Below are 115,343 nucleotides of genomic sequence, written 5' to 3'. Positions count from 1 at the left end.
GCAACTCCCGTTTCCCCTCCCCATCTGAATAGGTAGATGCAAAGGTTAAAAAGGTTTTTACTTTAGGCTTATAGCGTTGTTTTATTTCTTCTGAAATCAGGATAAACCCTTTATCAAATAAACTTTTCAGCAATGGAAACACGCTTTTCTGGCCTAAAACCTTGATTACGTCACTAATTCTGAGCTCACCAGCCACGTCCAGCGCATCCATGACAAGAAAGGCCTTATCATTAAGTCCGCTTCGATCCAGGTCACTTTGATCTGCGGAGCGGATTTTCGTTTCGGAGGCCATCTTCAATGCTGCCGGCAGTGCGGCTTGCATGACATCGCCAACGTGGCACATGTAGTAATCCGATATCCAATGCCAGAAATCCAGCTGTCGAACTCCCACTATGCTATTTTCGTCCACCACATCCAAAATATATTTGGCTTCATATCGGAGCGGTGCTTCTTGTGTCACTCGCTCAACAATGGCTGCATAAATTCGATTTTTTCCGAATTGCACAATAACACGAACCCCTAGCTTAACCTGCTCATTCAGCGCCTCTGGTACCCGATAGGTATACGACTTGGCAATTGGCAAAGGTAATATAACCTCTACAAATAGCGTCTGACGGGCAATTGCGGTTTCAAAAAGTTCGGGTGATGACATATACAAATGTAAAAAAATACCCTCGATTAGTAGTCACTAACCGAGGGTATCCTTATGTGATAACACAAGGTCTTATGCGCGGTGCCGTAAAGCAGCCGAGAACAAACCAATCCAACCTACAATAAAAAATAATCCGCCGACCGGCGTTACAGGTCCGAGCATACCTATTTGTGTAATCCCCAACAGTTCCCGAGTGCTAAGCACGTACAAAGAACCGGAAAACAAGAGGATACCGACCGTAAACGCAATAAATGACAATCGGATGGATTGACTTTTTGCACGTGAAAAAGTAGACAAAAACAATAAGGCCAGCGTATGGTAAAAATGGTAGCGATTTGCAGTTTCCCAGGTTTGCAATTGGGATTCACTGATTTTATCGGCTAAACCATGCGCACCGAATGCTCCTAATATGACAGCGGTCATCCCAAAAAATGCTGCGATAAGAATAATTTGTTTGTTCATAATAACGTACCAGCCTAAAAAGTCGGTTTCATTTGAGTAAATGTATGAAAATTGCGTGTAATTTACGTCGGGTAATAGCATTTTATATCTGATGTTAAAATGGAAAAAACCCAGAAAAGGTGATTTTAATCCTAGAATTTTGTACACCAAAGCTTAAGAAGATATGACTCATAACGGGTGTCTGGCCATTGCAATTTTCTTTGAAAATTTTTCGCATTTTCTTGCAAGATACATTTCACTCAACGTGAACGTATGTCAAAAAGTGAAGTTTGCGATTTATTTTCTTTTTTACTACTATTGCTTAAGGCAAGGTGAAATAATCTTCCTCAAACCATTTTTAAACGAAATAACAGGATTTCGTTGATCGTATTTAATCTTAATAAAAGAGAATATGTTATTGGACGAAAAAGAGCTTTTATCGGCTTTTCGTAATGGAGACGAATCGGCATTCGCCATGCTTTATGATCAATATTGGGAACACCTATACCTCCACGCCTTCCGTATCCTTAAAGATCGACATGCTACTGAAGACGTAATTCAAGATGTCTTTATTTCGTTATGGAAAAAACACAAAACACTAAAAATAAGAAATTTAAATAATTATCTCTATCAAGCTACACGCTATCAAGTCTTCCGCTATCTTCGCCGCAAAGGATATACCGAACCACTAACTGCCGAACTAGAATTTTGTTTGACCACAGACGATCTGCAATCGGCTATTCAAGAAAACGAATTACGAACCTGGATTGATAGGGAAGTAGACAAACTTCCTCCAAAATGTCGAGAAATCTTTCTTTTGAGCCGACATCAACTACTAAACAATAGAGAGATTTCTAGCAGGCTAGCTATTTCGGTCAAAACAGTGGAAAATCAAATGACTATAGCCCTGCGCCGTCTACGCCAATTGTATCAACGGCTTAGTCTTTATCTATTATTTTTAATTTTCTTTTAGGGGTAAACAGCTATTTCTGGAACATATCATTATAAGGTGACGTATTTTGAGCAAATTTTCTAAATATTGGATCGAGCGGTATTTCAGGTCAAAAGACCCAGAAGCGGGTCATCGCTTGCACCGCGCCTACGAGCGCATGCAACGTTCCAAAGAGATTTGGGATGATACAAAGATGGGGCCTAAGCAAGAGGTAAGAGGCCGTATCTTACAACAAGTTCGGTTGTCAATTGATATTTCAAGAAAAGAAGCTCAAAGACCTGAAAACTGGCGGTTGATGGGCATCGCAGCCTCTCTGCTAGTAATTGTGGGTACCATTATTTTCACGTGGCATTCTGGATCAATGACTACCCACGATATTGCTCCAGGCGGCAACCATCTTGAACTGATATTGACAGATGGTACAGTCATTCAGCTGGATAGTATTAAGCGACCTTATCACAGCAAGGAGATGGGACTTATGATTGAGAGCACACAAGAAGGACGCCTACGCCTCTATAGTGATCTTCATGCTTTATCCACTGAGCCGGTGCACATTCGTACACCTAAGGGCGGACAGCACCAGATTGAGCTACCAGATGGCACGATAGTTTGGCTAAATGCAGATTCGGAATTGATTTTCCCCGCCCGTTTTTCGTTAGAAAAACGCCAAGTTACCCTTCTTGGTGAGGCCTATTTTGAAGTTTCGTCAGATTCAACAAGACCATTTATTGTGGCTACCCTCTACCAGGAAATAGAAGTCCTTGGTACACGATTTAATATTTGTGCCTATGCCAACGGGCCTAATATAAAAACCTCTTTATTAGAAGGAAAAGTTCGGATCAAGCTTAAAAATAACACACAAGAAATCATCCTTAAGCCGGGTCAGCAATCCCTATTGTCCGAAGGAATTTTAAAAGTTCAGCCAGTAAAAATGAGGGAAGTGATTGACTGGACCGCTGGCGATTTCATCTTCGATCAAGAATCATTGGGAGAAATCATGTCTAAAATTGAGCGTTGGTACGATGTGCATACAGAATGGAAGGGTGAAATCAAACAAATTCAAATGAGTGGAGAAGTCTCCAGAACAAAAAGCTTGCTACAAGTCCTTGATATTTTACATCTGTCTACGGGTGTTTATTTTGAATTGAAGGGACGAACCATTGTAATAAGCAACGATGCAATTAAATAACTAAAGACATAAAATATGAAATAACTAACTGGCAATTATTCAAGTAGCCAGAAGTGCGCTAACACTTCCGGCTGTAAGGAATCAAAACGACTAAACAACCATTTTATTAATCCTTAATCACAAAGATATGATTTTTTGTAAGGGAAATTACTGGGTCTGGCCTTCAGATCTTCGTAGCCTAAAAATACCGTGTACCCTCTTCATGCTTACTTTCCTGCAATCTTACGGTACCAGCGTAGCTCAAAAAGTAACTGTATCGAAAGATAATGCTCACCTCCAAGAAATTCTTCGGGATATCCGACAGCAGACTGGAATTGATTTTATCGTCCGTACAGAACAACTTAAAATAGCCAAACCTGTCAGCATTCAGGCAAAAAATACCGAACTGGATGTCGTATTGACCGAAATATTCGATGGACAGTCTCTGAGTTATATAAAAAAAGATAACACCATTGTTGTCACAAACACACGCGAATCAGCCGCTATCACAAATGTTCCAGCTACTCGTAAAGCACGTACGTCAAATATAATCCAGGGAGTACTTAGTGGAAGGGTTTTGGATCAATTGGGAGAACCCGTAGCGGGAGTATCCATTTCTGCGCCTAACGGCTATTCTACTACTACCGATGACGATGGTCGTTTTCATTTAATGATTTCCGGTACGGAGGCTCGACTTCAGTTCCGCTATATCGGATTCAAATCTGTTAGTCTTGTGGCGAAAGTCGGCGAACCTTTGGAAATCACCATGGAACAAGTGATTTCTGATTTGGATGAATTGGTAGTCACGGGCTATACTAAAGAAAAACGGCAAAATATTACCGGATCAATCGCGACCATCTCCGGTGAAAAACTAGCGTCTCGCCCTTTGACTAACCTGGCTTCGGGATTGCAGGGTCTGGCACCCGGGCTGGTGATGACGCGTGTAAATGGACAACCGGGGAATGAGCAATGGCTTGCCAACGTACGGGGAGTTAGCTCCATCAATGGCGACGTGCCTATGGTGCTGATTGATGGAGTACGCGGCAACCTCAGTTTGGTGAATCCCCTAGATGTAGAATCTATTACGATACTCAAGGATGCCTCCTCCACCGCCGTGTTTGGATCGACAGGAGCACGAGGCGTGATTCTGGTCACCACTAAATCTGGAACCGGAAAAATCCGTGTACAGTACGAGGGTCTCTTTAGTGCACAACGCCCCGCGCGCATGCCGCAGCTGATGAGCTCCTACGAATCGGCGTTGATGGAGAACATCGCCCGAATCAATGCAGGCGGCAACCCAACCTTTAATGATGAGTTGCTGAACCTTCTGCGCGATCCAACTATAACACAGCGCCCAGATCCGAACAACCCCAATAACTGGCAATTTTTAGGCGACTTCGACTACGTAGATCTCTTAACACGAAGATATACCCCACAGATGAACCACAACGTATCCGTCAGCGGCGGTGGAGACAAAGAATCTTTTCTGTTTTCTGTGGGAGGCTACAACCAACAAGGTTTTTTTGCCGTTGGCCCAGATAGGGCAAGCCGTATCAATGCCCGATCCAACTACAACCGCAAGCTATCCAAGCATTTCTCTTTAGATTCGCGCATCCAATACACGGGCGACAAGGTGGAAAGAATCCCTACGCAGCTCGAAGGCGACTACTCTGCTATTTACGAATTGTTTTCCCGTCGGCGAACGGTACCCTTATACGACCCCGAACGCCCCGGACAGTACAACGAGCAGTTTCCCTTAATGGGCATATTGGAAAGCTCAGGCGGACAATATTTGAATAGCCACGAAGTTTCAGGCGTGTTTACACTACAGGGAAATGACATTTTCGTCAAGAACCTTAATCTTCGTGCGGTCTACAGCCCGCGTATACTTACTTCATTTCAGGATCAACAACGTCGATCCGTTCCAGTATACGATCTATCTGGCCAACGTGGCTATATTGGTGGGGCCGCAAATGCACAGGCCAGCATCAGCAGAATCCGTTCCAGCACGATGTGGAACAATGTCCAGCTGGTAGGCGATTATGCGATAGATCTAGGTGATCACCAAATCAATGCACTGGCGGGTTACCGATACGACGATTTTCGCCAAGACCTCTTGTTAGCTTCAGGCCGGGAACTGCCGACCAATGAACTGTTCTCCCTGAATTACGGCAACCCGAACCAAATGTTTGTTTTGGACGACATACAGACCAACGCCCAGATTTCTCTTTTCAGCACCTTAGAGTATATCTTTGCCAACCGATACATTCTTCGAGGTACCCTAAATCGAGAAGGTAGCTCCCGGTTGGCACCAAACCTACGTTGGAATACTTTCCCAGGAGTATCAGCCGGATGGCGTATCAACAATGAATCTTGGTTCCAAGCGTCGCCCAAGCTGTCCTTTATCAACGACCTGAAGCTGCGCGCTACCTGGGGGCAACAGGGTAATGACCCTGGCGTAGGGAATTACCAGTATATCCCCATGCTTCAAACGGCCAACAGTTACCCCTTCAACAACACTAGAAATCAATACTTCTGGCAAAGCCAATTGCCTGCGAGCTTACGTACCTGGGAGCGGATCACCAGCTCCGACCTGGGCTTGGATTTTTTGCTATTTAACAGCAAGCTGAATGGTAGCTTTACCTACTTTTGGCGCGAAACGACGGGCATGCTCGCCCCGGTGCCAGTGCCTTCGGTCATTGGAGTTGGCGTGCCCATGTTCAACATCGCAGAGATGAAGTCTTGGGGTTGGGAGTTTGAACTAGGGTATAGAAATCAGATTGGCGACTTCAATTATTTTGTATCGGGAAATATCGCGGATAACAATAACCGCATTACCTCCTATGATGGTGCCACAAACGTATTCCTAGGGCTCAATGGTATTATTGAGGGCTATCCAGTCAGTTCACTTTTTGTGTATCAAGCCGACGGATATTTCCAGAACCAGGAACAGGTAGACAACCATGCCTTTCAAAACAATCAGACTGGCCCGGGAGATATTCGCTATGTAGACGTTAATGGTGATGGGATCATCTCCTTTGGCGACGCTACCTTAGACAACCCGGGTGACTTGGTTTACGCAGGTGACATTCGCCCGCGCTACCAGTTCGGGTTAAACTTCGGCGTTAATTACAAAGGTTTCGACTTCTCCGCCTTGATACAAGGAATTGGAAAGCGGAATTTTTTGCTTTCCAGCGTGATGACGGTTCCTTTTTTAGATACTTGGCGCCAACCTTGGATCATCCATGAGGATTACTGGACTCCCGAAAATCCAGATGCGCGATTTCCGAGACCCTTGGTAGGCGGCGGTATCAATGCTTTACCATCCACACATTGGTTAGTCAATGGAGCCTATGCTAGGCTTAAGAATCTACAGATTGGCTATTCTCTACCCCTGTCTTGGATCAACAGAATTGGCGTGAGCCGAAGCAGGATCTTTGTAGGTGGTGAGGATCTCTTTGAGGTATCACGAGTCTGGCACCCGTACATCGACCCAGAAAGACCAAACAATTTCGCGTTCAACTATCCGCTTTTCCGGACTTTCACCGCTGGAATTAATCTAACATTTTAAGCAAGAAAACCATGAAAACAGCAATAAAAACGAGCAAACATCTCATCGCCGTACTCGCATTATGCGCGCTTATGTTCGGTTCATGCTTCAAAGAAATCGACAGCCAGATCCCCGAAACACAGCTGTCTGACGCTACCTTTTGGATTACCGAGACGCATTTGATCCAAGGCACCAATTACCTGTATACCCTACTCCCCGGAATTGGTGAAAACAACAATAGCAACTGGTCTGACGATGGAAGAGGTTCGGGCAATAATAGCATCAGCGATGGCAGCCGGTTAGAGCCACTTACCTCAGGCGACTGGAACGGCAATTACAGCAATATCAGAGCGGCCAACAATGTGCTGGAACGCGCTGCAGAAATGACGATATCCGAACAAGTGAAGGCTCGCTATATGAGCGAGGCTCGCTTTTTCCGCGCTTTCTTCTACATGGAGTTGATCAGGAGATTCGGCGATGTGCCTTTGATACTGCAAACCATGAATATAAATGATGTATTGCTGACGGCCCCGCGAACAAATCGCGAATCAGTAGTATCCGCCATCTACGCTGATTTGGACGAAGCGGTACTGCATCTACCCAATTCAGTCCAGTTACCTCCTAGTGAGTACGGACGCATTACTCAGGAAGCCTGTCTAGCACTGAAAGCTCGCGTAGCTTTGTTCGAAGGCACTTTCAATAAATACCATGGTTTGCCAAATGTACAAAGCCACCTCTCCGTAGCAAGGGCAAGTGCTGAATCCATTATGCAAGCAGGTACGAAGGCGCTATTTGAATTCATTTTTGAGCCAGATAGCAGCTATTTTTACTTATTCAGACCCTTCGGCAACTTAGCCAGAGAAGAAGTGATCCTCCCACGTCTTTACGGAGAAAACCCGCAAAACCCCATCTCCACGCATAGCTATCCAAGAAATCTACAAGATGGGTCTACCACGCCCACCCGTGCTATCATGGACGCCTATTTGTACATTGATGGGCTACCCAACGATGGCCCGAACCGCTCGCCACTGTATCGCCAGCGAACCAATACACTTAGCGAGTTCGAAGATCGTGACCCCCGAATGGGCATGACGGTATACAAGCGCGGCGACTTCTATACCACCAATTTCTATATCCCTACGTTTCAGTCCACGCAGACGGGCTACAAACTGAAGAAGTGGCATAATGGTCCGGATGATTTCAATAATTTCAGTGTGGTTCATTATAAGATACTTCGCTATGCAGAGGTGCTCCTCACATTTGCCGAAGCAAGCTATGAGCTCAACGGGTCAATCACAGACCAAGAGCTTAACCAGAGCATCAATCTCACCCGGGCTCGGGCGGGAATGCCGGCACTAACGAATGCTTTTGTATCTACTCATGGATTGAATATGTTGGAGGAAATCCGACGTGAACGACGCGTAGAGCTCGCTTTTGAAGGAGGACATCGTTACTGGGATATCCTACGCTGGAGTATTGCAGAAGACGTACTCCCTCCTGCGCAATTGGGTATTCAGTATTTCCCTCAAGAATACACTCCAGGAACGGGAATTAACAACCCACAGTTGGATGCCAACGGCTATATCATCTCGCAATCCGCCGCAATAAGGAGCTTCAATCCGGCAAGGGATTACCTTTGGCCGCTCCCTGTTCAGCAACTTGGCCTCAATCCCAATCTCACTCAAAACGCTAATTGGCGATAAAAATTAGTAAAGCCTGCAAAACTTTTAAAGACGAGTAAACCGGCAGGAATTCTGGCTTGAAAATAGTATCCATTTGGCTCGTTAAAGACTTTGACGAGCCAAATGGATACTTCAATTTCATCGTTCCGGTGCTTCACAGCGCACCATTCAGAAAAGTGGAACAATCCTGTTAATTAACAGTACTTCGATCCTTCGGTGTAGATGTTACCAAGAAAATAGAAGCGATGCTTTTCATTTTATACGAATTATTTTAGGTTTGTAGTAGATGAAAGGTACGATTATAGTTTCTGTAGTGTTGTTCATAGCCGTGGTGGCTGCCTCCGTATTTTATTTTACCGGATTAGGCAGTGCACAAAAGGATATGACAAAGCCGCTCACGTTTCTTCCTGAAGAAACATTGCTCATCGCAGCCTTCAAAAATGAAGAAACTACTGACAATATTTTCAAAGACTATGAAGTCTTTGATGCTTTATTAGGGTTTAATCAGAAGCAACAGATGGATGAACTCAAGCAACAGCTACTACGAAGCCCCTTGCTTCAGGAGTATTTATCCGGCACCGATGTGTATGTTTCCTTTCATCAAGTCAAAAAATCTGTAGAGCTATTGTTTACCATACCCGCGGTGGAACCTTTGCGGCAAGATGCTGTAGGCAATCTCTTGGCGCAGCTTTCCGATGCGTATCAGGTGACTAGCTTAGATACACTTGGGCAATCTATATTCGCCCTGCGTACGGATAGTAATGATGTTACTTTGTACGCGGCGTATCATGCTGATATTTTCTTTGTAACTCCTTCCCTTCCTATTCTGGAAAAAGTATTGAATAAACGGCATCCAAAACTAAGTCGACAACAGATCTCGTTCTTCTTGGAAAACACCAACAGAAACGTGCCGTTGAGTTTCTATTTTGCACATCAACAAATTGATAGTCTGAGTAAGCAATTTCAGCGCAATCGCCTTGGGGATTTTATGCAGCAATTCTTACGATTAGGTGGACAATCTGCCTGGAATATCAATTACAAACAAGACGCCCTTATGCTCACAGGAGAAAGTGAGCTATCAAAAACGGAGCAAAGCTATATTGCGCTGTTTGCGGATCAGCATAAGACGACTCAAAGATTGTATCAGTATTTCCCTGCGAATACCGCATTGTACCTCGAATATTCAGTGAGCGATCTTCGTCGGTACCGTCAGGATCTGGAGAAATACCTAACACGTAAACCTAACCAAAAACGTATTCAGGATCAGTTGGAAAACATGCGTAGTAGCCGGCCTAAAGTGATGAGCGGGCTGGAAGATGCTGTCGGTAGTGAATTTGCAGTCGTTGAACTAAATAACGGCAATTACCTGGGATTTTTATCACTTCGCGATTCGACTGCATGGGATATTTTGTTGCCAGAGCTATCGGAGTCTGTAGGAGATGGTGTGTACCGTTTCAAATATGAGCATTTGCTTTACGCCTATTACGGAGATGCCTTCCAAACATTTCAACGTCCCTATTTCACGGTTGTGAACAATGTACTGGTATTTGCTAACCAATCAGCAACGTTGAGCAATTACATCAAACAGTGGCAAAATAGTGATCTATTGGTAGGCACACTGGGCTTCAAGAATTATGAGCGTATGCAGGGCGATGAAGCCAATGTGACGTTTTTTCTTCACACGAAGAATGCTAGCCGTATGCTAGCTAACAACCTCATTACTCCTTTTGCCCGGAACTTTCGCAATACAAAGGACTATGGCTATCAGGATTTTTATTCCTGGTCTGTGCAACTCATGGGCAACGGCGGAAACTTCATCAGTAGCATCTACGGGATTTACAAAAGTTCGACCGCGTTGGGATCATCTCCTGAATGGACATACGCTTTCAACAACCGATTAATTACGCGCCCGTATGTATTCGAGCACTCGGATACCAGCCAATTTATTTTGGCACAGGAACAGGATCATACTATTCACGCGATTCATCCGACAGGTAAAAAAATGTGGTCAACCGTATTTTCTGGTCGAGTGATCGGCGATATGATACAGCTATCTGATCGCTCCATCGTACTGGTAACCGACAGACACCGTTTGTATCGTTTTGATAGCGATGGAAATGGACTACCCGGTTTTTCTATTGGGTTGCCGGAAGAGCCAACCGGAACTCCAGTAGTATTTACGATAGACCGCCGTGAGATAATACTGGTGCCTTTGAGCGATCGTCTGGCTGCCTATGATATGGAAGGCAACACACTAAGTAATTGGAAATCTACCAGCGTATCTGGGCGCTTGTTGCCAGGCATTTTCCTTAGCAAGGATAAGATTGTGGTGGGGAGCACGTCCGGAAAAATATACTATTTCAATAGTGACGGACAAATTGCAGAAGAAATAGCCGCACCGGGAGATGCGGTGTTTAGAAATTCCCTGGGCCATATCTCTAATCCAAATGCAGAAGATGTATTTGTAACGACTGATACTGCGGGTAGGTATTACCGTTATTCTTCAGGCCGTAGCGTTAGTAGTACGTCGATTTCTGGGCTTTCCAAAAATCATAGCGCCTACTTCGCTCACCTATCCACATCCGACGCTCCCGAAATGATTGTACTTGACGCCAATAAACTCAGCATCTATCAAACGATCGATAGCATTAGTGAGCGATATACGCAAGGCTTTACGAAAGACATTTATAGTACACCATTATTGTTTCCAGTTTCGAGATCTACAGATCGGTTAGGCATCAGCATACCTTCGAACAATCTGATATATGTCTTCTCCGAGATTGGCCGTATCATGGATGGATTTCCAGTAGAGGGACTCCCTCTTTTCTACTATGGCCGGATAAATTACAACAGTGAAAATTATCTATTATCCACAAAACGTGATCACAAATTATATGCTTTCAAGCATTAATAATTTGTTTTACATCGTTTTAGGACAATGAAAAAAATTTCATCAGAACTTTTTTTTTGGTAGGTTTGCATTCATAAATTATATATGCTACAAGGAAAAGAGAATATCATTTTATTAGATTCCCCAAAGAAAATTATTGTTACTACGCATCATAAGCCAGACGGCGATGCATTAGGTTCGTCCTTGGGTTTGTCGCAATGGTTACGAGCTTCAGGACATGAAGTATCTGTAGTAGTTTCTTCTGATTTTCCTACATTTTTAGATTGGATGCCTGGGCGTGAGGAAGTCATCATCTTCCCCGATAACCCGGAGCAGGTATACGATCTTTTTGAGGAAGCCGAAATTATATTTTGTCTGGATTACAGTGTACTTTCCCGGACGAATATCTTAGAGCCCGTTATTCGTGGTGCTTCTGGACAGAAATGGATGATCGATCACCACCTGGATCCAGAAGATTTTGCCGATCTAAGTTACTGGGATCCGCAGGCTGCCGCTACCGCACAATTGGTGTACCGATTTATTTGCGAAGAATTGAATGGTGGTAAGGATAGGCTAAACGCTGACATGGCTACTTGTTTGTACACCGGTATCATGACGGATACAGGCTCCTTTCGATTCAAGGCGGCAAATGCTGCCGTACATCGTATCATTGCAGACTTGATTGAGATTGGGGTACGTAACTGGGAAATTCATCAACAAGTATATAACAGCTCTACAGAAAATCGCTTGAAATTTTTAGGCTACTGCCTATTAAATTGTTTGGAAGTAATTCAGGAATACAATACGGCTATTTTTGCCTTGAGTAAAAATGATTTGAAGCAGTTTGCCATTACCACAGGTGATACAGAGGGTTTAGTGAACTATGCATTATCGATAAAAGGCGTTCGGCTGGCTGGATTATTTGTTGACAGAACCGAATTAATTAAGTTATCTTTGCGATCAATTGGAGAAATTCCCTGCAATGAGATCTGTAAAACTCATTTCAATGGTGGCGGACATTTAAATGCCTCTGGAGGAAGTTCCAATGAAGATTTGCTAACTGTTGTGGAGCGGTTTAAATCGATACTTCCGCAGTATGCAGAAATATTAACAGCTTAATATAAAAATTATACATCCAAATACAAAATGAAGAAGTCAATTCTATTTTTAACGGCAGCAGCCGCTCTTGCAATGACCTCATGTCAAAGCTTCAAAAAAGGTGATGGTGGGTTAGAGTACAAATTTATTAAAGAAGGAAGCGGTGAGAAAGCGACCACAGGCGATGTGTTAGCTTTTAACCTAATCGTAGAGACAGATCGCGACTCTGTATTGGCAAACACATATGATATGGGATTGCCACAAGCACAGCCGATCATGCCAGATTCTACATTGCAAGGATCATACCCTGGAGATCCTAACAGCATCTTGCGTATGTTGGGTGAAGGTGATAGCGCCGTATTTCGCATCAACCTGGATACTATGGCGGCACGTACCGGCCAGCCTAAACCAGAGTTTGCAGACAAATACCTTCAGTTTACATTTAAAGTAGAGAAAGTATTTAAAAAAGGCGACTTGGCTGATTCCGTACTTTTCGAACAAGTAAACAAATACTTTGAAGGCGAAATCGAAAAAATCAAAAATGCGGAAGAAGGAAAAATCAACTCTTACATCCAGAAAAACAAGCTACAGCCAAAGAAAACAGCTTCTGGTTTGCAGTATGTAATCAAAGAAGAAGGTTCTGGTAAGGTAGCTGCGGTAGGTGATACGGTTGTATTGAACTATACAGGTGCTTTAGCGGCTAATTCGAAAATCTTTGATACCAATGATCCAGAGTTGGCAAAGAAAAATAAAATTCATAACCCTATGCGTACCTACGAGCCTATTCGTGTTCGTGTAGGTAAAGATCCAGTTATTGCGGGTTGGACAGAAGGATTGCAGTTATTGAACAAAGGTAGCAAAGCAACTTTCATTATTCCTTCCAGCATTGGATACGGACAACAGGGCTCTATGGGCGCTATTCCTCAATATGCTCCATTGGTGTTTGATGTAGAAGTATTAGATATCATCGCAGGTCCGAAAGACGAAGAAGTTCCTAATCCGGAGATGCCAGCTATGCCGGCTCCGACAACCAGATAAATTGATAAATTTTCAACAAAAAACGCGATTCTCTGAGAGAATCGCGTTTTTTGTGTTTATGATATATTCCTAATCAATAAAATGCTAATTTTGGCTATGAGCCAGACCGATGTTGTCCTAACGGACACCCATACCCACATCTACTACCATGCCGGTAGTCCGCAACTGGAAGAGCATTTAAATCGTTGTTTTGAAAATAATGTCCACAGGCTCTTTCTCCCAAATGTGGATGTAGCCTCTATAACAGCTGTAATGGAGACCGTGCAAGCTTATCCAACACATTGTTTTCCAATGTTGGGTCTACATCCCTGCAGCGTAAAGGAAGGTTACTTATCGGATCTCTCCGCCATAGAGAGAGCGATACAATCTCATAAAATTTATGCAGTTGGTGAAATCGGTATCGATCTTTATTGGGATAAAACAACTCTAGTTATTCAGCAAGACGCTTTTAGAACGCAGATTGGCTGGGCCAAAGCATTGGGCTTGCCTATTGACATTCACTGTCGAGAGGCTTTTGATGAAGTTTTCGCAATTCTAGAAGAACTGAAAGACGAGCAACTATTTGGTATCTTTCACTGCTTTACCGGCACATTGGAGCAAGCACAGCGCGCTATTGATCTGGGCTTTAAGTTGGGAATTGGAGGTGTTGTCACTTTCAAAAAGGCGGGATTGGATGCCGTAGTAAGCCAGATTGCGTTGGAGCATATTGTTTTAGAAACAGACGCACCTTATCTCGCCCCTACTCCATTCCGTGGTAAAGAAAATGAAAGCAGTTACCTTCGTTTTGTGGCGGAAAAGGTAGCCGATTTACATCAAATATCACTAGAGAAATTAGCGCAGATCACGACACAGAATTCAATAGACGTTTTCGGAATATAACTTATGCATAATATCTTCATCATATACACAGGTGGCACCATCGGGATGGTTAAAGACTCTAAGACAGGATCTTTCGTGCCATTCGATTTTGAGTTGATTGCGAATAATCTTCCCGACCTGAGTCGGCTCAACTATAAGATCACCGTGCATTCTTTTGAACCCATTATTGATTCCTCCGATATGAAGGAGCACATCTGGTTAGAGATGGCGGAAATCGTGCAGAAGAATTACGAGCTCTATGATGGATTTGTGATCTTACATGGATCAGATACCATGTCTTTTTCGGCTTCTATCCTAAGCTTTATGCTGGAAGGTTTGCAAAAACCCGTTATCCTATCGGGATCTCAGCTGCCGATAGGTGAAATCCGAACCGATGCGCGAGAAAACTTGATGACGGCTTTAGAGATTGCCTCTGCCAAACGCGATGGCCGCTCCATTGTGCAAGAGGTGTGTATATTATTTGACAACAAGCTATTTCGAGGCAATCGCTCGTTCAAATATAATTCTGCGAAGTTTGAAGCATTTCGATCTCCGAATTATCCGGTACTTGCCGAGGCGGGGATACATATTCAATATTATGAAGACGCACTGCTGGATAATAGTGGTCAGAATTTCATTATGCATACCAGCCTGGACAACCGCGTTGCCGTTTTAAAGTTGTTTCCGGGTATCAACCGTACCACTGTCCGGCAAATTTTGCATTGCGGCGCTCGCGGCATCATTATGGAAACGTTCGGTGCCGGTAATACGATGACAGATCAATGGTTTATCGATGAATTGAGCGAAGCCATCAACTCTGGTATTAACGTGGTGGATATCTCGCAATGTAAAGTGGGGTCGGTAGAAATGGGACGATATGGCACCAGTGCCAAATTAAAAGGGATTGGCGTGCTCAATGGCTACGACATGACCTTCGAAGCAGCTATTACTAAATTAATGTATCTACAAGGTCATTTTGCGGATCAGGCTGAGGTAGCCAAATACGTAGAGCAGCCTATCCGCGGTGAGCTTACACCAAATGATTAAAGATCCCATGCGACACAACACATCGGATCTTTAATCATTTGGTCTATTATTTTAGCCAATACTTTACTTGCTTGACTAATATGGGCAAGGCAGGATAAACCATGCCGTGGTCGTAGCCATCAAGTTCCAATAATTTAATATGATCATTCCCAACAATTTCCAGCATACGTTTTAAGTAGGCATTTTCTTCGTAACGACCGACCATTTCCAAATCTCTACCTCCGGTAATCAAGGTTGTCGGTGGCACTGCATTCCGAACCCAGAAAAGCGGAGCATACGCATCGATAGTCGGTTGGTTAATATCTATTCCCTGTTCTTGTCTGGCTGTAAAATGCGTAATAGCCTGAGGGCTGAAGGGCACGATTCCTAAAAGCTTATCCGCATCGATATCATATTTTTGTAGGTAGCTCTTGTTTAAGGTAATCATCAGACCCAGGTAACCGCCCGCAGAATGCCCAGACAACACAATTTTATCTCGGGAGCCGCCTAAGCTTTCTATCTCTTGAAATACCCAGTTCACCGCCTGCGCAGCATCTTGGATAATATCTTCGACCTTTACCTGCGGAGAGAATCGATAGCCAACGCCGACGACAGCCATTCCTTTTCCTTTTAAATATTCCGGAATTTCTTTCTGCCCTCCGGTTAGCCCACCACCATGAAACCATACGATAGTGGCAAAATCTGTTTCACCCTCCGGTATGTACACATCGAGCAAACACTGTTGGTTTTTGTAGTCATCGGTAGATTTTCCGTAATACGGAATGTTTTGCTTCGCTAAGGAATTGGACTGAGCTAGTAAGTTACTGGATAATAGAAAGAAGATCGCGCTAATAAAAGTAAATGCATGTTTTGTCATACATTAAAATTACAACTATTTTGATTGGATCACAACCAAAGGTGCCCCCAAAAAACAAAATGAATTTCGTATTTTTACGGAAGCTGACAGGCTTATGCTACTTACCCCGTTGACTATTTTACCCTTAAGCAAATGAGTGACGAGATTAACAACACGAACGCGGAAAACCACGATGAACTTCCTGATGCGCAAAATGGGGAGCTCGCGAGCAACACCATTCCGCTATCCGGCCTTTATGAAAACTGGTTTCTGGACTACGCGTCGTATGTAATCCTTGATCGGGCTGTTCCTCATATCAATGATGGTTTCAAGCCGGTGCAACGCCGTATCTTACATTCGCTGAAGGAAATGGACGATGGTAGGTACAATAAAGCCGCCAATGTGATTGGTAACACTATGAAATATCACCCGCACGGTGATGCTTCCATTGGTGATGCGATGGTACAGATCGGCCAAAAAGATCTTTTGATTGACTGTCAGGGAAACTGGGGCGATCCGATCACAGGAGATTCTGCTGCTGCAGCCCGTTATATCGAGGCACGCCTTTCAAAATTTGCCAATGATGTGGTATTTAATGCGGACACGACAGAATGGCAATTGAGTTATGACGGTAGAAATAATGAGCCGATTACCCTTCCCGTAAAATTTCCGTTGCTGCTGGCTCAAGGCGCTGAGGGAATCGCAGTGGGTCTGGCAACTAAGATTATGCCCCACAACTTTGTGGAATTGATCGATGGCGCTATCCAGGCACTACAGGGAGAGCGACCAAATATTTTCCCCGACTTTCCAACGGGTGGCATGGCCGATGTTTCTGCCTATAATGATGGCATGCGTGGTGGCAAGATTCGGGTACGTGCTAAGATTGAAGAACGAGACAAAAAAACATTGGCTATTACCGAGATCCCATTCGGAACGACCACAGGTAACCTTATTGAAAGTGTCGTGGCTGCCAATGATAAAGGTAAGATCAAAATCAAAAAGATAGAAGATAATACCGCAGAGAATGTAGAAATTATCGTTCATCTGGCTCCGGGAATTTCACCCGACATGACCATCGATGCACTATATGCCTTTACCTCCTGCGAGAACGCCATTTCTCCGAATACCTGTGTGATCAAAGATAGCAGGCCCCATTTCATGTCGGTAAATGATATTTTGGTCGAAAATGCGAAACAAACGAAGGCTCTATTAAAAAAGGAATTAGAAATTCGCCTGCACGAACTGCAGGAAAAAATCTTCTTCAGCTCTTTGCTTAAAATTTTCATCCGCGAAGGGATGTACAAGAATACACAATACGAGGAAGCAGGAGATTTCAAGACCGTAGTAATCGTACTTAATGGGTTATTCACACCATTTTTCGATCAATTTTATCGGGAAATCACTACGGAGGATTACAAACGCTTGATCGATAAACCGATGAGCAGTATCACTCGCTTCGATGTTTCAAAAGCAGATGAGCAAATGAAAAGCTTGGAAGATGAGATCAAGGAGGTTAAACGTCATCTTCGGCAGCTTACGGAATACGCAATACGATGGTTTGAATACCTACGCGAAAAATATGGGAAAGGACGTGGCCGTAAGACGGAAATCCGGGTTTTCGATAAGGTAGAAGCGGCACAGGTTGCCCTGGCAAATGCCAAGCTTTATGTAAATCGGGAAGAAGGCTTTATCGGTACAAACATGCGTAAAGATGAGTTTGTATCGGAATGCTCGGACATTGACGACATCATTACCTTCCGAGCCGATGGTAAATACTCTATCAATAAGATTCAAGACAAAATATTTGTTGGAAAAGATATTATCCATGTTGCCGTTTTCAAAAAAGGAGACGATCGCACTACCTACAATGCTATTTATAAAGATGGTACCACAGGTACTAATTACGTGAAGCGCTTCGCCGTCACCGGTGTTACACGCGATAAACCTTACGATATCAGTAAAGGCACTAAAGGTTCCAAAGTACTGTACTTCACCGCGAATGCCAATGGAGAAGCAGAGACGGTAAATATCCAGCTCAAACCGCATTCGCAATTGAGAAAACTCACTTTCGATGTCAATTTTGCAGATATTGCCATCAAAGGACGTGGTTCTCAAGGAAATATCGTGAGCAAGTACCCCGTCAAAAAAATCACTTTTAAAAGTGCTGGCGTATCGACTTTAGCTGGCCGCAAAATTTGGTACGACACGACCTTGCAGCGACTCAATGCGGACGAGCGCGGTACTTATCTAGGAGAATTTGATGGTGCTGACAAGATTTTAGTGGTCACGCCGGATGGCTCGTATGAATTATCGACCTTCGATTTAAACAACCATTTTGATGAGAAAATGATTCGCCTGGAACGTTTCGTCCCCGATCAGGTCTACACCGCTATCCAACAAGATGGTAAGACCGGCACCTACTATGTCAAACGGTTCAAATTCGACGACATTCCTGCGGGCAAAAAGGTAAAGTTTATCAATGAAGAAGCGCGCCTGATCCTACTTACCAATGCGCCAGAACCGGTAGTTAGGCTACATATTCTAAAAGGGAAGTCGCAAACTCCAGAGGCTTTTGAGCAACCGCTGCAGGAGATCATCGATATCAAAGGATTAAAGGCACAGGGAAACCGCTTGTCCTTCCATACGGTGGAGCAGATCAAGTTGCTGACGACAGAAATAGACCTAGCAAATTTGACAACCACAGCGCCCGAAGCGGAAACAATGAAAGAAGCTAATTCAGCAGAAAGCGATGCAAAAGCCACAACCGGCGATGCGCCAAAGAAAGGCGACGGCCCGACGATGGAAATTACGAATCCAGATGATATCAATCTGGATGAAGATGGCCAGGTTTCGCTATTTTAAAAGGCGAAAGTTTGAATTTATGAGTGGCTAGTTAATGAGTTGAACCAGTAATACAATATTCTAATTCCGTTTTTTGTACATTGTTTTTTATCTAGCTGTGGAGGTATTTCAAACTTTTTCTTGATAAAAAATTTTACAAAAATCAAGACGGCATTCCTTACTGCTATCTGTTCTCAGCAATCCTAAACAAAACCACGAAGTGCTCAGCGAAGCTAAACAAACTCGCTTCGCTCAGACACATTTTTGTTCTTAACGGATATACAGTCACCCAGATGGCCGCAGACGGAACACTAGGTCAGATGTATGGCTACTTCTCCACATCGCATAAACTTTTCGTCTTTGCGAACCCGAGGCACGAGCGGTGAAGCAATCTCAAAACGTAAGATCTTGGAAGTTGTACCAAACTTAAGGAAAGATCGCTTTGTCGTACCTCCGCGCGATGACGAAACGGAAAGATAAGTCACTTCGTCTTTGCGAACCCGAGGCACGAAGGGTGAAGCAATCTTAAAACGTAAGATCTTGGAAGTTGTACCAAACTTAAGGAAAGATCGCTTTGTCGTACCTCCGCGCGATGACGAAACGGAAAGATAAGTCACTTCGTCTTTGCGAACCCGAGGCACGAAGGGTGAAGCAATCTTAAAACGTAAGATCTTGGAAGTTGTACCAAACTTAAGGAAAGATCGCTTTGTCGTACCTCCGCGCGATGACGAACCCGAAAGACAAATCAAACTTAGATGACCACTTGCTATTTCACTTGCAGCGATGTAAGCACTTCTGCTACTACAAATGTGCTGCCGCCCACGAAGACCAGATCCTCGGGCTGCCATGCGTTTAACGCTGCTTGGTAAGCTTGTAGTACACTCGGATAATGCTGGCCCGTTAGCCCATATTGGCTGGCTAGTTCCTGCAAAGCTGATGCATGCATAGCACGTGGTAATGCAGGTGCACAAAAATGATAATACGCAGTCTTAGGAAGCAAAGGTAGGATATGACTCAGATCTTTGTCTTTCATCGCTCCGATGACTATATGTAAATTGCGATGCGGCGTACGTTTCAGATTTTGTACGACTTGTCGGATGCCATCTTCATTGTGCCCGGTATCACAGATCACCCATGGTGCTGTTGCGATCGTCTGCCACCTACCCATTAAACCTGTCCGCTGCTGTACTTGTTGAAGCCCCAAGCGAATATGTTCGTCAGAAATGGTCCATCCTTGCAACCTTAATTGATCGATCACACACAGCACTCCTCTCACATTATTCGCTTGATACGATCCCATTAAATCCAGTTGCAGATCCATAGATTGAGATGAATCGATCAAATTGACAGCCTCTAGAGCTTGATAAGGTGATATATCGTCTTTAGTAGGTTGTATATTCCACTGCTCAGAAGCAAAGGTAATCGGCGCGTGCATAACGTTCGCTTGGTTACGAAAAACTGCTTCCGTTTCTATTTGATATTCGGATATGACGATGGGTGTATTCTGCTTAATGATCCCTGCCTTCTCCGCAGCGATAGCTGGGATGGTATCTCCTAGCATATCCATATGGTCTAAGCCAATATTGGTAATCAAGGAAAGGATAGGCGTAATGATATTGGTGCTATCCAGACGTCCACCCAAACCCACCTCAATAATCGCGACATCCACCTTTTGCTGCGCAAAATAATCAAAGGCCATCCCGACGGTAACTTCAAAAAAGGAAGGTTGGATTTCTTCGATGAATGCTTGATGCTGCTGTATAAACCGGAGAACATAGTCCTGACCGACCGGAAGGCCATGCACGCGTATGCGTTCCCGAAAATCTACCAAGTGAGGTGAGGTGTACAAACCCGTCTTAAGCCCAGCAACTTCCAGAATGGACGTAATCATATGAGAAGATGATCCCTTTCCATTCGTACCGGCAACATGAATGGCCTTAAAATGCTGTTGAGGATTGCCTAAGTACTCGCATAGCTGAATGGTGCGATCCAGGCCTTTATTGATGGCAGAAGCACCATCTCTAGTAAACATAGGCAATCGAGCATATAGATACTCGATTGCCTCTGTATAGTTATTCATAAAAATTGTAATGCTAGTATCTATCGAACCTGGAACCGGAAGGTTACCTTACCTACCTGGCTATCTGGCGCATTTGCCAAAGAATTCAATTTGGCTTTTTCTACTGCTTGGATACATTTCTGTACTAATCTATAATCTGCAATGGTAGTTTTGGATCCTTGTCGAGCGCGCACAATTCGTCCACTTTTATCGACGGTAAACTCCACTTCTACAATCCCGACAGACTGCCCATCATCACTGATTGTTGGAGGAACATCCCAACGTCGATTGGACAGCGATAGCATCATATTTCCGAAGCCAGATCCCCCCTCACCGTAGTTACTTGCTAGAGGATCTCCTAATTCAGAGCCTTGGTTACCTGGTGTAGAGCCTGTACCATCACCTCCACCCTGACCATTATTTTTCTTGCCTTTAAACAAAGCATTTGGATTCACAGCGGGTGTTGCATTTTTCTTTTCTACTGTACTTTGTTCGGCATTGGCAGGCTTAGGCTTTTCCGTTTTGGTTACTGCTGGTGCATCTTCGACGTCTTGCGTAGCCACAGACTTCTCTGCCACCTGTTGGGTTGGCGTAGGGATCGGTGTGGTATTAGGATCAATTCTATCAGGACGTACCTGATTCGCATTTTCATCCACCGATGGTTCATCTACACTCATGTAATCGTCTCCCATACCTTCTGGAGAAGTACCGTAATTCACCACAATCCCTCCCATACCATACTCAGGAATCTCTTGACCAAACACGATAAAAAATCCAATCGCCAGAAGACCGGCCATCACCAAACTGGATATGCCCAATGCTTTTGGCATATTGTTCTCGTCCATATGTTGTTGGTGGTAATGCATATTTTCTTATTTCTTTAGGGTCTATAGACCACAGCTTATGCTAATTGTTTAAAACCTAACCGAAAATTGTTAATCATTTTTCGGTTCTGTCGCCAACACGAGTTTCACGCGCAAACGATTCGCCACATCCATCACGGAGATCACATTTTGAATAGGCACTGTACTGTCGGCATACAGCATGATGGTCAACTCCTCACCTGTTGCTAAGTTATTTTGGATATATCCTTCCAGACTTTCCAAAGGCACCGCCTGCTTATCCACATGGTAGATTAGATCACTGGTAATGGAGATAGTCATGGTTTTCTTCGCTACCGACTGCTCGCCCGCACTAGAGCGAGGCAACAATAGCTTTACCACCTGCGGATTGGCTACCGCCGAAGCTAGCAAGAAGAACAGCATCAGGAAGAACATAATATCGTTCAACGCTGCCGTGTGTACTTCTGCACTGGGCTTATTTCTTTTATTTCTTAAATTCATCTGAGATTAAAGCATTTTGAGCAGGACTTATGACCCTGGCTCGTCCAACAGATCGATAAATTCAATGGCATCCGTTTCCATACGAAGGATCACGCGCTCAACCATCATATTTAAAATATGATAACCGATGTATGCCAGGATACCAATCGTTAACCCAGATGCGGATGCAATCATTTTGACATACAAACCTCCGGAAACCGAACCAATGTCAATACCACCGGCAATCTCTACATCGCGGAAGATCTGGATAACGCCAAAGATAGTACCCACGAAACCAAGCATGGGCGCTATACCCGCCACAATACCCAACACGTTAATGTTTTTCTCCAGACGTGCTACTTCGAGCTTTCCTTGGTTTTCAATCGCTCCCTCAATGTCTTTGATCGGGCGTCCTACACGGGTAAGGCCCTTTTGCAACATGCGCGAAAGCGCTGAGTTGCTGGATCTACACACTGCAATAGCGGAGTCTAACTTTCCAGACAAAACATTTGACTTTACTTGTGGCAATAATCCAGCCTCGCGTCTAGAAGCCTTACGAATGGTAAGGTAACGCTCTACGAAGATCACTAGACCGATGAAGAACAACAATACAATGGGCACCATTATCCACCCACCTCTCATCAACAACTGAAGAAGATTAGTATCTTCTTGTACTGGAGCTAAATTCACTGTTTGCTGCATCTGGTTTAGCGAATCAACCGGGTATGCTTGTAAAAGTAATGACATCATGTGTTTAAGATATACTTGTTTTTTTATGTATTCAATTTATTTTTTAATGGACTTGTGCCAGGCATCTGCGACAAAGTTTTTACGTACATAGCGTAATGCTGAATCGGCCTGTTCCTTTGTAACGTAAGAGTCCCATATTACCGTTGCCGGGCTACCATCACCTCTTCCTGGTATAATGCGCACATGCGTTTGTCCATTTCTGTTAAAATCACTGACCATTGCTTGAGCATCTGACAATGGCAGACGTGATCCGATCACGATATACCAATGATGATTTACCGGAATAATAGGTTGATTCGCAGGAACAGCCGGAGGTACGTTATTTGTTTGTCCTACAAGATTTGCAGTATCTGGTCGTTCTCGAAGTACCTCCGATGTATCCACCAACTCGGTGGAAACAGCTGGCACACGATATTCATCATTCGCGTCATACGGCGATTCTATATCATCATCTGTATCACCATCATTCGCTCCAGAATAGAGAGAGGCTGGTCGTGTCACGTACCACAAAGCACCAATGATGGATAAAGCTACTACCGCGGCCAGGATATACCAAATCATATGCGACCGATCATCTTCATATCCGTCAGCATAGGTACTATCGACATCCACTGGAGCACCAGCTTGATATTTATTTTGCACTAATGGAGGAGCTTCTGGAAGCGGGACTTCTTTACGTGGACCTGCAGGTACGTTATCCGCTTCTACCTGTTCTTCCTCGTAGGATGTGGTTGCTTCATTATGCGATTCTGCAAGCTCTTCGTGTGATCTATTTTCTTCCTCTGTACGATATTCCTCGACATCACTTTCTATACTTGCTGTAGCATCCTCATCACCTGGCAAGATTGCCTCATGTTCTTGTACATGAGCTGATTCCGTTTCTACTGGAATGATAACCTCTGGAGTAATTTGCTCGTTATGAGTTTCTTCCGTATCCTTTCCACTATACGCTTCGGCTTCTACCTGTTCTTCTTCGAAAAATTCCTTGGTTTCCACGTGAGATTCCAAGACTTCATCGGCCGTTACCTCTTCTTCCACTGAACTGATATCGTCTTCGATGTCCGATTCAGGTTGTTCATCATCCTGAGACACTATTTCTCCTTCGTATTCTGGTACTAGGGCTTGCTCGTCTTCAATTGCAACTTCTTGCTCTTCAGACGGCATTATGCTTTCCTCAGCAAGATTTACTTCTTCTTCGGCAGTATAATCTTCTAAGTCATCCGGTTTTTCTGCTGATGCTATGTTGGAGATCGGCTCGAAGACAAAACTAGACAAGTCTATTGCACGGAATACAAAGCCATCGCCATACGTTAGCAGATCACCTAGTTGAGGAATATGCGCTTTCCCATGTTCAGAAATGTTAGATACGATTGCAGCTACTTCTCTAGCGACCAATTCTTGCGCGTCGGTACGAGAAATTTCATTTTCCTGACGCAGGTATTCGATGAGATCCAGACCTTGATTGTCGCGATCGTCAAATTCTACATAATCAATTGGGGGCAAGAATACATTGTGTTGCTCATCGAATGATGATGCTTGATGTACTTTTTTAAACACACCTAATCCATCAACGTATACGCTTGGATAATGTTTAAGTACTTGTTGTATCTTCTTGCCTAAGTCCATAGTGATAATGGGATTTGAAATGCAAAGTTAGTCCAAAGAATCAATTAAAACGAAAAGTTCAGTCCACCGATCACGTTAAACCCTAATCTTGGATAATATAAATAACGCTGATACTCATTGTTTAGCATATTATTTGCTTTCACGAAGATCCCTAACTGTTTTGTAGCCTTATATTCTGCGCCTGCACTTAGATCTAGGAACGATGGAATACTCTGCACCGTTGGCGCGGAGGCGTCGACTGGAACACCATCATTGGTGTAAGCAAATGCACGTGCCGAGGTCGCTCCGTGGAATAATGCTTCGGCATCGATGTATAATTTCTCAGAGATATTGAAGCGCGCATTTGCTGTCAGACGAACATTTGGCGTGTGCCAGGTCTCCTGCTGATAAGCCATGGTATAATTATCGATATTCAATCGTCCGCCCAAATTCACTGCTTCCGAGACTCGGATGTTGATCTCGCCTTCTACACCAATATGCTTAACGGATTCGTCGCCATCGCCATCATACACTAAATCAAACTGAAAAGGATTGACCAAATTGTTTACAAACAAAGGCATGCCTTCTAACTGACGATAGAATGCTTTGGCTTTCCAGCCAAATGTAGCTCCCGCATTTCCTTTAATACCACCATACGCATTCATGCGCTCGATCATATTCTGGATTCTAGCGCCCGGTGCCAAAAATTGATTTTGACGGGTAAACTCGCGGTAGGATCCCCGCTCAACACCACCAGTAACACCACCAAAGATGTAAAAGTACTCCGGTACCAATGAGAAGTCAATCTCGGCTTTCGGAAAAATATTAAAGCTGGTCTGATCTCCGAATTCGGAAACCAGGTTAGCACCTAATTGAATCGTGTAATTAGCTCCTTTGAAACTGATATATGGATTGGCAGATGCAACAGAGTTATTCACTCCTGATGCGCCCAGCATGTTGATGGCACCATCTACATTATTCAGATCCACGGCTACATTTGCTCCTACGTTGAATGTGCGTACCCTCTTGTTCAGGTAACCTGATAACGCAAATGAATTCTCGCGCACATCATAACGATCAGAATAGGTATATGCATCGGTCTTTAAGGAGTAACTCAATGCATCTTCGTTAGTAGGATCAAAGTTACTGACTAGCTCACCAGTTAAATACAAATCGTTAAAAACTTGCCCTTCACGAGCCGGGTTTAAGTTGACACCTTCCTGACTCATTGGGATACCGTAAAAATTGGTTCCTAAGCGATTGTATCCAATTTGTCCGTCGATCGTCAGCGCCGGGAAAACCCGTCTTCCAAAAATTCCTGCCTCTTGGCGGCTGAAACGTTGCTCTTCCAAGCTACCTTTTTGATTCAGGTGTTTTACGAAACCTCCGAAACGGATATCTTCATAATCCTCTATCGCAAAGTATGCTTCGCCCATGATGGTTCCTAGATTTCCAACACCTGCTTTTACATAATTGCTATAGGTATCGCGAGAGCGGATGAATGGCGTTTCCATAATTTTCAACTCACTCAACCCTGTATTGATATCCAGTTTCTTATCAGGAATATTGCCGTAGGTTAACCTTGGCATATACTCTCTCTTATTGGCCATATCTGGACTGCGACGAATTTTTACCGCATCGGCTAATAGTGGTCGATAATCCCGAACGATTACAAATGAATCGATCGTGACAGGCTTTTCTGTTTCTTCGCGTTGTTGAGCAGCAGCTTCAAAACTGACACCTGTAAGCATCGCTAAAAACGCTGTTTGCGCTAGTATCTTCTGAAATTTCATCTTCACTACTCTAATCTTATTTAATTTTCTGCAATAACTCCTTCGCCTCTTTCACAACACCATCGGTCTCGTTATCATAGTTGTCGATTACACTCTCTAACGTTGCTTTTGCCTGGAAGTTGTCTCCTTTTCCTCTGTACGCTTCTGCCATGGTAATAAAGCCTTTGGCTACCCAATACTCGAAAGAAGAGAATTTATCTCCGATCTCCATCGCTGTTTGGATCGCTTTATCCCATTGCTTGCTCTGTACTTGTTGTTTTGCGATCAAGTATCGAGCTTCTGCTCCGGTCTCTGTTTTCGATTTCGCCGCTGCCGAACTTAATTCTTTGGTCGCATCAGCGGCCTTATTTGTCGCTTGATAAGCTTTTGCGGCATACAAGTGTGCTCTTGCAATTTCTTCTTCTGATGATTTTTCGTAGCCTTTGATGATGTTTGCGTAGGTCAATGTTTCCGCATAATCATTGATATTGAAGTAACTAATCAGCAAGTTGTTGATCGCCCAGCCGTAGTTTTCTTTATATTCTGACGTTAGCTCCAGTTTTTTCAATACCTGAACAGCCTCGTTATAGGCTTTGTTGCGTAAATGCAATCTGGCCACACTCAACAAGGTACGCTCGGTGTACGTGCTGGTCCAGTCGTTCATGATGATATTGAAATCATGCAATGCTTCGGTGTCTTTCCGCAATTGCGCGTAACTCTCTCCACGAATGAAACGAGCATGCTTTTCATTGATCGGTTTTGGAAACTTATCAAAGTAAGCATTTACCGCTTCCACGGCACCCTGCCAGTTACCACGGTCAAACAGCGTCCGCGCTACAGAGAAGGTGTGTCCATCCTGCTCAGCGGTACTCAAGTCACCAATATTGGTGCTGGTCGCATAACGAATATATCCAGAAGCATCATTCTTATCTAAATAGATATTCTCGATAGATGCCAAGGATTGTTTGGCTTCATCCGTGGTAGGATACTGATTTACCACACGCTGGAAGGTCGCCAAAGCACCATCTCTATTTTCTTGATTGTATTGCACCAATCCGATAGTCACTAATGCACGCGGCACATAGCTGCTACGTGGATATTTCTCCACCATCTTCTGCAAACCCGCAATCGCCTGATCGTATTGACCTAACAAGAAATAAGTATATGGAATTTCAAACGCCACGTCGTCCGCATAGTTGGAGTTCGGGTATTTTTGAACGACTGAGTTTAAGGTTGCGATTTTTGCCTGGCTGTTGCCCTGCAGTCCCTGAATAATACCACGTTGAAATAAGGCATAATCCTGACTTTGGGCACCCGCGCTGATGAGACGATCATAGTAAGACATGGCACGTCCGTAGTTCTTGGTTCCGAAGTAAGAGTCGGCAGCACGTGCTATGGCATCGTTACGTGTATTGGCATCTACGCCATCGCGTGTAGCGCCAGATAAGAAACGTTCAAAGTAGTTTGCTGCTGTGCTATAGTTATCATTGCGGAAAGCGGCATATGCCAAAGCGTAATTCGCGTAATGGTATACATCGGTTTTACGTGCAGCAGGCAGTTGCAAGAACTTGTTGAAGTTTGCCGTCGCCTCTTTGTACTTACGTACTTCATACATCGCCTCTGCTTTCCAATATACGGCTAGTGCATATATTTCTTCGTCGAAACGATTTTCTTCAGAACGCATAAACATAGAAATACCATTTTCGAACGCGCGTTCGTTATAGTACTCCAGTCCGCGGTAGTAAGTTACTTTTTGATAGGCTGCTTTTGCTTCTCTGCTGCTTCGGTTTATACCATCCAAAACATCTACCGCTGCACGGTAGTTTTTAGTACCTAAAAGCACTTCTGCCAGTAACGTCTTTGCTTCTTCGCTCCGTGTGGAAGATGGGTATGTCGTTAAATATTCCTGAACAGCATCCAGCGCTACCTGGTGAAACTCTAATTCGTAAGAGAGTTTCGCATAGTTAAATAGTCCTTCTTCTTTTAATTGTGGATCGAAATCTAATTTCGAGGCGCGAAAGAAGGCGTTACGGGCACTTTGCTTGTTATTGGTTTTAATGAAAGAATCACCTAAAGTAATCATCGCACTTTGATAGTACGCATCTGGGTCATCTAACTTTTCTAATTCGGCAATCGCTTGTTCGTAATTTCCTAATTTGTAGTTGATGTATCCAATCTGGTAGCTATCCTGATTATTCTGTGTACGCCCTTGGTCTCCTGCTTGAAAGCGATCATAATATTGCTTGGACTTAGCTAAATCTCCTTTGATGAAGTAGGTAGCTGCTACGATTCTGAACATATCAGTCTCGCTCTCCTGCTTGGTATTTTGCAGAATCGGCAACGCGTAAGCGAGTACCTCATCGTACCGCTTATCTAGGAAATAAAGCGCAGTGATATAGTACGGATAACTATTCTCGTAGGTTTTAGAACCTTTTAAACGTTCAAATTCGTTGAGTGCTGTTTTGTATTCTGCATCTAAGTAGCTCAAGTACGCATAATAGTAGATAGCCGCTTCCTGATAGGTGGAGTTTTTATCTTTCAGATCGGCAAACACCGGCTTTGAAGATTCGTAATCTTCGGTCATAAAGCGAGCATAGGCCAGCTTAAAACGATATTCCGTATTCTCTGCTCCTGCCAAACTCTTGCTATCGATACGGGTAAACCATTCGATCGCTTTCTCAAACTCTTGTCTTGTATAATAAAACTTACCAATCTGGAAATTTGCGGCTTTGGAATTTGCACTAGAAGGAAAGTCACGGATATACTTAAGGAATAAGCTTTCTGCATTACTTTCTTCCAACTCTAATGCACATACTGCTTGGTAGTAACGGATATTTTCTTTCAACAACGTCAACTCCTGAGTCTCATCCAGCTGCAAGGTAGATTTTGTACGTACACTCTCTGCCCGATCAAACTGCTTTGCCGCGGAACTGTACTTTCCCCGCTCGAACAACTCCAAACCTGACTTGTATGCGCTATTAACATCTTGCCAAGCAGTTTGCTGAGCGACTGCGGATGCCCCCATCAAGCATAAAGCGACGCCAACTTGATATATCTTATTGTACATATTTTAACGAATTCTACTATTTATTGGATAAAGTCTTTCATCACCTTGTGTGCTTGTCCAACGCTGGTTTATACGGCATATTGGCCAACAGGACCTACAACATACGAAAATAGATGTTACCCTTGAAGTTTTCCTCAAAAGTTATTAACATTGGTGCATAAATACCGTTTTTAACGATATTTTAACAGATGGTAGATGGTGTTCTGGCAGCTCCATTTAGAGCTATATGCTATGCTCCTTTTTAACCGCGCTTGCCGGCAAGTAAATAGAGTACCGCCATACGTACGGCAACACCATTCTCTACTTGATCCAGAATGATCGAATGTGCGCTGTCGGCCACGTCGGATGTAATCTCTACACCGCGATTAATAGGTCCGGGATGCATAATTACAATCTCCTTATCAAGGCTATCCAGTATCTGCTTGTTTAACCCATACAACATGGAGTATTCACGTAATGACGGGAAGTAGGCAATATCCTGACGCTCTAACTGGATGCGTAGCATATTGGCTACGTCGCACCAGTTCAATGCTTTCATCAAATCGTGTTCTACCTTCACGCCCAGTGCGCCAATGTATTTGGGTATCAACGTGGTAGGACCACATACCATCACTTCGGCACCTTGCTTTTGTAGGCATAAGATATTAGATAAAGCAACACGAGAATGCAGTACATCACCGATGATAGCGACTTTCTTGCCTGCCATATCTCCCAGACGCTCGCGTATGGAAAAGGAATCCAGCAAAGCTTGTGTAGGGTGTTCATGCGCCCCATCACCCGCATTCACGATTTGCGCATCGATGTGCCGACTCAGGAATACACCTGCACCAGCATAGGGATGGCGCATGACAATCATATCTACTTTCATGGCCAGAATATTATTGACCGTATCGATCAATGTTTCACCCTTACTTACGGAGGACGAGGAAGCCGCAAAATTGATCGTGTCGGCAGAAAGGCGTTTCTCCGCTAGCTCGAAAGACAATCTGGTACGAGTAGAGTTCTCGAAGAATACATTGGCAATGGTAATATCCCGTAGAGATGGGACTTTCTTGATCGGCCGATTCAAGACCTCCTTGAAGTTAGAGGCCGTATCCAGTATTAGTTGAATATCTTGTTCATTAAGATCTTTTATACCTAATAGGTGACGTGTGCTGAGTTGTTCTGTGCTTGACATGTGCTATATATGGATCTGTATTCTCTCTATTTTTCTTCTGTGATAAGGACAATGCTATCTTCTCGATCAGTTTCCTGCCAGCTTACGATTACCTTCTGCGCATCGATGGAGTCTACTTGTATGCCAATGTAGTCTGGCTCGATTGGGAGTTGACGGGAGAACCTGCGATCGACGAGCACCATGAGCTCGATCTTCTTTGGGCGACCAAAAGTCTGGATCGCATCCATCGCGGAGCGTATGGTGCGGCCCGTCCATAGTACATCATCTACAAAAACCACTACTTTATCATCTACCAGAAACTCTATATCGGTACGGCTTGCCTGCAAAGGCGAAGACCCCTTCATTCGGAAATCATCCCGATGAAAGGTGATGTCTAGCGCACCGATCTGCACGTCTTTACCGGAAATTTTCTTTATTTCTTGACGAAGGCGGCTTGCCATATAAGGGCCTCGTGGCTGCACGCCGATGATGACGGTATCACTGAAATCACCGTGATTCTCAATAAGCTGTTGACACAAGCGCTTAAGAGTGATCTCAAACTTAGGTCCGTTTAATAGCAGAGATTGTTTCATATGTATATGCTCATCTTGCATCTGCGTTACGAAATCGCACCTTGACGCTTTTCATTACGACAAAGTAACGGCTCCTTCGCAGATTCGTTTAGGCAAACTTAGCCATTTTTTTGAAAAGACCCTGTGGCCTTATGGTATACAAAAACAGCTTCGGTGAGGAAGCTGCTTTATATAATTTGTATAATACTAATTAATCAACGTTGTCGTGAAGGAATGAGTTGTTTGGTCTGATTTCTGTCTCTCCACTATCAAAGGATAGCGTGAAGCGAGAAACCTGAGACTGCGAAGAGTGTGGCACATCATCCAATGATTTTTGCTTTCTCTTGTACGCTGGCTCATTCTCCATCTCCTGCAAACCATTAGTAGAGCGTAATTTCATGCTCAACTCTTTCAAACGTAAGATACGTTCTTTGGTTTTCATCAACTGATCTTCGAAATTTGCCTCCTCTACTTTCGCATCTTCCAACGCAGATGGTGCGGTCATCGTATTGCTAGGAGCAATGTAGTTGTTGCTCTGTGGCTGGTAGGCTGGTTTTTCAGGTGCGGGTGCTGCTTGCTGCTGCTGATAAGAATCAAATACCGTAGGTACTTTGAATTCGAACATCGATGGAGATGTTTTTAACTCAAAACCGTGATTATCTTGTGGCTCTTGCTCCTCTACTTCTTGCTCGTTAAGATCTAGCGTATGACGAACAACTTGCGCTTCATGATCCGAACCGGTACGCGGATGCTGCTGTGGAGCTGCAGGCTGACTTACCGGTGCAGATGCAAATGATCTATTAGTTGGGTTAGCCGTAAATAGGTCAGCTTGTTGAATAGACTGCTCTAACTCCGGATTAGTTACACCTACGGGTTTAACTACTGGTTCTGTGTAGTGGCTTTTCTCCGTAAACTGGTTTTGAGAAACTGGCTTTATAAATACAGACTTCGCTTCTTCTGGAGTCAAACGATGCGCTATCTTTTCCTTTTCTTTATCCTTTACACGTTCTTCTGTGGTCTGAAAGCCTGTTGCAATGATGGTTACCGACAAGTCGTCTCCCATGTTTTCATCAATACAGTTACCCCAGATTAGATCCGCTGATAACCCTGCTTTTTCCTGAATATAGTCGGTAATGACAGATACCTCATCCATCGTTACTTCTTTAGATCCGGAGGTGATGTTCAACAAGATATAACGAGCACCTTCGATTTCATTATCCTTTAATAACGGAGATGCTAATGCTCCGGTAACGGCCTGCAGTGCGCGCTCGTCGCCACTGGACACGGCATTACCCATAATCGCAACACCACTATCATTCATCACGGTACGCACATCTTTAAAATCGACGTTTACGTAACCAGGTATCGTGATAATCTCTGCAATACCTTTGGCAGCGGTTGTCAGTATATCATCTGCTTTCGCAAATGCAGCGGTCATGGTTAGGTTACCAAATATCTCGCGCAATCTGTCGTTGGAGATGACGAGGTAAGAATCCACGTATTTGCGCAATTCTCCTAAACCTTCTTCTGCTTGTGATTTACGTCGCTTGCCTTCAAAAGTAAATGGTGTAGTGATTATAGCTACGGTCAAAATACCCATCTCTTTGGCCGCTTTGGCCAAAACCGGACTAGCTCCCGTACCTGTACCACCACCCATACCAGCTGTGATAAACAACATTTTGGTATTGGTACCCAACATGCGTTTGATATCTTCGATACTCTCAATCGCGGAGTTTTCCCCCACGTCTGGATCTGCTCCTGCACCCATTCCTTCGGTCAGACTTACGCCCAACTGAACTTTGTTCGGGATTGGACTCAACTCCAATGCTTGTGCATCCGTATTACATATAATAAAATCTACCCCACTAATCCCTTGCTTATACATGTGGTTTACGGCATTACCACCACCGCCACCTACACCAACTACTTTGATGATAGACGACTGCTCTTTTAACATTTCAAATTGTATCGACATATCTAATAACCTATTTTACTTTTAATCAACCTGTTGCAACGACGAATCCGACCCTAAGATCCTACTGTAATATTAACAAATTATCCACAAGAGTTTTCCACAATTGTCAATTTGTGGAAAAAAGGGACGGTTGTTAATAAATTACTTTTTCCCAATGAAGGTATCGTTATCAATATCCTCTCCATCGGTGATCCAGTTACCTAAAATCCGTGTCAACCAACCTTCTCTTCTACCTTGATCGCTAGCGATATCACTGACCTTAATGCTGGTTTTTGCACGTGAACCACCACTTACCTTCGCGATTTTCTCCTGCTCTCTTTTCTCCCCTTCTTCAATTTCTTGTATCCCTTTGATCAGCAAGCCAATACCTGTAGCATATAAGGGGCTCTTCAATTCATCGAATGCTTGCTTGTTCAGCATATCGGTTTTTGCCAAATATTCATTTGGATAACCAATGCGACAATCTATACCAGTTACATATTCTACTAATTGGACTAAGTGTTTCAATTGCGCACCACCACCGGTGATCACAATACCAGCAATTAGTCTGTCTTCGTAGCCAGATGCTTTGATTTCGTAGTGTACGTGCTCAATGATCTCTTCCATACGGGCCTGAATAATATAGGCCAGATTCTTTACCGAGATCTCTTTTGCTTCCCGTCCGCGAATTCCAGGAACACAGATTACCTCGTTTTCTTTATTTTCATCTGCCAGGGCCGATCCATAGCGTACTTTTAATTGCTCTGCCTGGTTGCGCAATACGGAACACCCTTGGCGTATATCTTCTGTTACAATATTACCTCCCAATGGAATTACTGCCGTATGGCGAATGATGCCTTCGTGGAAGATGGCCACATCGGTCGTACCACCACCGATATCTACCAATACAACGCCAGCCGTTTTTTCCTCATCATCTAACACAGCTTCAGATGATGCCAATGGCTCAAGGATCAATTCGGAGACTTCCAAATCAGAATTATCAACACAACGTTTAATATTTTTGATATCTGTAACACGCCCCGATATGATATGGAAGTTAGCTTCTACGCGACGGCCGGCCATCCCGATCGGTTCTTTGATACCCGGCTCGTTATCGATGGTAAACTCCTGCGGAAGCACATGAATAATTTCTTCACCCGGAGGCAATACCAGTTTATACATATCCGAGATCAGGCGTTGCACGTCTTCACGTCCGATTTCATCATCGTCGTTACGCGTCACAATACCACGATGTTGTATGCTTTTGATATGCTGACCGGCGATCCCTACGCTTACGACCTTGATATCGACATTCGACTGCCCTTCAGCGATCGAAACCGCTTCGCGAATGCTGTCAACAGTCTTCTGAATATTAGCCACCACGCCGCGACTAACTCCAGCAGATTCGGCTTTGCCGACGCCCAGTAATTCGACCTTGTTGCTACCACTGCGACGCCCCACCGTAACGCAGATCTTGGTCGTACCGATATCCAACCCAACGACGATTGGATTTTCTTTTTCGAGTTCTGTAAATTTTGGTTTCATATGCTGTGTATTTGCTGTGTTATTCTTCCGTATTAATTATTCATTTTCATTTGTAGGCTGTCTATAAACCAATCTCCATATCGTTCGCAGATAATCTGATCAGCATATTTGACATTCACCTTGCTGTATGCTTCGGTACCTACACGCGGTAAGATTTTCTGATAGAAAATCTCTAATCGACGCAATTTATCGTCCAGATTCTCGGCATCGCCCAAGATCAAATCCTGATCGCCAACACGCGGCACTAACTCAATGTCGCCTGCGTCATTGACGTAAAGCTGTACGACTTGATTGCTCCACAATTCGTTGGTACTAATATGCCGAACGATGGCCACCAAATCTCCTACCACCGAAGATTCTATCGCTTCTAGCGGTTTGCCAAACGATTCCCGAATATTGCCATTCGCAACAATCGTGTGTGGCACGTATTTTAGCGTAGTTGGGATCTTCTTTCCTTCGGTATCTACATAAAACTCCTGTCCTACCCGATTGATCACCCGAAGCAAAATTCCCCGCTGCTGTACAGATACCCGCATCACACCGTTGATATCTACATGGATATCCGCGTTAGATACATAAGGCAATGCTTTCAACGATTCTTCGATCTTATGCAAAGGAATATCCAGCAATTGCCGACCAATAACTGCTCCGTATTGATTTTCGATAATAGCCGTAATATCGGCCTGATCAATGAAGGTTTCTTTCCCTTCTACCATGATCTGCAACGCGGTGCACGATTGTGCGGCATCCTTTTTCGAGACAAGTCCCATCAGCAATATGACGCCCACGAAAGCCGCCAGTCCGAGTGTTATCGATCCGATCAAGCGCCATGGTATATTTTTTAGCCAATTAAGCATTTGTCAATAGTTGTTTTAAAGGTTTCACCAAACGATCAATGTCGCCTGCTCCTACCGTTACGATCAATTCCGGACGTTCCGTCCGTACCTTATCTAGGATCTGCTCTGCGGTTAGGATATGCTTATCATCCAAGGCAATCTGATCGAGCAGCCATTGTGCATTTACCCCTTCAATGGGCTTCTCTCGCGCCGGATAAATTTCCATCAGGTACAAGGTATCGGCGAACCCAAGCACTTCGGCAAACCCTTCGATGAAATCACGCGTACGCGTGAATAAGTGCGGTTGAAAGATCACCGTTAGTTTCTTTTCCGGATACAGCTTGCGCATGGATGTCAGGAAAGCACGAAGCTCCTCTGGATGGTGTGCATAATCATCAATGTACACCGCATCTTTCTCCCTTACAATGTATTCGAAGCGTCTTTTTACTCCTTGAAATGAACCTAAAGCAGCGATGATTTTATCGCCGCTAATACCTAGCAAATTTGCGACCGTAATCGCAGACACGGCATTTTCAATATTATGTAAACCTGGAATTCCAAGTCTGATATCTTTTAAGGTCAGGCTGTCGGAGTGGTAGTCAAAATAAAACTCCCCGTCTTTGATATGGACGTTGTCTGCGTACACGTCTGCACTTTCATTCATCGCATAGGAAATAGCACCAGAGAATGGTAATCCTTGCTTGATAATGGATGTGCCGCCTACGACAATCCGATCCAAAAACAATTGAAACGAATCTACCAAATGCGCCGCATCTCCATAAATATCCAAGTGATCTGCATCCGCAGAAGTCACGATAGCAATATTTGGATGCAAGGTTAAGAAAGAGCGATCAAACTCATCCGCTTCTACCACTACAGTATTATTGTCGCCATATAGTACGTTGCTTTCGTAATTGGTACTGATACCGCCCAAAAACGCAGAACAGTCGTAGCCCGAATCTTTCAATACGTGCGCGATCATCGTAGAGGTAGTGGTCTTGCCGTGTGTACCTGCTACAGCGATAGTGAAGCGACTAGCACTGATAAGACCGAGTACCTCGGAACGCTTGTACAAGGTAAAACCTCGTTCGATCAACGTGTTTTTCAACACTAAATCGGCGGGTACAGCAGGCGTAAAAATAACCATTACCTCATCATTTGGCGTAGCCAAATGATGAGGTAATGTTTGAATATCATCTTGATAAGAGACCGGAATACCTTCCCCTACCAGCGCTTGCGTAAGCTCGGTCTCGGTCTTATCGTAACCCGATACCACACAGCCTAAGTGTTGGAAATAGCGCGCTAAACCGCTCATGCCAATGCCGCCGATACCCAATAAATACACTGTCTTAATTTGGTCGATATTCATGCCCTTATTTTATCATCTTTAAAACCTCTTGTGCAATAATCACATCCGCATCCAATAACGCCATTTTTTGAATGCGCTCGCCTAGCTCATAGGCCGTCGCCTCATCATGAATCAGTTTGATCAATTCGTCGACCAAATGCATCCGCGCACTCAGATCACTTACCATGATGGCGGCCTTGTGCTCTGATAAAGCCAAAGCATTTTTAGTTTGGTGATCATCCGCTACATTGGGCGATGGCACCAAAACAACGGGCTTGCCAATTATTGCTAATTCTGAAATAGTGCCGGCTCCTGCTCGGGCTACTATGAAATCTGCTGCCGCATAGGCATAATCCATGCGCTCCAAAAATGGCAATAGCTTCACCTCATCCGTCAATCTTGCTTCTAATTCTTTCGACAGCTTATCATAATAGTAACTACCACACTGCCAAATGATTTGCACATTTTCGGCTAACAGCCGCTCTAAACCTTCGGTTAGGCAATCATTCAATGTTTTGGCGCCTAAGCTACCTCCGGTAATCAATACCGTTTTTTTCGTCGTATCCAGTCCGAAAGCATGGATTGCTTCCTCTCGCTTACCATCGATCTGCACCGACGAACGACGTACCGGATTTCCGGTAAGCATAATTTTTTCCTGCGGAAAAAATTGTTCCATATTTTGGTAAGCCACACAAATGCGTTGGGCTTTTTTGCTTAATCGCTTATTCGTCAAACCGGCGTAGGAGTTTTGCTCCTGAATCAACGTTGGAATACCGATCATGTTCGCCACGATCAGCAACGGTCCAGAGGCATATCCACCAACACCTACCGCTGCCTGCGCACCAAACTGGCGAAGCACTTGCCGTGCTTTCCACATGCTGGCAATCAGTCGGAATGGTAAGGCCAGATTCTTCCATAGGGATTGTCTGTTGAATCCCTGTATATCCAGACCTACTATTTCATAACCTGCGGCCGGGACGCGCTCCATCTCCATTTTACCATTGGCACCCACAAACAGAATTTCCACGTTGGGCTGCAACTGCCGCAAGGCATTTGCAATAGCAATTGCCGGAAAGATATGTCCTCCCGTGCCTCCACCGCTTATGATCACTTTGTTTGCCATGCTTACTGTATTATATGCTGCCCACTACCACACGACGCGGCTTCACGACATCATTCAATTCTTCTCTTCCTTTTAATTCTTCTACGTTTCGGCTCACGCTTAATATAATGCCTAATGCCACGCTGGTAAATAAGATGGATGTACCTCCCATACTCACTAAAGGCAGCGGCACACCTGTTACCGGGCCTAAACCTACAGCAACTGCCATATTGGCTAATGCCTGAATGGTAAGACTGAATCCTAATCCTGCTGCCAAAAAAGCACCAAAGGCGCGTGGACTCAACGTGACGATCCGAATAATACGATACATCAATGCGAGGTACAAAGTCAGTAAGAAAAATCCGCCCACCGTGCCATATTCTTCGATGATGATCGCAAAGATAAAGTCAGAATATGGGTGAGGTAGTACATTACGTTGCACACTATTACCCCAGCCTTTGCCAAAAAATCCACCAGTTGCAATCGCAATCTTTGAATTGTTCGCCTGAAAGTTTTTGTCTTCTTGGAAAGGCACTGCACCGCTTCCGCCAATCACTTCTTCTGTATGAAAAAATCCTTCGATACGACTCATGTAGGTAGCACGACGTGGGCCTAAAAATGCGACCAGCATTAATAAGATACTACAGCCTATGCACACGATCATAATCTGCTTGAAGGAAATACGACCAATCAGTAATAGCAGCACGCTTACGCCAAACAACATCACGGCGGTCGACATATTGGCTACTGCAATGAGTACAAACACCGCACAAACAGCTCCCATAATCGGCACGAAAGACTTCTTCACATCCTTAATATCTTCTTGCTTGCGGGATAGCATCCGAGCCAGAAAAGTGATCAATGCCAACTTCGCTAAATCGGAAGTTTGGAAGGACTGATTGATTACCGGAATGGTCAACCAACGATTGGCCTGGTTGATAGAATCACCAAATAGCAGTGTGGCCAATAGCAGTGGAATGGTAATGATCATCAACATCTTGGATATACCGGCATAGTAGCGGTAATCCAATTTGTGTGAAAGGTACATCAGCAACAGACCCACAGCGATGATCGCAAAATGCTTAAACAGATAGAGTTCGGTACCCTTACCCTCTTTGTAGGCCAACGTACCTACAGAGCTGTATACCGCCAACAAAGACCAGCCAGACAGGATAATCACGATTATCCAGATCCACTTGTCTCCCTTGAGTTTTGAAAAAATCTGTTCTATTGTCATAACCTTTTATTCTGCGAATTCTTAAAGCGCCATTACGGCATCCTTAAATTGATCACCACGATCTTCATAATTCTTAAACCAGTCAAAGCTCGCACAAGCCGGAGATAGCAATACGGTATCCCCTTTCTTAGCGATATGCGAAGCGATCTCTACGGCATCTCCCATAGAAGCGCTATTTACGATCACTTCTGTATCGGACTCAAACGCTTCGTGGATGCGACCATTGTGTTTACCGATGCAAATGATGGCCTTTACTTTGCTCTTCACCAGATCGCGTAGCATATCGTAGTCATTACCTTTATCTACACCGCCCATGATTAATACGATATCGGGTGAGAAACTTTCCAAGGCATACCACACGGAGTTCACATTGGTCGCTTTGGAATCGTTGATATAGGTAACGCCGCCAATACACGCCACATGCTCCAAGCGATGCGCAATATTGACATAGGATTGCATACTTTCTTTCATCACGCTATTGCGCAATTGCTGCGCTTTAGCGGCTAATCCTGCTGCAGAATTATTGTATACATTATGCTTACCCTGGAGTGATAGTTCTTCAATACTCATCGTAAATGGTTCCCGTTTAGGTATGTTAATAATCAAGTTTCTTTGTTCGTCTATAAATGCTCCCTGTTCTAGGGTGCTGTGTTGTTGTTGTGTAAAGGGCAAAGGCATCGCTAGCGTTTTGTGGCGCTTCAATCCTTTTGCGATCTCCTCGTCGTCTGCGCAGTAGATAAAATAATCTGCAGCTTGCTGATTTTGGATGATGCGGAATTTCGAATCCACATAGGCATCCATATCATAATTGTAGCGATCCAGATGATCCGGCGTAATATTGAGCAGGATAGCGATGTGTGCGCGAAAATGATGCATATCATCCAGCATAAAGCTGGAAAGCTCCAACACATACACCTCTCTTGGCTCGCGTGCTACTTGCAAAGCAAAACTCTGCCCGATATTACCGGCAACACCCACGTTCACTCCTGCATGACGGAAGATCTCGTAAGTCAACATCGTGGTGGTCGATTTACCATTTGATCCCGTAATGCAACATAGCGTAGCGTCTGTATATTGCGCAGCAAATTCAATTTCCGAGATCACCGGAATACTGGTTTTGCGCAGTTGCTGTATCAGCGGTGCTTTCTCTGGGATACCCGGGCTTTTGATCACCAGATCCGCATTCAGAATAGCTGCTTCTGTGTGCTGCCCCTCTTCAAAAGCGATAGCCTCTTGTGTTAAGGTAGCCTTAAAGTGATCGGCGAGGATAGCCATATCTGAAACAAACACGTCAAACCCCTGATCCTTGGCAAGGATAGCGGCACCCACACCACTCTCACCGCCACCTAAGATGACGACACGACCGGATTGCGGATAATAGCTATGTTCAATATTTGGCATCTATCTAACTTTTAAGGTTACGATGGTCAAAATGGCTAATATGATGGATACGATCACGAAGCGTGTCACAATCTTCGACTCATGGTATCCTTTCTTTTGATAATGATGATGCAATGGCGACATCAAAAAGATGCGTCGGCCTTCGCCAAATCTCTTCTTTGTGTACTTGAAGTAAGACACCTGCATAATCACCGAAAGATTCTCGATGAGGAAAACACCGCAAAGCACCGGAATCAATAACTCCTTCCGGATTAGAATGGCAAATGCCGCAATGATACCTCCAATGGTCAAGCTTCCCGTATCACCCATAAATACCTGTGCGGGATAGGCATTGTACCAAAGAAATCCTGTACAGGCACCAATGAAAGCACCTGCAAAAATCACCAGCTCACCACTGTTTGGGATATACATGATATTCAGGTATTCCGAAAAAATTACGTTGCCCGAAACGTAGGCTAGAATCGCCAGCGTAATTCCCATAATGGCGGATGTACCCGTGGCTAATCCATCAATACCGTCGGTAATATTAGCCCCGTTGGATACCGCCGTTACAATAAACACGATCACCAGTAAGATCATACCGAAGGTAATCCAGGTGCCCGAAAGTCCGAGAAAACTCAAGGTTTTAGCATAATCAAACTCATTATTTTTATAAAAGGGAATGTTGGTCTTGGTAGATTTTACATCCTCGACGTATGTTTTCTCTCCGGTAGATGGATTGATCACTACCGCTACAGGCACGGAAGAAGAAGGATTGGTCACTTGCTCACGCACCACAATGCTCGGGTGAAAATACATCGTAACAGCAATAAAGATCCCCAAACCGATCTGTCCGATTACTTTAAAACGACCGGCAAGTCCTTCTTTATTTTTACGAAAGACCTTAATATAATCATCCAGAAAACCGATCGCTCCCATCCATACCGTGGTAATGATCATGATGATGATGTAGATATTATCCAACTTCGCAAAAAGCAACGTAGGAATTAAGATACCAGCAATGATAATCAAACCACCCATCGTCGGCGTGCCTTGTTTTTGCTTTTCTCCGGCTAAACCTAAGTCACGCACCGTTTCACCCACTTGCTTACGATGCAGCAATTGGATAAGCCGACTACCGAATACGGTGGTAATGATCAACGAGACAATCACCGCCATAGCCGTACGGAAAGAGATATACTGAAACAGTCCCGCTCCAGGGATGTGCATATGCTCGTTTAACCAGGTAAATAAATAATATAACATCCCTCTTATTGCTCGTTAAATGCGCTTGCTAATTGTTCTTTATCATCAAAATGATGCTTCACACCATTGATATCCTGATACTTTTCATGTCCTTTGCCTGCCACAACAATAATATCTCCTGGCTGCGCCAAATGACAAGCTGCCCGAATCGCTTCCCGGCGATCTGCAATGCTAAACACCCCTTTACGTCTATCAGATGGAATACCTGCCTCCATCTCCCGGATAATTTGCAAAGGATCTTCGCTGCGCGGATTGTCAGAAGTGAGAATAACCGTGTCACTTTTTAAGGCGGCTACTTTCGCCATAGTTGGTCGTTTCGTTTTGTCGCGATCGCCACCACAACCGATTACTGTAATAATCTGTTGCCCTGCCTGGCGTAAGCCCGCTACCGTATCCAATACATTTTCTACCGCATCGGGCGTATGTGCATAATCCACAATGCCAATTTGGCCTTGCGGAGAGCGCATCGCTTCAAATCTTCCTTCGGCTCCGATAATATTACTGATGGCGGTCAAGACTTTCATCGTTTCCTGTTCCAACAGAATTGCAGCCCCATATACCGCTAATAAGTTATAGGCATTAAAGTGCCCGACTAGTTTTACCCAAACATCTTGACCGTCTAGGTGCAATAGCATACCATCAAAATGGCTTTCTACGATGCGCATTTTAAAATCCGCTAATCCTTTTAAAGCATAGGTTTTCTGATAGGCCACCGTATTTTGAAGCATCACTGCACCGTTGCGATCATCCGTATTACTGAGTGCAAATGCTTCTCGATCCAGGTCGTCAAAAAACTTCTTTTTTGCCTTAATATAATTATCAAAAGTTTCGTGGAAGTCCAGGTGATCGTGTGTGATATTGGTAAAAATACCACCCGCAAAACGCAAACCGGCAATACGTTGCTGAACGACGGCATGCGAACTCACTTCCATGAAACAGTAGTCGCAACCTTCCTCTACCATCTCGCGCAATAATTTATTGAGAGAGATGGGATCCAAGGTGGTATGCGTGGTCGGTATAACGCGGCCAGATATTCGATTTTCTACCGTAGATAGTAGCCCTACCTGATAGCTCAGCCCGATGAATAGATTATACAATAACGTGGCTACTGTTGTCTTTCCATTAGTGCCCGTAATACCCACTAGCTTCAAGTGTTGAGACGGATTACCATAATAGTTTGCCGCCACCAAACCCAGTGCATACGAAGAATCATCAACTAAAACATAGGTGATGTGATCTTGTATTTCTTTCGGCCATTCTTCTACCAATAAAGTGCTTGCACCTAAGTCAATTGCTTTTTGAATGTACAAATGTCCATCAGTATGACTGCCACGAACGGCAATAAATAAGTTGCCATCCACCACCGCGCGGGAATCAAAACACAGGCCGGTCACCTCGATGTCGAGTTGTCCTTTATATTCCTTAACCGGAACAGCATGAAGTAGATCTTTCAATATCATACGATCCTGTGTTTAATTTAATTCTAATAAAACCTTAGAACCTGCCGTTAGCTTCTGTCCGGCCAATAGCGATTGGGACACGACGCGTCCTTTTCCTTTTACCGAAGTTTTGAATCCAGCGTTTTCCATCGCGTAGATGGCATCCATTAATCCCATTCCCAGCACACTCGGCACGACGCCTTCTGTAAACTGGGTTTCGGTGAATGCATTTGTACTACGTTGTGCACTATCTTTTACCGGACGCGTTAACGCCGCCCAATCATTTACCTGCAACCCCATCCAAGCGTACACTTTGGCGGATGCTTCTTTAGAACCAACCAATGTGTGTGGCGTCTTATCCCCTTTACTATTGACTTTCCTCGTTTCGAATTTGGCGTGCAGACTTAAATCATTCGCATAGACCATATCAGCCAATTCTTTGAATACTGGCCCCGCAACCGAACCACCATAATAGCCGTTCCGTGGATTGCGAATTACCACAATCATGCTGTATTTAGGCTTCTCTGCTGGAAAATATCCGGCAAAAGAAGATTGATAACGACGCGCACCATATCCTCTCGATCCATCGGCCATCTGCGCAGTACCGGTCTTTCCGGCGGCGTTATACAACGGGCTACGCAAGCGTTTTCCGGTTCCGTTGGTCATGACGCTGCGCATCATGCCCTGCATTTTGTCGATTGCTTCTTCCGACGCAATTTGTTTGTTGATCACGCGCGCCTCAAAACGCTCTACCGTATTTCCCAGATTGCGAATCTCTTTTACGAATAGCGGAGCGATCATTTTACCATCGTTGGCCACTGCATTATACAGCGTCAATGTCTGCAATGGCGTCAGCTTCATCTCATAACCGTAAGCCATCTGGATAAGCGACAACTTACTCCAGGATCTGCTTTCTGGTGTTTTTACCCATGGATCACCCTCACCCGGAATCTGTAAACCCAATGGTTTATTCAAGCCCCAACTGTGTAGCTTGTTAATGAATTTGCCCGGATTATTGCCGTAATGTGTATGAATCATTTTCGTCACCGCCACATTTGAGGATTCTTCAAAAGCTTCTTGTACACTTACTCGGGATTTCTTCGGCGCATGCGAATCACGAATGGTGTGTGAGGGTACTTTGTAGGTACCATTACCAATATCAATGACGGTGGTCGTATCTACATAACCATCATCCAGCGCTGCCAAATAAGAAGCTAGCTTAAAGGTCGAACCTGGATCCGCTCCTTGTGCTATGGCGTAATTAAATTTCTCACGGTATACACCGTCCGTATCTTTGGTAAAGTTGGCAATAGCACGGATTTCTCCTGTTTCTACTTCCATTAGGATCACACAGCCATTATCTGCGTTGCTCTGAATTAATTGCTTTTCTAAAGCGCGCTGTGCCATGTCCTGCATGTTCACATCAATGGTTGCAATGATATCAGAACCATCTACTGGCGCAATTTCTACTTCCCGACTAACCGGCACCCAAACACCACCAGCGATGCGCTGCATCATTTGCATGCCGCTTTTTCCTTCGATATAATCACCAAAGGCGCCTTCCAACCCCACTCTATATTCCTCATTGCGGTAACCGATGGTACGTGCGGCTAAGTTGGTAAATGGTAAAATGCGTTTGTTTTCCTGCACTGCGATCAAGCCGCCAGAAAAACGGCTGCGTCCTTCTTTAAAGGTTTTTAATAATGGAAATGTCTTTAATTCCTTCAAGTCCTGATGCGATACATTTCTTTTTAATAGCATGTATCGCTGCCCCTTAGCACGGGCTTCTTTCAGTTGCGTCAAATATTGTCTCGCCGATTTATCACCAAAAAATTGTGAAAGACGTGCCGCCAAAGAATCTACTCTAGACTGAAACACGTCGCTATTCTCTTCTGGGATAGCCATGGCGTCAAAGCGTATGGTGTATTCAGGTACCGAAGTCGCCAGCAAACTACCATCATTGGAATAGATATTCCCACGCGCAGCCTCCACCACTCGCTCTTTTATGGTGAGTGAATCGGCAATAGTCTGCCATTTATCACCATCTACATATTGCACATGCAGCAGCTTGCCAAACACCAATAGGGCGCCAAACACCATTAGCCCGAAGGCCAGGTACACACGAATCAAGATGGACTTTCTAATGTTCATGGTGTGTGCGGTTTACGCTGCTTATTTATCTTTTTTTACTAAATCTATTTTTATCGGCGGTTCGGTACGCTCGGTCAATCCCAAGGTATCGGCGCGCTTCGCAATTTCTGTTTGTGTCGTCAACTTCATCAACTCGGCATGAAGCGACTTGTAATCCCAACCCAACTCTTTTACATCTTTGCCCAACCGGTCGATTCTACGTACGGTATTCTCTGCCAGATGCCGGTTAGAGATATATACTAAGCCCAATAAAGCGACAAACGCAATAAAGGGCAGGTTTCTTGTCACTAAATAAGTAGAAAGCGGATTGCTTGAGAATACAGAACGGAGGAAATTTTGGGTCTCTTCGACCTTTTCCTCCAGTTCATCGGACATCTCCTCCTGAACTTCTTCACTTAGCTCGCCATTTTTAATTCTATTTCTGGCCATCTGCTTCACCCTTTTCTACCCGTTGTGCGATGCGCAATTTGGCGCTCCGAGCCCGGTTATTCTGTTGCACTTCTTGATCTGTCGCCACGATTGCCTTCCGGCTAATCACCTGGAAAGGTTTGATCTCATTACCAAAAAAATCCTTCTCCACCTCTCCTTTAAACTTACCCTTGGCTATAAAATTCTTCACCAAACGATCCTCTAAAGAATGATAGGACATCACCACCAACCGACCTTCATTTTTAAGCACGGGCACAGTTTGTTCTAAGAACTCCTGCAATGCTTCTAACTCTTTATTTACTTCAATACGCAAGGCTTGAAAGACCTGCGCATGGTATTTATGCTCTTTACCTCTTGGTACCAATGATTTGATCGTCTCTTTCAATTGCAAAACTGATGTCACCGCTTTCGTAAGACGTGCTGTTGCGATCGTCTTAGCCAAAGACTTGGCGTTCTGAATTTCGCCGTACATACCAAATATGCGGTGCAGCTCTTCTTCTGCATAGGTATTGAGAATCTGCGTCGCATTCAGATCAGACACCTGATCCATACGCATATCCAAATTCGCTTCGTAGCGAATAGAGAACCCCCGTTCGGCATCATCAAACTGATGGGAGGACACGCCAAGATCCGCAAGAATACCATCTACCTGCCGCACACCTTCCAGTCGTAAGCTATTTTTCAAAAACTTGAAATTTTGATGTACCAACCGAAATCTCGGATCATCAATTGCATTTTGAAGCGCATCCGGATCCTGATCAAAGGCAAATAGACGACCCTCCGGCCCAAGATGTTTCAGAATTTCTCTGGAATGTCCGCCACCACCAAAGGTGACATCTACATACACGCCATTAGGCTTTATGTTCAGCGCTGCTATGCATTCCTGCAGCATCACAGGCACATGATATACTAGACTACTCATTTTCCAGGTCTCCTATATCTAATCCACCCATTACTTTTTCACCCAAAGTGGCAAAATCATCTTCACTCATCTCTCCCAATGTCTCTAGGTAAACAGATTTGGACCAAACCTCTATGCGATCAAACTGGCAAGCCAACATCAGCTCACCGCTGATCTCTGCATACTCCATCAGGCTTTTAGGAAGCAATACCCGGTTGGCTGAATCCAGCGTCAACTCGGTAGCACCACTCATAAACTTCCGGATGAAATTCCTGTTCTCCGCTTTAAACTTATTCAAACGCGATAACTGCTTCATCATTTTCGACCATTCCGAACGAGGATATATCACCAAGTTTTTTTCGAAACCACGGTTCACAATAAGCCCCTCTTGCTCAATATTGGGTATTTGTTTTTTGAGCAACGCAGGAACTACCATTCTACCTTTGGCATCCAACTTACATATATATTCTCCTGTTAGTTCGGTCATACAGCTAATCAGCCTATTCGAAATCAAATGTAAAATTATACACTTTCTCCCACTTTACAACACTTTGCCCCACAAAAAAGTTTTCCACAGTTCCAATATTGCTAAAGAAACAGCCAAAACAAGCTTATTACCTCATTATGTTGCCGTTACGAGCTTAATTTTCTTACACTGGAATAACTAAAACGCTGATTGATATAGTGGTAAATAAAAGGCGATCGACGAAGATCGAAGACAAAACAGTTATAAAAGTGGGAGAAGTGATAGCGAGGTGGGAAATCGTGTCACAAGATTCAATCCTTCCTATCGCCTCGGTCAAATTAAGTTTCGTTTTTGTGTCCAAAAACCGATATTTTTGTCATCAGATTCTGAAATAGATAAATTACAATAGGAAATGCACAGAACACATACTTGCGGCGAACTGCGGTTGTCCGATCTGGGAAAGACCGTCACCTTAAGTGGGTGGGTCCAGAAATCACGTGACTTAGGAGGAATGACATTTATTGATGTACGTGATCGATACGGCATCACACAGCTTGCGTTTGACGTAGACGACGATCAAACCTTGCGTGCAAAGGCATTAAATCTTGGCCGGGAGTACGTGATCAAGGTCACGGGTACGGTGATCGAGCGTTCCAGCAAAAACAACAAGATCGCTACCGGAGAAATTGAAATCAAGGTAACGGATCTGGATGTATTAAACGCTTCTGCCCTACCGCCGTTTACCATCGAAGATGAGACAGACGGCGGAGATGATATACGCATGAAATTCCGTTACCTGGACTTACGTCGTAATCCGGTACGCGAAAACCTGATCTTGCGCCACAAGATGTCGCAAGAGATTCGCCGGTATTTGGACGAACAGAATTTCTTGGAAGTAGAAACACCGGTATTGATTAAGTCAACACCAGAAGGTGCGCGTGATTTTGTAGTTCCTTCTCGCATGAATCCGGGAGAATTCTATGCGCTTCCGCAATCACCGCAAACCTTTAAGCAACTGCTGATGGTTTCTGGTTTCGACCGTTATTTTCAAATTGTAAAATGCTTTCGCGATGAGGATTTGCGCGCCGACAGACAGCCCGAGTTTACGCAGATCGACTGCGAAATGGCCTTTGTAGAGCAAGAAGATATCTTAACTATGTTTGAAGGACTGACCAAACATTTGTTCAAAACAGTGAAAGGTGTAGACCTGGGCGAAGTACCCCGCATGACTTATGATGACGCCATGCGTTTGTATGGGTCGGACAAACCAGACACGCGCTTTGGCATGCAGTTCGTAGAACTGAATGATGTGGTAAAAGGTCATGATTTTCCAGTATTCGAGCAGGCGGAGTTGGTTGTTGGCATTAATGCCAAGGATTGTGCAGGTTACACGAGAAAACAACTGGACGCGCTTACGGATTTTGTAAAAAGACCGCAAGTTGGTGCTACAGGAATTGTGTATGCTCGTCATAACGCCGATGGAAGCATTAAATCTTCGGTGGATAAATTCTACGATGCTACTGCATTGGAGGCTTGGTCGCAAGCATTCCAAAGTGAGCCGGGTGATCTTTTATTGATCATGGCTGGCTCGAAAGATAAAGTGCGCAAGCAACTGAATGATTTACGTTTAGAGTTGGCGGGACAATTAGGCCTGCGCGACAAAAACACATTCTCCCCACTATGGGTGATCGATTTCCCATTATTGGAATGGGATGAAGATTCGAAACGCTATCATGCGATGCACCATCCTTTTACGTCTCCAAAACCAGAGGATATCCACTTATTGGAATCCAACCCTGGGGATGTTCGGGCAAATGCCTACGATTTGGTCATTAACGGTGTAGAAGTGGGTGGAGGATCTATCCGTATTCACGATCGCAACCTACAGTCTACTATGTTTAAGCATCTTGGTTTCTCGCCTGAAGAAGCGGAAAAACAATTCGGTTTCTTAATGGAGGCATTTACTTATGGTGCGCCGCCGCATGGTGGACTTGCTTTTGGATTAGATCGACTAGTATCCATCTTTGCTGGTCTAGACAGCATTCGTGACGTGATTGCGTTTCCTAAAAACAACAGCGGTCGCGACGTGATGATTGATGCTCCTTCAGCGATTGCTACGGCACAATTAGAAGAGCTTACATTACAAGTTAAAGCGTAATTTCATATTCCAAAGCGGTACGTTTTTCGAACGATAAACCACTCAGGAATTCTACTTAGTAAAAGTTGGCAAGATGATTGCCAACTTTTACTATAAATAATAAGCCATCAAATTCACTATGCCGAACACGAAGGAAGAGCAATTTAGGAAAGCTTGCGAGGCAAGAGCTTTGGATACGCAGGGCAATGTAATCTTGCAAGCACACTTGGAAAATTACCGCCAGGCCTTCCAAAATTTATCTCCTCGTTTTCAGAATCTTCAGAATGCGAAAAAAAAGGCACATTTAATAAAATGGAAAGCGATTGAAAATATGGATCGCTACCTATTGGATTTTGAAACCAACTTCACTAGAGCGGGTGGAAGGGTGATTTGGGCAAACACGGCTTCAGAAGCTTTAGAAGAGTTGGACAAGCTGTTAGCCAGCTATCAACCTAGTCATATAGCGACCAATCACGCGATGATTCACGAAGAAATTGGTCTTCCGAAATACCTTTCGGAATCTAAATATCGGGCGGATGAGGCTGATTTCGGCCGTTATCTCGCGCAACTGAATGGTGCGCAACCAAGTCATGTAATACAACCGGCGATTGCGTTAAGTGAAGATAAGGCAAAGCAGCTATGGGACGCGAAGCATCCTGAAGCCATACCAACAGAAAGCTCCGAAACGGAAGAAAAACACGAAGATGAAGAAGAATTAGTAACAGAGGGATCTATAGCTCGCATGTTGCGAGGTTTTCGCAAGATCCAGCGGGAGCGCGCAAAATCTACCGATGTGATCCTATCGGGCGCATCGTATTTATTAGCGGATACAGGCAGTGTAGTCATCAGCGAAAATGAAGGGAATAATCGACTTCATGATGCTTTTGCCACCTATCATATTGTATTGGCTGGTATTGATAAGATCCTGCCTTCTATACACGATTTAGATTTATTTTTGCCGCTAGGCTCTTTGCACGATCAGGGACAGAAACTGCAACGACATCAGACTTTGTTAAGCGGACCGCAACGCGGCCGTGAAACGGATGGTCCCAACCAGATGGTATTGATTCTGGTAGACAATGGACGATCTGACTTGTTATCCCTAACGGAGCAACGTCAGGCACTTTATTGGATGGAATGTGGCGCGAGCACCAACGCTTGTGCTATGTATGAAACACTTGGAGGTGAAGCGTATCAAAATACGTATCCCGGTCCGATGGGCGCTGTTTTCACGCCGCACTTACAACCAGCGGAATCCGACCAGTATCTGCAGCATGCGGCCAGTTTCAAAGGAACGGAGCACGCTAGTCCTCTAAACATTGACATTGATCGGCTGCTGTTAAAGAACCGACACGATCGCGTCAGCAACTCGGCAAAGCCCCTCCCTGAATCCAGCAAATGGACATGGTATACCAAGCTGGTAAAAAACAGAAAATATGTGGATCTCATCGGCAAAGGAATAAAAAATATACTCATCAAGTTTCTCTTCAAGAAATCATGGGGAGAACAGCGTGCATTGCCGCGTATACCCGATAAATCCTTCTCCGCGCAATGGCGTTCCAAAGCTAAGGATACTGATTAAAAATTCCTTACCTTTGCCTTCTCTAATAAAAATCGCATGTCACGACAAGTTCCAGAAGACGGCACTCAACTTCCATTAATGGAAGAATTTTATACCATTCAAGGCGAGGGATACCACACGGGTAAGGCCGCTTATTTCATTCGCCTGGGTGGTTGCGATGTGGGTTGTCATTGGTGTGATGTCAAAGAAAGTTGGGATGCGAGCCTCCACCCCCTCACTTCTGTAAATACTATCGTAGAACATGCCAATCAACATCCGGCAAAGACGGTTGTAGTAACGGGCGGCGAACCATTGATCTATAACTTGGATCCGTTAACAAAAAGCTTGCAGGAGCATGGTATCCGTACTTTTATGGAAACTTCTGGTGCTTATCCGCTCAGTGGTCAATGGGACTGGATTTGTTTATCTCCCAAGAAATTCAAAGCTCCCAGAAAAGATGTTCTTGACGCGGCAGGAGAGTTGAAAGTGATTGTATTTAACAAAAGTGACTTTCAATGGGCAGAAGAGCATGCTGCCCAAGTAGGTCCGTCATGCAAATTGTACTTGCAACCCGAATGGTCTAAGGCAGCAGAGATGACGCCCTTGATTATCGACTATGTGATGAACAATCCAAAATGGGAGATTTCGTTGCAAACGCACAAATACCTCAACATTCCTTAGCCACCGCTCGCGCATCCATCACGTTTATGTTACATAGTTGATCCGATTTTTTCCTTATTATTGAGGTTGATTTCTTTTCCTATGAATTTGCTAAAACGTTTTTTTCCTTGCCTTATTTGCGTGACTGCTGTACATGCACAATCTTCCATCGATGAGGTGGAACGGTTACAATCCACTCCATTAGTTTATCAGGTTCAAAAAATTGATGGTGCTATAGCGATTGATGGTCGTGATTCGGAGGTCCAATGGTCTGGAATTCCGTGGTCGACTGCATTCATCGATATCGAAGGAGCAGATAAACCAGCTCCCGCCTACAACACCAAATTCAAGATGATGTATGACGATGCACATCTTTATATTTATGCCAAATTAGAGGAACCGCATGTTTGGGGGAATATTACAAAGTATGATGATATTATCTACCACAACAATGATTTTGAAGTATTTATAAAGCCCGATATTCACCATGATCATTATTATGAACTCGAGGTGAATGCACTAAATACCATATTTGACCTGGCCATGGTAAAACCCTATCGTTATGGCGGCAAAGCATTGATACATTGGGATATGAAAGGATTGAAAAGTGCAGTACATACCGAAGGAACTTTGAATGATTCTAGCGACGAGGATCAATTCTGGAGCATCGAGATGGCAATTCCATTCTCTGCGCTACATAGCTTTGGATCGGGAAACACTCCTTCCCTATCTTCTTATTGGCTATTTAATTTTTCCCGGGTGCAATGGCAACACAGCGTGGTAGCGGATACGTATGAGCGAAAGTCGGAAAACGGCAAAGTACTCCCGGAAGACAATTGGGTGTGGTCGCCTATCGGACTGGTAAACATGCATTATCCGGAAAGATGGGGATATATCCAGTTTGTGGACACCTTGGGTAATGCGGCATTGCCATCCTCCCATGAGATAAAAAAATTAGGGTGGAACATTCATTATTTGCAACAAATACATAACCGCGAAAAGCGCGGCTATGCTTCACAGATAGACCAACTCCCCGGGTATGCACAGTACATAGCGCCTTCGTTGGATCAATTCACGTTAACCTATGATCTAGCCGCCGATCAAGCGGGGTATGCCCTTCGCATTAACGATTTGAAAAATAATGCTATCTTTCGGATAGATCACCTCGGAAATAATACCTACTATGAATAAACGCGATTTCATCAAGACCTCTTTGCTCGGTTTCGCCGGACTGCAATTGCCTTCTATTTCTCTTGCAGAAAGCACGACGCCACTATCTTTCGATTATTGGATGTGGGTACGCCCCAATGCAAAAGACAGTGATGCCATTTTAAAAAAACGGTACACCTCCTACCGGGAAGCCGGAGTACGCGGATTGCTGTTTGAGGACTACAGTGTTCGGCATTTTCAAATGGCAAAGAGCATCGGTCTGGAAACCCATCGCTGGATGTGGACGATGAACCGTGGTGAGCAAGATCTATTAAGCCAACATCCGGAATACTATGCAGTAAGCCGCTCTGGAAAATCCTGCGCAGATCAACCTCCTTATGTCAATTATTACCGCTTCTTATGTCCATCTCACCCAGATGTACCAAAGTATCTGGAAGAAAAGGCTCGGGAGCAATTAGAAAAGGAAGATATTGATGGTTTGCATTTAGATTACATTCGCTATCCAGATGTGGTACTGCCGGTCAATCTATGGCAAAATTACGACATCGATCAATCCACCGAGCTGGCCGATTACGATTTTTGCTACAGCCCATTTACTAAAGCTGCCTATCTTAAGGAAACGGGCATCGACATAGACAAGGTAGCAAGACCGGAGCAAAGCCCCTCGTGGCGCGCCTTTCGTTATGAGCAGATCAATCGCGTCGTCAACCGCATCGCCAAAGTCGCCAAAGAATACCAGAAACCGCTTACGGCTGCCGTGTTCCCGACACCGGATTTGGCGCGCCGCATCGTACGGCAAGATTGGGCAAACTGGGATTTAGATGGGGTATTTCCAATGATCTATCATGGTTTCTATCAGGAGCCAGTGGAATGGGTGGGCCAAGCCGTAAAAGAAGGGGTGCAGACACTGAACAAAAAATTCCCTTTATATGCAGGTCTTTATTTACCAGACTTTAAAGACAGCGAGGAACTCAAAAAGGGAATCGAGCTGGCCAAGAAAAATGGAGCTGCCGGTGTATCCCTCTTTGGAGAGCAGGAATTTGACGCGGAAACGATCCGTCTGCTGCGCTCCCTGAGATAACTTCCTGATGCCCACCCGTTGGGTGGGTATATTCATTTTTAGCCGTAAAGCACAAAAAAAATACTATCTTTGTACCCCGTACAAAAGACAGATTTTCCATTGCTTTTAAGGGATGGATTATCGCTCAAAACCCTTCAATTACTATGAGTAAATACATCTTTGTTACGGGCGGCGTAACTTCGTCATTGGGAAAAGGCATTATTGCAGCTTCTCTGGCAAAACTTCTCCAAGCACGCGGACTCAAAGTTACCATCCAAAAATTTGACCCATACATCAATATCGATCCAGGAACCTTAAATCCTTACGAACATGGCGAATGTTTCGTAACGGAAGACGGTGCAGAGACCGACTTAGATTTGGGCCACTACGAGCGGTTTTTGAATGTACCCACTTCACAGGCTAATAATGTAACAACCGGACGTATTTACCAACATGTAATCCAACAAGAGCGTGCTGGTGCGTACTTAGGAAAAACAGTACAGGTAGTACCACATATCACCGACGAGATTAAGCGCCGGATGCAACTATTAGGTGATTCGGGCGAATACGATATCATCATCACCGAATTAGGTGGTACAGTGGGCGATATTGAGTCGCTTCCATTCATTGAGGCAGTTAGACAGTTGCGTTGGGAATTAGGTAATAATGATTCTTTGGTGATTCATTTGACGTTGATCCCTTACTTGGCGGCAGCAGGTGAATTGAAAACCAAACCGACACAACATTCGGTAAAAACATTACTGGAATATGGTATACAGCCAGACATCCTGGTTTGCCGTACCGAACATAAACTGACACAGGATATCCGTAAAAAATTGGCGTTGTTTTGCAACGTAAATATCAACGCGGTGGTGGAATCTATCGATGCTTCGACCATCTACGATGTACCTTTATTGATGTTGAAGGAGCAGTTGGACAAAACGGTGCTGACCAAATTAAAATTGTCGACCAAAGTAGAACCCAATTTAGAAAACTGGAAGACATTTTTAGGTAAATTAAAAAATCCGACGAATGAAGTCAACATCGGCTTGGTGGGGAAATACATTGAGTTGCCTGATGCATACAAATCCATTGCGGAAGCGTTTATCCATGCAGGCTCTGCCAATGAAACGAAAGTAAAAGTAAAATCCATTGCCGCAGAAAGCATCAATGAGGAGAATGTGGCAGATAAGCTAAAAGGATTAGACGGTATACTTGTAGCACCAGGCTTTGGCGCGCGCGGGTTGGAAGGAAAGCTAGTTGCGATCAAATACGTTCGCGAGCAACGTATTCCTTTCTTCGGTATCTGTTTAGGAATGCAATGCTCGGTCATTGAATTTGCTCGGAATGTGCTGTCATTAAAAGATGCGAACAGTTTTGAGATGGATGAGAGCACCAAACATCCGGTCATCAACTTGATGGAAGAGCAAAAAACGATCAAAAATATGGGTGGTACCATGCGATTAGGTGCATATGACTGTGATCTACGTAAGGGGACAAAAGCGCATGCGATCTATGGTAAATCCAAGATCACGGAACGCCACCGCCATCGCTATGAATTCAACAACGACTACCTCGCCCAATTCGAGGAAGCTGGGATGATTGCTTCTGGTAAGAATCCAGAAACCGGCTTAGTGGAAATCGTGGAGCTAAAGGATCATCCTTTTTATGTAGCCGGACAATTTCACCCGGAATTAAAATCAACAGTAGCAAATCCTCACCCACTTTTTGTTAGTTTTGTAGCCGCTGCGTTGACACATAAGAAAACAGCGAGCAAATAACCTTTAAAAAGAGAGAAAATAAGTAAAAATGGATAGAAATAATATTATCGGGCTGATCCTGATATTTGCCATCTTCGCAGGTTCTTTTTACCTCATGAAACCTTCAGAGCAGGAGATTAATGCAGAAAAGGCTCGTCAAGATTCTACCGAGCGAGTAAAACAAGGATTAGCTCCAGTGAAGGATTCTTTACAAACTATTGTAGAATCTAACGAAGTAGATTCAGCCAGATTAAATGAACCATTTGGCTCTAGTAGTTTTGGTAGCGAAGAATTGATTAAATTGGAAAATGAGAAAATCATTGCTCATATTTCCAGCAAAGGGGGTCGCATAAAATCTGTTGAACTGAAAGGTCAGCAAAATTTTGATGGCAGTCCGTTGATTTTATTTAGCGGAGATCACAACAGCTTCGGATTGGAATTTAATGTCCCAGGAAAAGCGGTGAATACCAATGAATTGTATTTTAGTTCGCAGGGTGGCAACGACGGTGCACTCACCATGCGCCTCAATTATTCTGACGCGCAATACATCGATTATATTTATACCTTAGAAAGCGACAGCTACAACGTGGGCTTGGCTATCGAAACAAAAGGTATTCATAATACCATTGATGTTAAGTCAAAAAGCATTTTTCTGAATTGGGAAACGATCCTTACGCAAAAGGAAAAGAACATTTCTTCGGAAAGAGACAAATCGTCTATCTACTACCGTGATACAGAAGGTAATATCGATCATTTATCGGAGAGCAAGGATGATGAAGAGACCGTAGAAGAAAAGGTGAACTGGATTGCCTTCAAGCAGCACTATTTCTCCAACATCCTTTCGAGCAAAGAAGGTTTCGACAACGTCGAATTGACGGTTCGCGGTGGTACTAGCGATAGCATTGTGAAGTTTTACAAAGCGAAAACAGAACTAGTCAATAATGGCAGAGATGAACGCTATAATTTAAACTTCTTCTTTGGGCCAAATCAGTATAACACCCTAAAGGCCGAAGGAAATGATTACAACAAGATTATCAATATGGGCTGGGGCCCAATCAGTTGGATCAACCGTTTTATTACGGTTCCAATCTTTGACTTCTTGGATGGATTCGCCTTGTCTTACGGTATCGTGATCCTAATATTGACCGTGTTGCTGAAAGGTGCTATGTTCCCTCTCACCTACAAGTCATACCTGTCGATGGCTAAAATGCGGGTATTGAAACCACAATTGGATGAGATCAAAGCGAAAGTCGGCGAAGATAATCCGATGCTTTTGCAGCAGGAGCAGATGAAGCTATACAAACAGGCTGGCGTTAATCCATTGGGAGGCTGTCTTCCTTTGGTGCTGCAAATGCCGTTTACATTAGCCTTCTTTTTCTTCTTCCCTAACTTATTTGAGTTGCGAGGAGAATCCTTCATGTGGGTAAAAGATTTGTCTACATACGATTCGCCTATCTCTTTTGCACCAATCATCTTCGGTATTGACCACATTTCCTTGATGTGTGTATTGATGACCATCACCACTTTGTTGACCACTTGGTATAACAATACGACATCGGGTGCGGGTGCTGTAGGACAGATGAAATATATTGGCTATATCATGCCATTGATGTTCTTCTTCCTATTAAATAACTTCCCTGCGGGATTGAACTATTATTATTTCTTGGCAGCGGTATTTACCTTCTTAACTCAGGTCATTATTCGTCAATTCATTGATGATGATAAGATCTTGGCAAAAATTGAAGCTTTCAAGAAGAAGCCACAGGCTGAAAAGAAAACATCTACCTTCCAAAAACGTATGGAAGATATGATGCGTCAGCAACAAACTGCGCAGAATCAGAAAAAGAACAAATAATACCACTACTTGGTTACCATAAAAAAGGGCTGAACATATCGATGTTCAGCCCTTTTTTATGACCACTAATGCTTCTTTACTACACAAAGGCGCTGAATCCAGTAATACTTCTTCCTACAATCAACGAGTTAATCTCCTTGGTACCTTCGTAAGAATAGATGGCTTCAGCATCTGCCAGGAAGCGCGCCACATTGTATTCCAACAAAATGCCATTACCTCCCATCACTTCGCGAGCGCGCGATACGATATCGCGTGTGCGAAGCGTACAAAACACCTTGGCTAAGGAAGCATGTTCATCCTTGAGTGTCCCTTCGTCTTGCATTTCGGATAAGCGAAATACCAACGTCTGCATAGCCGTCAGATTGGAGAGCATCTCTACCAAATGATTTTGGATAAGCTGGAAAGAAGCAATTGGCTTTCCAAATTGCTCACGCTTCAATGTATATTCTAATGCGTTCTCATACGCACCGCGCGCACACCCTACGGCCATCCAGGCTACGCCCGCACGTGTCATTTGCAGCACCTTTGCCGTATCTCGGAAGCTGTTTGCATTTTGCAAACGATCCGATTCCGGCACGATACAATCGGTCATGGTAATCAAACCGTTCTGTACGATACGTAATGCCATTTTTCCTTTAATTTTCTCCACAGAAAACCCCGGATTTTCTTTCCGTACTATAAAACCTTTAACCTGACTATCATCTAAATCTCGTGCCCATATGATGGTAATATCAGAGAAAGTAGCATTACCAATCCATTTCTTTTGGCCGTTAAGCACCCATCCGTCCGCCGTTTTTTTACACGTAGTGGTTAATCCACCTGCGGTACCAGATCCTACTTCAGGTTCGGTCAGTCCAAATGCTCCAATCTTCTTCAACTGTTGCATTTGCGGTAGCCACTCTTGCTTTTGCTCCTCGGATCCACATAAATAAATGGAACCCATAGCCAAACCGCTTTGAACGCCCAAGAATGTAGCAATAGAAGGATCAATACGACCAAATTCGCTGGCTATGATACCATCCATCAAGGATGATCCACCCGCACAGCCATAGCCGTCGTATACATAACCACAGATATTTAGCTCTGCGAGCTTAGGAATAATCTCGAAAGGAAAATCATCGTGTAACCAATAATTATTGACAATAGGCTTAATCTCTGCTTCCAAGAAAGCGCGTACTTTCATCTTCAAAGCGTGATCTTCGGCAGATAATTTTTGTTCTACGCCGTAAAAGTCAGCATTGATGGGAGGAGATTCCTTCTTCTTTTTAGAACCCGTGAGCATCTTCATGGCCATCTGCAGCTGCTTTTCATCCATTTTGGATACCGCGCCGATTACCTCGCCTAAGTCTACTTTTTTAGAAAGCTTCTCCAGTTCGTTGAAGTCGATGGACTTCGCGAACTTCATCATATTTTTAATCTTACTAATCATCCGGAAACACTTTTGTACGGTATAACAACAATTCGAAACAGAAATAGTTTTAGCAAGTAAAATGATGATTTTTTGAAATTAAAGCGATATTTAAAATATTTATAACACTCATAATAAAGCCATTACATAAATATTAAAAATAAAATATAATTAGAGGGTTACCTAAATGTGGTGCGGGGTATTAAGGATTAAATAAACAAATTTGTTTTAATTAAATAGAAAACTAGTAAAATGAAAAACTTATTCAAATTCGGATTTTTAGGTCTAGCGTTAACAGTAGGATTCACAGCTTGTAACAACTCTGCTGAGAAAACTGAAGAAACTGCTGACACTACTTTGTTGATCGAAGAGAACGTTGAGTTGGATACTACTGCTGTAGTTACTGACACTACTGTTACTACTGATACTATCGAGAACGTTCAATAATCCGAACTAAAAACGGAAATACTGCAAAGGCCCATTTATGGGCCTTTGTTGTTTTCATAACCTTAAATAGTGTTTGTTGAACTAGGGGCAATTTTGTATTTTTGAGTCCCAAATAAAGTTTATCATGACATTATCTCCATTAACTGCTGTCACTCCTATCGATGGCAGGTATTACCATACTACAAACGAGCTTTCTGCCTACTTTTCCGAATTTGCGTTGATCAAATATCGTGTATTGGTTGAAGTAGAGTATTTTATTGCCCTGAGTACATCAGGCATTCCACAGATGGCACATCTGGATGGCAGCCTGAACAACAAGTTGCGTGAAATATACCAGAACTTCAGTTTGGAAGACGCGCAATGGATTAAAGACACGGAGAAGGTGACTAACCATGACGTAAAAGCCGTGGAATATTTCCTAAAACATCAATTCGAATTGTTAGGCTTGCACGATTCGTTGGAATTCATCCATTTCGGACTTACCTCTCAAGACATCAATAACACGGCGATTCCATACTCGTGGAAAGCGGCCTTGGAAGCAGTTTACCTACCAACCGTACAGGAGTTAGTGAATGAATTGAAAGATCTAGCTTCCCAATGGCGAGACATTCCTATGTTGGCGCGCACGCATGGGCAGCCCGCCTCTCCGACGACGTTGGGTAAAGAAATTTTTGTATTTGTCGAGCGCTTAGAAAAGCAATTGGAATTGCTGGCACAAGTACCGCATGCGGCAAAATTTGGCGGTGCTACTGGCAATTTCAATGCACATACAGTGGCTTATCCAACGCAAGACTGGGTAGCATTTGGAAACCAGTTCGTGCAGGAAAATCTGGGACTAACTCGCTCGCAGACCACTACCCAGATTGAGCACTATGATAATTTTGCAGCGAGTTGCGATGCCCTGAAACGCATCAATAATATATTGATCGATTTGTGTAGAGATGTGTGGTCATACATTTCTATCGATTATTTCAAACAAAAAATCACCGCCGGACAGATCGGCTCATCGGCCATGCCACATAAGGTAAATCCTATTGATTTTGAAAATGCAGAAGGCAACTTGGGCATTGCTAATGCAATTTTCGAGCATTTGGCAGCCAAATTACCGATATCTAGGTTACAGCGCGATCTTACGGATTCTACCGTACTCCGCAATATCGGCGTACCATTTGGGCATACCTTGATTGCTTTCAAATCTACTTTACGCGGATTGCGTAAACTGATCCTGAATCAAGATGCTTTAGCGAAAGATCTGGAAAATAACTGGGCGGTAGTGGCTGAGGCCATTCAAACGATTCTTCGTAGAGAAGGTTATCCGAAGCCATACGAGGCATTAAAAGATCTTACGCGGACAAATACGCATATAACACAAGATACTATTGCCGAATTTGTCACTAATTTGAACATTTCGGAAGACGTAAAACAGGAACTGATCGCTATATCGCCGAGCAATTATATCGGTGTGAAAGTCGCAGGTTTTACGGATTAATGACGTGTGTAAAAGTTGCATCACGTATATTTGTAAAAGTTATACCCATTTGAAATTACCATGGCTACGATAAACGTATATACAGAAACAACACCAAATCCTGCTACCATGAAGTTTTTGGTCAATAAGTTATTGATCAATGGAAGTGTGGATTTCCCGGATCAGGAGAAAGCGCAGGCATCTCCTTTTGCTAGAGAACTTTTTAAGTTCAACTTCGTGAACGGCGTGTTTTTCGCGAGCAATTTTGTCACTGTCACCAAGACAGATGACGCCGATTGGAGCGACATTGAAAGCTTATTGAAAGAGTTTGTAAAAGGTGCCGTAGAGTCAGAGTTGAAGGTACAAGAAGTCGTTGCGGATGAGAACGTATCTTTCGAGGGAACCGAAACGGAGGTCAAAATTCAACAAGTCTTGCACGACTATGTACGCCCTGCGGTGGAGCAAGATGGTGGAGCGATAGCCTATAAATCTTTTGATAACGGCATTGTCACGGTGGAGCTTCGCGGTTCTTGTAGCGGTTGTCCGTCTTCCACAATTACGCTGAAAGCCGGTATCGAAGGTCTATTAAAAAGAATGGTGCCTGATGTAGAAGAAGTGGTGGCAGAAGCCATGTAATATCAAATACCTTATCGACATTGTAATGCGAAACAAAGAAAGGCACGATCCAAATTGGATCGTGCCTTTCTTTGCTGTAGAAGGAATACGGCTAAAAAAACATATTGTAAAATAATATATAGATTTACAGTTGATCGTATAAGAATGAATAAAAAGACCACGGCACTATTACTAACCTTTTTTTGCATACTGACTGCAATATATGCACAAGAACTGCCGGTTTGCTGTAGTGAGAATTTGGTCTCCCGATCCTCCTTTACAGTCAAGCAACACGTGTCGACACCAACAGTATCGGTGGACAAAGATCGTGTTGACATGATCCTGATAGAAGGCGACACATTTTCTATGGGAAATCCCCGTTTTGCTGATGCTGGCGTGATACGCCAAGTAACGCTTTCCTCCTATTGGGTCGATGTATATGCCGTTACCAATGCACAGTTTGCACGTTTTGTGGAAGAGACCAATTATGTTACGGTGGCCGAACGTCCATTATATCCACAAGATTTTCCAGGAGTAGATACCGCATTACTAGTAGTCGGTTCTGCGGTATTTACCACCCCTGATTCGGATACAAACCTTCAAAACTACCTTCAATGGTGGGATTTTGTTCCTGGCGCATCTTGGCGTCATCCTGAAGGCTCGCAAAGCAACATTATTGGTCGGGACAACCACCCAGTAGTACATATCGCCTACGATGACGCGGAAGCTTACGCCAAGTGGGCTGGCAAACGCCTGCCTACAGAAGCCGAGTGGGAATATGCAGCGAAAGGAAATCTAGACTTATCTAGTGAGTTTTATTGGGGAGACGAATTGAAAAAGGATGGCAGTTGGCAAGCCAATATCTTCCAAGGCCAATTTCCTACAAACAACACTCAAGAAGACGGATACATCCAGACCGCACCGGTAGGTTCCTTTCCGGCTAACAGTTTTGGCCTCTATGATATGTCTGGAAATGTTTGGGAATGGTGTTCTGATTATTATTATCCAACCTACGATACCAAAGAATTGATTAACCCGAAGGGTCCCAACTCGTCCTACGATCCACAAGAGCCCCTGGCTGCAAAACGCGTACAACGTGGCGGATCATTTTTGTGCAATGATCAATATTGTGAAGGCTATAAAACTGGGGCAAGAGGTAAGGGCGAAGTAAATAGCACGGCGAATCACATAGGCTTTCGCTGTGTGAGTGACGTAAAATAAACATCCAGACCAATATGGAGAACCGCTAAAAGCAGTGATTAATTGTAGGGTGAAGCACTAATCCATATATTGGGCAAACCAAACGCCTACCTTTTCTTTCACAGGTTTATCCAGCGCCTCATAAACAGGTTGGTATAAGACAAAATCTTCTTTTGAGGTTACCTTGCCATAAAGTACATAAGGCACAATTGGAGACTTCTCATACCTCTGCAAGTAAGCGACTTCCTCGTGTTGCATACGTTCCTTTACACCCTCCATCCATTGCGTTCCCACCTGTGCATTGAGTTGCTTCGATTGCCCATACGCTCCCGACTCATTAGCGGTGTAAAGTTTTTGCCTAATGCTATCTCGCACTACCTTATTGTGTGCATGAAAACGTACACCAATGGCTATAAAATTTTCAAATACACGCGCATTCTCTTGCCTTGCATCAGCACGCAAGGGTAACATTTCTGATTGGGTAAAGAGTTTATATTCCAACTCGTGCTGTTGTAGCTCATTTTCATCAGAAATTTCCACATATTGCTCTCCACTGCTATCTACCCACAGGGCTTTTGATAGATAATATTTCGGCAACTCTTCCATTTGGTACCTTGCTCGCTCTTTCAGCTCACTGGGTCTTAATTGGTATCTATTCCAAATAATTTCGAGCATATAAATCCCTTGTTGAATGGCCGGTATCTCCAAGCGAAAGCTAGATGGAGTAATGGTATCTGAGAACACCTGCTGACCAGACATCAAATTGATTAATCTTACTTCTGCCAGGGAGTCAATTGGCAACTTTCCTTCCACAATTATTTGGTCTCGCTTAGTACAACCGATCAGGCTAAGGGAAACCACGAAAACAAACGCGACAAAAATATTATTAATCATGGGTTAGTATTTGTGTTTTAAAACAAAAGTACAATTATTTGTGTATTCTCCCATCGCGAATAGTTTGCTATAGTGCAATTACACAGCAACTCATTTTAACATTTCATCGGGCGACTAAAACAGAAATTAACTACCTTTAGGCAAATTTGATTAAACCTGATAAATAATGAGTGCAGATATTACTAAGTTAGAACAGATTGCATCCCAAGTAAGGCGCGATATTGTGCGTATGGTTCACTCCTGTCAATCCGGCCATCCGGGTGGGTCTTTAGGTTGTACCGACTATTTCGTTGCTTTATATTTTCATGCCATGAAGCATGATCCTTCATTTAATTTCAATGCTTCGGGAGAGGATTTATTTTTCCTTTCCAATGGGCATATCTCCCCGGTTTTTTACAGTACGCTAGCGCGGGCAGGATATTTTCCGGCTTCGGAATTAGCTACTTTCAGAAAGATCGACTCGCGTTTGCAAGGACATCCCACTACGCATGAGCATCTGCCGGGTATTCGCATTGCATCGGGCTCATTAGGGCAAGGTCTTTCTGTAGCTATTGGCGCAGCCCAAGCAAAAAAGTTAGACAAAGATCCGCAGACGGTATATGTGCTTATGGGTGATGGCGAATTGCAAGAAGGGCAAATCTGGGAAGCTGCTATGTATGCTGCACACAACAAAATGGATAATGTCATTGCGGCGGTGGATTATAACGGAGCACAGATTGATGGCGCTACCAAAGATGTATTGAGTTTAGGAGATCTTCGCGCTAAATGGGAAGCTTTTGGTTGGGATGTCTTAGACATTTTAAAAGGAAACGACATGGCGTCGATCTTAGAAGGATTAGATGATGCGAAATCACGTTCGCGCAAAGGTAAACCAGTCATGATTTTATTGCACACAGGCATGGGCTACGGTGTAGATTTTATGATGGGATCGCACAAATGGCATGGTGTGGCACCTAATGACGAGCAATTAGCCTCGGCATTGGCGCAAAATCCAGAAACCTTAGGGGATTACTAGTCGATTCAGCTTGATATCGATCGGATAACAAAACAAATTCAGAACAGCTAAGAAGACATGAAAAAATACACATATACAGAATCAAAGGATACGCGTTCGGGCTTCGGCGCAGGCTTATTGGAAGCCGGAAAAAAGAACGAAAACGTAGTGGCATTATGTGCCGACCTGATTGGTTCGTTAAAGATGAATGATTTCATCAAAGAATTTCCAGAACGATTCTTTCAAATCGGTATTGCCGAAGCAAATATGATGGGGATTGCTGCCGGAATGACGATTGGTGATAAAATCCCTTTTACAGGCACTTTTGCCAATTTCTCTACTGGCCGGGTTTACGATCAAATTCGTCAATCCATCGCCTATTCAGACAAAAACGTTAAGATCTGTGCTTCTCATGCCGGATTGACCTTAGGAGAAGACGGTGCCACGCATCAGATTCTGGAAGATATTGGCTTAATGAAGATGTTACCTGGCATGACTGTGATCAATACATGTGACTTCAACCAAACAAAAGCAGCTACATTGGCGTTGGTAGACCATGTAGGACCTACATATCTACGCTTCGGACGACCGGTAGTGCCGAACTTCACTCCTGCTGATCAGGATTTTGTGATTGGTAAAGCGGTTATGCTAAACGAAGGTACAGATGTAACGATCGTTGCCACCGGACATTTAGTGTGGGAGGCTATTCAAGCAGGTGAAGAATTGGAGAAATTGGGTATCTCGGCTGAGATCATCAATATCCACACCATCAAACCGCTGGACGAAGAAGCCATATTGGCATCAGTCTCCAAAACGAGATGTGTAGTTACTGCAGAAGAACACAACAGATTGGGTGGTTTGGGTGATAGTGTTGCACAAGTATTGGCACGCCACTTACCTAGCCCACAAGAATACGTAGCAGTAGATGATAGCTTTGGCGAATCAGGAAAACCAGATGAATTGATGGATAAATATGGCCTGAATGCTGCCGCTATTGTTGCCGCTGTGCGCAAAGTGATAACTCGTAAGTAATATATGGAAGACGCTCTAATAATAGCCAAGTTTGCCAACGAGAGTACGAGAGAAGAAGCCTTCAATCTATTACTCAAGAAATACCAACAGAAAATATACTGGCATGTACGCCGTATGGTCATCGATCACGATGATGCCGACGATGTGGTGCAAGATGTGTTTGTGAAGGTATGGCGCAATTTGGAAAAATTTAGAGAAGACTCTCAACTATATACTTGGCTCTATCGTATAGCTACGAACGAATGTATTACCTTTTTAAATAAGAAGAAGCAGAAACAACATGTCTCATTGGACGAAGAAGATTCCTCCTATCTTTCGAGCACATTAACTGCTTCTTCTTACTTTAACGGAGATGCTGCGCAGATGAAACTGCAGCAAGCATTGCTAAAACTACCCGAGAAGCAGCGCTTGGTATTCAACATGAAATATTTTGAAGATCTGAAATACGAAGAAATCTCCGAAATTGTTGGAACAAGCGTAGGAGCACTTAAAGCTTCTTACCATTTAGCAGTGAAGAAAATAGAACTTTTTTTTCGCTCGAACGATTAAACCTTTTCAAGGCGACTCACTCTATAGTCATATCATGAAGGAAAACAACACATATGAAGATAATCTAGAAGGGGGAAGCCTTCCCGATTTCCGTGATGTAAATCCCTTTTTGGTACCTTCCGATTATTTTGAGGAAGCTGCTGCACACCTTAAAAGGCTTTGCCAGCTACCACAGATGACGGACGATGAGTTGCCGTCTGATAACAGCTTGTCACCGACATATTTCGAAGACCTTACCGCACAAATCAAGCTACGTATTTCTTTAGATGAAATTTTATCGGACAATGAAGAAGCTGGTTTTGATGTACCCGCCGATTATTTCGATGAGTCGCAAGAGGAGATCTTCTCTGCGGTGAAGCTTAATACTCTTTTGGCTAAATCTCCGGAAGATGGTTTTACAGTCGAAAACAACTACTTTGATTCACTAAGTACCCGGATTACGCAGCGTATCGCAACCGTATCTGAAAATGAAGAGAAGACGGCTAAACCGGAAAGAGTTATTTCTATCCAGCGTTGGATGAAATATAGTGCAGCAGCCTGTTTGCTATTTGTACTGTCTATTGGAGCGTATTTCGGATTAAATTCGGAGCAGGCCGTAACTCCTGTAGCACAGCAAGCAATGGCCGAACCATCGTTAGATGCGATTTCCGACGATGAGTTGATTGGATACCTGGCGTTGAACAACGACCATGACCATCTTGATTATTTTGTGGAATATATTTACGACAACGACGAAAACGCCGAAGAGAAGGTCTGTTCGAAGTTAGATGAGCAGGATTTGGAAGCGTACATAAACCAGATGTTATAATGATCCGATTGAATCATATTTTATTGACGATGTGTGCCTTTTGTTGCATGATTACTTTTGCGATTGCTCAAAGTGATGATGCTTACGAAAAGATTGAGAACCAAAAAGTAGCTTATGTTACCAAACATCTTAATCTAACACCATCTGAAGCGCAACGGTTTTTCCCCATCTACAATCAATATAGTAGAAGCATGCGCTCGGTAAAATCGGCGAAATCTAATATGCTATCTAACCAGAATGATCGTAGAAATAGTGATCTGATTGAATTTGATTCAAAGGAGGTAGAGGTAAAAAAACAATATCGGGCAAAGTTCGCTGACGTAATCGGAGCAGCCCGAGCCTCGGAATTTTTCATGGTAGAGCAGGAATTTAAAGATATGCTGTACCGAGAATTACAGAGTCGAAAAAATAGATAGAAAGAAGCTTCAAAGCTTCTTTCTTTGTTTTAGGGCATGTACCTTTGCACCTATGATCAGTAACAGAGAACTTTTCTTGCGTAATACCGCACAGACCTCCAACTCACCCCGGCTAGTAGAAATTGCGAGAGCAGAAGGAATCTATCTTTACGGGCCAGATGGTCAGCAGTATATGGATTTGGTCTCTGGATTTAATGTTAGCAACATTGGACATCGGCATCCAAAGGTTATCGAAGCGATCCAGCAGCAGCTGGAAAAATACCTTCATGTTACGGTGTATGGCGAGTTTGTACAAGCCCCGCAGGTATATTTTGCGACCGAATTGCTCGCATGCCTGCCTCCCACTTTTGGCTCGGTATACCTCACTAATTCTGGAGCGGAATCGGTAGAAGGTGCTATGAAACTGGCGAAGAAATATACCGGAAGAAGACAGATCATAGCGGCACGCAAAGCATACCATGGTAGCACACAGGGAGCGCTTAGCTTAATCGGAAACGAAGAATATCACCGGGCTTATGCCCCACTCTTGCCTGAAATTTCTTTTATCGATTTTGGTGCTACACCAGATCTAGACTTAATCACAGAGGAAACTGCCGCCGTTATTATCGAGCCAATACAGGGCGAAGCAGGTGTTCGCGTTCCTTCTGTTGCCTATATGCAAGCGCTACGAGCAAAATGTAGCGATACCGGCGCTCTTCTGATCTTTGATGAAATTCAAACTGGTTTTGGGCGTACCGGAAAGATGTTTGCATTTGAGCATTTTGACGTTGTACCCGATATACTGATGTTGGCCAAAGGAATTGGTGGCGGCATGCCTTTAGGTGCATTTGTTGCACCCAAGCACATGATGGATGTATTTAAAGATAATCCCATGCTTGGCCATATCACTACGTTCGGCGGGCATCCGGTGAGCTGTGCTGCGGCACGCGCCTCACTAGCAGTAATTCAGGAAGAAAAGTTGGTGGAGCAGGTTGTGGAGAAAGCGGCCCGCTTTCGAAAAGCTTTTGATATTCCACAAATCAAAGAGATTCGTGGAATCGGACTGATGATGTGCCTGCAACTGGACACATTTGATCAGGTGTACGCCGTTAGTAATTATTGTGCAACTCGAGGTGTGATGATTGATTGGTATTTGCACTGTGAAACAGCCCTTCGATTAGCACCACCATTAACGATTACAACAGCAGAGATCGATCAGGCATGTGCTGTGATACTGGATGGAATTCGAGAAGTGATCCATTAATTTATAGGCTTATCGCCTATATATTCCCAATCCAGACTGAGCGAAATCGCGAGGTGATCACTTAGGTGTTCGCCGGCGTCGGTAGAGAACAACTCATCTTCGATCGCATAACTTTTTGGGATAAGTTTAACGTCATTCCCGTGGCGATATAAAATCTTATCGATAGATTCCATATCTGTGGTAAGCTCTAGTTTATGCGGGATCATAAAATCAGCATAAGGTTCCGGTATCTTTCCTTCCAAGAAAAAATCCACCCACGGATCCACCACGCCTGTCTGCTTTTTAAAAGAATGGATATTATCTCCCATAAATGCATAGTGTGCATTAAAATCTCCCATAATCAGCAACGCTTTGCCTTCGGAATGCGTATTAATATATTCCGCCAACTGCTCCATATTATTTCTCCGGGCCTGTACCGCTGCTTTACTCGTGTGTGCAGTAGCGTGCATATTATACAAATCAATATAGACATCTTTCGCCAGCTGCACGCGCATGTGGGCAAACCCCTTGGGCGTAAGACAGTCAGAACCATTACAATGCTGCCACGGGATGCGCCGCAGCTCCATGATCGGATATTTAGAAAGCGTATTCAAGCCATCCCCAAAAGGCACTTTCCCCTTGGTGTCGGTACGATAAGGATGTTGATTAAATTGATACAGATCGACGTTGTAGTTAAAATCTTCCTGTACATTAACCAGATCAAACTGATCGACTTTTAGCCCGATGGAACGAATACTTTCTGCCCGCGGTGTTTTCGCACTCGAAATTAGTTCGGGGAGTCCAGCAATGTTGTACGTGAGAAGATTAAGACTTCCAGCATGGGCATCTTTCAACTCATAAGGCATATTGTAAACGAAGGTATTCCGCGCGGTTGCCCGCTTGTAATTAACGAGATACCAAATCATAATAGCAAAAATTAGTAAAATACCCACTAAGAGTCGCCATCGCTCGTACGGAATAAAAACACTAGTCCAGGTCATGACTTGTAGTTGCTGTTCTAGTACCAAAGTGAGAAAACTCATATGACGTTTCTACTAATTTATTGTTATGATTTTACTTAATTAACTACTCCCGAATATACTAACAATCATATGTAATGAATGGTTTATTGATAAAAGTTTAACTCTAAAAAAATATATAATTAATACCCACAACGTAGCTTTATAAATATACTGCTACAACCTATGATAAAAGTCGCGCTATTTGCCGAGATCCTGATCAAAGACTTTGATGGTGCTGCCCGTACTGTTTTTCAACTAATAGATCGTATCGATTCGAAGGAATTTTCGTACCTATTCGTATATGGCAATGGCCCGGAACAGTTTAGGCATTTCGAATCCTTGAAAATACCCTGTCTTCGCCTACCGGTGAATGATGATTATTCTTTTGCGCTACCCGCGTTGACGAAGCAACGCCTATATGCACAATTAGATCAGTTTTCGCCAGATGTAATTCATATTACAACCCCATCGGCACTAGGTTTTTTTGCATTGCGCTATGCGCAAAAAAGGAATATACCGGTTATTAGTATCTACCATACTCATTTCTTAGCCTACATCCCCTATTATTTCAAAAACTTAGCTTTTCTAGTAAAGCCTATCGTCAATTGGATGTCTGGAGCAATGCTTCGCTTCTATAATAACTGCGACAAGATTTATGTTCCTACGCCTAGCATGATACAGGGTTTGGGAAAGATTGGTATCGAGCACAACCGTTTGACACTTTGGCAAAGAGGAATTAATTTAAAACTATTCAATCCGGCACATAGCGCCCGAAACTCATTGCACAAAATCACAAAAAATACCCATAAAAACATCCTATTTGCCAGCAGACTAGTATGGGAGAAAAACTTGGAAACCTTAATTGGACTGGCGAATCTGATTGAAACTTACCATCTCCCGTACAATGTGATTATAGCCGGAGATGGTGCTGCCAAGAAAGAAATGCAGCGACGCATGCCACATGCCTATTTTCTGGGCAAACAAGATCACGAATCGTTGGCTACGCTTTATGCATCTGCGGATGTCTTTGTCTTCCCATCTATATCAGAAACGTATGGCAATGTGGTTACGGAAGCCATGGCTTCTGGACTGCCTTGTGTGATTGGAGACGGTGGGGGCAGTGCCGATCTGGTATCTCACGGTGTCGACGGTTACAAGTGCGATCCCATGCAGCCGGAAGAATACTTACGCTATATTAACCAACTTCTAAATAACGACAAACTATATGATCGAGTACGCTCCAATGCGCTGGCAACGGTGCAACAGTTGGACTGGGATACCTTGGCCCATCGCTATTTCGAAGATGTCACCCTACTTGCTGTAGGTGCCGGCAAGAAGTGGATAGGGAAAGCGAGTTAATGAAAGTTTTCAACTATATAATCGTTCTTTCGGTTTGTGTTTGCATGGCACTATTCCTGCACCAAACAGATTTTAGATCCGTACTTCACACGCTTTACACGGTAGGATATTCCGTATTGATGGTATTCCCAATTACGGCTTTGGCATACTATCTCGGCACATTATCCTGGCAGGTTTATTTAAAGGATAGGCCGAAAAAAGTAAGCACCTTTCGATTATTCTTCATAAGACAAATTGGTGAGACGGTAGGCCTTTTCAATCCAACCAGTGTGGTTGGTGGTGATCTAACGAAAATATACTACTTATTGAGGTTGCAAATCAGCGAGCGATCCGCCGCCAATTCTGTCGTATCCTCCCGCATGACCATGGTATTATCGCAAGTATTACTGTCTACTCTGGCACTCCTATGGTTGCTTTATCATATCGAGGGCACAAACCCTATTGAAAACACAAGACCTGTGATATACCTATTGCTAATCGCGTTAACAACGATACAAATTGCCCTGTTCTACTGGATATATCGTAGCAAAGGCTCATCCTTTTCTTTCCTAAAAGAGACCGCAGCAACCACAAAAATTGGCAGATACAAAAATAAGATCGTACGTACACTATCAGATCTTAAAACAACATTTCGATCCAACAAAAAGGCCTTCTTCCTTTCCTATCTCTTTGCGTTGCTACACTGGATTGTAGGCAGTCTTGAATTCTACCTGATACTATCCCTACTGGGAATCAATATCGCGATGATGCAATCTGTTTTAATGGATATGGGTGTAATCCTGATCAAAAGCGTAGGCGCATTTATTCCAGGACAAATCGGGATAGAGGAGTTGGGAAACAAAGTTGTATTGGCCGCGATAGGTGTACAAAGCGTAACTATGTGGATCAGCATTTCCTTATTACGCAGATTCCGACAGTTGATCTGGGCCGCCGTAGGTTGTATCGCGTATGTATTTTTCACCAAACAAAGCAAACCACCTTATGCACTCAGTAAGTGATGTGTCCATTCTGTTTGTTAGCCACAAGTACCCTCCCAGTACCGGTGGCATGGAAAAGCAGAGCTTTGAGCTGATCACCCGAATGCATCAGTATGCAAAAGTGCATCAGCTGGTACATGATGGTTCAGAATCTATTATTCGATTTTTCAGAAGACTTAACTGTCGTATTATCAATGTTTTACACAGACATCCAGAAATTCGTGTTATCCACTTTAATGATGGCCTGATTGCAAGTCTGGCACTGTATCATCGCGGCTACGATCACCTCAAAAAAGTAGTCACTGTACATGGATTGGATGTCGTTTTTCCTTTTAGCTTTTTTCAGCGAAGGATAATTCCTAGATTCAATCATTTTGATCAGATTATTGCGGTGAGTCAAGCTACGGCACAGGCCATCATTAATCGCGGTGTGCATCAGCATCGGGTACAAGTCGTCTCTAACGGAATTGATCACCATTGGTCGGCAGAAAACAACACGCAAAAAATAACCGCACTGCTAGCAAAACACCATATACCTTCCGGAAAGCGATACCTAGTGCTGCTAGGAAGACCGGTAAAACGCAAAGGTTTTTCCTGGTTTATAAGACATGTTCTCCCGCAGCTAGATCAAAAATACCACGTCTTGGTAATCGGCCCTTTCGCTGCAAAAGCAACCTGGAAAGAACGTGTTTTAAATACATTACCCGCGAAATGGCGGCACCTCATTATGCTCTTTCTGGGGTATCCCTCCGATCAGCAAGCATTAAGGAAGCTGCTGCAAAACCCTAGATATGCCACACGGGCAACACATCTGGGAAAAATACCTTCGTCTGATCTACAAATTGTATTAAGCGAAGCCACCGCGTTTGTTATGCCCAATATATTCGTTGCCGGAGATATGGAAGGATTTGGCCTGGTATGTCTGGAAGCAAGTAGCAGTGGAGCTATCGTATTTGCGGCTAGCATAGAAGGCATCACCGATGCCGTTCAGCACCAAAAAAACGGATTTTTAGTGACTCCAGAGCATGTGCCTTCCTGGCTGCAAAGTTTATCTTTTTTGGATCATAATAGCGATGATATTTATGCGCTTCGCAAACAGTTCCGCGACTATACCTTAGCAAACTTTAGCTGGGATAAAATGGCCGAAGCCTATTTTCAGATCTTCCACTCGCTGCTAGCGCAGGAGCCACAAAAAAACTCCTAATCGTATTAAACGATCAGGAGTTTAAATATTGTTGAAGAATCGGTGATTACTTATTCTTTCCGAAACCTAATATATCGAAAACGATCTTGAATGCTATAACAGATGCAATAATGATAGCAATGTTGGCGATCCAAGAAAACAAAGATTCAAACTGATCTAATGCTACAATAACATCGGGTACAAAACGGATGAATACACCGATCAAACCGATGATGATGGCGAACGTTAGGGTCACATAATATTCTGTACGATTCGCATTATTGTCGGTCGTCTTTGCCGGCCTTTCAAACACTGTATTTTCCATAAAATTGTTGATCTCTTTTAAATACGTCACAAATGTACGAAAGTCTGCATCCGATTGAAAATAAATTTCAAAATAACGTGGTACAGAATCGTATTTTTCTTTTTAAAAATCTAATGGAGATGGATACACAAAACTATAATTCAGCTCTCGCACGATCTGATCTCCAGAAACGACCTTATCATAAGATGCTCCATCTGCAAAGGCCGATGGTAAGCCATAGCCATATTTAGCTGCAGAAGCACGAATCACCGCTTCCTTTTTTGGATGGTGCAGACAAACCACATTGTACACCGGTTGCGAAAGTGGCTGAGTAAAGCCGAGCCATAGCAACTGAACTACATCATCTAAATGGATAAAATTCGCAGACTGCTCTCCCGATTGACAAACTTTGTCCTGAAAATATTTAGCAAAAATACGTTGCTGTCCAAATAAACCTCCGAGTCTATAAACAATGGTATTGGGCAATGGTCCTACTATTTTTTCCGCTAGCAAAAGGATATCACTCATTTGCGCTTCGTCTGAAAAGGACTCATCAAAAGATTGGGACTGCTCCGGATAAATTCCAATAGAACTTAAATAGATATGCTTTTGATAGGCTAAATTCCCTAGTAGCTTAGCCACGTTTTGGAACCTATTTTTAACGAAAAGTATCTCGTTCTTTTTGGAAGCAGGAATACTATTTAAAACATAGTCAAAGTGTTGTTCTTCTAATGCCAGAGCAGCACTTTGATCAAAATTATGCACCAAAGCCTCAACACCTTGATCTCGCAATCGCTGCGCTTTCTCTTCGGATGTGACGGTTACAGTGATCTCCTGCCCACGAGCAACAGCCAATAGCGCAAAGGCTTCGCCAACCCAACCACATCCCAGAATTAAGAAACGAGCCATAACGATGTCTTGAATTAAAACCTAGTTAGCCTTTAATATGCTTTAGCAAAAAGAACGCGGTGACTGGAAGGTTTTCCGGTAAAGATACAGACACCTGCTTCTTCCTGCACATCCAGTGGAATACAACGAATAGTAGCTTTAGTTTCCTCCTTTACGCGTTTCTCGGTCTCTACTGTGCCATCCCAATGGCAGGATACAAATCCACCTTTGGTATCCAGCACTGATTTAAATTCTTCGTAACTATCCACTGGTGTGATGTGTTCGTCACGGAAAGAACGTGCTTTATTATAAATGGCCTCTTGAATTTCATCCAATAACGAGACCACGTGACCGGACAGCCCTTCCTGAGGAACAGTTTCTTTGGTTTGATTATCTCTACGAGCCAACTCTACGGTACCATTTGCCATATCGCGGGCACCAATAGCAATACGTAACGGCACGCCTTTCAACTCCCATTCGGCAAACTTAAAGCCCGGACGTTGCGTATCACGATCATCGTATTTGACAGAGACGTCCAATGCTTTCAACTCGCCAATTAAGTTATCTACGTAGTTATCGATGGCTTGCTTCTCTTCGTCGGTACGAAAGATGGGCACGATGACGATTTGAATCGGAGCTAATTTAGGAGGCAGTACCAAGCCTTGATCATCAGAGTGCGCCATGATGAGCGCGCCCATAAGGCGAGTAGATACTCCCCAAGAGGTTGCCCATACGTGCTCTAATTTACCTTCTTTAGAAGTAAATTTTACGTCAAATGCCTTTGCAAAATTTTGTCCGAGGAAATGAGATGTACCTGCTTGTAGCGCTTTGCCATCCTGCATTAAGGCTTCGATACAATAGGTGTCCAAGGCACCCGCAAAACGTTCATTCTCCGTCTTGCGCCCACGGATCACCGGTACGGCTAAAGTACCTTCCGCAAATTCAGCATACACATCTAACATGCGCTCGGCTTCTTCAATAGCTTCCTTTTCTGTTGCATGCGCCGTATGACCTTCTTGCCACAAAAATTCTGCTGTACGCAAAAATAGTCGTGTTCGCATCTCCCACCGCACTACATTCGCCCACTGGTTGACTAAAATTGGTAGATCTCGATACGACTCTACCCAGCCTTTGTATGTATTCCAGATAATTGTTTCTGATGTAGGTCGCACAATTAGCTCTTCTTCTAATTTGGCATCTTCATCGACAACAATCTTTCCAGTGCCATCGTTTTTAAGTCGGTAATGCGTGACTACTGCACACTCGGTAGCAAATCCTTCTACGTGTGATGCTTCCTTAGAAAAAAAGGATTTTGGAATAAATAATGGAAAGTACGCATTGGAATGGCCCGTCTCTTTAAATCGCTTATCCAAAATTGCTTGCATACGCTCCCAGATTGCATATCCATACGGTTTAATCACCATACAACCCCGAACAGCAGAGTGCTCCGCCAAGTCGGCTTTCACCACCAAATCATTATACCACTGCGAATAATCTTCGCCTCTGCTCGTAATACCCTTGCTCATAAAACCTTTGAATCGAAAAATATGTATAATTTAGTGAGCCGGATTAAACCCCCTCTCTAATTAGGGGTCTAAGTTAATAATTAGGACTGAAATTATCGAAAGATTAACGGGATGAGAAACATGAAACACAATCAAATATACTACGGCATTTTGGCGCTACTATTGGTGCTAATCAGTAGCTCCTGTTCTAGCAGACGTTATAGCGGAAGTGTAGCGTCACGCGACAGAGGAGTTTACCAGAGCCCCGACTATTATTACACAGGTGCAGCAGGAAGTGCTGCTGTGGCACAAGGTGATTATTACGCAGACGACTATGTTGACGATTACGGCGATGGAGATTTGATGGACGAAGCGTATGCGGACAATGGTCAATACGCTGGAGGCTATTACGACGATGAGTTCAGCGACCTAGAATATGCGAATCGCATTAATCGATTCTATTACACCAGCCCAGGCATGATGTATTACGATCCATGGTTTGACCCATGGATGGGTTATGGTGGCTGGGGCATGGGTATGAATGCTGGCTGGGGCATGGGCTTCGGTTGGGGCGGTGGCCTCGGCTGGGGTGGCGGCTGGGGATGGGGATCTCCATGGCGCATGGGCTTCGGTTGGGGCGGTGGCTTCGGTTGGGGTGGCGGCTGGGGATGGGGTCATCCTTGGGGCTTCAACTCTTGGGGACATCCTTATTATGGACAATTTGGCGGCTGGGGCGGCGGATATGGTAATCATTACTATGGATCTCGCAACAATAGAGTAGCCAGTGGTCGTGCATCCGCTAATAGTTTTCGTGGTGCAAGTGGTGCTAGCGGCAGAGCCAGTAGCGGACGAATTGCTCGTGATGGTAGTGGTAGAATATTAAATGGAACAGCGGCGGGTCGGTCACGTGGTGCTACGGTATCCAGTGGTCGTGCAGCATCTGGAAGAGGTACAGCTACATCTTCGCGTGGAGCTGGAACAGTACGTAACCGTGGGACTGTAGGTAACTCATCTGGCCGTGCAGGTTCATCTTCGGTGAGAGGAGCAGCTGGTAACCCGTCTCGTAATGTAGGGACGGTAGGCCGCGGCGCAACGGGTTCGACACGCCAGCCGGCTGGTAGAGCGCAAGGCGGTAACGTAGGTCGTGCACCTAGCGGTCGTACTGGTGGTAATGTAGGGAGAAGCGCTACTCCTAGATCAGCCACTCCGCCTTCTAGATCTACTATAAACCGCGGAACCTCGCAACCGACACGCTCATCTTCTGGAAGCAGTATGAGTAGAGGTAGCTCTGGTGGCGGTGGTGGTGTTAGCCGTGGAGGTGGCGGCGGAAGTCGTGGAGGTTCTTCCGGCAGAAGTCGTTAGACTTATCTAAAAAAGATTAGCACTTAGGCTAGCAACTATAATAAAAGCTCTTCAGATTGATCTGAAGAGCTTTTATTATTTTATCCCTTAGAGATAAATCATTGATCTATGATATGGGCTCATATTAATCCCCCTTAGCTCACAAAGAAATAAGCTCCTTGCTTCTCATCCTATTATACTCGTTATACTCCCTATGCAAAAGGGCTTTCGGAGAATTCTCCGAAAGCCCTTTTGCATATATCTATAGGAATATATCCACCATTTAACAAAGTAGGTTATGACCAAGCTAACCTACGCTCTATTATAATATTATTTGTTACGAGATTGCTGCTGGCGCGATGTATTTACGTACAAATAAGGTATAATTTTCGTGTTTAATTACACAGACCTTTTCACCGAGATCAATAAAGCCATCCATTGCGACAGCTTCATACCAATTGCCCTCTATTTCAATCTTACCGGAAGGACGTAACACGGTTGTTGCTACGCCTACCTGATTTATCAGGTTTAGCTTTGGCACGGAGGAGGTATAGCCACCCTCTGCCAGCTGCTCATCCGCAAGAACCAACCTCCGAAATGCCGGAGAACGCAGCACATTTTTTCCAAAAATAACAATAAGGATGATGGACAATACCATTGCTCCTACGACCACTAAAAACGCATCCATTAATAATCCCGGTTTTGAAAGTTGAAAATCTAAAAAATCGTTTGCGACCATGGAGAAGGCTAATCCACAAAGCATACATATAATACCTAAAATTCCGGCTACGCCGAACCCCGGAATAACAAAGACCTCCAGTGCCATAAGAATGACACCTATTACAAAAATTAGTATCTCCCAATGATCCGCCAAACCTTGTAGGTATAACGGAGCGAAAAACAAACCTCCACAGATAAGTGCTAACACGCCTGCAAAACCAAGTCCTGGTGTTTGTAGCTCCATATATATCCCACCAATAATCCCCATAATCAGGAATCCACTCACTAATGGATTAATGAGGAAGCCGACGATGCGATCTACCATTGTAGTCTGATGCACTGTGATCTCGGGCTTTGAAATACTTAATTTCTCGTAAATCTGTGCAGTCGACTTCACTTCCGCATCAGCTAAACCTGCCTTAACGGACTCAGATGCCGTCAAGGTAAGCAGTTTACCATCTTCTTTGAGGTTGGGCACAGAGATACTTGGGTCTACAAATGCTTCGGCCATCCGGGCATTACGGCCTTTGGCTTCTGCGGTGGCGCGCATGAGTCCACGCATGTAAGATTGATATTTTTCGGGCAATACTTCTCCAGATCCATCCACTACCGTAGCCGCCCCTAAACTCGAACCAGAGTGCATGAAGATATGATCTGCTGCTAGAGAGATCAACGCTCCAGCCGAGGCTGCATTGTTGTTAATGTAGACGATGGTCTTCATATCCGAATTCAATAGAAGAGATCGAATACTATCCGCAAAATTTACTGCACCGCCGAAGGTATTCAGTTCCAGTAGCAAATATTGCGCATCCGATGCTTTTGCCTTGGCATAAGCATTCTTTGTGACATACCATGCCCCCGGACCAATCTCATCCTTCACGCTGAATTCATAAACCCGTTGTGCGTAACTATGCACACTGACGATGGTAAAGAAAATTACCAGCAACGACGTCAATTTTATAAATTTGCTCATACGATTATTCGTTTTTACTGTGCAATGGAGGACATACACATGCTTAAAAATACAATAAAAAAAGTGTTTCAGAAAGACTTTATTGAGAATATCTGGAAGATAGAGGTAAATGGATACCGAGACGAAATTGGTGTGGAAATCCGGGATTCGCAAACCACCCTCCCAACGTATCATATTCTTCGTTTTGAAGATGGGATGGATCTGATGAGATATAGTCCTGAAGAGAAAGATTGGACCATGGAAGGTCTCCAGAAAGATTTTCTGATCCTGAAAAAGGTGGGAGAACAAACTCCTACCAAGGAGGGTATTCAAGTTGTAAACATACGTACTGAAACGCCCGTATTTACCAGCTATGAATATACGTTACTCGATGTCTGTGAAGATTACCTACATGTTCGGCATCGTAGTTTTACCAGCGGTGGGGAGCAGCTTATTGCGCTCACGACCGGCGAGGTATTTCCTGTTAGTGATGTCGTTTTGCAACGATATCCTAAAAATAGGGTATCGTTCCCCCTAGCTTACGATAAGCATCGCCCAGCATTTTTACCCGACCATCCTGTGTGCCAAGACCTGTGGATAAGCAAGCTTTCAGAGGCGTACCTCTGGTGTTATCACACACAACAAAACAACGGATATGATTTACATATTGCCGTAAGTGACTTGGAGCAGGTACACGATCAGGTTGTTGTGCAGTCTGCGATTCCCAAGATGTTTCCTCAACCTTACTTTCAGGTGGGCAACCATTTATTCTTTATGGCAGATAATAAACATGAAATTGTTTCGTATTTAGTATAATTGCAAAATATGATGGCATCGATAATTAAGCGGAAATCTAGTAGCCTTTTACTGCTGTGTTTAGGATTACTTATTTGTTCGACTGCAGTGCAGGCGCAAACGGCAACAGGACAAAAAACAGAAACGGTGGATGGTAAGACCTATATCATTCACGAAGTAAAGGCAAAAGAAACTTATTATGCATTGAGCCGGACATATAGTATCCCGGTCAACGATATAATGGCTGCCAATAATAAAAAAAATCTCCGTGTTGGCGATACAGTACGTATCCCAAGCAATATTAAGGAAGATCGGCAGCCGCTCGCAGCAACCGCCATACCCGCTAGCGCCGCCGTCTCACCGGATGATATCCTAACGGATTATAAGGTTGGATCCAATGAAACTTTATACGCTATCGCGAAACGTTTTCAAACAAACGTAGATGATATTAAACGTCTAAATAACTTAAAATCAGACAACCTAAGAGAAGGCCAACTACTACGCATACCCGATGGCAACCTCCCTCCCGAGCCCGTAGTTGCTACGGCACCTCCCCTAGTCGTTGAAAGGATCGATGATGTACCGGTGCGTAATATCCAAGCTGGAAGATATGGTGTACGCGAGTCCTCCGAAAAGGGAATTGCTGTATGGATGGAAAATCTGGAGACAAAAAACAACAGTAACTTGGCATTGCATAAGACCGCTCCTATCGGCACTATTTTGAAGATTACCAACCCAATATCCAAGAGTGTTACATACGCAAAGGTAGTCGGTAAGTTTTCTGAAAACACGGAGACACAAGATGCTATCGTCGTTTTATCAAAGTCGGCAGCAGCCTACATAGGAGCGGTAGACAAGCGTTTTCTAATCGAAATTACTTACGGAATCCCTACAGAATAATCTTATGGTAAAACCTTATGTTATTGGCATAGCTGGAAGTAGTGGCTCTGGAAAGACATTTTTCTTAAACAGCTTCCTCAACCATTTTGCTAAACACGATGTAACGCTGATTTCTCAAGACGACTACTACATTCCTGCCAATACCAAAACACAGGAAGAGAACCGTCTTTATAATTTCGATCTACCTACTTCAATCGACCGTCAGTCATTTTACGACGATATAAACGCACTTTTTGAAGGAAAAAGCATCCTCAAAGAAGAATACACGTTTAATAATCCAAACATCAAACCGAAAATGCTGACCATTAATCCCGCGCCGATCTTGGTGGTTGAAGGTTTATTTATTTTCCATTATCAAGAAGTGAATAATTTGTTGGATTATCGAATTTTTATCGATGCCAGTGAGCAGATTGCATTGAAGCGTAGGCTGAAAAGGGACTTAGAAGAAAGAGGTTATGATCACGATGACGTTATGTACAAATGGGTTAACCACGTGATTCCCTCTTTCGACACCTACCTCGCACCGCACAAAGAAGAATGCGACTTGGTAATACACAACAACACAGATAATCCTCAGATCATACATAATTACACTAGAGATATAGTCAATGAATTGAAAGTCAAGCTTGAGGGATTATAATCTGCATATTATATAGTAACTTTGTATTATGTATAGCGAGGATAGCTTAATTTCATTACCGGTATTGAACAGCCCAGATATGTTTGACACGTACGCTAAAGGTATTAATCCATTTGGACCCAATAGTCCATATGACTTCAAAAAGTGTTGCAAAAAGTACAAAAAAGGCAAACGTTGTAAAAAATGCCCTGATCGGTAAAAAAAATTTTACGCTTTAGGTAACCTAGAAAGCGTTACTTTTGCAGCATGAGGGTTACACCAAATAGGCTAAAATGGGTGCTTCGCTTCTATCCACCATTCTTTTTTCAGCGGATATGGGTAAAAAGCATTCGTGAGGGTTACTCTGGAGCTGATGTGGTCGTTCACAAAAGTTTGCTTAACATGAATGGCAATGGGGCCATCTTCGGAGGCACCATCTTTTCGTCCATTGATCCTATTTACCCTGTGCTAATCGGTGCTTTTGTCAAAAGCAAAGGCCTGAACAAAACAATATCCTGGCTAAAATCTGCCCACATCGAATATAAAAAACCTGGATACCGCAGCCTGCATTTTTCCGTAACTCTTGACCCAGCGCAAATGCAGGAAGCTCTCGATACCTTACTCGTACATGGCAAAGTCGTCAAAACCTTCTCTACCGATATCTTCGATGTGGATGGCCTTCACTGCGCTACCGTACGTAATGAGATTTATATACGTAACTTGCAATTTGATTTCAACTCGAACAGTACAACAACAAATACATAAACAAAGTGTTATGAACAGAACCTTCTCATTTGTAGCATCCCTTGGTGTTGCAACAGTATTAATGACAGCCTGCCAGAACAGCGAAAACAAACAATCAGACAACAATACTAACCCAGAATCCTTGTCTGCAAAAGCAATTGAAGTGCATGACGAGATCATGCCGCAGATTAGCAAATTTGATAAGACATCGGTAAAGATTGATTCTATTCTCAATGGTCTTTCTACTTTAAAAGCAGAAGATCCGGCATTGGATACCGCTGCTATCCGTACAGAATTGACGGCGTTGAAGCAGGACATTGAATCGGCTACAGATGGCATGATGGACTGGATGCGTAACTACTCTTTAAAAAACAACGATATCGCCTATCAGGAAAGCGAATTGGAACGCATCACATTGATGCGCGCTCAATTTGATAAAGTAAACAAGGAAATTGAGTCTAAAATGAAAACTTACGCAAAATAATATGACAAACCGAATCAAAGCATCGTGCAGTTTGGTCGCTTTGTTAGTTATTAGCTTTGCTTCCTGTAATCATGCTACTCAGACTCTTCCGATCTATGGACAACGTGAGCCTGTGGAACGTAAGGTAGATGGTAAAACCGTCGTCGACACGATCTACCATACCATTCCGGCATTTTCCTTCGTAAATCAGGATAGCACTGTGCTCACTGACGCGTTCTTTCATGATAAGGTATATGTAGCCAATTTCTTTTTCACCCATTGTCCTAGTATCTGCCCCACCATGCAGAGAAACATGCTGAAAGTGTATGAAGATTATAAAGGCGACAATAGGATTGCTTTTCTTTCCCACAGTATTGATTTCAAGTACGACCAGCCTCATGTGCTAAAAGCCTATGCAAAAAAGTTGGGCGTAGATAACGATCAGTGGCAGTTTGTCAATGGTAGCAAAGCAGAAGTCTATGGCATGGCCGACCAGTATTTGGTCTATACAGTAGAAGATGCCAATGCTCCTGGAGGATACGATCATCAGGGATACTTGGTATTGATCGACAAACAGCGTCGGATTCGCGGCGCGTATGATGGCACAGACGACGAGCAGGTCAAAAAATTACAGGTAGATATTGAAATTCTCCTGAAAGAAGAAGATTCCGATTCCTAATGCGTAACACCACGGTGCTTACGCTCATAGCTGGACTAATTTTACTCTTGCACACAGTATATAGTTGCCAGTCTAGTTACGACATAAAAACAATGCAATATGTCACCAATGGTGAAAAAGTATACCGAACGCATTGCCAAAATTGTCATGGTGCACAAGGTGAAGGACTAGGCAAACTTTACCCTCCATTAACGGATCCGAATTATTTACACGACAACCGCGCATCACTGCCACGGATTATTCGCTTTGGACTAAAGGATAGTATTACCGTTTCCGGCCATACATATTCCGAAAATATGCCAGCCATACCTGAGTTAACTGAGGTTGATATTGCTTACGTGCTATCGTACGTTACTGTGCGATTTGGCAACGCAAAATCCAAATATGAGGTAGAGGAAGTACAAAAATCCCTCAAGCCAGCTACCGAAAAAAAATAATTATCCAAATATCGGATAGCTTACATAGTTAGCAGCGTCGTAACGTAACCTCTTTTTTACCATAATGCATTGCTTGCTATCCACTATAACGAGATTTTGACAATCAACTCATAGTTAAAAGCACTACATTTGACTCCATCGAATGAACGTTCAATATATAGATAAAAGAGAGGCAATTTTTCAGAGTACTTTAGAACTTGTACAAGACAATGGGTTCCACGGAACTCCTATGAGTCAGGTTGCGCGTCTTGCCAATGTTTCCGTAGGCACCATTTATCATTACTTCGAATCCAAAGAAGATTTGATCATGGAGTTGTACTCGTATTGTAAGACAAAATTGATGGCCTACCTTTTCGAAGGATTGGCTCATGATAATCATAGTTATGAGCACGAGTTCAAAATAATATGGAAACGGTTTGTGCAATTTTATACACTCTATCCCTCTTATTTTCGGTTTATGAATCAATTTTATTCTTCCCCGTTTCACGAAATGGAACGGCGCATGAGAGAAATTAATCAGACTGATGAGGACGCGAAAACCATCCAAGGGTTTCTAAAACTTGGAAGCACAAACAACAAATTAAGAAACATCAGTATACAACTATTATGTTCGGCTTTTACCGGCGTTGCCGTATCTTTTGTAAAATCGATAATCTTCGGAAAGGTTTCTATGGACCCACAACAGATAGACGAAATGGTAGATATAGTATGGACATCAATAAAAGCGTAAGACGTATGAGCTGTCACTTAAAATATTTTATTTTTACGATATGCCTTGGCATTTCTTCACTTCAGCTGTATGGGCAAGATGCAGCGTCCGAATTATCCACTACACCTACTTTGCAGGAGCTTCTGGATTATGCGCTAGTTAATCGGATTACCATACGAAACGCCTATATTGGAGAAGAAATTGGCGAAAAAGAAATCAAATCCGCATTATCAGGATACTTCCCACAACTAATGGCCTCGGGAGCAGTAAGTCACTTCATACAGATACCCACCACTATTATCGGAGGCAATCTGATTGAAATGGGACAACGTAACACCAGCAACCTATTAGCACAAGCCAGTCAGGCGATATTAAACCCGGAGTTGATGCGTGCATCCAGGGCAGCAAGATTGATCCGCGAGCGCACCAAACAGACCGTGGAGGATGAAAAAATAAATGCTGTAGTGGATGTTAGCAAAGCCTACTATGACATCCTGACTACAGAAGAGCAAATTAAGATTATACAGGAAAACATCCTGCGAATACAACAGCAATTTACTGATGCAAACGTACGCTATGAAGTAGGGTTAGTAGATAAAACAGACTATAAACGGGCTCAGATATCCCTAAATAATGCACAGGCTGACCTTAAGAAAACACATGAGTTCAGAAAGTTCAAATACGACTTCCTGAAGCAGCTCTTAGCACTACCACTTTCTTACCCAATGGATCTTTCCTTTAATAAAGAGAACCTAGAGGCACAAGTGATGCTGGATACCACTGAAGTATTGATCGAAGAACGTCGCATTGAGTATCGCCAATTGCAGAATATGAAAAGAGAACAGGAATTGACGACACAGTTTCAAAAATGGCAGTTCTTACCCACAGTTAGCGCTGCGGCCAGCTATCAACTCAATTACTTCAACACTGAATTCAATCAGCTTTATAATCGCGCTTTTCCTGCCTCCTCCGTAGGTCTCACTTTTAGTGTTCCTATTTTTCAAGGCTTTAGGCGACAGCACGACATTCGCAGGTCTCAACTACAGGAAATGCAGCTAGACTGGGACATGGTGGATCTAAAGAACAGAATTGGCGCAGAATACTCGGAGGCGATCACCAATTATCGGGCATTTATGACCGACTGGAAGGTCAGCAGAGAGAATGTTGCCCTTTCTGAAGAAGTATATGATATCATCAAACTACAATATGATGAGGGTATCAAAACCTATTTGGATCTGATGACCTCCGAGACTGACTTAAGAACCAGCCAGCTGAACTATCTAAATGCGCTTTATACGCTTTTAGCGAGCAAAATTGATGTAGAACGTGCATTGGGAAATATCCAAATTCAATAAAAACCCTAAACGAAAATGACAAAAAAGACGATACATTACTTGCTTTTTTTGGGGTCGGCGGCCCTGTGGCAATCGTGTGGTAATAACAAACAAGAAGCCGCACAAGGCACGAACACCGAGAAGGATGTGAGCGTAGTGACGGTAGAGGAACAAATAGTAACGGGGTATCAAGAGTATCCTGCTTACGTAGTACCATTGCAAGAAACTGAACTCCGTGCCGAGGTATCCGGTTATATTACCAATATCCTCGTGGCAGACGGTGCTTTGGTATCTAAGGGACAAAAGCTGTATGAGATTGATCGTACGCGGTATGCTGCTGATATGGATCAGGCAAAAGCTAACCTTGCTGTAGCAGAGTCAGATCTCGACCGCGTAAGCCGCGACTTAGAACGTTATCAAAAGCTAGCGAAAAGCGATGCTATCGCACGGCAGACCCTGGACTATGCAGAGACTGATGTCAAGAATCAGCGTGCGCAGGTACAGGCGGCAAAAGCCACTGTAGACAATGCGAACACCAATCTAAGCCGATCTACTATCTATGCCCCTTTCAGTGGTTCGGTAGGTATATCTCAGGTCCGTAATGGCGCGTTGGTGACAGCAGGAACTACCTTGCTCAACACGCTATCCACAACGAACCCTATCGCAGTGGAATTTCAAGTGAATGAACGAGATATCGAACGCCTCGTCAAACTGCAAAAAAATAATTCGTCTGCCGGTATAGAAGTTCGTTTGCCAGACGGAAGCATCTACGAAGAGCCCGGAAAAATTACAGTAATAGATCGAGCTGTAGACAGAACAACAGGAACGCTCCGCGTACGAGCTACATTTAATAATACTGGCGATCGGCTTCGCGCAGGTATGAACCTAACCTTGCGTCTGGCAAACACCTCTATGGAAAACCAACTGGTCATTCCATTGCGCGCGGTCATAGAGCAACTGGGTTCTTCCAATGTATACACCGTTAGCGATAGTAGTACGGCAGAATTTCATGCAGTGGAGCTTGGTACAAAATTCAATGATAAGGTAGTTGTGGTGAAAGGTCTGGAAGCCGGGGCACAAGTAATCGTGGATGGTGCAAATAATTTGGCTGAAGGCGACAAGCTGAAGGTTCAGAAAAAATAGATTCAATAAGGAGAGAATATGATTTCAGAAGTTTTTATACGTAGGCCGGTCACGGCGATGGTCATATCCATATTGATCTGTATCATCGGGGTTATTTCTATCATTACGCTGCCGATCAGCCAATACCCCAATATTGCGCCACCCACAGTGACGGTACAGGCCACCTATACAGGAGCTGATGCGCAGACGGTGGAGCAAACCGTGACTACGCCGATTGAAAGTCAGATCAACGGTACCCCTGGCATGATCTACATGCAATCTAACAGTACCTCTGACGGAATGTCTCGGATTACCGTGACCTTTGAAGTGGGTACCGATATCGACATTGCCACCCTAGATGTACAAAATCGTGTGGGCATTGCCGAACCAGTGCTACCAGAAACAGTGCGCCGTCTGGGTGTGATTACGCGGAAAGCCAATGCAGACGCTTTGATGATGATCTCCCTGATATCGCCTAACGGTACGCGGGATAATAAGTTTTTGGCCAATTATGCGAACTTATATGTTCGGGATGCCATCCTTCGGGTGGCAGGTGTTGGGGATGTGATGGCCTTCGGACAGCCTTTCTCCATGCGAGTTTGGCTGGACGCTAACAAATTATCAAACCTCGGGTTAACCCCCGCAGATGTCAGCGCAGCTATACAAGAGCAAAATTCTAGGGTACCAGGCGGAAGCGTAGGTGGACGACCGCAATCATCATCTCAAGTTTTCGAATATTCTATCGTGACCGATAGTGATCTAAGTACGGAAGAAGACTTTGAAGATATCATCGTTAAGACAAACGTTGATGGTTCAATTGTGCTTCTGAAAGACATAGCGCGGGTAGAATTGGGTCAATTTATGTATACGACGTCCACTAAAGTAAACGGTGTGATTTCCACAGGAATGATGGTCAATCAAATGCCTGGGAGTAATGCTGTGGAGACTGCAGAGGGTATCTATTCTACATTAGCGCAGTTGAAAAAGTCATTTCCGAATGACGTGGATTACATGGTAAGTTATGAGACAGTTTCTGTGGTGCATGCTTCCATTGATTCCGTATTGCACACATTGATAGAAGCATTGATCTTGGTAACAGTTGTGGTGTTCTTTTTCCTACAGAGTTGGCGTGCTACGTTGATTCCGGTGATAGCGATTCCCGTTTCCATTATCGGAACATTTATCTTCTTCAATCTATTTGGCTTTTCGATCAACAATTTAACGATGCTCGCCTTTGTATTGGCAATTGGTATTGTCGTGGATGATGCCATTGTGGTAGTAGAGGCTGTACAGCACTATATTGACCACGAGAAACTAGAGGCTAAAGAGGCTACTCGGCGCGCTATGAAAGACATCACCGCACCAGTAATTGCAATAGGTCTGATCCTTGCTGCGGTATTTATACCGGTAGGCTTTATTCCGGGTATGGTAGGTGAGCTCTATCAGCAATTTGCGATTACGATTGCCGTATCGGTGCTGTTATCTGCTTTTATAGCATTGACCTTAACGCCTGCTCTCTGTTCGATCATGCTACGACCCTCCCCGATAAATAAAGATGCAAAAGGGATTAATAGGATATTTTATAAGTTCAATGTCTGGTTTGGAAATGTGACCGAACGCTACTCCAAGGGTGTGCAGAAGTCGATCAAAGCTACGCCGTTGGTATTAATTATCTTGCTGTGCATATTTATTGGAACCGGGTTCATGTTTGGTAAAAAACCGACTGGATTTATTCCGAAGGAGGATAATGGTTTGTTCATGATGGGAATCACACTGCCAGAAGGATCGTCTAACACGCGAACTACAGCCGTGTTAGATGAAATATATGAGCGGATTACTGACTCTATTCCAGAGATTGAATACATGACACAAATTTCTGGAATGAACATTCTCAATCGGTCTGCAAAACCCAATAATGGCTCTTATTTCGTGTTTATGAAGCCCTGGAACCAACGAACACGCACCAACGAGGAAGTGATCACCCAAGTTATGGGTATGTTCGCGCGTTACAACAAAGCGAGCATCATGGCAGTTGCCCCGCCTCCCATTCCAGGATTGGGTTCTGTCGGTGGATTTTCTATTCTGATTCAGGACGAGCGAAGCGTCGACATCAAGGAATTTGAAAATATTACCCGTAAATTCATTGCAGCTGCGAATCAGCGTCCAGAGATTTCACGTGCATACACCCTATTTAATACCAATACACCCAACTATAAGTTGCACGTAAACCGCGAGCAGGCCAAAGCGATGGGCGTACCGATATCCAGCATATACACCACCTTATCGGCCTACATGGGAAGTAGCTACATCAACGACTTTACTTTATATGGAAGAAATTTCCGCGTAGTATCACAGGCAGATACCAGTTATAGGATGCAGATTGAGGATCTGAACAAACTGTATGTCAGAAACGTGACAGGACTATCTGTGCCCATGTCTACCTTGGTAAATTATGAGCTTGCTGAAGCGCCAGCAATGATTAATCACTTCAACCTATTCAGGGCTATCGAAGTGATGGGTGATGCCGGAGCAGGCTATAGTTCTGGCGACGCTATTCGAGCCCTAGAAGAGGTAGCACAAGAAGTCTTACCAGATGGATTCGCTTACGAATTCTCGGGCACCACCTTGCAGGAAAAAGAGTCGGGTTCACAGACCATCATTGTATTTGCCTTGTGTATCGTGTTTGTGTTTCTTTTACTTGCCTCCTTGTATGAGAGCTGGTCCGTACCATTTTCTATCTTATTATCCGTGCCGCTAGGTATTTTTGGTTCCATCCTGGCACTTACCTTATTACCGAAGATCGACAATAATATATTCGCACAAATTGGGTTGATTACCATCATCGGTTTGGCCGCCAAGAATGCGATCTTAATTGTTGAGTTTGCAAAAGAACGGGTAGATATTGGTATGAATTTAATTGAGGCTACTCTAGATGCAGTGAAATTACGCCTCCGACCAATCATCATGACCTCGTTTGCCTTTATTCTAGGCATTATCCCTTTAATGATCTCTACCGGTGCAGGTGCGGTATCACGTCAAACAATTGGCTGGACCGTGTTTGGTGGTATGGCTGCAGCGACTTTCCTGGCCATATTTATCGTTCCGGTATTATTTGTTGCTATCACACGTTTAGCGTATGGCAAAAAGAAACTGGCAGAACTAGAAGCCGGTTTTGATGAAGAAAAGAAAAATAAGCTCAGCGCGCATTAAATTTTACTCCAAACGTAAAAGTTAGGCTAGGTATAGGTTCACTACTTTCAGTAAGAATCCATACCTAGCTTTTTTATGTGGGCTTAATCCAATCCATAATCTTATCTCCACGGTAAGGTTTTCCGAAATTTTATATTCTATATAGCGGCATCTATTGTTAATAATATCGGATTTACAATAATCCGTAAAATATTTACACACTACATGACACAATAAGTAAAACAATTTTCCATAAAAATTATTTTAACAGGTGATGTCTATTTTTAAGCAAAAATATAATTTACGCATAGAAATAATAGCAACTACAATATTTGATGGATCAACAGGCCAACATGAGCACAGAAGTCATTTCGTTTATATTAATTACCTGCACACACCTTTCAACCAAAAAAACACAGGACAAGAACTGTAATTTACAAGTTTATTTTTTAAATAAAGAGAAAATCAACTTAAGGGATTAACCTATAAAATAAATGAGTTTAAAAAAGACAAACATCCGATTTATCGGAATGCTGGTATTTTGCGGCTTGTTTCATACCCAATCTTGGGCCCAAGACAAGCTTTCAACCACTCCTTCGCTGGATGAACTCATAGACTACGCATTGAAACATCGCTTAACTGTTCGCTCAGCTCTTATTGGAGAAGATATCGGAGAAGAGGAGATCACAGCCAGCCTTTCAGGATACTATCCTCAGATTCATGCTTTTGGTGATTTGGATCACTTTCTAAACATACCCGCTACCGTCATTAATGACGAACTGATCCAGATGGGACAACGAAATACCAGTAACATAGGGGTACAAGCAAAGCAAGCTATACTGACTCCTGATCTGATGCGCGCCTCGAGAGCATCAAAACATGTGCGAGAAGGGTATAAACAGCAAGTAGAGTACGAAAAGATAGAGGCAGTTGTTGATGTAAGCAAAGCCTACTTCGACATTCTTACCACGGAAGAAGAAATTAAAATTATTCAAGAAAATCTCCAGCGCATTCAACGCCAATTTGATGAAACCTACGCACGGTACAAAGTGGGCATAGTCGATCATACTGATCACGATCGGGCACAGATTGCTTTGAACAACGTAAAAGCCGAGTTGAAGCGTTCAGAAGAAATAAAGCGGTATAAATATGATTATCTGAAACAACTATTGGATCTACCATCCTCACAACCGCTGGACTTTTCCAGTCATGAGGTTAATTTAGACGCATCCATCCTCTTAGACACCACAGATGGATGGGCTGAGGCGGAACGTATTGAATACCGACAGTTGAAAAATCAAAAGGAGTTGCAAACCATAAACACACAGTTTAAGAAATGGCAATTCCTACCGGAAATCGGTGCGCACGCCAACTATCAATTGATGTTTTTCAGCGAACGATTCCAAAACTTGTTTAATGAGGGCATACCCAATTCCAGCATCGGAATAACGCTCGGCATACCCGTATTTACGGGATTTAGACGCAAGGCCGAGATCCGAAGATCGGAGATGATTGAGCAACAAATAGATTGGCATTTGGTTGACCTGAAAAACCGAATTACCGTAGAGTACTCCGCAGCAATGGCGAGTTATATCGCGAACATGGCTGACTGGAAAAGCCACCGAGAAAATGTCACTTTATCCGAGAGAGTATATAAAACTATCCGATTGCAGTACCATCAAGGATTAAAAACCTATCTAGACCTCATGGTCGCAGAAACAGATCTTCGCACTAGCCAGATCAATTATCTTCATGCGCTTTACGCTGTTTTGGCAAGCAAAGTGGATATACAAAAAGCAAAAGGGACTATTCGGGTCAATTAATAAAAGAGGAACTATGAATAAAATAAAATGGATCTATATCTTATTTGGGCTCTCGCTGTCTTTGAGTCAATATGCCTGTAGCAATGACGCTGATAGCAAATCGGAAGAAGACTCCGGGAAACCGGTCACAGTGTATACGGTAGAGGAGGAAATGATTACTGATCGCCAGCAATATCCGGCCTATGTAGTACCGCTCGAGGAAACGGAACTTTATGCAGAAGTTTCCGGTTTTGTCAGAAAAATCTTTGTGGCCGATGGAGACTATGTCCGCAAAGGGCAAAAACTTTACGAAATTGATGATATCAGATATTCGGCTGCAGTAGAGCAAGCAGAGGCCAACTTGCAGAACGCAGAAGCAGAATATGCCCGTACCCGCAAGGACCTAGATCGGTATGAAGAATTGGCAAAAGATAATGCAATTGCACTTCAAACACTTGATTATACACGCACCGACCTCGAAAACCGGTCTGCGGCTATTAAAAATTCAAGAGCCTCGTTAAAGACGGCCAAAACGGATTTCAATAGATCAATCATATATGCCCCTTATTCAGGCATTGTTGGCGTATCTAGAGTCCGACAGGGAAGCCATGTTACTGCTGGAACCACCACGCTAAATATACTATCTACGGTTGATCCAATAACAGTAGAGTTCCAGGCAAATGAACGCTATATAGACTTACTCTTGGATCTGAAGAAAAAGGAGTCATCAGACAACATCCAGATTGAGTTACCAAAATCTGGCACATACGAACACGGCGGCAAAATATACCTGATAGATCGGGAAGTAGATCGCTCGACTGGAACTATCCGGGTACGAGCACTATTTAAAAACCCGGAACATCGACTGCGCGCGGGGATGAATCTCAAACTTACTTTAGTAGAAAGTGAAGAAAAAAAACTTGTGATTCCTCAAAAAGCATTGGTTAGCGAGTTGGGAAAATACCATGTTTTCGTAGCAACCGATAGTGATACTGCAGCATTCAAAGAAGTGGAAGCAGGTACCCGCTTTGATGGTAAAGTAGTAATCAAATCCGGACTCGAGCGAGACCAGAAGGTGGTGACAGAGGGCGTTCGTAATCTATCTGATGGTGCTAAGCTCCGTGTCGAGGAAAAATAATCGCTTTAGTTTATGATAGTTTCCAAAGTTTTTATCCGCAGGCCGGTTACGGCAATGGTTATATCTATTCTCCTGTGCATCGTCGGCGTCATAGCACTGGTGAGTCTTCCTATTAGCCAGTATCCAGATGTAGCACCACCCACGGTGACGGTACAGGCTTCCTTTACTGGGGCCGATGCGAAGACAGTGGAGGAAACGGTGACCACACCGCTGGAAGCGGAAATCAATGGTGTACCCGGCATGATCTACATGCAGTCCAACAGTACGGCCGATGGCAATTGCTTAATCACCGTCACCTTCGAGGTAGGGACTGATGTGGATATTGCCACCGTTGAAGTGCAAAACCGGGTAAGCATCGCCGAACCCATTCTTCCAGAAGCTGTCCGACAGCTGGGCATCACTACACGAACGGCTAGCCAAGACATTCTTATGATGATCTCGCTGATTTCTCCCAACGATACACGAGATGTCAATTTTCTATCTAACTATGCTAACATCTACTTGCGTGATGCTATTCAACGCGTGGAGGGTGTGGGTGATGTATTGATATTCGGCCAGGAATTCTCCATGCGAATTTGGCTGGATGCTAGCAAACTCTCCAGCCTCTCACTCACGCCACAGGATGTAGAAAATGCCATCAGGGATCAGAATTTACGAGTTCGGTGGGCGCGTGGGTGCACGACCGCAACCGGAATCGCAGGTGCTGGAATATCCAGTGATCACCGACAGCAATCTGAGCGAAGTAGAAGATTTTGAACAGGTCGTGGTCAAGACGAACGAAGACGGGTCTATTGTATACCTGAAAGATGTAGCCAGGGTAGAGCTCGGGCAGTTTACCTACGACACCTTTGCTAGGCTAAATGGCGAGGTGTCCTCCGGTATGGCGGTCAACCAATTGCCGGGCGGCAATGCCGTAGAAACGGAAGAGGGTATCCATAAAGCATTGACGGATTTAAAAAGAAACTTTCCCCCAGGAGTCGATTATGTCATCAACTACGAGACAGTATCTGCGGTACATGAATCGGTAGAATCGGTTTTCCGAACTATGATCCTTGCCTTATTATTGGTATCGGCGGTTGTCTTCTTTTTTCTTCAAAACTGGAGGTCTACCTTAATTCCTGTATTGACCATTCCTGTATCTATTGTAGCTTCTTTCACAGCTTTCACCATGTTTGACTTATCCATTAATAATTTAACGATGCTCGCGTTAATTTTAGCTATCGGAATTGTGGTAGACGATGCGATCGTTGTGGTGGAGGCAGTACAAAAATATATTGACGACGAGGACATTAGTGCTAAAAAGGCGACAAAAAAGGGCATGAAAGACATTACAGCGCCCCTCATAGCGATATGCCTGGTACTAACCGCAGTGTTTGTACCAGTTGGTTTTATTCCCGGTATGGTCGGTCAACTTTATGTACAATTTTCAACCACCATAGCCGTAGCAGTAGTACTTTCCACCGTCATTGCCCTCACGCTCACGCCGGCATTATGCTCCATCCTGCTCAAACCCACAAAGATTACCAAAGATGCTAAAGGCCTAAATAAATTCTTCTATCGATTCAACAAACGGCTGGATAAGGTCACCGAAAAATACGCCAACGGCGTACAAACCGCCATAAAGAAGAAAGTTCTCGTGATCATCAGTCTAGTTATCATCTTAGGTGGTACAGCCTTCTTGTTTTTTAGGACACCCACTGGTTTCATTCCAGAGGAGGATATCGGATTATTTATGATCGGTATTACGCTTCCTCATGGTGCTTCCAGTGCCCGCACCGATGAGGTGCTTAGCGATATGTATGACCGTATCAAGGATGAAGTTCCAGAACTCAAATACTTTACAACCATATCGGGGAGAAACAACCTCAACCAATCAATACAACCTAACGTAGGTTCTGTTTTTGTTGCATTAAAGGAGTGGGAAGATCGTTCACGAAGCAGCGCCGAAATAATAGATCAAATTAATGCCCTATTCAGCGATTACAAGAAAGCCGAGGTAATGGTGGCAACTCCTCCCCCAATCCCCGGGATGGGATCTACCGGTGGTTTCAGCGTGCATCTGCAGAACCGTCGAAATATTGACATCAAGGACTTTGAGGAACAAGGAGAAGAATACATTGCCCATGTCAATGAACGTGACGAAATAGGAGCCGCCTACACCCTATTCACCACAGACATGCCGAATTATAGAATCAAGGTCGACCGAGATCAAGCCGCGGCGATGCGCGTACCCATCAATAGTATTTATAACAATCTATCCAGTTTTTTTGGTAGCACCTATGTAAACGACTTTACCTTATTTGGACGAAATTTCAGAGTAGTGACGCAAGCAGATTCTATGTACCGCATGGATATCGAACATATCAAAGGCCTATATATTGATAATGCTTACGGAAATCCAGTACCGCTATCGGAATTGATATCGTATGAGCTGGCCGAATCTCCCGCTATCATCAACCATTTCAACATCTATCAGTCTATTGAAGTCATGGGTGATGCGGCAAGCAATTACAGCTCGGGCGATGCGATCAATGCTCTGAAAGATGTGGCAAATGGAGAATTAAGTAGTGATCTAGCTTATGAATTTTCGGGATCATCGCTACAAGAGGAAGAAGCAGGAAATCAAACAGCGTTAATCTTTGCCTTGTGTATTGTATTGGTATTCTTTTTACTTGCCGCATTGTACGAAAGCTGGTCGGTACCATTCTCTGTTATGCTAGCAGTGCCTCTGGGTGCTTTCGGATCTATATTAGCGCTGTTTCTCATTCCGAACGTGGACAATAATATTTTTGCGCAGGTGGGGCTTCTCGTTATCATCGGTTTATCTGCTAAAAATGCCATATTGATTGTAGAGTTTGCATTAGAACGTGTACATGGTGGCATGGAACTTACCGATGCGACACTCGAAGCGGTCAAGTTACGTCTGCGCCCAATAATTATGACTTCGATATCTTTCATACTAGGTATTCTACCGTTGCTGTTTTCCTCTGGCCCGGTAGCCGTTTCGACTCAAACTATTGGCTGGACGGTATTCGGGGGGATGACTGCTGCCACTTTCCTTCCGATTTTCATCGTGCCCGTACTATTTGTTAGTATTACCAGACTGGCGTATGGAAAAGAAAAATTAGACGAACTCGAAGAAAAGGGAAAGAAGAAAAAAGACAAACAGAAAGATAGTTAAAACCGGTGAGGGATACTGTATTGTTTCAACATAAAACCCAGAACTCGTAAATTCAGCGTGAGGCCAAAAAAAAAGACTAAAGACTTGCTATTTTATGTAATTATTGCTGTTGCTGCTGTTGTTGTTGCATGATGTATTGCTGATAGGAATTGACCGATTGAGCGTTGCCTGCTCGCTTGTCTTCCACGACTTTCACTTTGTTTGCCGTATTTTTGTCTATACTGGCTATCTCATGGACATTGGCCGACTCCAAGCCGGATTGCGATCCGTCGCCGCCCGTTATCAGAACTGACACAAACAAGTTGTGATGCGACGTACCTTCATAAGTGCCTTTTACCGGCGTACAATCCCTAAAATCCCTTCCTACGGCAATTTGTACATGCCTATTATCTACCCAGCAGTCGTTGGTCGGATCATTGCCAAACCAACCGTATGTCGGAATGTAAACCTCCACCCAAGCATGCGTAGCACCCTCGCCGCGCATCTGGTGGTCCAGGCTTGGGCAGATATAGCCGGATACATAGCGCGCCGGAATGCGAGACAGACGAAGCATCGTGATCATCATGTGCGCAAAATCCTGACAGACACCCGCCTTATTTTCCCATAGCTCGTCTACACCGGTCTCGACGGTGGTAACACCTCTCTCATAACGAAAATTCTGATTGATATAGGTGGAAATAGCGCTTACTGCATCGATAATCGGTGTATCGGATGATAGTATTGTTTTCAATACTTCCTCGACGTCCGCCCGGTGCTCAAATTTTTCCGTTTGGTTGAAGTCCATATACGGAAACTGTCCGATTTTTTTGTGCAGGTCTTCCCATTGCTCCGCCACGGAAATCTGTACATTCGGGAAAGGTGTGTTTTTGGTTTCTACTTTCAACTCGGAGAGGATCACCAATTCTCTGTGGGGCTCCACCACGGTAAATACGCCGATCCTATTTTGGAAATAATCGTTGAAGTAGTCGACATTGACTAATGGCGAAATGATTAAATTTTGTTCCAGTATGGTTTGGTTTTCTCCAGATATGGGAAATAGAATGATCTGGTTGGCACTATTCCCGACATTGCTGTCGTACTGGTATTTGGTGGTATGAGATATGCTATACTTAAACATAAAATGTGGTGTTATTAAGATTAAGAATGGGATTCGGCATTGAGCCCAAAACAGTATTTATTTAAAACTTCAACTAAGGAATAAAAATTTTGTTCTATGGCATTTAAAAAAGCACATTTGCCGTCTGTACTACCATTCAATTTCGAATATTTGATATTCGAATAGGACTTTCCGATCACAAAAGACAAGTTGACGGCCGTCTCATTGGAACCTTCTCCATACAAGTGCTCCGCATGATGAGCAATTTCATGCCAACAGTATATCAGGGAGTTGGGGTAGTTGTCAGCGTACAGCATTTGTTCCAGAATCTTTTCGGTGTCTAAGCGACCGAAATGCTTGCTCAAATACAACTCATACCCATTGAACGACATCAAAAAATAACGCCAACGTAGATTTTCTTGTTCTCCATTGTCGAGTAAAATCAGCTCTTCTTTCATCAGCTGAATGCATTGCAAACCGCGTTCGACAAATTTGCCTAGATTTAGGAAATAAAAACCCTCCGATCGGCTTACCGAATTGTTGATGATGCCGTAATAATGCATGCACCTCTTAATGAGTTCATCGATCACAGAATAGGGATCGTAGGATATTTCTTGCAGTAGCTGTGGATTGCGGATTTGATGATACAAGTCGTTAAGGCTCTGCCAAAGCTCCCTATTGATATTGTCCTGGGCACTTCTGGCATTTTCGCGTGCCTTAAATATATTGTTAAAGACTGAACTCGGCAGCTCTATGTCTAACAATAATTTGGAGAGTACCTCATCTATCGTGTAGTCTTTCGAGATCTTAATATTGTATTTTTGAACGATTTCTTCACTTTGTATATTGGACAAACCGTCTTGAAATGCCATGTACCGGTACTTAAGATAACGTAACATAATGTTCGTTCGCTCCATATACCGACTCATCCAAAATATGTTTTCAGCTACTCTACTTAGCATGTTGTTGTGGTTTGAGTGTTATGATTAGACTTCAACGATCCAGGTGTCTTTGCTACCTCCGCCTTGCGAAGAGTTAACGATGAGAGACCCTTCTTTCAGCGCTACTCTGGTCAGGCCACCAGGCACAATCTCTATACCCTCCGGTCCGTACAAGGCAAAGGGGCGAAGGTCCACGCGTCTTGGCTGCAGCTTGCCATCTATATAACATGGGGTGGACGACAAACTGATGATCGGTTGAGAAATGAATTGCCGCGGATTTTTTTCAATCTGCACGACATACTCCGCAATTTCCCTGTCGGTGGCCGCGTTCCCAATAATCATACCATAGCCGCCACTTTCGTTGGTTTTCTTGACGACCATGTTATGCATGTTTTCGATGGTGTACTTGCGTTCGTCGTCGTTTTCCATGCGATAGGTAGGAACGTTTTTGAGTATGGGTTCTTCATTCATGTAATAGCGGATCATATCCGGCACGTACGCATAGACTGCCTTGTCATCGCCGACACCGTTGCCCATAGCATTGACAATGGCCACATTTCCTTTGCGGTAGGCATGGTAAAGCCCCGGGACACCAAGTATGCTTTCTTGTCGGAACACAAGCGGATCAATAAATTCATCATCGATACGACGGTAGATTACATCGATTCGTTTGAGCCCTTTGGTGGTCTTCATAAACACAGAATGATTTTGCACCAGGAGATCTCTCCCCTCAACCAGTTCGATTCCCATGAGGTTGGCCAGCGTAACGTGCTCAAAATACGCAGAGTTGTACATCCCCGGTGTCAGCAAGACAACCTTAGGTTTTGAACTCAGTTTGCTACCGATCGCTAATAGGTTGTTCATCAAAATGTTGGGGTAGTTATTTACTTGACGCACCTTGTTTTCTGGCAGTATCTTGGGAAAAATCCGCGAGCTCATACTCCTGTTTTCGAGCATGTAGCTGACTCCCGATGGCGTGCGTAAGTTGTCTTCCAACACGTAGTAAGACCCGTCGTGGTCACGGATGAGGTCTATACCACTGATGTGCGAATAAATGTCAAACGGCACTTCTACATTGACCATCTCCCGCAGGAAATTCGTACAGGAATAGATCAATGAGGCTGGCATAATGCCATCTTTAATGATGAATTGCTGGGAATAGATGTCTTTAAGAAATACGTTGAGGGCAGTAAGGCGTTGCTTCACCCCTTTTTCAATGTGACTCCATTCATCCGAAGGGATAATACGGGGGATCATATCGAATGGGAATATTTTCTCCACGCCCTCACCTTCACTGTACACCGTAAAGGTAATGCCTTGTTTCATGAACAGGCTTTTGGCCATATCTTCCCGTTTCTTCACATCATTATCATGGAGCTTAAGGAAAGACTGCACAAAAGTCTGGTAGTGTTTGCGGACTTCAGTGCCCAGCATTTCGTCATAGACGGAATCCGTAGACATATAATTTGTTAACAAGGTATTTTCCATAGGGGTGATTTATGTAATGAAGATGGGGAGGTCTCTTTCACGATCCACTCGCTGAATTTAATTATACTGGATTTAACACGGATTATTTCAACATTCATGACTATTTCTCTTCATTTTTCTACACCTACGCTTTAATTAGTTCGATTTGGTTAAATTTTTAGCAATATATTTCAAGTGACATTCGGAAATAAAGGCTTCGAACCCACACAAAATCGATTACACAAAGAATAGCTTGCCTTATTTCATTAAAATTACAACCGATATTTATATCAAAGTATAAAATTTATAGAAAATGCTGACAATATTATATTAAATTTATTGCCTACACCTTTCATTATTATCTTCTAAACAGTCATAAAGAACCTCAACACCTATTAATACCTTCCTGAATCCAATAATGTTTTAAAAATAATGTAAAATACTTTAACGAGTTATTAAAAGAGCATGCAATAAAATAGATCAGGAAAAAGTTATTTCGTCTATTTTTTTTCCTTTATTTCATTAATAATCAATTATTTGAATACATAAATAAGGGAACAACACTGATCTGCGTATTTTTAAAGACGCCTCTAAGCTTTTCTTAATCGGTATAGTGTGAACGCAACAGAATTGGAATTTCATCCAAAAGAAAAATAAAAAGCCTCTGGATTCAAAAACTTTTTGCCCATATCAGGCATTTACTTAAAAAACAAAACCTCGATAACATCATGCAAATTTTCACATGCAGCCATTGCGAACAGCCTGTTTATTTTGCGAATATAGCTTGCGTGGCTTGCGGTTCAAAATTAGGATTTGAGCCTGGGACCATGAAAATGATCGCTTTAGATGAGCGGGGCAAATCCAAAATGTTGGAAAAATCAGGCCAGGGCTACCGTTTTTGCCGTAATCGCGACGAAGGTGTTTGCAATTGGCTGATTCCCGAGGAGCATGATACGGAGTACTGTACTGCTTGCCAATTCAACCATATTATTCCCGATCTGGAAAAAGCGGAGTTCAGAGCCAAATGGGCACGGCTGGAAGATGCCAAACGAAGACTTGTATATGCCATGATCAAGCTGGAATTGCCCCTAATTACCAAAGCGCAGGATTTCGAGCGAGGACTTTCCTTCGAATTTAAGTCCGACCTTTCCGAACCAGAAGGACAAAGGGTATTGACAGGGCACGATTCCGGCGTGATCACGCTCAATATCGCTGAAGCCAATGACGTGCAGCGCGAAATCATGCGCATGCAGATGGATGAGGTCTACCGAACCCTATTAGGTCATTTTCGCCACGAGATTGCACATTATTACTGGGAAATACTGATTGCACCCAATCCGGATAGGCTATCTCGCTGCCGAGATGTTTTCGGCGATGAACGTACCGATTACGGCAAAGCCCTGGAACAGCACTATCAGAAACCGAACGACGACCAATGGCGCGCCCAGCATATTAGCCGGTACGCAGCGTCGCATCCTTGGGAAGATTGGGCAGAATCTTGGGCACATTACCTGCATATGGTAGATACCTTAGAGACTGCTTACTCATTTGGTATATCGATAAAGCCAAAATCCATAGACGACGATACGATGAACGCTGAGGTAAGCCTAAACCCTTACAAAACCAAGGATTTCGAATGGATATTTGACAGGTGGATCCCAGTAACCACACTGATGAACTGCATGAACAGAAGCATGGGACTGCGAGAACTCTATCCTTTTGAAATCAATCATAACGTATACAAAAAGATTGCATTCGTCCACGAAATCATCGTTGAACACCGTACAGAAGCTTTCGAGCGGCTGGCCAAAGCCAGAGTCGAATAGTCAGGCCAGCCTCAGCACGAGGCCAAAAAGCCACCCTAAACAGTTACTTCAACATCAAACCCAGGGAGAGACTAAGGTGCTGGTGTTGAAAACGTCGTCCGAAATCGTGCGCATTACGGTTTAGTTCCTGGTATCCGTACGAAACGGAAACCGTGTAATTGTTGCGCCTCATTGTCTCGTATACATACAGCAGGCCACCGCGAAATAAAAAACCCCGATCATAGACCGGGCCTATGCGTGGCGCGTAACCAGTATTCCCCAAGATACCGATCCAAGAGTAATCATTGAGGTAGTAAAGTGGTGCGCGCGCATCGATAAACAGAGGCATTAAATAGGTGTCGTATTGACGGCGTATCGCATTCCTATCGGATGCGTCGGTGCTTACATAAGATCCACGAAATGTCTCATTGCCTGCCCCCAGACCTACATAAGCACGATCGTTGAAATTCAATCCAAAAATAAAATGGGCAGCATAACCATTGAAAACACCATCGTAACCCGGATTACGTAAACCAAATTGTCCGCCAACCTGAAATTGGGTGTAGTAGTAAGTTTGTGCGAATCCGGTCAGCGTGAAAAGGCTGAAAATCGAGATCCATAAAAGCTTTATTTTCATGAATAAGAAATTGAAGATGCTTGCCTTAATGCATTATTTTATATACTAATTCTTTCAGCAGTTCGCCCGATGTGGTATTCGGCCCTACGTGCAGACCTTTCGACTTCAAGTCGTATTCTTTCAGCAAGTTGATCACGTCAAAAGTTTTTCGTCTCGAATAATTGCGTGCTGCAAGCTCGTAGTCTTTGGTAAAAAAAGGATGAACGCCCAGTTCCTTTGCCGCTGCCTGCGAAGATTTATCTGGCAGGTAGTGGTACTTCAGTACTTTTGTAAAATAACTACCCAGCGAACCAATCACGACTGGAATGGGATTCGATTTGGGGTTAGCCGCAAAATAATCCACTATTTGGAATGCTTTAAACACATTTTTTTTGGTCAGTGCTGTGTTCAATTCAAATACGTTGAAATCTTTACTGATTCCGATGTTGCGTTCTATATCTTCTGTTGTTATTTCTTTTTCTAAAGGCACATTTAGCAACAGCTTTTCAATCTCGTTAGATACTTTAGAAAGATCGGTGCCCAAATAGTCGGCCATCAATACGGATGCCTGTGGATGTATCTTTCTACCTACCGACAGAAACTGATCTGCGATCCAAGGTGCCACTTTGTCGTCGTACAATTTTTTAGACTCTAGCACAACTCCTGCTTTATCCAGCAGTTTGTATGTTTTTTTCCTTTTATCTACCAAGCCATATTTATGCGCGAGTACTAAAATAGTCGTCGGCGTAGGAGCCTCTAAATACTTCTGAAGCAGATCATCGTCTTTCCACTTCAAATTTTGAGCTTCTTTTACCAGCACCAATTGATAATCGCTCATCATCGGGTAACGTTTGGAGACATTAATGATTGTCATGAAATCAGTCTCTTTACCATACAAAATGGTTTGATCGAATCCTTTTTGTGCCTCCGTTAACACGGTAGCTTCCAATGCATCTGATATGACATCAATGAAGTGAGACTCATCCCCATGCAACAAATACACGGGACTGAATTTCTTGCGCTTTATATCTCCTAAAATTGCTTTAACATCCACTGTACGAAAATACAATTTTTTATTGGCCTGATGGTCAGAAACCGCTCTCTTGTAGAATTCTCAGTTTATCTGTATTTTTGCAGATGTTTGTACCTATTCCGTTAAATCTTCCTAATTGTGTACTAAAACTTACCAAAGGGGAAAATTGTACTTATGTGTACGATGAACTACGGAAGAAGAAATTGGTACTTACACCAGAGGAATGGGTGCGCCAACATTGGATTCATTACCTGCACACCCATAAAAAATACCCAAAAAGTTTGATGCAAATTGAGGGTGGTTTAACGTTAAACTCCCTGAAAAAACGCAGCGATCTACTCATTTACGATACGGCAGGTTCGAAAATTTTGCTGGCAGAGTTTAAAGCACCAACTGTCAAAATTTCCGAAAAAACATTTTCTCAAATTGCAAATTATAATAAAGTTCACAAAATACCCTTACTTTTAGTCAGTAATGGAATTGAGCATTATTATTGTATAATAAATTTTGAACGTGAAGATTTTACTTTTTTGGACGAGCTTCCGGCTTTTCAAAGCATCAATCCGAATGTTTAACAGAGAAAATAATAACACAATTAAAACAGTATTACGATAAAGGTTAAGCATATGAATATAGATAAGAACGAATTCAGAAAATACGCTATCAAGCACCACCGTATCGGCAGCCAACATGTCGATAGTTTCATAGGTCGTGTGGAAAGCAATATACCTACGAACCTGACACCTTATATTATTGAAGAACGTCAGATGAACGTAGCGCAGATGGACGTGTTCTCCCGCCTAATGATGGATCGGATTATCTTTATGGGCGACGCGATCAATGATCAAGTAGCCAATATTGTACAGGCACAGCTATTGTTTTTACAATCTACTGATGCACAGCGTGATATCCAGATTTACATCAATTCTCCGGGTGGCAGCGTGTATGCCGGCTTAGGTATTTATGACACGATGCAATACATTGCTCCCGACGTAGCGACGATCTGTACCGGAATTGCTGCCTCCATGGGTGCAGTTTTGTTGGTGGCAGGTGCTAAAGGCAAGCGTGCAGCACTACGTCATTCTCGTGTGATGATTCACCAGCCATCTGGCGGTGCTCAAGGGGTCGCCTCGGATATGGAGATCAACCTCAGAGAGATGTTGAAATTGAAAGAGGAATTGTACACCATCATTGCAGAGCATTCCGGACAAACGTATGAGTGGGTAGAGAAATCCTCCGATCGTGATTATTGGATGCGTGCTGCTGAAGCAAAAGAATATGGTATGATCGATGAGATCTTGATGCCAAAAAAGAAGGAAAATAAATAAAACATGAGTAAGTCGAACCAAAAAGATATACATTGTTCTTTCTGCGGTATAAGCAAAAGCGAGGCACAAATGCTGATTGCTGGGGATGGCGCACATATCTGTGATCGATGTGTACAACAGGCTAGCGAAATACTCGCAGAAGAACTCAAACAACGCAAAAGCAAGAATCTGCAGACAGTACTGAAGCTAATTAAGCCCATGGAGATCAAACAACATCTTGATCAATACGTTATTGGGCAGGATGATGCTAAAAAGGTGATTTCTGTAGCGGTATACAATCATTATAAAAGATTGAACCAACGCGTAGATCCAGATGAAATTGAGATCGAGAAATCCAACTTAATTGTAGTCGGTGAAACCGGTACCGGTAAAACGCTATTAGCAAAGACGGTTGCAAAGATTCTGAATGTGCCATTTTGTATCGTGGATGCCACGGTGCTTACAGAAGCCGGCTACGTGGGTGAAGATGTGGAAAGCATACTTACCCGCTTGTTACAAGCGGCAGATTATGATGTAGCAGCTGCCGAGCGCGGTATCATCTACATTGATGAGATTGATAAGATCGCTCGTAAAAGCGACAATCCTTCCATCACACGTGATGTATCGGGAGAAGGTGTACAGCAAGCGCTTCTGAAAATATTGGAAGGCACGAACGTCAATGTACCGCCGCAAGGTGGGCGTAAGCATCCAGATCAGAAAATGATTTCGGTGAACACGAGCAATATACTATTCATTTGTGGTGGCGCTTTCGATGGTATTCAAAAGAAGATTGCTGACAGATTACGCACCCAAACGGTTGGTTATAAAATGAAAGATGACGAGCAGGATATTGACCTGAAGAATCTGTATAAATATATCACACCGCAGGATCTGAAGAACTTTGGCTTAATTCCCGAATTAATCGGTCGTTTGCCAGTGCTTACCTACTTGGACCCATTGGATAAGGAAACGCTGTTAAGCATTCTTACTGTGCCTAAAAATGCACTCACAAAACAGTATGCTAAACTCTTCGAATACGAAGGTGTAGCGCTACAGTTCGACCAAGAGGTATTCGATTTTATCGTCGAAAAGGCTTGGGAGTTTAAGCTCGGCGCCCGTGGATTACGAAGTATCTGCGAGGCCATTATGCTGGATGCGATGTTTGAAATACCGACCAGCAAAGAACATGAAAGCGAGAAAACATTACATGTCACGCTCGACTACGCAAAAAAGAAGATAGCCAAATCGGATATAAAAAAAATGCAAGTCGCTTAAGACATCCAACCCTCGCCCTAGTGCGAGGGTTTTTATTAATATAACAAATCTTAAAAATGAAAGGACTCTATGAGCAAAAACAAAAAATTAAAACTCGAAAATTCACCGGTAATAGCCGGACTTAAAAGTAAAGAGGATATTGTGATCAATTGGTTGCCAAGATATACTGGCAGACCCTTGGAAGAATTTGGGGAATATATCTTACTCACCAATTTTTCGAATTACGTAAAGATCTTCTCCGAAATGCATGATCACGCTCCTATCCTAGGCCTGGACAAGCCAATGCAAACCTGTACAGCAGGAGGCATCACCATCATCAACTTTGGCATGGGAAGCCCAATGGCTGCCACTATCATGGATTTATTATCTGCTATCAAACCAAAAGCAGTTTTGTTTCTTGGTAAAGCTGGGGGCTTGAAAAAGAACAACAATATAGGAGACTTAGTGCTGCCGATCGCAGCGATTCGTGGCGAAGGAACGTCTAATGATTACTTTCCGCCTGAAGTACCGGCTCTGCCTGCATTTGCTTTGCAAAAGGCCATCTCAACGACCATTAGAGATCATTCTTCCGATTACTGGACAGGCACGGTGTATACCACCAACAGACGTGTTTGGGAACACGACAAGGCCTTTAAGAAATACCTGAAAACGATCCGCGCGATGTGTGTTGATATGGAAACTGCCACCATATTTAGTGTAGGATTCGCCAATAAAATTCCAACAGGTGCATTGCTGCTTGTATCCGACCAGCCGATGATTCCGGAAGGTGTGAAAACCGCTCAATCAGACGTGTCAGTGACTGCAAAATATGTGGAAAAACACATCGGCATTGGCATTGACGCCTTGAAGCAGCTTATCAACAATGGATTAACGGTAAAACACCTTCAGTTTTAACCGTATTATTAAATTAAACATCTACCTTCGGATGTATCAATGCACTTGCCTCAGGCAAGTCGTTGATAACCATCCGTCTGAACCTACCCCATAACAACCTAACGCTGAATTGCATATCCCATTTTTTCATCGTAACTTAGGTTTTGAATTTGAGCACAAATAGTGCTTCGACGTTTCAACCTGAAGACAATGAAAAAAGCTATACTATCTCTATTCACAGCAATAATCCTGCTTGCCTCTTGTGCAAAAGAAGAAGCAGTGGATTATTATCCGGTGGATCAAGATTTGGTTTTGCGTAATGTCAAATATGGAGAAGATGAGCTCCAGCGTATGGATGTATATTTGCCCGCTACGCGAAGTACAGATCAGACCAACATCATTGTATACATACATGCGGGAGACTGGTCCTCTGGAAATAAAGATGACATCAGCCTGGATGATAATTTGGTTAGTATTCTAAAAGAGCACTTTCCCGGATATGCACTCTTTAACTTAAATCATCGACTGGCCGCCGATAGTGGCGACTATACTGGCGCAGCGACGAAAGCAGAGATGGATATACTGCAAGCCATGGATTACATCTATAACCAAGCGCCTGTATATCAGATATCTACCAATACATATATGGCTGGATTAGAATCTGGTGCACAATTGGCGTCACTGTACACCCTAAAAAGTGCGGGAGTATCTTCTCGTGTAAAAGGTTGTATCGTTATTTCCGGCGCTTTCGATCTAATGTCTGTTTTTGAAACAGGTAATCCTGTAATACAGAACTCTTTGCGAACCTATATAGGAGGATCTCCGACTGATCATTCTTCTCTTTATCAATCTGCCTCACCAATTCAGTATGTTTCTTCTGCCAGCCCACCATTTTTAATAATTCATGCTAATAATAATACTAAGTTTCCAATTGGACAAGCAGAAGAATTTGCTCAAAGCCTGAACACGAATGGTGTAGTTTACGAATTCATTAAATACGATAGTGTTAAGGATAGTATTTCTGCTCCCGACACAGAAATAGTATTCAATAAGATCAAAAAGTTCCTACAGTAATAGGAATTACCAAATCTAAATGTAAAATTTTCAAAGATTTAGCGAAGTTATCCACTCCGAATGGTGGATTTCTAATCTTATTTTTATTTTTGTACCATGCTGAACTGCTTTAACAGACGAAGCCTAAACCTGGTATCTCTTTATTACATCGTTCAAGATAACATTACACAGCGAACAGGAGGCATTTACGATATTTATATAATTACTAATCATGGCTAGCAAACCCGGAAGCCCAACTCCCATGCAACGGCTGGTAAGATTGTTGCATCCCGAACGTAGAACCATCAATTACATTTTTGTTTACGCCGTTATTATAGGGATATTCAGTTTAAGTCTTCCATTAGGCATTACTGCTGTATTCAATTTTTTGACTAATGGAGCCATGTACAGCTCTACCTATATCCTGATCGCATTTGTGCTTACGGCAGTAATTGTTGGTGGGGTACTCTTAATAGGTCAACTTAGTCTCGTAGAATATATAGAACAAAAACTATTTCTTCGTTGCTCCTTGGAATTTGCATATCGACTTCCTCGGATCAAACCTCAAGAGCTGGAAGGAGAAAATCTGGTCGAACTGGTGAACCGATTTTTCGATGTCATCGTGATCCAGAAAGGTGTTATTAAGTTACTCATAGATCTGATCACTGCCGCAGTGACCATCATGGTGAGTTTGATTATTTTATCTTTTTATCACCCCTTGTTTATCGTACTAAGTGTGGTAACGGTTGCGTTAATTATTATGATTGTCGCCATTTATTACCAGCGAGGTTTATCGGCCAGTATCGAAGAATCTCAGCATAAATATGAGACCGTCGCTTATCTCGAAGCGGTGGCGGAAGAAATTCAAGAATACCGTGGCGACAAAGAGAAGATGAGACAGATTATAGAAGACACTGATCTCATTACAGGCAAATATCTGAAAGCGAGAAATGAACATTTTCGTGTGCTGAAACGCTTTTTTGCAAGCTCTGTCTTTCTACGCACATTATTGTTTGGCGCAATGCTGTTGCTTGGTTCTCATTTTGTGGTGGAAAGACAAATGACCTTTGGACAGTTCGTTGCCGCGGAAGTACTTATTGTACAAGTTGGTTATGCCATTGAGAAGCTTTTCACGAATTTAAACACCATCTTTGACATGCTCACAGGCAGTGTTAAATTAGGTGCAGTTACTGATTTAGCGTTAGAGGAGGACGCGGTGCCTTATGGCCATTAAGAAGCCCTTAGATCCACGTGTGGTCACTTGGAGAGATCTGTCTGAGAGAGGCCAGAAACAATTATTGCCTAATCGGGGGGCAATTGTTTTAGGACGTGTGCTGTTGATTGCCGGTGTTATTTTTGTCGCGTTATTATTCCTACCCTGGCGTCAAACTATTCCAGGAAGGGGTACTGTCAGTGCCTTGCGTCCGGAAGATAGACCCCAGACGATACAAAACCAAATTGGCGGCCGTATCGAACACTGGGCAGTAAAGGAGGGCGATGAAGTACGCAGGGGCGACACACTGCTTGTGATTTCAGAGATAGTACAATCTTATTTTGATCCTGAGTTACCGATCCGTTTAGAAGAGCAATTGGAGGCAAAACGCAATAGTGAAACTGCTGCGGATCAGAAAATGGTCGCTACAGAAGCACAAATTTCTGCTTTAACAAATGGCCTGCAATACCAATTAGAGTCGGCAACAAATTCGGTGGAACAGGCCCGAAATGTGGTGAAAATTGACAGTGCCGACCTAACGGCCATGCAGATTTTTCTCGAGACCAGCGTTGCCCGCTTAGAGCGGTACGAACAAGGTTATCGAGATGGCTTATTCTCTCTTACCGACATTGAAACACGCAGGCTAAACTTACAAAATGATAAAGCCAAGGTCATTAGCGCTGAAAATAAACTATCTAACTCAAGACAATCGTTTATCAATGCTAAAATTGAGTTGAACAATATCCGTGCACGGTACAACGAGTCGCTGGCCAAAGCGCAATCCGACTTGGGATCGGCTTTCTCCAGCAAAGCTTCTGCTCGCGGAGATATTTCGAAAATAAGAAATGAAATTGCCAATATTGACGTGCGTCGCGGTCTCTACATCGTGCGTGCGCCACAAGATGGTTTTATCGTCAAAACATTAAAAGCGGGTATTGGAGAAACGATTAAAGATGGAGAATCGGTCGCGACCCTGCAATCCAAAAAGCCTTTGCTAGCTGCCGAGGTTTATATCAATGCCATGGATGTACCGCTTGTTGGTTTGGAAGACGATGCCCGTCTGCAATTTGAGGGATGGCCTTCTATCCAATTCTCTGGTTGGCCATCTGTTGCCATAGGTACTTTCGCCGGTACGGTCACGGTTATCGATAAAGTGAGTAGTCGAAATGGGCAATACCGTTTACTGATTCGCCCGGCACAACCTGTTCCGGAAGGCGATGAAAACTGGCCTAAACAGCTCCGGCTGGGATCAGGTGTACACACACGGATTATTCTCAATCGTGTACCGCTGTGGTACGAGATCTGGCGTCAGCTAAATGGTTTCCCGCCTAGTCTGGAGCAAGAGCAAGGTGGACATGCGTTAGATTAATTGCAATAATCATGATTAGAATTACACTATTCATCCTTATTGGCCTGTTGTCATCTGTGCGTTTCGGCGCATATGCACAGACAGATACGACCACATCTGCTACACAGGAATTTTCTTTGCAAGATCTAGAAGATTTCCTTTTCACCAATCATCCGGTTTTAAAGCAGATTCAGCTACTCAGTGAATCTGCCCGGGCATCAGTAACGCAGGCGCTGGGCAAATTTGACCCGGCATTGTATGCTGATTTCAAGAACAAGTATTTTGGAGAAATAGATTATTACAACGACTGGAGCAGCGAATTAAAAGTACCGTTGTGGTTGGCTGGTGCAGATTTGAAGGTCGGATACGATCGTAATGTGGGCATGTTTACCAATCCGCAGAGCCGAACACCGAATGCAGGTCTTTCCGGTGTAGGCATTAGTATCCCTTTAGGACAAGGATTGTTGATTGACAGTCGTAGGAACACACTGATGCAAGCACGTGCTATGGTCGAATATGCAGAAGCCGAACAAGTACAACAGATCAATGGTCTTTGGTATCAAGCCATATCAGACTATTGGGATTGGTATTATGCTTACAGACAATTTAGGTTGTTGCAAGAAGGCGTTCGCTTAGCCGACACCAGATTTCGGGCTATTAGTGCACAAACTACGCTTGGAGATCGGCCACCGATAGACTCTGTAGAAGCAGCCATTACATTGCAAGAACGCGAAATGCAGCTCGCAAAGTATGCTATTGAATTTCGCAATAAAAAGCTGATTTTATCGAACCACCTTTGGAATGAAAATGAGCAGCCTGTAGAACTGCCTGAATATGCAAGACCTACTTCTGTAAACATCAGCGACCTATCCCCAGATGCGCAGCTCCTGTCACAATTGCTGGAAGTGGCAGAAGAACAACACCCAGAACTATTGATGTTGGAAAGCAAGGGCTTACAGCTTAACATAGAAGAGCGGTATAGACGAGAAATGCTCAAACCAAGGTTAGACATTTCGGGTACGCTGATTTCTAGCCGACGTAATTTTAGTGAATCTCTGCCGCCAATCTATGATTTTAACTTCGGAAACTATAAACTAGGAATGTCCTTTGCCTTCCCTATTTTTTTACGCGGTGAGCGCGGCAAATTGCGGGAGGTACGTATTCAACAGGATCAGCTTCGTTATGATCAAGTGATCATAGGTCGAAACATCCGAAATGACATTAATACCACCTATAACGACTTGACTGCATACACACAGCAACTGAGATTGCAAGTAAAAAGCATTGCTAATCAAGAAGTCTTATTGGCCGGTGAGTTACAAAAATTTGAGCTGGGTGAGAGCACCTTGTTCATTATAAATAGCCGGGAGTCTACACTTATAGACATGCAGCGTCAGCGTGAAAACCTAGTGACAGCTTATCAAAAAGCCTTGGCCGGACTGTATTACAAAGCGGGTACACGCACTACGGAATACGATACTACTCCATAGTGTACATCTGGCTAGCAGATCTTATGATGAGTGAATAAATATGAAATACAATCATAAATAAGAAAAGGGAAATCGATCGATTTCCCTTTTCTTATTTATTTGATATCGCCGTTGAGCGACAGTCTGTATTTTATTGTGGATCCCACCAAACACGTCCTGTCAACAAATCACCTCCAGGTACGGCACCCGAAGCAGCACGGAACGCTGCTGGATTCGTTGCTTCCTCTGCTATCGGATAAGGAAAACGACGCGGAATACGACCTTGTGTTGCATTATTGATGTAGTTGATAGGTGTCAAGTTTGGAAAGCCCGTACGGCGCCAGTTATTCCACACCTCATAGAAATTAAACACCGTGCAATTGTGCAACCAGTACTGTGTAGCAATCTGCTCCAATTCCTGACCTACCACTAATGGTTGTGCATCGAGGTATGCGTTTGCTGTCGCAGCCGGAACAGCTAAAGCCGTACCCCATCGAGATAAGTTTTCAATAGATGATTGCAATGCAGTACGATAGTGCGTGGCTGCATCACTGCCCAACCCCCACCGTACGTTTGCTTCGGCTAGTAGCAATTCCGATTCACTGAATGTCAGTAAGAAAGTCGGCGCAACTCGGCTTATCATAACCGGATGCGGACTAGAGTAGTCAGACATCTGAGTGAACGTCGGATGCGTTGAAATATCTCTTGCCGCTACCCCACTCAAGTCACGCCCGTTAGGCATTCCTTTTTGCACAGAAGCTGTCGTGATGAATGCCGGATTTTGATTCACGGAAGAAGGCACACCACCAGTCGCAGTGGCTGGGTATAAATTGGTAACTGCTACACGCAAACGCGGATCGTCCGTCGCTTTTAACAAGTTGATGAATGTATCCGACCATTTTACATAATAATGCTCTTGGCCACCATCCAGGAATACCTGGCTGTTACGATTTTGGGTAACGCGACCACCCGACTCATCATGGTTTACAATTGCATTGTCTGCATTGTTTGCCATGGTATTTCCAATTGCTTTGGCTACGTACTCCCGCGCTACGGCTTGATCTACTTTGGTAAGGCGCATCGCCATGCGAAGCATCAAGGTATGACCAAACTTTTGCCACTGCGCGATATTACCACGATATACCATATCTCCGGTTAGTTGATCGGCTGCAGGGTCAAAAGCATTTACCGCTTCTTCCAGTTCATTTAACATATCCGCATAGATGGCCTGCTGTGCATCATATTTGGGATACAAGATATTTTGGTGAAACCCTAGGCCGGCTTCTGAATAAGGTACATCACCATATAAATCAGTGATTCGCTGAAATATAAGTGCTCTCCAGATCCGGGCAACCTGATGAATATTCGTATACTCCGGTTTATCTCTCGTAAATTCGACCAGATCCACTACGCGCTTGACTTGCTCATCGTAAGCGCGCTCCCAATAAGCAGAAGTATACCCTGGTGTAAGCAGGTATTTGTCGCCTGCCCAATAGGAAACGACCGTAGACAATCCTTGCATCATCGTACCCGCGTAGATCAAATTGGCACGCCAAGTGTCGTATGCGAAGTCATTGCTCCCTGCATACGCTAATTGAGCCGTAGATAAGATAAAGTTAGGATCAAAATTTTCTTCGGTATACGATATGGGATTAGTATTGATTTCTTCGAAATCTTTTGTACAGGCATGAAACAATGTCATCAAGCTTAAGCCTGCCAATAATCCTGTATGTTTTATAAAGTTTTTCATTGCTTTCTTTTTAATTCGGGTTAGGGTATTAAAACTTGACGCTTAGGTTGACACCGAATGAACGAATGGAAGGTACACCTCCTAATTCCATCCCGGGAACGATCGAAGAGTAATTAGCTTCCGGGTCAATATTTTCTGCTTTACGCATCAAGAAGAACGGATTTCTGGCTACAGCACTGATGTTCAGTGATTTCACTTTATTATCAAACAGCGAAGGAAAAGTGTAGCCTATGATGATTTGCCGTACTTTAATGAAGTCCGCATCTTCCACTACGAGCTTAGATACATTCTGTACCAATTGTGTATAATAAGTAGATGCTTCGGTGGTCGTACTGCTTCCTTCCGGCGCAAAATTACCCTCTCTATTTTCTAGCGTATTCTGATGCAATCCATTAGCATATCCGTAGAAATCGGTTCCTGAAAATATTTTAGCGCCCCACTTTCCATCAATTAAGAAAGACATATTCAACCGCTTGTAATTAAATTCATTGTTCCAACCTGCAGTCCACTTAGGGATCGCCGATCCCATGGGAATAAGCTCACCACGATCGGGCACACCACTCTCTAGGTACACGATATTACCCGCTTCATCATATCGGTAGTCGTAGGCCATTACTTGAAAGGATGGCAATCCCAATTGATGCTGTATAAAGCCATACCCGGTACGAGATGCGCCCATTGGCATCAACGTAGTACCTTCGGCCATGCGACGTACTTTATTGTCGTTGATAGATCCATTGAATGAGGTGGTCCAGCCAAATCCATCATTATTCTGCAGAACGCGTGCGGTGATCAATGCTTCAAAACCTTTATTTTGCAACGAACCACTATTCAGTACAGCACCAGTGTATCCTGTAGTAGAGGACACCGTTACCGGAATGATTTCGTCTGTAGATACTTTGTTGTACCAAGTAGCATCGATAGATAGCACATTATTAAAAAGTGTCAGCTCTGTACCAATCTCCAATTCGCTGGCACGTGATGCGCGTAATCCTGAATTCGGAATACTAGCATTGGAAATACTTCCCAAAGGAAAGCCATTAATAGTCTCGCTTAGGAAACTGTAGGCCAACAGTGTCTGATATGGATCGGTAGCAGCACCTACTTCTGCATAACCTAATCTTACTTTACCGAAATTAAGGAAAGACGGTTTCCACAGCTCACTAAATACCAAAGAGGTATTGACACTTGGATACACGATATTCAACTTATTATTCAGTCCCGGCGTTGCCAAAGAAGAGAACCAGTCGCTACGTACCGAGGCCGTTAGGAATAAATAGTCACGATAGGAGAATTCTGCATTTCCAAACACAGATTGTACTTCCAGGCGCAGATCATCGTATGACAAATTCTTATTCGCTAAGTTGAGGATATTGTACACGAATGGTACGTTGAAATCCGCACCACTATTCGTCGTGGTCAATGTCCGTGTATTTCTATACGCACCACCCAGCACCGGAGAAATCGCGAAATCGCCTAGATCAAAGGTACCTCCTAACAATAGATCTGCATTGACATCCACAAACTCCGTATTGCGTAACTGCATCGAGCCGTTGGGGCGATAAGCTGTTCCGGAAGGCGTCACATTCGTGTATGTATCGGTGTAATTATCACGTGCCATCCGACCTTGCACGTAGTATCCCTCTCCGAAATCATACCTGGCCGACAAGGAAGATAGCAGTCGCTCACGTTTGGTATCATTCACGAAATTCTGTGCAGCGAACCAGGGGTTTGTCGCGAACAGATTATTGGCGTTAAATACCGTTTCTGTGCCATCAGGATTGCTACCTGGTCTCAAATCACCTACGCGTAAGCTAGTAGGCAGAAACATGACTTGATAATTGGCGTTACCCGCGCCATCCGAAAGTACGGCGCGATTTTTAGCGGATTCCAAAATATAATTTACCCGCGCATCGATGTTCAACCTTTCTATCGGCTCGAATATCCCGGCTAGATTGAAAGTTTGACGTTTTAGATTCGAATTTGGCACCACGGATTTGTTGTCGAGATTGCTACCCGACAACCGGATCGAGCCACCATCAAAAGCCTTGGTCAATGTTAATGTATTC

95 protein-coding genes (2 of these 95 running past the window's edge) are annotated in these 115,343 nt (G+C 43.6%); 55 read left to right on the top strand and 40 right to left on the bottom strand.

Annotated elements, in window-relative coordinates; genetic code table 11:
* Together priA and M8998_RS14575 are read right to left on the bottom strand one after the other, a co-directional pair.
* On the bottom strand, positions 1-652 hold the start of the coding sequence (gene priA, locus M8998_RS14580) for a replication restart helicase PriA (RefSeq protein WP_249994066.1). The gene continues 1,835 nt to the left of window position 1, outside the view; only the first 652 of its 2,487 coding nucleotides appear in the window; its start codon is at positions 650-652; its stop codon lies off the left edge, out of view.
* Between the two features lie 72 nt (positions 653-724).
* Positions 725-1,114 (bottom strand): DUF423 domain-containing protein, encoded by a 390-nt coding sequence (locus M8998_RS14575; RefSeq protein ID WP_249994065.1) that lies wholly within the window; start codon positions 1,112-1,114, stop codon positions 725-727.
* Between the two features lie 391 nt (positions 1,115-1,505).
* On the opposite strand from M8998_RS14575, the gene M8998_RS14570 reads away from it, so the two are divergent.
* The 9 genes from M8998_RS14570 to M8998_RS14530 all read left to right on the top strand — a co-directional run bounded on the left by M8998_RS14570 (position 1,506) and on the right by M8998_RS14530 (position 15,376).
* Positions 1,506-2,066: an RNA polymerase sigma-70 factor gene (locus M8998_RS14570; RefSeq protein ID WP_249994063.1), complete on the top strand. Its 561-nt coding sequence runs from the start codon at positions 1,506-1,508 to the stop codon at positions 2,064-2,066.
* Between the two features lie 46 nt (positions 2,067-2,112).
* Positions 2,113-3,234: a FecR family protein gene (locus M8998_RS14565; protein WP_249994061.1), complete on the top strand. Its 1,122-nt coding sequence runs from the start codon at positions 2,113-2,115 to the stop codon at positions 3,232-3,234.
* A 202-nt stretch (positions 3,235-3,436) separates the two neighbouring features.
* Entirely contained in the window at positions 3,437-6,784 is a 3,348-nt protein-coding gene (locus M8998_RS14560) for a TonB-dependent receptor (protein WP_249994059.1), read from the top strand.
* Between the two features lie 11 nt (positions 6,785-6,795).
* The gene (locus M8998_RS14555) at positions 6,796-8,466 is read left to right on the top strand and encodes a RagB/SusD family nutrient uptake outer membrane protein (RefSeq protein WP_249994056.1); all 1,671 of its coding nucleotides are present in this window, start codon (positions 6,796-6,798) and stop codon (positions 8,464-8,466) included.
* A 265-nt stretch (positions 8,467-8,731) separates the two neighbouring features.
* Positions 8,732-11,356, top strand: coding sequence for a PQQ-binding-like beta-propeller repeat protein (locus M8998_RS14550; RefSeq protein ID WP_249994055.1), 2,625 nt, complete (start codon positions 8,732-8,734; stop codon positions 11,354-11,356).
* Between the two features lie 84 nt (positions 11,357-11,440).
* Positions 11,441-12,454 (top strand): DHH family phosphoesterase, encoded by a 1,014-nt coding sequence (locus M8998_RS14545; RefSeq protein WP_249994053.1) that lies wholly within the window; start codon positions 11,441-11,443, stop codon positions 12,452-12,454.
* Between the two features lie 27 nt (positions 12,455-12,481).
* A complete protein-coding gene (locus tag M8998_RS14540; RefSeq protein ID WP_249994051.1) occupies positions 12,482-13,471 on the top strand; it encodes an FKBP-type peptidyl-prolyl cis-trans isomerase in 990 nt (329 codons plus the stop codon).
* Between the two features lie 96 nt (positions 13,472-13,567).
* Positions 13,568-14,350 (top strand): TatD family hydrolase, encoded by a 783-nt coding sequence (locus M8998_RS14535; protein ID WP_249994049.1) that lies wholly within the window; start codon positions 13,568-13,570, stop codon positions 14,348-14,350.
* A gap of 3 nt (positions 14,351-14,353) precedes the next feature.
* Positions 14,354-15,376: an asparaginase gene (locus tag M8998_RS14530; protein ID WP_249994047.1), complete on the top strand. Its 1,023-nt coding sequence runs from the start codon at positions 14,354-14,356 to the stop codon at positions 15,374-15,376.
* Between the two features lie 46 nt (positions 15,377-15,422).
* On the opposite strand, the gene M8998_RS14525 is transcribed toward M8998_RS14530, so the two are convergent.
* A complete protein-coding gene (locus M8998_RS14525; protein ID WP_249994045.1) occupies positions 15,423-16,232 on the bottom strand; it encodes an alpha/beta hydrolase in 810 nt (269 codons plus the stop codon).
* A gap of 132 nt (positions 16,233-16,364) precedes the next feature.
* Between M8998_RS14525 and M8998_RS14520 the strand changes: the two genes are divergently transcribed.
* The gene (locus M8998_RS14520; RefSeq protein ID WP_249994043.1) at positions 16,365-19,073 is read left to right on the top strand and encodes a DNA gyrase/topoisomerase IV subunit A; all 2,709 of its coding nucleotides are present in this window, start codon (positions 16,365-16,367) and stop codon (positions 19,071-19,073) included.
* A gap of 290 nt (positions 19,074-19,363) precedes the next feature.
* Here M8998_RS14520 and M8998_RS14515 read toward each other — a convergent pair whose 3' ends face one another.
* The 23 genes from M8998_RS14515 to mraZ all read right to left on the bottom strand — a co-directional run bounded on the left by M8998_RS14515 (position 19,364) and on the right by mraZ (position 47,430).
* The gene (locus M8998_RS14515; protein WP_249994041.1) at positions 19,364-19,900 is read right to left on the bottom strand and encodes a hypothetical protein; all 537 of its coding nucleotides are present in this window, start codon (positions 19,898-19,900) and stop codon (positions 19,364-19,366) included.
* Positions 19,819-21,132 carry a bifunctional folylpolyglutamate synthase/dihydrofolate synthase gene (locus M8998_RS14510; protein ID WP_249994039.1) on the bottom strand — a complete coding sequence of 438 codons (1,314 nt, stop codon included), beginning with the start codon at positions 21,130-21,132 and terminating at the stop codon, positions 19,819-19,821. The genes M8998_RS14515 and M8998_RS14510 overlap by 82 nt, the downstream gene beginning before the upstream one ends.
* Before the next feature lie 20 nt (positions 21,133-21,152).
* Positions 21,153-21,956 (bottom strand): energy transducer TonB, encoded by an 804-nt coding sequence (locus tag M8998_RS14505; protein WP_249994037.1) that lies wholly within the window; start codon positions 21,954-21,956, stop codon positions 21,153-21,155.
* A 90-nt stretch (positions 21,957-22,046) separates the two neighbouring features.
* Entirely contained in the window at positions 22,047-22,454 is a 408-nt protein-coding gene (locus M8998_RS14500; RefSeq protein WP_249994035.1) for an ExbD/TolR family protein, read from the bottom strand.
* A 27-nt stretch (positions 22,455-22,481) separates the two neighbouring features.
* A complete protein-coding gene (locus M8998_RS14495; RefSeq protein ID WP_502957374.1) occupies positions 22,482-23,183 on the bottom strand; it encodes a MotA/TolQ/ExbB proton channel family protein in 702 nt (233 codons plus the stop codon).
* A gap of 36 nt (positions 23,184-23,219) precedes the next feature.
* On the bottom strand, positions 23,220-24,809 hold the full coding sequence (locus tag M8998_RS14490) for a hypothetical protein (RefSeq protein WP_249994031.1): 1,590 nt from the start codon (positions 24,807-24,809) through the stop codon (positions 23,220-23,222).
* Between the two features lie 44 nt (positions 24,810-24,853).
* Positions 24,854-26,581, bottom strand: coding sequence for a TonB-dependent receptor (locus M8998_RS14485; RefSeq protein WP_249994030.1), 1,728 nt, complete (start codon positions 26,579-26,581; stop codon positions 24,854-24,856).
* Between the two features lie 16 nt (positions 26,582-26,597).
* Positions 26,598-29,627, bottom strand: coding sequence for a tetratricopeptide repeat protein (locus M8998_RS14480; protein ID WP_249994029.1), 3,030 nt, complete (start codon positions 29,625-29,627; stop codon positions 26,598-26,600).
* A 241-nt stretch (positions 29,628-29,868) separates the two neighbouring features.
* A complete protein-coding gene (locus M8998_RS14475; RefSeq protein WP_249994027.1) occupies positions 29,869-30,804 on the bottom strand; it encodes an aspartate carbamoyltransferase catalytic subunit in 936 nt (311 codons plus the stop codon).
* A 26-nt stretch (positions 30,805-30,830) separates the two neighbouring features.
* Entirely contained in the window at positions 30,831-31,376 is a 546-nt protein-coding gene (gene pyrR / locus M8998_RS14470; protein ID WP_249994025.1) for a bifunctional pyr operon transcriptional regulator/uracil phosphoribosyltransferase PyrR, read from the bottom strand.
* Positions 31,377-31,566: 190 nt separating this feature from the next.
* On the bottom strand, positions 31,567-33,330 hold the full coding sequence (gene ftsZ, locus M8998_RS14465; protein WP_249994023.1) for a cell division protein FtsZ: 1,764 nt from the start codon (positions 33,328-33,330) through the stop codon (positions 31,567-31,569).
* A 141-nt stretch (positions 33,331-33,471) separates the two neighbouring features.
* Positions 33,472-34,854, bottom strand: coding sequence for a cell division protein FtsA (gene ftsA, locus M8998_RS14460; protein ID WP_249994021.1), 1,383 nt, complete (start codon positions 34,852-34,854; stop codon positions 33,472-33,474).
* A gap of 32 nt (positions 34,855-34,886) precedes the next feature.
* A complete protein-coding gene (locus M8998_RS14455) occupies positions 34,887-35,711 on the bottom strand; it encodes a cell division protein FtsQ/DivIB (protein WP_249994018.1) in 825 nt (274 codons plus the stop codon).
* Positions 35,704-37,059, bottom strand: a complete 1,356-nt coding sequence (gene murC / locus M8998_RS14450) for a UDP-N-acetylmuramate--L-alanine ligase (RefSeq protein WP_249994016.1) — start codon at positions 37,057-37,059, stop codon at positions 35,704-35,706. Before murC ends, M8998_RS14455 begins: the two co-directional genes overlap by 8 nt.
* A 4-nt stretch (positions 37,060-37,063) precedes the next feature.
* Positions 37,064-38,161, bottom strand: a complete 1,098-nt coding sequence (murG, locus tag M8998_RS14445) for an undecaprenyldiphospho-muramoylpentapeptide beta-N-acetylglucosaminyltransferase (protein ID WP_249994014.1) — start codon at positions 38,159-38,161, stop codon at positions 37,064-37,066.
* A gap of 10 nt (positions 38,162-38,171) precedes the next feature.
* Positions 38,172-39,377, bottom strand: a complete 1,206-nt coding sequence (locus M8998_RS14440) for an FtsW/RodA/SpoVE family cell cycle protein (protein ID WP_249994012.1) — start codon at positions 39,375-39,377, stop codon at positions 38,172-38,174.
* A 21-nt stretch (positions 39,378-39,398) separates the two neighbouring features.
* Entirely contained in the window at positions 39,399-40,778 is a 1,380-nt protein-coding gene (gene murD / locus M8998_RS14435; protein ID WP_249994010.1) for a UDP-N-acetylmuramoyl-L-alanine--D-glutamate ligase, read from the bottom strand.
* Positions 40,779-42,023, bottom strand: a complete 1,245-nt coding sequence (mraY, locus tag M8998_RS14430; protein WP_249994008.1) for a phospho-N-acetylmuramoyl-pentapeptide-transferase — start codon at positions 42,021-42,023, stop codon at positions 40,779-40,781.
* A 5-nt stretch (positions 42,024-42,028) separates the two neighbouring features.
* Positions 42,029-43,483 carry a UDP-N-acetylmuramoyl-L-alanyl-D-glutamate--2,6-diaminopimelate ligase gene (locus M8998_RS14425; RefSeq protein ID WP_249994005.1) on the bottom strand — a complete coding sequence of 485 codons (1,455 nt, stop codon included), beginning with the start codon at positions 43,481-43,483 and terminating at the stop codon, positions 42,029-42,031.
* 12 nt (positions 43,484-43,495) lie between these two features.
* Positions 43,496-45,613, bottom strand: coding sequence for a PASTA domain-containing penicillin-binding protein (locus M8998_RS14420; protein WP_249994003.1), 2,118 nt, complete (start codon positions 45,611-45,613; stop codon positions 43,496-43,498).
* 21 nt (positions 45,614-45,634) lie between these two features.
* Positions 45,635-46,042: an FtsL-like putative cell division protein gene (locus M8998_RS14415; RefSeq protein WP_249994000.1), complete on the bottom strand. Its 408-nt coding sequence runs from the start codon at positions 46,040-46,042 to the stop codon at positions 45,635-45,637.
* A complete protein-coding gene (gene rsmH / locus M8998_RS14410) occupies positions 46,029-46,964 on the bottom strand; it encodes a 16S rRNA (cytosine(1402)-N(4))-methyltransferase RsmH (protein ID WP_249993998.1) in 936 nt (311 codons plus the stop codon). Before rsmH ends, M8998_RS14415 begins: the two co-directional genes overlap by 14 nt.
* Positions 46,957-47,430 carry a division/cell wall cluster transcriptional repressor MraZ gene (mraZ, locus tag M8998_RS14405; protein WP_249993996.1) on the bottom strand — a complete coding sequence of 158 codons (474 nt, stop codon included), beginning with the start codon at positions 47,428-47,430 and terminating at the stop codon, positions 46,957-46,959. Before mraZ ends, rsmH begins: the two co-directional genes overlap by 8 nt.
* Positions 47,431-47,821: 391 nt before the next feature.
* Between mraZ and aspS the strand changes: the two genes are divergently transcribed.
* The 7 genes from aspS to yidC all read left to right on the top strand — a co-directional run bounded on the left by aspS (position 47,822) and on the right by yidC (position 57,612).
* Positions 47,822-49,567: an aspartate--tRNA ligase gene (gene aspS, locus M8998_RS14400; RefSeq protein WP_249993994.1), complete on the top strand. Its 1,746-nt coding sequence runs from the start codon at positions 47,822-47,824 to the stop codon at positions 49,565-49,567.
* 118 nt (positions 49,568-49,685) lie between these two features.
* Positions 49,686-51,128, top strand: coding sequence for an LUD domain-containing protein (locus M8998_RS14395; protein ID WP_249993992.1), 1,443 nt, complete (start codon positions 49,686-49,688; stop codon positions 51,126-51,128).
* A gap of 36 nt (positions 51,129-51,164) precedes the next feature.
* Positions 51,165-51,788: a 7-carboxy-7-deazaguanine synthase QueE gene (locus M8998_RS14390; protein ID WP_249993989.1), complete on the top strand. Its 624-nt coding sequence runs from the start codon at positions 51,165-51,167 to the stop codon at positions 51,786-51,788.
* An 81-nt stretch (positions 51,789-51,869) separates the two neighbouring features.
* Complete coding sequence (locus M8998_RS14385; RefSeq protein WP_249993987.1) at positions 51,870-52,958, top strand: carbohydrate-binding family 9-like protein; 1,089 nt, start codon at positions 51,870-51,872, stop codon at positions 52,956-52,958.
* Positions 52,951-54,018, top strand: a complete 1,068-nt coding sequence (locus M8998_RS14380) for a family 10 glycosylhydrolase (RefSeq protein ID WP_249993985.1) — start codon at positions 52,951-52,953, stop codon at positions 54,016-54,018. Before M8998_RS14385 ends, M8998_RS14380 begins: the two co-directional genes overlap by 8 nt.
* A gap of 143 nt (positions 54,019-54,161) precedes the next feature.
* Positions 54,162-55,778, top strand: a complete 1,617-nt coding sequence (gene pyrG / locus M8998_RS14375) for a CTP synthase (RefSeq protein ID WP_249993983.1) — start codon at positions 54,162-54,164, stop codon at positions 55,776-55,778.
* Positions 55,779-55,806: 28 nt separating this feature from the next.
* Positions 55,807-57,612 carry a membrane protein insertase YidC gene (gene yidC / locus M8998_RS14370; RefSeq protein ID WP_249993981.1) on the top strand — a complete coding sequence of 602 codons (1,806 nt, stop codon included), beginning with the start codon at positions 55,807-55,809 and terminating at the stop codon, positions 57,610-57,612.
* Positions 57,613-57,691: 79 nt separating this feature from the next.
* Here the strand turns inward: yidC and M8998_RS14365 are convergent, their stop codons facing one another.
* Positions 57,692-59,041 (bottom strand): acyl-CoA dehydrogenase family protein, encoded by a 1,350-nt coding sequence (locus M8998_RS14365; RefSeq protein WP_249993979.1) that lies wholly within the window; start codon positions 59,039-59,041, stop codon positions 57,692-57,694.
* A 231-nt stretch (positions 59,042-59,272) separates the two neighbouring features.
* Here M8998_RS14365 and M8998_RS14360 point away from each other — a divergent pair, with 231 nt between their 5' ends.
* The 4 genes from M8998_RS14360 (at position 59,273) to M8998_RS14345 (ending at position 62,771) form a co-directional block, all read left to right on the top strand.
* Positions 59,273-59,467, top strand: a complete 195-nt coding sequence (locus M8998_RS14360; protein WP_249993978.1) for a hypothetical protein — start codon at positions 59,273-59,275, stop codon at positions 59,465-59,467.
* A 124-nt stretch (positions 59,468-59,591) separates the two neighbouring features.
* Positions 59,592-60,956 carry an adenylosuccinate lyase gene (purB, locus tag M8998_RS14355; protein WP_249993977.1) on the top strand — a complete coding sequence of 455 codons (1,365 nt, stop codon included), beginning with the start codon at positions 59,592-59,594 and terminating at the stop codon, positions 60,954-60,956.
* 60 nt (positions 60,957-61,016) lie between these two features.
* On the top strand, positions 61,017-61,571 hold the full coding sequence (locus M8998_RS14350; protein ID WP_249993976.1) for a NifU family protein: 555 nt from the start codon (positions 61,017-61,019) through the stop codon (positions 61,569-61,571).
* Positions 61,572-61,715: 144 nt separating this feature from the next.
* The gene (locus M8998_RS14345; protein ID WP_249993975.1) at positions 61,716-62,771 is read left to right on the top strand and encodes a formylglycine-generating enzyme family protein; all 1,056 of its coding nucleotides are present in this window, start codon (positions 61,716-61,718) and stop codon (positions 62,769-62,771) included.
* A gap of 57 nt (positions 62,772-62,828) precedes the next feature.
* Here M8998_RS14345 and M8998_RS14340 read toward each other — a convergent pair whose 3' ends face one another.
* On the bottom strand, positions 62,829-63,644 hold the full coding sequence (locus tag M8998_RS14340) for a hypothetical protein (RefSeq protein ID WP_249993974.1): 816 nt from the start codon (positions 63,642-63,644) through the stop codon (positions 62,829-62,831).
* Positions 63,645-63,810: 166 nt separating this feature from the next.
* On the opposite strand from M8998_RS14340, the gene M8998_RS14335 reads away from it, so the two are divergent.
* The 6 genes from M8998_RS14335 to M8998_RS14310 are packed head-to-tail and all read left to right on the top strand — an operon-like array spanning position 63,811 to position 68,686.
* On the top strand, positions 63,811-64,659 hold the full coding sequence (locus M8998_RS14335) for a transketolase (protein WP_249993973.1): 849 nt from the start codon (positions 63,811-63,813) through the stop codon (positions 64,657-64,659).
* A gap of 57 nt (positions 64,660-64,716) precedes the next feature.
* Positions 64,717-65,670 carry a transketolase family protein gene (locus M8998_RS14330; RefSeq protein WP_249993972.1) on the top strand — a complete coding sequence of 318 codons (954 nt, stop codon included), beginning with the start codon at positions 64,717-64,719 and terminating at the stop codon, positions 65,668-65,670.
* Between the two features lie 3 nt (positions 65,671-65,673).
* The gene (locus tag M8998_RS14325; RefSeq protein ID WP_249993971.1) at positions 65,674-66,219 is read left to right on the top strand and encodes an RNA polymerase sigma factor; all 546 of its coding nucleotides are present in this window, start codon (positions 65,674-65,676) and stop codon (positions 66,217-66,219) included.
* A 34-nt stretch (positions 66,220-66,253) separates the two neighbouring features.
* On the top strand, positions 66,254-67,027 hold the full coding sequence (locus M8998_RS14320; RefSeq protein WP_249993969.1) for a hypothetical protein: 774 nt from the start codon (positions 66,254-66,256) through the stop codon (positions 67,025-67,027).
* The gene (locus M8998_RS14315) at positions 67,027-67,443 is read left to right on the top strand and encodes a hypothetical protein (protein WP_249993967.1); all 417 of its coding nucleotides are present in this window, start codon (positions 67,027-67,029) and stop codon (positions 67,441-67,443) included. The genes M8998_RS14320 and M8998_RS14315 overlap by 1 nt, the downstream gene beginning before the upstream one ends.
* A gap of 52 nt (positions 67,444-67,495) precedes the next feature.
* Complete coding sequence (locus tag M8998_RS14310) at positions 67,496-68,686, top strand: aspartate aminotransferase family protein (RefSeq protein ID WP_249993965.1); 1,191 nt, start codon at positions 67,496-67,498, stop codon at positions 68,684-68,686.
* Here the strand turns inward: M8998_RS14310 and M8998_RS14305 are convergent.
* The gene (locus tag M8998_RS14305) at positions 68,683-69,708 is read right to left on the bottom strand and encodes an endonuclease/exonuclease/phosphatase family protein (RefSeq protein WP_249993963.1); all 1,026 of its coding nucleotides are present in this window, start codon (positions 69,706-69,708) and stop codon (positions 68,683-68,685) included. The two genes, M8998_RS14310 and M8998_RS14305, sit on opposite strands and share 4 nt — an antisense overlap.
* A gap of 162 nt (positions 69,709-69,870) precedes the next feature.
* Between M8998_RS14305 and M8998_RS14300 the strand changes: the two genes are divergently transcribed.
* The 3 genes from M8998_RS14300 to M8998_RS14290 are packed head-to-tail and all read left to right on the top strand — an operon-like array spanning position 69,871 to position 73,227.
* Positions 69,871-71,046, top strand: a complete 1,176-nt coding sequence (locus tag M8998_RS14300) for a glycosyltransferase family 4 protein (protein WP_249993961.1) — start codon at positions 69,871-69,873, stop codon at positions 71,044-71,046.
* Positions 71,046-72,044 (top strand): lysylphosphatidylglycerol synthase transmembrane domain-containing protein, encoded by a 999-nt coding sequence (locus tag M8998_RS14295; protein WP_284040489.1) that lies wholly within the window; start codon positions 71,046-71,048, stop codon positions 72,042-72,044. The genes M8998_RS14300 and M8998_RS14295 overlap by 1 nt, the downstream gene beginning before the upstream one ends.
* Positions 72,028-73,227, top strand: a complete 1,200-nt coding sequence (locus tag M8998_RS14290; RefSeq protein WP_249993957.1) for a glycosyltransferase family 4 protein — start codon at positions 72,028-72,030, stop codon at positions 73,225-73,227. The genes M8998_RS14295 and M8998_RS14290 overlap by 17 nt, the downstream gene beginning before the upstream one ends.
* A 46-nt stretch (positions 73,228-73,273) precedes the next feature.
* On the opposite strand, the gene M8998_RS14285 is transcribed toward M8998_RS14290, so the two are convergent.
* From M8998_RS14285 to proS, 3 genes are all read right to left on the bottom strand, one after another.
* Entirely contained in the window at positions 73,274-73,531 is a 258-nt protein-coding gene (locus M8998_RS14285; protein ID WP_249993955.1) for a hypothetical protein, read from the bottom strand.
* 102 nt (positions 73,532-73,633) lie between these two features.
* On the bottom strand, positions 73,634-74,419 hold the full coding sequence (locus M8998_RS14280) for a saccharopine dehydrogenase NADP-binding domain-containing protein (protein WP_249993952.1): 786 nt from the start codon (positions 74,417-74,419) through the stop codon (positions 73,634-73,636).
* A gap of 32 nt (positions 74,420-74,451) precedes the next feature.
* On the bottom strand, positions 74,452-75,924 hold the full coding sequence (gene proS, locus M8998_RS14275) for a proline--tRNA ligase (RefSeq protein WP_249993950.1): 1,473 nt from the start codon (positions 75,922-75,924) through the stop codon (positions 74,452-74,454).
* Positions 75,925-76,044: 120 nt separating this feature from the next.
* On the opposite strand from proS, the gene M8998_RS14270 reads away from it, so the two are divergent.
* The gene (locus tag M8998_RS14270) at positions 76,045-77,265 is read left to right on the top strand and encodes a TrbL/VirB6 family protein (RefSeq protein WP_249993948.1); all 1,221 of its coding nucleotides are present in this window, start codon (positions 76,045-76,047) and stop codon (positions 77,263-77,265) included.
* A gap of 316 nt (positions 77,266-77,581) precedes the next feature.
* On the opposite strand, the gene M8998_RS14265 is transcribed toward M8998_RS14270, so the two are convergent.
* On the bottom strand, positions 77,582-78,937 hold the full coding sequence (locus tag M8998_RS14265; protein WP_249993946.1) for an NfeD family protein: 1,356 nt from the start codon (positions 78,935-78,937) through the stop codon (positions 77,582-77,584).
* Between the two features lie 39 nt (positions 78,938-78,976).
* Between M8998_RS14265 and M8998_RS14260 the strand changes: the two genes are divergently transcribed.
* The 15 genes from M8998_RS14260 to M8998_RS14195 all read left to right on the top strand — a co-directional run bounded on the left by M8998_RS14260 (position 78,977) and on the right by M8998_RS14195 (position 96,028).
* On the top strand, positions 78,977-79,732 hold the full coding sequence (locus tag M8998_RS14260; protein WP_249993944.1) for a hypothetical protein: 756 nt from the start codon (positions 78,977-78,979) through the stop codon (positions 79,730-79,732).
* 9 nt (positions 79,733-79,741) lie between these two features.
* Positions 79,742-80,611 carry a LysM peptidoglycan-binding domain-containing protein gene (locus tag M8998_RS14255; RefSeq protein WP_249993942.1) on the top strand — a complete coding sequence of 290 codons (870 nt, stop codon included), beginning with the start codon at positions 79,742-79,744 and terminating at the stop codon, positions 80,609-80,611.
* Positions 80,612-80,615: 4 nt separating this feature from the next.
* Complete coding sequence (locus M8998_RS14250; protein WP_249993940.1) at positions 80,616-81,251, top strand: uridine kinase family protein; 636 nt, start codon at positions 80,616-80,618, stop codon at positions 81,249-81,251.
* A gap of 246 nt (positions 81,252-81,497) precedes the next feature.
* A complete protein-coding gene (locus M8998_RS14245; protein ID WP_249993937.1) occupies positions 81,498-81,995 on the top strand; it encodes a hotdog fold domain-containing protein in 498 nt (165 codons plus the stop codon).
* 10 nt (positions 81,996-82,005) lie between these two features.
* A complete protein-coding gene (locus M8998_RS14240; protein ID WP_249993935.1) occupies positions 82,006-82,458 on the top strand; it encodes a transposase in 453 nt (150 codons plus the stop codon).
* Position 82,459: 1 nt separating this feature from the next.
* Entirely contained in the window at positions 82,460-83,116 is a 657-nt protein-coding gene (locus M8998_RS14235) for an SCO family protein (RefSeq protein WP_249993933.1), read from the top strand.
* Between the two features lie 92 nt (positions 83,117-83,208).
* Positions 83,209-83,553 (top strand): c-type cytochrome, encoded by a 345-nt coding sequence (locus tag M8998_RS14230; protein WP_249993931.1) that lies wholly within the window; start codon positions 83,209-83,211, stop codon positions 83,551-83,553.
* Between the two features lie 142 nt (positions 83,554-83,695).
* The gene (locus tag M8998_RS14225; RefSeq protein WP_249993929.1) at positions 83,696-84,283 is read left to right on the top strand and encodes a TetR/AcrR family transcriptional regulator; all 588 of its coding nucleotides are present in this window, start codon (positions 83,696-83,698) and stop codon (positions 84,281-84,283) included.
* A 5-nt stretch (positions 84,284-84,288) separates the two neighbouring features.
* A complete protein-coding gene (locus M8998_RS14220) occupies positions 84,289-85,617 on the top strand; it encodes a TolC family protein (protein ID WP_249993926.1) in 1,329 nt (442 codons plus the stop codon).
* Positions 85,618-85,632: 15 nt separating this feature from the next.
* Entirely contained in the window at positions 85,633-86,739 is a 1,107-nt protein-coding gene (locus M8998_RS14215; protein WP_249993924.1) for an efflux RND transporter periplasmic adaptor subunit, read from the top strand.
* Positions 86,740-86,757: 18 nt separating this feature from the next.
* On the top strand, positions 86,758-89,928 hold the full coding sequence (locus M8998_RS14210; protein WP_249993922.1) for an efflux RND transporter permease subunit: 3,171 nt from the start codon (positions 86,758-86,760) through the stop codon (positions 89,926-89,928).
* Positions 89,929-90,401: 473 nt separating this feature from the next.
* The gene (locus tag M8998_RS14205) at positions 90,402-91,730 is read left to right on the top strand and encodes a TolC family protein (protein ID WP_249993920.1); all 1,329 of its coding nucleotides are present in this window, start codon (positions 90,402-90,404) and stop codon (positions 91,728-91,730) included.
* A 13-nt stretch (positions 91,731-91,743) separates the two neighbouring features.
* Entirely contained in the window at positions 91,744-92,847 is a 1,104-nt protein-coding gene (locus M8998_RS14200) for an efflux RND transporter periplasmic adaptor subunit (protein WP_249993918.1), read from the top strand.
* A gap of 12 nt (positions 92,848-92,859) precedes the next feature.
* Entirely contained in the window at positions 92,860-93,603 is a 744-nt protein-coding gene (locus tag M8998_RS16245) for an efflux RND transporter permease subunit (protein ID WP_284040482.1), read from the top strand.
* On the top strand, positions 93,518-96,028 hold the full coding sequence (locus M8998_RS14195; protein WP_349665665.1) for an efflux RND transporter permease subunit: 2,511 nt from the start codon (positions 93,518-93,520) through the stop codon (positions 96,026-96,028). The genes M8998_RS16245 and M8998_RS14195 overlap by 86 nt, the downstream gene beginning before the upstream one ends.
* Before the next feature lie 100 nt (positions 96,029-96,128).
* On the opposite strand, the gene M8998_RS14190 is transcribed toward M8998_RS14195, so the two are convergent.
* The 3 genes from M8998_RS14190 to M8998_RS14180 are packed head-to-tail and all read right to left on the bottom strand — an operon-like array spanning position 96,129 to position 99,553.
* Positions 96,129-97,145 (bottom strand): transglutaminase family protein, encoded by a 1,017-nt coding sequence (locus M8998_RS14190; protein WP_249993916.1) that lies wholly within the window; start codon positions 97,143-97,145, stop codon positions 96,129-96,131.
* Between the two features lie 20 nt (positions 97,146-97,165).
* Positions 97,166-98,086 (bottom strand): alpha-E domain-containing protein, encoded by a 921-nt coding sequence (locus tag M8998_RS14185; RefSeq protein WP_249993914.1) that lies wholly within the window; start codon positions 98,084-98,086, stop codon positions 97,166-97,168.
* Between the two features lie 24 nt (positions 98,087-98,110).
* A complete protein-coding gene (locus M8998_RS14180) occupies positions 98,111-99,553 on the bottom strand; it encodes a circularly permuted type 2 ATP-grasp protein (RefSeq protein WP_249993913.1) in 1,443 nt (480 codons plus the stop codon).
* A gap of 707 nt (positions 99,554-100,260) precedes the next feature.
* Here M8998_RS14180 and M8998_RS14175 point away from each other — a divergent pair.
* Positions 100,261-101,358 (top strand): zinc-binding metallopeptidase family protein, encoded by a 1,098-nt coding sequence (locus M8998_RS14175; RefSeq protein WP_249993911.1) that lies wholly within the window; start codon positions 100,261-100,263, stop codon positions 101,356-101,358.
* Between the two features lie 43 nt (positions 101,359-101,401).
* On the opposite strand, the gene M8998_RS14170 is transcribed toward M8998_RS14175, so the two are convergent.
* Entirely contained in the window at positions 101,402-101,974 is a 573-nt protein-coding gene (locus M8998_RS14170; protein ID WP_249993909.1) for a hypothetical protein, read from the bottom strand.
* Positions 101,975-101,999: 25 nt separating this feature from the next.
* A complete protein-coding gene (holA, locus tag M8998_RS14165; protein WP_249993907.1) occupies positions 102,000-103,007 on the bottom strand; it encodes a DNA polymerase III subunit delta in 1,008 nt (335 codons plus the stop codon).
* An 83-nt stretch (positions 103,008-103,090) separates the two neighbouring features.
* Between holA and M8998_RS14160 the strand changes: the two genes are divergently transcribed.
* From M8998_RS14160 to M8998_RS14125, 8 genes are all read left to right on the top strand, one after another.
* The gene (locus tag M8998_RS14160; RefSeq protein WP_249993905.1) at positions 103,091-103,561 is read left to right on the top strand and encodes a type I restriction enzyme HsdR N-terminal domain-containing protein; all 471 of its coding nucleotides are present in this window, start codon (positions 103,091-103,093) and stop codon (positions 103,559-103,561) included.
* 51 nt (positions 103,562-103,612) lie between these two features.
* Positions 103,613-104,314: an ATP-dependent Clp endopeptidase proteolytic subunit ClpP gene (gene clpP / locus M8998_RS14155; protein WP_249993904.1), complete on the top strand. Its 702-nt coding sequence runs from the start codon at positions 103,613-103,615 to the stop codon at positions 104,312-104,314.
* Positions 104,315-104,317: 3 nt separating this feature from the next.
* Complete coding sequence (gene clpX / locus M8998_RS14150; RefSeq protein WP_249993902.1) at positions 104,318-105,568, top strand: ATP-dependent Clp protease ATP-binding subunit ClpX; 1,251 nt, start codon at positions 104,318-104,320, stop codon at positions 105,566-105,568.
* 69 nt (positions 105,569-105,637) lie between these two features.
* A complete protein-coding gene (locus M8998_RS14145; protein WP_249993900.1) occupies positions 105,638-106,462 on the top strand; it encodes an AMP nucleosidase in 825 nt (274 codons plus the stop codon).
* Between the two features lie 189 nt (positions 106,463-106,651).
* Positions 106,652-107,515, top strand: a complete 864-nt coding sequence (locus tag M8998_RS14140) for an alpha/beta hydrolase (protein WP_249993898.1) — start codon at positions 106,652-106,654, stop codon at positions 107,513-107,515.
* A 211-nt stretch (positions 107,516-107,726) separates the two neighbouring features.
* On the top strand, positions 107,727-108,728 hold the full coding sequence (locus M8998_RS14135) for an ABC transporter transmembrane domain-containing protein (RefSeq protein ID WP_249993895.1): 1,002 nt from the start codon (positions 107,727-107,729) through the stop codon (positions 108,726-108,728).
* Complete coding sequence (locus M8998_RS14130; protein WP_249993893.1) at positions 108,718-110,076, top strand: HlyD family secretion protein; 1,359 nt, start codon at positions 108,718-108,720, stop codon at positions 110,074-110,076. The genes M8998_RS14135 and M8998_RS14130 overlap by 11 nt, the downstream gene beginning before the upstream one ends.
* An 11-nt stretch (positions 110,077-110,087) precedes the next feature.
* Positions 110,088-111,545 carry a TolC family protein gene (locus M8998_RS14125; protein ID WP_249993885.1) on the top strand — a complete coding sequence of 486 codons (1,458 nt, stop codon included), beginning with the start codon at positions 110,088-110,090 and terminating at the stop codon, positions 111,543-111,545.
* 130 nt (positions 111,546-111,675) lie between these two features.
* Here M8998_RS14125 and M8998_RS14120 read toward each other — a convergent pair whose 3' ends face one another.
* Both M8998_RS14120 and M8998_RS14115 read right to left on the bottom strand, forming a co-directional pair.
* Positions 111,676-113,274, bottom strand: coding sequence for a SusD/RagB family nutrient-binding outer membrane lipoprotein (locus M8998_RS14120; RefSeq protein WP_249993883.1), 1,599 nt, complete (start codon positions 113,272-113,274; stop codon positions 111,676-111,678).
* 28 nt (positions 113,275-113,302) lie between these two features.
* A protein-coding gene (locus M8998_RS14115) for a SusC/RagA family TonB-linked outer membrane protein (RefSeq protein ID WP_249993881.1) crosses the window boundary here: on the bottom strand, positions 113,303-115,343 show its 3' portion. It continues 998 nt past the right edge of the window; 2,041 of the gene's 3,039 nt are visible here — the last part of the coding sequence; its start codon lies beyond the right edge, outside the window — the gene reads right to left on this strand; the stop codon is at positions 113,303-113,305.

Origin of the sequence: Sphingobacterium sp. lm-10 (genome assembly GCF_023554555.1) — a bacterium.
Classification (GTDB): domain Bacteria; phylum Bacteroidota; class Bacteroidia; order Sphingobacteriales; family Sphingobacteriaceae; genus Sphingobacterium.
Note: the sequence above shows the minus strand (reverse complement) of the source record. Positions and strands in the feature narration are given on the sequence as shown.

Bases quoted from the DNA above. Each gene is read 5' to 3' on its own strand.
- M8998_RS14575 (WP_249994065.1), bottom strand. From the start codon at position 1,114: ATGAACAAACAAATTATTCTTATCGCAGCATTTTTTGGGATGACCGCT.
- M8998_RS14570 (WP_249994063.1), top strand. From the start codon at position 1,506: ATGTTATTGGACGAAAAAGAGCTTTTATCGGCTTTTCGTAATGGAGAC.
- M8998_RS14560 (WP_249994059.1), top strand. From the start codon at position 3,437: ATGCTTACTTTCCTGCAATCTTACGGTACCAGCGTAGCTCAAAAAGTA.
- M8998_RS14555 (WP_249994056.1), top strand. From the start codon at position 6,796: ATGAAAACAGCAATAAAAACGAGCAAACATCTCATCGCCGTACTCGCA.
- M8998_RS14550 (WP_249994055.1), top strand. From the start codon at position 8,732: ATGAAAGGTACGATTATAGTTTCTGTAGTGTTGTTCATAGCCGTGGTG.
- M8998_RS14545 (WP_249994053.1), top strand. From the start codon at position 11,441: ATGCTACAAGGAAAAGAGAATATCATTTTATTAGATTCCCCAAAGAAA.
- M8998_RS14540 (WP_249994051.1), top strand. From the start codon at position 12,482: ATGAAGAAGTCAATTCTATTTTTAACGGCAGCAGCCGCTCTTGCAATG.
- M8998_RS14535 (WP_249994049.1), top strand. From the start codon at position 13,568: ATGAGCCAGACCGATGTTGTCCTAACGGACACCCATACCCACATCTAC.
- M8998_RS14530 (WP_249994047.1), top strand. From the start codon at position 14,354: ATGCATAATATCTTCATCATATACACAGGTGGCACCATCGGGATGGTT.
- M8998_RS14525 (WP_249994045.1), bottom strand. From the start codon at position 16,232: ATGACAAAACATGCATTTACTTTTATTAGCGCGATCTTCTTTCTATTA.
- M8998_RS14520 (WP_249994043.1), top strand. From the start codon at position 16,365: ATGAGTGACGAGATTAACAACACGAACGCGGAAAACCACGATGAACTT.
- M8998_RS14515 (WP_249994041.1), bottom strand. From the start codon at position 19,900: ATGGCAGCCCGAGGATCTGGTCTTCGTGGGCGGCAGCACATTTGTAGT.
- M8998_RS14510 (WP_249994039.1), bottom strand. From the start codon at position 21,132: ATGAATAACTATACAGAGGCAATCGAGTATCTATATGCTCGATTGCCT.
- M8998_RS14505 (WP_249994037.1), bottom strand. From the start codon at position 21,956: ATGGACGAGAACAATATGCCAAAAGCATTGGGCATATCCAGTTTGGTG.
- M8998_RS14500 (WP_249994035.1), bottom strand. From the start codon at position 22,454: ATGAATTTAAGAAATAAAAGAAATAAGCCCAGTGCAGAAGTACACACG.
- M8998_RS14495 (WP_502957374.1), bottom strand. From the start codon at position 23,183: ATGATGTCATTACTTTTACAAGCATACCCGGTTGATTCGCTAAACCAG.
- M8998_RS14490 (WP_249994031.1), bottom strand. From the start codon at position 24,809: ATGGACTTAGGCAAGAAGATACAACAAGTACTTAAACATTATCCAAGC.
- M8998_RS14485 (WP_249994030.1), bottom strand. From the start codon at position 26,581: ATGAAATTTCAGAAGATACTAGCGCAAACAGCGTTTTTAGCGATGCTT.
- M8998_RS14480 (WP_249994029.1), bottom strand. From the start codon at position 29,627: ATGTACAATAAGATATATCAAGTTGGCGTCGCTTTATGCTTGATGGGG.
- M8998_RS14475 (WP_249994027.1), bottom strand. From the start codon at position 30,804: ATGTCAAGCACAGAACAACTCAGCACACGTCACCTATTAGGTATAAAA.
- pyrR (WP_249994025.1), bottom strand. From the start codon at position 31,376: ATGAAACAATCTCTGCTATTAAACGGACCTAAGTTTGAGATCACTCTT.
- ftsZ (WP_249994023.1), bottom strand. From the start codon at position 33,330: ATGTCGATACAATTTGAAATGTTAAAAGAGCAGTCGTCTATCATCAAA.
- ftsA (WP_249994021.1), bottom strand. From the start codon at position 34,854: ATGAAACCAAAATTTACAGAACTCGAAAAAGAAAATCCAATCGTCGTT.
- M8998_RS14455 (WP_249994018.1), bottom strand. From the start codon at position 35,711: ATGCTTAATTGGCTAAAAAATATACCATGGCGCTTGATCGGATCGATA.
- murC (WP_249994016.1), bottom strand. From the start codon at position 37,059: ATGAATATCGACCAAATTAAGACAGTGTATTTATTGGGTATCGGCGGC.
- murG (WP_249994014.1), bottom strand. From the start codon at position 38,161: ATGGCAAACAAAGTGATCATAAGCGGTGGAGGCACGGGAGGACATATC.
- M8998_RS14440 (WP_249994012.1), bottom strand. From the start codon at position 39,377: ATGACAATAGAACAGATTTTTTCAAAACTCAAGGGAGACAAGTGGATC.
- murD (WP_249994010.1), bottom strand. From the start codon at position 40,778: ATGCCAAATATTGAACATAGCTATTATCCGCAATCCGGTCGTGTCGTC.
- mraY (WP_249994008.1), bottom strand. From the start codon at position 42,023: ATGTTATATTATTTATTTACCTGGTTAAACGAGCATATGCACATCCCT.
- M8998_RS14425 (WP_249994005.1), bottom strand. From the start codon at position 43,483: ATGATATTGAAAGATCTACTTCATGCTGTTCCGGTTAAGGAATATAAA.
- M8998_RS14420 (WP_249994003.1), bottom strand. From the start codon at position 45,613: ATGAACATTAGAAAGTCCATCTTGATTCGTGTGTACCTGGCCTTCGGG.
- M8998_RS14415 (WP_249994000.1), bottom strand. From the start codon at position 46,042: ATGGCCAGAAATAGAATTAAAAATGGCGAGCTAAGTGAAGAAGTTCAG.
- rsmH (WP_249993998.1), bottom strand. From the start codon at position 46,964: ATGAGTAGTCTAGTATATCATGTGCCTGTGATGCTGCAGGAATGCATA.
- mraZ (WP_249993996.1), bottom strand. From the start codon at position 47,430: ATGACCGAACTAACAGGAGAATATATATGTAAGTTGGATGCCAAAGGT.
- aspS (WP_249993994.1), top strand. From the start codon at position 47,822: ATGCACAGAACACATACTTGCGGCGAACTGCGGTTGTCCGATCTGGGA.
- M8998_RS14395 (WP_249993992.1), top strand. From the start codon at position 49,686: ATGCCGAACACGAAGGAAGAGCAATTTAGGAAAGCTTGCGAGGCAAGA.
- M8998_RS14390 (WP_249993989.1), top strand. From the start codon at position 51,165: ATGTCACGACAAGTTCCAGAAGACGGCACTCAACTTCCATTAATGGAA.
- M8998_RS14385 (WP_249993987.1), top strand. From the start codon at position 51,870: ATGAATTTGCTAAAACGTTTTTTTCCTTGCCTTATTTGCGTGACTGCT.
- M8998_RS14380 (WP_249993985.1), top strand. From the start codon at position 52,951: ATGAATAAACGCGATTTCATCAAGACCTCTTTGCTCGGTTTCGCCGGA.
- pyrG (WP_249993983.1), top strand. From the start codon at position 54,162: ATGAGTAAATACATCTTTGTTACGGGCGGCGTAACTTCGTCATTGGGA.
- yidC (WP_249993981.1), top strand. From the start codon at position 55,807: ATGGATAGAAATAATATTATCGGGCTGATCCTGATATTTGCCATCTTC.
- M8998_RS14365 (WP_249993979.1), bottom strand. From the start codon at position 59,041: ATGATTAGTAAGATTAAAAATATGATGAAGTTCGCGAAGTCCATCGAC.
- M8998_RS14360 (WP_249993978.1), top strand. From the start codon at position 59,273: ATGAAAAACTTATTCAAATTCGGATTTTTAGGTCTAGCGTTAACAGTA.
- purB (WP_249993977.1), top strand. From the start codon at position 59,592: ATGACATTATCTCCATTAACTGCTGTCACTCCTATCGATGGCAGGTAT.
- M8998_RS14350 (WP_249993976.1), top strand. From the start codon at position 61,017: ATGGCTACGATAAACGTATATACAGAAACAACACCAAATCCTGCTACC.
- M8998_RS14345 (WP_249993975.1), top strand. From the start codon at position 61,716: ATGAATAAAAAGACCACGGCACTATTACTAACCTTTTTTTGCATACTG.
- M8998_RS14340 (WP_249993974.1), bottom strand. From the start codon at position 63,644: ATGATTAATAATATTTTTGTCGCGTTTGTTTTCGTGGTTTCCCTTAGC.
- M8998_RS14335 (WP_249993973.1), top strand. From the start codon at position 63,811: ATGAGTGCAGATATTACTAAGTTAGAACAGATTGCATCCCAAGTAAGG.
- M8998_RS14330 (WP_249993972.1), top strand. From the start codon at position 64,717: ATGAAAAAATACACATATACAGAATCAAAGGATACGCGTTCGGGCTTC.
- M8998_RS14325 (WP_249993971.1), top strand. From the start codon at position 65,674: ATGGAAGACGCTCTAATAATAGCCAAGTTTGCCAACGAGAGTACGAGA.
- M8998_RS14320 (WP_249993969.1), top strand. From the start codon at position 66,254: ATGAAGGAAAACAACACATATGAAGATAATCTAGAAGGGGGAAGCCTT.
- M8998_RS14315 (WP_249993967.1), top strand. From the start codon at position 67,027: ATGATCCGATTGAATCATATTTTATTGACGATGTGTGCCTTTTGTTGC.
- M8998_RS14310 (WP_249993965.1), top strand. From the start codon at position 67,496: ATGATCAGTAACAGAGAACTTTTCTTGCGTAATACCGCACAGACCTCC.
- M8998_RS14305 (WP_249993963.1), bottom strand. From the start codon at position 69,708: ATGAGTTTTCTCACTTTGGTACTAGAACAGCAACTACAAGTCATGACC.
- M8998_RS14300 (WP_249993961.1), top strand. From the start codon at position 69,871: ATGATAAAAGTCGCGCTATTTGCCGAGATCCTGATCAAAGACTTTGAT.
- M8998_RS14295 (WP_284040489.1), top strand. From the start codon at position 71,046: ATGAAAGTTTTCAACTATATAATCGTTCTTTCGGTTTGTGTTTGCATG.
- M8998_RS14290 (WP_249993957.1), top strand. From the start codon at position 72,028: ATGCACTCAGTAAGTGATGTGTCCATTCTGTTTGTTAGCCACAAGTAC.
- M8998_RS14285 (WP_249993955.1), bottom strand. From the start codon at position 73,531: ATGGAAAATACAGTGTTTGAAAGGCCGGCAAAGACGACCGACAATAAT.
- M8998_RS14280 (WP_249993952.1), bottom strand. From the start codon at position 74,419: ATGGCTCGTTTCTTAATTCTGGGATGTGGTTGGGTTGGCGAAGCCTTT.
- proS (WP_249993950.1), bottom strand. From the start codon at position 75,924: ATGAGCAAGGGTATTACGAGCAGAGGCGAAGATTATTCGCAGTGGTAT.
- M8998_RS14270 (WP_249993948.1), top strand. From the start codon at position 76,045: ATGAAACACAATCAAATATACTACGGCATTTTGGCGCTACTATTGGTG.
- M8998_RS14265 (WP_249993946.1), bottom strand. From the start codon at position 78,937: ATGAGCAAATTTATAAAATTGACGTCGTTGCTGGTAATTTTCTTTACC.
- M8998_RS14260 (WP_249993944.1), top strand. From the start codon at position 78,977: ATGCTTAAAAATACAATAAAAAAAGTGTTTCAGAAAGACTTTATTGAG.
- M8998_RS14255 (WP_249993942.1), top strand. From the start codon at position 79,742: ATGATGGCATCGATAATTAAGCGGAAATCTAGTAGCCTTTTACTGCTG.
- M8998_RS14250 (WP_249993940.1), top strand. From the start codon at position 80,616: ATGGTAAAACCTTATGTTATTGGCATAGCTGGAAGTAGTGGCTCTGGA.
- M8998_RS14245 (WP_249993937.1), top strand. From the start codon at position 81,498: ATGAGGGTTACACCAAATAGGCTAAAATGGGTGCTTCGCTTCTATCCA.
- M8998_RS14240 (WP_249993935.1), top strand. From the start codon at position 82,006: ATGAACAGAACCTTCTCATTTGTAGCATCCCTTGGTGTTGCAACAGTA.
- M8998_RS14235 (WP_249993933.1), top strand. From the start codon at position 82,460: ATGACAAACCGAATCAAAGCATCGTGCAGTTTGGTCGCTTTGTTAGTT.
- M8998_RS14230 (WP_249993931.1), top strand. From the start codon at position 83,209: ATGCAATATGTCACCAATGGTGAAAAAGTATACCGAACGCATTGCCAA.
- M8998_RS14225 (WP_249993929.1), top strand. From the start codon at position 83,696: ATGAACGTTCAATATATAGATAAAAGAGAGGCAATTTTTCAGAGTACT.
- M8998_RS14220 (WP_249993926.1), top strand. From the start codon at position 84,289: ATGAGCTGTCACTTAAAATATTTTATTTTTACGATATGCCTTGGCATT.
- M8998_RS14215 (WP_249993924.1), top strand. From the start codon at position 85,633: ATGACAAAAAAGACGATACATTACTTGCTTTTTTTGGGGTCGGCGGCC.
- M8998_RS14210 (WP_249993922.1), top strand. From the start codon at position 86,758: ATGATTTCAGAAGTTTTTATACGTAGGCCGGTCACGGCGATGGTCATA.
- M8998_RS14205 (WP_249993920.1), top strand. From the start codon at position 90,402: ATGAGTTTAAAAAAGACAAACATCCGATTTATCGGAATGCTGGTATTT.
- M8998_RS14200 (WP_249993918.1), top strand. From the start codon at position 91,744: ATGAATAAAATAAAATGGATCTATATCTTATTTGGGCTCTCGCTGTCT.
- M8998_RS16245 (WP_284040482.1), top strand. From the start codon at position 92,860: ATGATAGTTTCCAAAGTTTTTATCCGCAGGCCGGTTACGGCAATGGTT.
- M8998_RS14190 (WP_249993916.1), bottom strand. From the start codon at position 97,145: ATGTTTAAGTATAGCATATCTCATACCACCAAATACCAGTACGACAGC.
- M8998_RS14185 (WP_249993914.1), bottom strand. From the start codon at position 98,086: ATGCTAAGTAGAGTAGCTGAAAACATATTTTGGATGAGTCGGTATATG.
- M8998_RS14180 (WP_249993913.1), bottom strand. From the start codon at position 99,553: ATGGAAAATACCTTGTTAACAAATTATATGTCTACGGATTCCGTCTAT.
- M8998_RS14175 (WP_249993911.1), top strand. From the start codon at position 100,261: ATGCAAATTTTCACATGCAGCCATTGCGAACAGCCTGTTTATTTTGCG.
- M8998_RS14170 (WP_249993909.1), bottom strand. From the start codon at position 101,974: ATGAAAATAAAGCTTTTATGGATCTCGATTTTCAGCCTTTTCACGCTG.
- M8998_RS14160 (WP_249993905.1), top strand. From the start codon at position 103,091: ATGTTTGTACCTATTCCGTTAAATCTTCCTAATTGTGTACTAAAACTT.
- clpP (WP_249993904.1), top strand. From the start codon at position 103,613: ATGAATATAGATAAGAACGAATTCAGAAAATACGCTATCAAGCACCAC.
- clpX (WP_249993902.1), top strand. From the start codon at position 104,318: ATGAGTAAGTCGAACCAAAAAGATATACATTGTTCTTTCTGCGGTATA.
- M8998_RS14145 (WP_249993900.1), top strand. From the start codon at position 105,638: ATGAGCAAAAACAAAAAATTAAAACTCGAAAATTCACCGGTAATAGCC.
- M8998_RS14140 (WP_249993898.1), top strand. From the start codon at position 106,652: ATGAAAAAAGCTATACTATCTCTATTCACAGCAATAATCCTGCTTGCC.
- M8998_RS14135 (WP_249993895.1), top strand. From the start codon at position 107,727: ATGGCTAGCAAACCCGGAAGCCCAACTCCCATGCAACGGCTGGTAAGA.
- M8998_RS14130 (WP_249993893.1), top strand. From the start codon at position 108,718: ATGGCCATTAAGAAGCCCTTAGATCCACGTGTGGTCACTTGGAGAGAT.
- M8998_RS14125 (WP_249993885.1), top strand. From the start codon at position 110,088: ATGATTAGAATTACACTATTCATCCTTATTGGCCTGTTGTCATCTGTG.
- M8998_RS14120 (WP_249993883.1), bottom strand. From the start codon at position 113,274: ATGAAAAACTTTATAAAACATACAGGATTATTGGCAGGCTTAAGCTTG.